The 115343-nt window shown below is 48.2% G+C and carries 100 protein-coding genes, 9 tRNA genes, 1 other RNA gene and 2 pseudogenes (1 of these 112 running past the window's edge); 46 read left to right on the top strand and 66 right to left on the bottom strand.

The window, feature by feature from the left end:
• Window positions 1-1213: the 5' portion of a YHYH protein gene (locus NH568_RS18770; protein WP_253049745.1), read on the bottom strand. The gene continues 176 nt to the left of window position 1, outside the view; 1213 of the gene's 1389 nt are visible here — the first part of the coding sequence; the start codon lies at window positions 1211-1213; its stop codon lies beyond the left edge, outside the window.
• A 264-nt stretch (window positions 1214-1477) separates the two neighbouring features.
• Here NH568_RS18770 and NH568_RS18765 point away from each other — a divergent pair, with 264 nt between their 5' ends.
• Window positions 1478-1702 (top strand): FeoA family protein, encoded by a 225-nt coding sequence (locus NH568_RS18765; protein ID WP_138552928.1) that lies wholly within the window; start codon window positions 1478-1480, stop codon window positions 1700-1702.
• 19 nt (window positions 1703-1721) lie between these two features.
• The gene (gene feoB / locus NH568_RS18760) at window positions 1722-3806 is read left to right on the top strand and encodes a ferrous iron transport protein B (RefSeq protein ID WP_253049743.1); all 2085 of its coding nucleotides are present in this window, start codon (window positions 1722-1724) and stop codon (window positions 3804-3806) included.
• 37 nt (window positions 3807-3843) lie between these two features.
• On the opposite strand, the gene NH568_RS18755 is transcribed toward feoB, so the two are convergent.
• Both NH568_RS18755 and NH568_RS18750 read right to left on the bottom strand, forming a co-directional pair.
• On the bottom strand, window positions 3844-4140 hold the full coding sequence (locus tag NH568_RS18755; RefSeq protein WP_253049741.1) for a hypothetical protein: 297 nt from the start codon (window positions 4138-4140) through the stop codon (window positions 3844-3846).
• A 24-nt stretch (window positions 4141-4164) separates the two neighbouring features.
• A complete protein-coding gene (locus NH568_RS18750; protein WP_253049739.1) occupies window positions 4165-4536 on the bottom strand; it encodes a hypothetical protein in 372 nt (123 codons plus the stop codon).
• A 344-nt stretch (window positions 4537-4880) separates the two neighbouring features.
• Between NH568_RS18750 and NH568_RS18745 the strand changes: the two genes are divergently transcribed.
• Window positions 4881-5816, top strand: coding sequence for an acetoacetate decarboxylase family protein (locus NH568_RS18745; protein ID WP_253049737.1), 936 nt, complete (start codon window positions 4881-4883; stop codon window positions 5814-5816).
• Window positions 5817-5856: 40 nt separating this feature from the next.
• Here NH568_RS18745 and NH568_RS18740 read toward each other — a convergent pair whose 3' ends face one another.
• The 4 genes from NH568_RS18740 to NH568_RS18725 all read right to left on the bottom strand — a co-directional run bounded on the left by NH568_RS18740 (window position 5857) and on the right by NH568_RS18725 (window position 10469).
• Window positions 5857-6183, bottom strand: a complete 327-nt coding sequence (locus NH568_RS18740) for a hypothetical protein (RefSeq protein ID WP_253049735.1) — start codon at window positions 6181-6183, stop codon at window positions 5857-5859.
• A 138-nt stretch (window positions 6184-6321) separates the two neighbouring features.
• Window positions 6322-7395 (bottom strand): lipocalin-like domain-containing protein, encoded by a 1074-nt coding sequence (locus tag NH568_RS18735; RefSeq protein ID WP_253049733.1) that lies wholly within the window; start codon window positions 7393-7395, stop codon window positions 6322-6324.
• Between the two features lie 10 nt (window positions 7396-7405).
• Window positions 7406-9820, bottom strand: coding sequence for an ABC transporter permease (locus tag NH568_RS18730; protein WP_253049731.1), 2415 nt, complete (start codon window positions 9818-9820; stop codon window positions 7406-7408).
• Window positions 9813-10469 (bottom strand): ABC transporter ATP-binding protein, encoded by a 657-nt coding sequence (locus tag NH568_RS18725; protein ID WP_253049729.1) that lies wholly within the window; start codon window positions 10467-10469, stop codon window positions 9813-9815. Before NH568_RS18725 ends, NH568_RS18730 begins: the two co-directional genes overlap by 8 nt.
• 269 nt (window positions 10470-10738) lie before the next feature.
• Here NH568_RS18725 and NH568_RS18720 point away from each other — a divergent pair, with 269 nt between their 5' ends.
• The 7 genes from NH568_RS18720 to NH568_RS18690 are packed head-to-tail and all read left to right on the top strand — an operon-like array spanning window position 10739 to window position 19151.
• On the top strand, window positions 10739-12007 hold the full coding sequence (locus NH568_RS18720) for an HlyD family efflux transporter periplasmic adaptor subunit (RefSeq protein WP_253049727.1): 1269 nt from the start codon (window positions 10739-10741) through the stop codon (window positions 12005-12007).
• A gap of 18 nt (window positions 12008-12025) precedes the next feature.
• A complete protein-coding gene (locus tag NH568_RS18715; RefSeq protein ID WP_138552918.1) occupies window positions 12026-12721 on the top strand; it encodes an ABC transporter ATP-binding protein in 696 nt (231 codons plus the stop codon).
• A gap of 9 nt (window positions 12722-12730) precedes the next feature.
• Window positions 12731-14092 (top strand): ABC transporter permease, encoded by a 1362-nt coding sequence (locus NH568_RS18710; RefSeq protein ID WP_253049725.1) that lies wholly within the window; start codon window positions 12731-12733, stop codon window positions 14090-14092.
• A gap of 4 nt (window positions 14093-14096) precedes the next feature.
• Window positions 14097-15314: an FtsX-like permease family protein gene (locus NH568_RS18705; RefSeq protein WP_253049723.1), complete on the top strand. Its 1218-nt coding sequence runs from the start codon at window positions 14097-14099 to the stop codon at window positions 15312-15314.
• A gap of 54 nt (window positions 15315-15368) precedes the next feature.
• The gene (locus tag NH568_RS18700; RefSeq protein ID WP_253049721.1) at window positions 15369-16700 is read left to right on the top strand and encodes a sigma-54 dependent transcriptional regulator; all 1332 of its coding nucleotides are present in this window, start codon (window positions 15369-15371) and stop codon (window positions 16698-16700) included.
• On the top strand, window positions 16697-18031 hold the full coding sequence (locus tag NH568_RS18695) for an ATP-binding protein (protein WP_253049719.1): 1335 nt from the start codon (window positions 16697-16699) through the stop codon (window positions 18029-18031). The genes NH568_RS18700 and NH568_RS18695 overlap by 4 nt, the downstream gene beginning before the upstream one ends.
• Window positions 18032-18053: 22 nt before the next feature.
• Entirely contained in the window at window positions 18054-19151 is a 1098-nt protein-coding gene (locus tag NH568_RS18690) for a hypothetical protein (protein ID WP_253049717.1), read from the top strand.
• A gap of 23 nt (window positions 19152-19174) precedes the next feature.
• Here the strand turns inward: NH568_RS18690 and NH568_RS18685 are convergent.
• The 11 genes from NH568_RS18685 to NH568_RS18635 all read right to left on the bottom strand — a co-directional run bounded on the left by NH568_RS18685 (window position 19175) and on the right by NH568_RS18635 (window position 24678).
• Window positions 19175-19248: transfer RNA gene (locus tag NH568_RS18685), tRNA-Cys, on the bottom strand.
• A 33-nt stretch (window positions 19249-19281) separates the two neighbouring features.
• Window positions 19282-19357 (bottom strand) — tRNA-Gly (locus NH568_RS18680).
• 67 nt (window positions 19358-19424) lie between these two features.
• Window positions 19425-19511 (bottom strand) — tRNA-Leu (locus NH568_RS18675).
• Between the two features lie 32 nt (window positions 19512-19543).
• Window positions 19544-19619 (bottom strand) — tRNA-Gly (locus NH568_RS18670).
• A gap of 86 nt (window positions 19620-19705) precedes the next feature.
• Window positions 19706-19792: transfer RNA gene (locus tag NH568_RS18665), tRNA-Leu, on the bottom strand.
• 37 nt (window positions 19793-19829) lie between these two features.
• Window positions 19830-19903: transfer RNA gene (locus NH568_RS18660), tRNA-Cys, on the bottom strand.
• A 33-nt stretch (window positions 19904-19936) separates the two neighbouring features.
• Window positions 19937-20012, bottom strand: a tRNA-Gly gene (locus NH568_RS18655).
• Window positions 20013-20226: 214 nt separating this feature from the next.
• Complete coding sequence (pgsA, locus tag NH568_RS18650) at window positions 20227-20772, bottom strand: CDP-diacylglycerol--glycerol-3-phosphate 3-phosphatidyltransferase (RefSeq protein ID WP_138552443.1); 546 nt, start codon at window positions 20770-20772, stop codon at window positions 20227-20229.
• A gap of 43 nt (window positions 20773-20815) precedes the next feature.
• A complete protein-coding gene (gene uvrC, locus NH568_RS18645; protein ID WP_253049715.1) occupies window positions 20816-22639 on the bottom strand; it encodes an excinuclease ABC subunit UvrC in 1824 nt (607 codons plus the stop codon).
• Between the two features lie 39 nt (window positions 22640-22678).
• Entirely contained in the window at window positions 22679-23329 is a 651-nt protein-coding gene (gene uvrY, locus NH568_RS18640; protein ID WP_010385932.1) for a UvrY/SirA/GacA family response regulator transcription factor, read from the bottom strand.
• Between the two features lie 182 nt (window positions 23330-23511).
• The gene (locus NH568_RS18635) at window positions 23512-24678 is read right to left on the bottom strand and encodes a dicarboxylate/amino acid:cation symporter (RefSeq protein WP_138552441.1); all 1167 of its coding nucleotides are present in this window, start codon (window positions 24676-24678) and stop codon (window positions 23512-23514) included.
• A gap of 214 nt (window positions 24679-24892) precedes the next feature.
• On the opposite strand from NH568_RS18635, the gene NH568_RS18630 reads away from it, so the two are divergent.
• From NH568_RS18630 to NH568_RS18610, 5 genes are all read left to right on the top strand, one after another.
• The gene (locus NH568_RS18630) at window positions 24893-27202 is read left to right on the top strand and encodes a DUF5916 domain-containing protein (protein WP_253049713.1); all 2310 of its coding nucleotides are present in this window, start codon (window positions 24893-24895) and stop codon (window positions 27200-27202) included.
• A gap of 200 nt (window positions 27203-27402) precedes the next feature.
• Window positions 27403-28371, top strand: a complete 969-nt coding sequence (gene cysK, locus NH568_RS18625) for a cysteine synthase A (protein WP_253049711.1) — start codon at window positions 27403-27405, stop codon at window positions 28369-28371.
• Between the two features lie 216 nt (window positions 28372-28587).
• Window positions 28588-29469 carry a transporter substrate-binding domain-containing protein gene (locus NH568_RS18620; protein ID WP_253049795.1) on the top strand — a complete coding sequence of 294 codons (882 nt, stop codon included), beginning with the start codon at window positions 28588-28590 and terminating at the stop codon, window positions 29467-29469.
• Between the two features lie 100 nt (window positions 29470-29569).
• A complete protein-coding gene (locus NH568_RS18615; protein ID WP_253049708.1) occupies window positions 29570-30949 on the top strand; it encodes an MATE family efflux transporter in 1380 nt (459 codons plus the stop codon).
• Window positions 30936-31910, top strand: coding sequence for a helix-turn-helix domain-containing protein (locus NH568_RS18610; protein ID WP_253049706.1), 975 nt, complete (start codon window positions 30936-30938; stop codon window positions 31908-31910). Before NH568_RS18615 ends, NH568_RS18610 begins: the two co-directional genes overlap by 14 nt.
• On the opposite strand, the gene queE is transcribed toward NH568_RS18610, so the two are convergent.
• Entirely contained in the window at window positions 31911-32576 is a 666-nt protein-coding gene (queE, locus tag NH568_RS18605; RefSeq protein WP_253049704.1) for a 7-carboxy-7-deazaguanine synthase QueE, read from the bottom strand. It lies immediately after the preceding gene.
• A 230-nt stretch (window positions 32577-32806) separates the two neighbouring features.
• On the opposite strand from queE, the gene queC reads away from it, so the two are divergent.
• Window positions 32807-33463, top strand: a complete 657-nt coding sequence (queC, locus tag NH568_RS18600; RefSeq protein ID WP_253049702.1) for a 7-cyano-7-deazaguanine synthase QueC — start codon at window positions 32807-32809, stop codon at window positions 33461-33463.
• Window positions 33464-33588: 125 nt separating this feature from the next.
• Window positions 33589-33819 carry a hypothetical protein gene (locus NH568_RS18595; protein WP_046005768.1) on the top strand — a complete coding sequence of 77 codons (231 nt, stop codon included), beginning with the start codon at window positions 33589-33591 and terminating at the stop codon, window positions 33817-33819.
• A 54-nt stretch (window positions 33820-33873) separates the two neighbouring features.
• Here NH568_RS18595 and NH568_RS18590 read toward each other — a convergent pair whose 3' ends face one another.
• The 10 genes from NH568_RS18590 to rlmE form a co-directional block, all read right to left on the bottom strand.
• Window positions 33874-34854 (bottom strand): RimK family alpha-L-glutamate ligase, encoded by a 981-nt coding sequence (locus tag NH568_RS18590; protein ID WP_253049700.1) that lies wholly within the window; start codon window positions 34852-34854, stop codon window positions 33874-33876.
• Window positions 34855-34983: 129 nt separating this feature from the next.
• A complete protein-coding gene (locus NH568_RS18585) occupies window positions 34984-36777 on the bottom strand; it encodes a UvrD-helicase domain-containing protein (protein WP_253049698.1) in 1794 nt (597 codons plus the stop codon).
• A 309-nt stretch (window positions 36778-37086) separates the two neighbouring features.
• Window positions 37087-37172 (bottom strand) — tRNA-Leu (locus NH568_RS18580).
• 82 nt (window positions 37173-37254) lie between these two features.
• Window positions 37255-37340, bottom strand: a tRNA-Leu gene (locus NH568_RS18575).
• 12 nt (window positions 37341-37352) lie between these two features.
• Entirely contained in the window at window positions 37353-37700 is a 348-nt protein-coding gene (secG, locus tag NH568_RS18570) for a preprotein translocase subunit SecG (protein ID WP_253049694.1), read from the bottom strand.
• A gap of 4 nt (window positions 37701-37704) precedes the next feature.
• Complete coding sequence (gene tpiA, locus NH568_RS18565; protein ID WP_253049692.1) at window positions 37705-38448, bottom strand: triose-phosphate isomerase; 744 nt, start codon at window positions 38446-38448, stop codon at window positions 37705-37707.
• 79 nt (window positions 38449-38527) lie between these two features.
• Window positions 38528-39868: a phosphoglucosamine mutase gene (gene glmM, locus NH568_RS18560; protein ID WP_253049690.1), complete on the bottom strand. Its 1341-nt coding sequence runs from the start codon at window positions 39866-39868 to the stop codon at window positions 38528-38530.
• The gene (gene folP / locus NH568_RS18555) at window positions 39865-40710 is read right to left on the bottom strand and encodes a dihydropteroate synthase (protein WP_253049687.1); all 846 of its coding nucleotides are present in this window, start codon (window positions 40708-40710) and stop codon (window positions 39865-39867) included. Before folP ends, glmM begins: the two co-directional genes overlap by 4 nt.
• Before the next feature lie 288 nt (window positions 40711-40998).
• A complete protein-coding gene (ftsH, locus tag NH568_RS18550; protein ID WP_253049685.1) occupies window positions 40999-42933 on the bottom strand; it encodes an ATP-dependent zinc metalloprotease FtsH in 1935 nt (644 codons plus the stop codon).
• Window positions 42934-43001: 68 nt separating this feature from the next.
• Complete coding sequence (rlmE, locus tag NH568_RS18545; protein ID WP_138546373.1) at window positions 43002-43631, bottom strand: 23S rRNA (uridine(2552)-2'-O)-methyltransferase RlmE; 630 nt, start codon at window positions 43629-43631, stop codon at window positions 43002-43004.
• 83 nt (window positions 43632-43714) lie between these two features.
• Between rlmE and yhbY the strand changes: the two genes are divergently transcribed.
• A complete protein-coding gene (gene yhbY / locus NH568_RS18540) occupies window positions 43715-44011 on the top strand; it encodes a ribosome assembly RNA-binding protein YhbY (RefSeq protein WP_054017088.1) in 297 nt (98 codons plus the stop codon).
• Between the two features lie 20 nt (window positions 44012-44031).
• On the opposite strand, the gene NH568_RS18535 is transcribed toward yhbY, so the two are convergent.
• A complete protein-coding gene (locus tag NH568_RS18535) occupies window positions 44032-45246 on the bottom strand; it encodes a serine hydrolase domain-containing protein (RefSeq protein WP_253049683.1) in 1215 nt (404 codons plus the stop codon).
• 123 nt (window positions 45247-45369) lie between these two features.
• On the opposite strand from NH568_RS18535, the gene NH568_RS18530 reads away from it, so the two are divergent.
• From NH568_RS18530 to NH568_RS18515, 4 genes are all read left to right on the top strand, one after another.
• Window positions 45370-46176, top strand: coding sequence for a hypothetical protein (locus NH568_RS18530; protein WP_253049681.1), 807 nt, complete (start codon window positions 45370-45372; stop codon window positions 46174-46176).
• 141 nt (window positions 46177-46317) lie between these two features.
• Window positions 46318-47025: a response regulator transcription factor gene (locus NH568_RS18525; RefSeq protein WP_253049679.1), complete on the top strand. Its 708-nt coding sequence runs from the start codon at window positions 46318-46320 to the stop codon at window positions 47023-47025.
• A 98-nt stretch (window positions 47026-47123) separates the two neighbouring features.
• Window positions 47124-48434: a HAMP domain-containing sensor histidine kinase gene (locus NH568_RS18520; protein ID WP_253049677.1), complete on the top strand. Its 1311-nt coding sequence runs from the start codon at window positions 47124-47126 to the stop codon at window positions 48432-48434.
• A 188-nt stretch (window positions 48435-48622) separates the two neighbouring features.
• Window positions 48623-49969 carry a sodium-dependent transporter gene (locus NH568_RS18515; RefSeq protein WP_253049675.1) on the top strand — a complete coding sequence of 449 codons (1347 nt, stop codon included), beginning with the start codon at window positions 48623-48625 and terminating at the stop codon, window positions 49967-49969.
• A gap of 145 nt (window positions 49970-50114) precedes the next feature.
• On the opposite strand, the gene pgl is transcribed toward NH568_RS18515, so the two are convergent.
• The 3 genes from pgl to pgi form a co-directional block, all read right to left on the bottom strand.
• On the bottom strand, window positions 50115-50825 hold the full coding sequence (gene pgl, locus NH568_RS18510; RefSeq protein ID WP_253049673.1) for a 6-phosphogluconolactonase: 711 nt from the start codon (window positions 50823-50825) through the stop codon (window positions 50115-50117).
• Entirely contained in the window at window positions 50825-52297 is a 1473-nt protein-coding gene (gene zwf / locus NH568_RS18505; RefSeq protein ID WP_253049671.1) for a glucose-6-phosphate dehydrogenase, read from the bottom strand. Before zwf ends, pgl begins: the two co-directional genes overlap by 1 nt.
• 485 nt (window positions 52298-52782) lie before the next feature.
• Entirely contained in the window at window positions 52783-54426 is a 1644-nt protein-coding gene (pgi, locus tag NH568_RS18500; protein ID WP_253049669.1) for a glucose-6-phosphate isomerase, read from the bottom strand.
• Between the two features lie 389 nt (window positions 54427-54815).
• Here pgi and NH568_RS18495 point away from each other — a divergent pair, with 389 nt between their 5' ends.
• Complete coding sequence (locus NH568_RS18495; protein WP_253049667.1) at window positions 54816-55850, top strand: LacI family DNA-binding transcriptional regulator; 1035 nt, start codon at window positions 54816-54818, stop codon at window positions 55848-55850.
• Window positions 55851-55884: 34 nt separating this feature from the next.
• On the opposite strand, the gene NH568_RS18490 is transcribed toward NH568_RS18495, so the two are convergent.
• Both NH568_RS18490 and NH568_RS18485 read right to left on the bottom strand, forming a co-directional pair.
• On the bottom strand, window positions 55885-58161 hold the full coding sequence (locus NH568_RS18490) for an aminotransferase class V-fold PLP-dependent enzyme (protein WP_253049665.1): 2277 nt from the start codon (window positions 58159-58161) through the stop codon (window positions 55885-55887).
• A gap of 149 nt (window positions 58162-58310) precedes the next feature.
• A complete protein-coding gene (locus NH568_RS18485) occupies window positions 58311-59387 on the bottom strand; it encodes an AI-2E family transporter (protein ID WP_253049663.1) in 1077 nt (358 codons plus the stop codon).
• Between the two features lie 373 nt (window positions 59388-59760).
• Here NH568_RS18485 and NH568_RS18480 point away from each other — a divergent pair, with 373 nt between their 5' ends.
• The 5 genes from NH568_RS18480 (at window position 59761) to NH568_RS18460 (ending at window position 63448) form a co-directional block, all read left to right on the top strand.
• A complete protein-coding gene (locus tag NH568_RS18480; protein WP_138552417.1) occupies window positions 59761-60426 on the top strand; it encodes a hypothetical protein in 666 nt (221 codons plus the stop codon).
• A 1-nt stretch (window position 60427) separates the two neighbouring features.
• Window positions 60428-61879, top strand: a complete 1452-nt coding sequence (locus NH568_RS18475; RefSeq protein ID WP_253049661.1) for a M48 family metalloprotease — start codon at window positions 60428-60430, stop codon at window positions 61877-61879.
• Between the two features lie 216 nt (window positions 61880-62095).
• On the top strand, window positions 62096-62443 hold the full coding sequence (gene arsC / locus NH568_RS18470; RefSeq protein ID WP_253049659.1) for an arsenate reductase (glutaredoxin): 348 nt from the start codon (window positions 62096-62098) through the stop codon (window positions 62441-62443).
• Between the two features lie 4 nt (window positions 62444-62447).
• On the top strand, window positions 62448-62999 hold the full coding sequence (gene wrbA / locus NH568_RS18465; protein WP_054017103.1) for an NAD(P)H:quinone oxidoreductase: 552 nt from the start codon (window positions 62448-62450) through the stop codon (window positions 62997-62999).
• The gene (locus NH568_RS18460) at window positions 62996-63448 is read left to right on the top strand and encodes a DUF2069 domain-containing protein (protein ID WP_253049651.1); all 453 of its coding nucleotides are present in this window, start codon (window positions 62996-62998) and stop codon (window positions 63446-63448) included. Before wrbA ends, NH568_RS18460 begins: the two co-directional genes overlap by 4 nt.
• Window positions 63449-63510: 62 nt before the next feature.
• Here the strand turns inward: NH568_RS18460 and NH568_RS18455 are convergent, their stop codons facing one another.
• Together NH568_RS18455 and NH568_RS18450 are read right to left on the bottom strand one after the other, a co-directional pair.
• Window positions 63511-63834 (bottom strand): RnfH family protein, encoded by a 324-nt coding sequence (locus tag NH568_RS18455; RefSeq protein ID WP_253049649.1) that lies wholly within the window; start codon window positions 63832-63834, stop codon window positions 63511-63513.
• Window positions 63831-64268, bottom strand: coding sequence for an SRPBCC family protein (locus NH568_RS18450; protein WP_046004233.1), 438 nt, complete (start codon window positions 64266-64268; stop codon window positions 63831-63833). Before NH568_RS18450 ends, NH568_RS18455 begins: the two co-directional genes overlap by 4 nt.
• 129 nt (window positions 64269-64397) lie before the next feature.
• On the opposite strand from NH568_RS18450, the gene smpB reads away from it, so the two are divergent.
• Window positions 64398-64877 carry an SsrA-binding protein SmpB gene (smpB, locus tag NH568_RS18445; RefSeq protein WP_239399939.1) on the top strand — a complete coding sequence of 160 codons (480 nt, stop codon included), beginning with the start codon at window positions 64398-64400 and terminating at the stop codon, window positions 64875-64877.
• 64 nt (window positions 64878-64941) lie between these two features.
• Here the strand turns inward: smpB and fabB are convergent, their stop codons facing one another.
• Window positions 64942-66156 (bottom strand): beta-ketoacyl-ACP synthase I, encoded by a 1215-nt coding sequence (fabB, locus tag NH568_RS18440; RefSeq protein ID WP_253049647.1) that lies wholly within the window; start codon window positions 66154-66156, stop codon window positions 64942-64944.
• A 180-nt stretch (window positions 66157-66336) separates the two neighbouring features.
• On the opposite strand from fabB, the gene mnmC reads away from it, so the two are divergent.
• Entirely contained in the window at window positions 66337-68322 is a 1986-nt protein-coding gene (mnmC, locus tag NH568_RS18435) for a bifunctional tRNA (5-methylaminomethyl-2-thiouridine)(34)-methyltransferase MnmD/FAD-dependent 5-carboxymethylaminomethyl-2-thiouridine(34) oxidoreductase MnmC (protein ID WP_253049645.1), read from the top strand.
• A 44-nt stretch (window positions 68323-68366) separates the two neighbouring features.
• On the opposite strand, the gene NH568_RS18430 is transcribed toward mnmC, so the two are convergent.
• The gene (locus NH568_RS18430; protein WP_253049644.1) at window positions 68367-69242 is read right to left on the bottom strand and encodes an OmpA family protein; all 876 of its coding nucleotides are present in this window, start codon (window positions 69240-69242) and stop codon (window positions 68367-68369) included.
• Between the two features lie 283 nt (window positions 69243-69525).
• On the opposite strand from NH568_RS18430, the gene rnt reads away from it, so the two are divergent.
• The gene (rnt, locus tag NH568_RS18425) at window positions 69526-70191 is read left to right on the top strand and encodes a ribonuclease T (RefSeq protein WP_253049642.1); all 666 of its coding nucleotides are present in this window, start codon (window positions 69526-69528) and stop codon (window positions 70189-70191) included.
• A gap of 49 nt (window positions 70192-70240) precedes the next feature.
• On the opposite strand, the gene NH568_RS18420 is transcribed toward rnt, so the two are convergent.
• Window positions 70241-71875, bottom strand: a complete 1635-nt coding sequence (locus tag NH568_RS18420; protein WP_253049640.1) for a FapA family protein — start codon at window positions 71873-71875, stop codon at window positions 70241-70243.
• Between the two features lie 587 nt (window positions 71876-72462).
• Between NH568_RS18420 and ssrA the strand changes: the two genes are divergently transcribed.
• Window positions 72463-72819, top strand: a transfer-messenger RNA (tmRNA) gene (gene ssrA, locus NH568_RS18415).
• 108 nt (window positions 72820-72927) lie between these two features.
• Here ssrA and NH568_RS18410 read toward each other — a convergent pair.
• The 4 genes and pseudogenes from NH568_RS18410 to NH568_RS18395 form a co-directional block, all read right to left on the bottom strand.
• Complete coding sequence (locus NH568_RS18410) at window positions 72928-73260, bottom strand: transposase (RefSeq protein WP_253049638.1); 333 nt, start codon at window positions 73258-73260, stop codon at window positions 72928-72930.
• 649 nt (window positions 73261-73909) lie between these two features.
• Window positions 73910-74182: pseudogene (locus NH568_RS24090) on the bottom strand (hypothetical protein); the annotation flags it as partial.
• Window positions 74183-74294: 112 nt separating this feature from the next.
• Complete coding sequence (locus NH568_RS18400) at window positions 74295-74645, bottom strand: hypothetical protein (RefSeq protein WP_253049635.1); 351 nt, start codon at window positions 74643-74645, stop codon at window positions 74295-74297.
• A gap of 303 nt (window positions 74646-74948) precedes the next feature.
• Window positions 74949-75848 carry a sulfite exporter TauE/SafE family protein gene (locus tag NH568_RS18395; protein WP_253049633.1) on the bottom strand — a complete coding sequence of 300 codons (900 nt, stop codon included), beginning with the start codon at window positions 75846-75848 and terminating at the stop codon, window positions 74949-74951.
• A 391-nt stretch (window positions 75849-76239) separates the two neighbouring features.
• Here NH568_RS18395 and NH568_RS18390 point away from each other — a divergent pair, with 391 nt between their 5' ends.
• The gene (locus NH568_RS18390; RefSeq protein ID WP_253049631.1) at window positions 76240-77076 is read left to right on the top strand and encodes a hypothetical protein; all 837 of its coding nucleotides are present in this window, start codon (window positions 76240-76242) and stop codon (window positions 77074-77076) included.
• A gap of 72 nt (window positions 77077-77148) precedes the next feature.
• Here NH568_RS18390 and NH568_RS18385 read toward each other — a convergent pair whose 3' ends face one another.
• The 3 genes from NH568_RS18385 to NH568_RS18375 all read right to left on the bottom strand — a co-directional run bounded on the left by NH568_RS18385 (window position 77149) and on the right by NH568_RS18375 (window position 81202).
• Window positions 77149-79362: a hypothetical protein gene (locus tag NH568_RS18385; protein WP_253049629.1), complete on the bottom strand. Its 2214-nt coding sequence runs from the start codon at window positions 79360-79362 to the stop codon at window positions 77149-77151.
• Window positions 79363-79420: 58 nt separating this feature from the next.
• Window positions 79421-79777 carry a hypothetical protein gene (locus NH568_RS18380; RefSeq protein ID WP_253049628.1) on the bottom strand — a complete coding sequence of 119 codons (357 nt, stop codon included), beginning with the start codon at window positions 79775-79777 and terminating at the stop codon, window positions 79421-79423.
• Between the two features lie 381 nt (window positions 79778-80158).
• Window positions 80159-81202: a type III polyketide synthase gene (locus NH568_RS18375; protein WP_253049626.1), complete on the bottom strand. Its 1044-nt coding sequence runs from the start codon at window positions 81200-81202 to the stop codon at window positions 80159-80161.
• 382 nt (window positions 81203-81584) lie between these two features.
• Here NH568_RS18375 and NH568_RS18370 point away from each other — a divergent pair, with 382 nt between their 5' ends.
• Window positions 81585-81770, top strand: coding sequence for a hypothetical protein (locus tag NH568_RS18370; protein ID WP_253049624.1), 186 nt, complete (start codon window positions 81585-81587; stop codon window positions 81768-81770).
• Window positions 81771-81855: 85 nt separating this feature from the next.
• Here NH568_RS18370 and NH568_RS18365 read toward each other — a convergent pair whose 3' ends face one another.
• The 6 genes from NH568_RS18365 to NH568_RS18340 form a co-directional block, all read right to left on the bottom strand.
• Window positions 81856-83118 carry a S41 family peptidase gene (locus tag NH568_RS18365; protein WP_253049622.1) on the bottom strand — a complete coding sequence of 421 codons (1263 nt, stop codon included), beginning with the start codon at window positions 83116-83118 and terminating at the stop codon, window positions 81856-81858.
• Window positions 83115-84065 (bottom strand): helix-turn-helix domain-containing protein, encoded by a 951-nt coding sequence (locus NH568_RS18360; protein ID WP_253049620.1) that lies wholly within the window; start codon window positions 84063-84065, stop codon window positions 83115-83117. Before NH568_RS18360 ends, NH568_RS18365 begins: the two co-directional genes overlap by 4 nt.
• A gap of 135 nt (window positions 84066-84200) precedes the next feature.
• Entirely contained in the window at window positions 84201-84947 is a 747-nt protein-coding gene (locus tag NH568_RS18355) for a transporter substrate-binding domain-containing protein (protein WP_253049618.1), read from the bottom strand.
• A gap of 164 nt (window positions 84948-85111) precedes the next feature.
• Window positions 85112-85339 (bottom strand): hypothetical protein, encoded by a 228-nt coding sequence (locus NH568_RS18350; protein ID WP_253049617.1) that lies wholly within the window; start codon window positions 85337-85339, stop codon window positions 85112-85114.
• A gap of 184 nt (window positions 85340-85523) precedes the next feature.
• The gene (locus NH568_RS18345) at window positions 85524-87974 is read right to left on the bottom strand and encodes a DUF2309 domain-containing protein (protein WP_253049615.1); all 2451 of its coding nucleotides are present in this window, start codon (window positions 87972-87974) and stop codon (window positions 85524-85526) included.
• 1 nt (window position 87975) lies between these two features.
• Complete coding sequence (locus tag NH568_RS18340; protein WP_253049613.1) at window positions 87976-89550, bottom strand: NADH-quinone oxidoreductase subunit L; 1575 nt, start codon at window positions 89548-89550, stop codon at window positions 87976-87978.
• Between the two features lie 102 nt (window positions 89551-89652).
• Between NH568_RS18340 and NH568_RS18335 the strand changes: the two genes are divergently transcribed.
• The 4 genes from NH568_RS18335 to NH568_RS18320 all read left to right on the top strand — a co-directional run bounded on the left by NH568_RS18335 (window position 89653) and on the right by NH568_RS18320 (window position 94014).
• Window positions 89653-90528 carry a LysR family transcriptional regulator gene (locus NH568_RS18335; protein WP_253049611.1) on the top strand — a complete coding sequence of 292 codons (876 nt, stop codon included), beginning with the start codon at window positions 89653-89655 and terminating at the stop codon, window positions 90526-90528.
• A gap of 69 nt (window positions 90529-90597) precedes the next feature.
• A complete protein-coding gene (gene dgt, locus NH568_RS18330; protein ID WP_253049609.1) occupies window positions 90598-92070 on the top strand; it encodes a dGTPase in 1473 nt (490 codons plus the stop codon).
• A 277-nt stretch (window positions 92071-92347) separates the two neighbouring features.
• Window positions 92348-92557, top strand: a complete 210-nt coding sequence (locus tag NH568_RS18325) for a cold-shock protein (RefSeq protein ID WP_010385841.1) — start codon at window positions 92348-92350, stop codon at window positions 92555-92557.
• 320 nt (window positions 92558-92877) lie between these two features.
• A complete protein-coding gene (locus NH568_RS18320) occupies window positions 92878-94014 on the top strand; it encodes a hypothetical protein (protein WP_253049607.1) in 1137 nt (378 codons plus the stop codon).
• A gap of 76 nt (window positions 94015-94090) precedes the next feature.
• On the opposite strand, the gene NH568_RS18315 is transcribed toward NH568_RS18320, so the two are convergent.
• From NH568_RS18315 to NH568_RS18285, 7 genes are all read right to left on the bottom strand, one after another.
• Window positions 94091-94585: a GNAT family protein gene (locus tag NH568_RS18315; protein ID WP_253049605.1), complete on the bottom strand. Its 495-nt coding sequence runs from the start codon at window positions 94583-94585 to the stop codon at window positions 94091-94093.
• Window positions 94586-94728: 143 nt separating this feature from the next.
• On the bottom strand, window positions 94729-96087 hold the full coding sequence (locus NH568_RS18310) for a DUF3526 domain-containing protein (RefSeq protein WP_253049603.1): 1359 nt from the start codon (window positions 96085-96087) through the stop codon (window positions 94729-94731).
• Window positions 96074-97513, bottom strand: a complete 1440-nt coding sequence (locus tag NH568_RS18305; RefSeq protein WP_253049601.1) for a DUF3526 domain-containing protein — start codon at window positions 97511-97513, stop codon at window positions 96074-96076. Before NH568_RS18305 ends, NH568_RS18310 begins: the two co-directional genes overlap by 14 nt.
• Window positions 97514-97552: 39 nt before the next feature.
• Complete coding sequence (locus NH568_RS18300; RefSeq protein ID WP_253049599.1) at window positions 97553-98275, bottom strand: ABC transporter ATP-binding protein; 723 nt, start codon at window positions 98273-98275, stop codon at window positions 97553-97555.
• Window positions 98276-98437: 162 nt separating this feature from the next.
• A complete protein-coding gene (locus NH568_RS18295) occupies window positions 98438-98890 on the bottom strand; it encodes a hypothetical protein (protein WP_054015755.1) in 453 nt (150 codons plus the stop codon).
• A gap of 9 nt (window positions 98891-98899) precedes the next feature.
• Window positions 98900-100165, bottom strand: coding sequence for an MFS transporter (locus tag NH568_RS18290; protein ID WP_253049597.1), 1266 nt, complete (start codon window positions 100163-100165; stop codon window positions 98900-98902).
• 5 nt (window positions 100166-100170) lie between these two features.
• On the bottom strand, window positions 100171-100992 hold the full coding sequence (locus NH568_RS18285; RefSeq protein WP_253049595.1) for a nicotianamine synthase family protein: 822 nt from the start codon (window positions 100990-100992) through the stop codon (window positions 100171-100173).
• Between the two features lie 165 nt (window positions 100993-101157).
• Here NH568_RS18285 and NH568_RS18280 point away from each other — a divergent pair, with 165 nt between their 5' ends.
• Both NH568_RS18280 and NH568_RS18275 read left to right on the top strand, forming a co-directional pair.
• Entirely contained in the window at window positions 101158-102330 is a 1173-nt protein-coding gene (locus NH568_RS18280) for an efflux RND transporter periplasmic adaptor subunit (protein WP_253049593.1), read from the top strand.
• Window positions 102327-105431, top strand: a complete 3105-nt coding sequence (locus NH568_RS18275; protein WP_253049591.1) for an efflux RND transporter permease subunit — start codon at window positions 102327-102329, stop codon at window positions 105429-105431. Before NH568_RS18280 ends, NH568_RS18275 begins: the two co-directional genes overlap by 4 nt.
• A gap of 150 nt (window positions 105432-105581) precedes the next feature.
• Here the strand turns inward: NH568_RS18275 and NH568_RS18270 are convergent, their stop codons facing one another.
• From NH568_RS18270 to NH568_RS18250, 5 genes are all read right to left on the bottom strand, one after another.
• Window positions 105582-107705 (bottom strand): TonB-dependent receptor, encoded by a 2124-nt coding sequence (locus tag NH568_RS18270; RefSeq protein ID WP_253049588.1) that lies wholly within the window; start codon window positions 107703-107705, stop codon window positions 105582-105584.
• A gap of 192 nt (window positions 107706-107897) precedes the next feature.
• Entirely contained in the window at window positions 107898-109124 is a 1227-nt protein-coding gene (locus NH568_RS18265) for an FAD-dependent oxidoreductase (protein ID WP_290444347.1), read from the bottom strand.
• Between the two features lie 5 nt (window positions 109125-109129).
• Window positions 109130-110518, bottom strand: coding sequence for an NAD(P)/FAD-dependent oxidoreductase (locus NH568_RS18260; RefSeq protein ID WP_253049584.1), 1389 nt, complete (start codon window positions 110516-110518; stop codon window positions 109130-109132).
• Window positions 110511-110831, bottom strand: a complete 321-nt coding sequence (locus NH568_RS18255; protein WP_054015748.1) for a 2Fe-2S iron-sulfur cluster-binding protein — start codon at window positions 110829-110831, stop codon at window positions 110511-110513. Before NH568_RS18255 ends, NH568_RS18260 begins: the two co-directional genes overlap by 8 nt.
• 331 nt (window positions 110832-111162) lie before the next feature.
• A complete protein-coding gene (locus NH568_RS18250) occupies window positions 111163-111522 on the bottom strand; it encodes a helix-turn-helix domain-containing protein (protein WP_253049582.1) in 360 nt (119 codons plus the stop codon).
• Window positions 111523-111630: 108 nt separating this feature from the next.
• Between NH568_RS18250 and NH568_RS18245 the strand changes: the two genes are divergently transcribed.
• The 4 genes from NH568_RS18245 to NH568_RS18230 are packed head-to-tail and all read left to right on the top strand — an operon-like array spanning window position 111631 to window position 114259.
• Window positions 111631-112212 carry an NAD(P)H-dependent oxidoreductase gene (locus NH568_RS18245; RefSeq protein WP_253049580.1) on the top strand — a complete coding sequence of 194 codons (582 nt, stop codon included), beginning with the start codon at window positions 111631-111633 and terminating at the stop codon, window positions 112210-112212.
• 9 nt (window positions 112213-112221) lie between these two features.
• The gene (locus NH568_RS18240) at window positions 112222-112770 is read left to right on the top strand and encodes a redoxin domain-containing protein (protein ID WP_253049578.1); all 549 of its coding nucleotides are present in this window, start codon (window positions 112222-112224) and stop codon (window positions 112768-112770) included.
• 26 nt (window positions 112771-112796) lie between these two features.
• Window positions 112797-113354 (top strand): carboxymuconolactone decarboxylase family protein, encoded by a 558-nt coding sequence (locus NH568_RS18235; protein ID WP_253049576.1) that lies wholly within the window; start codon window positions 112797-112799, stop codon window positions 113352-113354.
• The gene (locus NH568_RS18230; RefSeq protein ID WP_253049574.1) at window positions 113330-114259 is read left to right on the top strand and encodes an aminoglycoside phosphotransferase family protein; all 930 of its coding nucleotides are present in this window, start codon (window positions 113330-113332) and stop codon (window positions 114257-114259) included. The genes NH568_RS18235 and NH568_RS18230 overlap by 25 nt, the downstream gene beginning before the upstream one ends.
• A gap of 25 nt (window positions 114260-114284) precedes the next feature.
• On the opposite strand, the gene NH568_RS18225 is transcribed toward NH568_RS18230, so the two are convergent.
• Entirely contained in the window at window positions 114285-114809 is a 525-nt protein-coding gene (locus NH568_RS18225; protein ID WP_253049572.1) for a hypothetical protein, read from the bottom strand.
• A 230-nt stretch (window positions 114810-115039) separates the two neighbouring features.
• On the opposite strand from NH568_RS18225, the gene NH568_RS18220 reads away from it, so the two are divergent.
• Window positions 115040-115282 (top strand): hypothetical protein, encoded by a 243-nt coding sequence (locus NH568_RS18220; RefSeq protein ID WP_253049797.1) that lies wholly within the window; start codon window positions 115040-115042, stop codon window positions 115280-115282.
• A pseudogene (locus tag NH568_RS18215) lies at window positions 115245-115343 on the top strand (transposase); the annotation flags it as partial. The gene NH568_RS18220 and the pseudogene NH568_RS18215, both read left to right, overlap by 38 nt.

Genomic DNA, 115343 nt, shown 5'->3' with positions numbered 1-115343 from the left:
TGTATTGGTCCAGATAATTACCGCCCTGAGCAGTCAACGCTGTATTCCAATAGAAATCTTCTTTATAGTAGCCGTTTTCAGCAACCAGCTCATTGTTGGACAGCGTGCGCACCACAGCAGAAAAACCGGGTCCGCTGGAAACAGTACGGGTGCCCTGGCTGACATCGTATTGGTCATTCAGAACACAGCTTCGGGCACCGTCGCTGCATCCCGTCGCTTCACTGGCGCTATAGTCCCGGACTTCCCAACTACTGATTGCCAGTTGCCCTTGCGCCTCCCAGGGGCCATAAATCGCATACCCATCCGCGGCATAACCATAAATAGGAGAGTGACCCATACCAGTGTCCCCTACCATATCGGCCAGGCATGACGAGTAATAGTGGTGATGATAGTCACCCTGTGCAGCATGGCCGCCGCACACATCAACATCATATTGCTCTGCAACCGGTGCCAGTGTCTGCCACACTCCTTCGTTGTTATAGCTCTGTCCATCCCCCCAGTTATACACAGAGGTCCCGTTAACCCAAAAACCTACCGACCCTAAGCCCGTCTCGCAGGTTTCGCTAGTCTGTGCTGGCTGGTTTGGAAAGGTACCCGTTTTGTCCATCACTTCAGGGCATACCGGACCCGGCGGCCAGTAACCCTGTCCCGCGTCTAATGCACAACTGGTGTTGCTGTTGTATCCTATATCCTGACCAAACTCTACCACATCGCCAATCGCCACATCGGGCGAACCTGTGGCAAAATCGGAATTAGCTCTGGGCCGTGAAGACAAGCTTGTCAATACCGCCTCGTCGATGACAACCTGGTAATCTGGCATACCAGACGCCATAACCACGGTATAACCTTGGCCCGACTGCTCAATGGCGCTGACAGCCTGCACGTTAACCTGCGCAGGCTGTCCCGAATCATCCAACATAACTGCGGCTGATTCTGCCTCTGAGCTCAGGATCCAGCCAGGTAGCGTGTTTGTTTCATCTGGGTTGTTTGATACTTGGTCACCCTCATCACTGGTATCACTCGGATCAGACCCGCTATCATCGCCATTTGACTCAGCACTCTCATTACTCTGGTTCGTTGTGCTCTGATCAGTAGCCGCTGACTGCGTATTCTGGCTTTCTCCTGAGCCACAGGCACTGAGCACGGTGGCGCTCATCATAAGTGCCAATATTTTAAGTGTGCCTGGGTAGCTGAATTCGTTCGTTAACTTCATTGCCTGTCTCCGTTGCTGTTCGGTTTGATTTACACACTAGCGAAACAATGTGCAAAGAGATGGCAAACAATGTGCAAATAGTGTGTAGCACTCAACACCCCCAGATGACATCATTTTAAAACACGTAACTATTTAAAAAATTTAGCTTTATTAATTACTTAATAGTGTCGAACTTTCGCCTCGTTTGCTTGTTTATGACAATTAAGTTGCGGTACCATAGCAATTTAATAATAAATAATTCTTATCAAGGTTTGCATTATCTCTATGACACTTGCAGATTTAAAACCAAATGACAAAGCAACCATTGCGGATATTGATCATCCGGATGCAGCCCTGATCAGCCGAGTAATGGCGCTGGGCCTGATCCCGGGTGAAGAGATCACAGTGCTCAATGTCGCTCCACTGGGTTGTCCTATTCAGACCAAAGTAGGTAACACCTATATCAGTATCCGCAAAACGGATGCACGCTTTATCCAACTGAATCGCTAATTTAAAGGAGTAAGGTCACGTGAGAATCGCCCTCGTTGGTAACCCCAACTGTGGTAAAACCACCCTATTTAACCGCCTTACCGGCGCCAGGCAAAAAGTGGGAAACTGGCCAGGCGTCACAGTTGAACGCAAAAGTGGCGAGCTGACATTACAAAGTCAGCAGGTTGAGCTAATTGACTTACCGGGCCTGTACAGTATGGCTCAAATTGATCCGGGCCAGGATGAACAGATTGCCATTGACTATATCCGCTCCCAGGACGCCGACCTGATAGTCAATGTTGTCGACTGTGCCAACCTCGAACGCAACCTGATTCTGACTACCCAAATGCAGGAAACGGGAACACCTGTGATTGTGGTTGCTAACATGACTGATGTCGCTCGCCAACAAGGTAAAGAGCTTGACTTTGCGTTGTTGTCACAGCGCCTGGGCGTACCCGTTATCGCTATGGTCGGCTCAACAGGCGAGGGAATGCAGGCACTGACCGATGCCTTAACTCACCACCTTGCATCAGATAAACCGACAACAAGCAGGCAGCCAGTCGCCAACTCAGACAGCAACCGCGAAGACACTGTAAAACGGTATCAAAGCGTCAAAAAGCTCAGTAACGGCGTCAGTATCATGTCGCAGACGCGCTCTGATTTCACCACCCGGCTCGACAAACTGGTACTAAATCGTTGGCTAGGCGTTCCTATTTTCTTGTTTATGATGTATCTGATGTTCACTATTGCCGTCAACTTCGGGGCCGTCTTTATCGATTTTTTCGATATTCTGGTTGGTGCCATCTTTATCGACGGGACGAAACTGCTACTGACCAGCCTGGGGGCGCCTGAGTGGCTTGGAGTGATCCTGGGTGACGGCTTTGGCGCCGGTTTACAACTGGTCGCGACCTTTATTCCTGTCATTGCAGTACTCTATTTCTGTTTGTCCATTCTTGAAGACAGTGGTTATCTGTCGCGTGCTGCTTTTGTTATTGACCGTCTGATGTCATCCATTGGTTTGCCGGGCAATGCGTTTGTGCCGCTGATTGTGGGCTTTGGTTGTAACGTCCCTGCCGTGATGAGCGCACGCACAATGAGCCGAGAGTCGGATCGCCTCCTGACGGTAATTATGGCCCCTTTTATGTCCTGCGGCGCTCGCTTGACGGTATATGCCTTGTTTGCCGCAGCATTTTTCCCGGTCAATGGTGCCAATATTGTCTTTGCACTGTACTTGTTTGGCATTGTCGTTGCTGTGGGTTCTGGCTACCTGTTCAGAAAACGGGTGTTCAAACAGGAAAAAGTGCCCTCTTTTATTGAGATGCCCGCCTACCACCTGCCGGTGTGGCGTAACCTGATGATGACCACCTGGCAGCGTTTACGGAGCTTTATTACCCGTGCCGGCAAAACCATAGTATTTGTCGTTGCGCTGCTGAGTATGATCAATTCTATCGGTACGGACGGCAGCTTTGGCCACGAAAACAGCGAAGCATCTATGCTGTCTAAGGCCGCACAAGTGGTGACACCTGTGTTTGCACCTTTGGGTATAGAAGAAGACAACTGGCCTGCAACCGTTGGGATCGTGACAGGTCTGTTCGCCAAAGAGGCCATTGTCGGCACGATGGACGCCTTGTATGTCGGTGCACCGGAAGAACCACAAACATGGTCTCTTAGCAACTCTGCATACCAAGCGGCTATGACTCTATGGGACAACTCGGTAGATTTGCTTCACAACCTTGGTGACCCATTAGGTCTGGGGGCCGTTGAAGAAGGCGGTGACGCTGGCAATGAGCTATTGACTGTCATGGCTGCTCAGTTCAATGGCCAGCTCGGTGCGTTTGCCTACCTGGTATTGATCCTGCTTTATACCCCTTGTGTTGCGGTACTGGGCGCCATTAAACGCGAGTCTGGCAGTCAGTGGATGTGGGTAGTCATTGGCTGGACAACCTCAATTGCCTATATACTGGCCACGCTTGTTTATCAGGTCGGTCAACTCAGCACAGCACCGGCATCGGCAGCCATGTGGATTGCACTGATGCTTGGCGCCTTATTTGCCTGGTGGATCCTACTTGGTCGCCTGAGCCAGCGAGTCAGTGCCGTGCCAACTTACAAGATCGAATTGAACTAATTCCACATAAAAAATGGGAGCTGCCGGCTCCCATTTTTTATGCTGCTTTTTCTGGCTTGACTTTTACCAGCTCCATTCGGATAGCGGCGAAATAAAGACCTTCTGCTGCTAAAACAGTAGGTAACACCACCTTAATCCAGTACCCTTCAGAACCATAAAAATATATCAGGATGGCACTTATCACCGCCAGTATGATGCTCGCAACAATACCAGCACTCACCAGACTCAGAGAAATCGGAGCTTTACAGCTGCTGCATTTTAGCTTGAATGGATTCGGCGTATTTAATACCGACATAAAAGAGATATCGCTGTCACATTTACCACATTTACTCATATTATTACTCTTTGTGTTACGTTATTACTTGTCAAAATACTCTTTGACGTCGCTGGCATACAGTATCCACATTGCTGCAGCCGGATAGATAAACAAATCAACTAAATCCCAGACAGGTAAGGCGCCCTCTGTACCCAATAATAAGTCGGCACTCTGCACAAAAACACAGATCCACACGGTATAAAAAAAGAAATTACGCCCTCTGGGCTTTCTTTTCGCAATGTGCCACATTGCTACAAACTGGATAAATACCATGGCTAACCAAAACAACATCAGGACCATCGCCTCCGATGGCTGCTCTGATACCAGATAACCCAGCACAGAGATTGCTAAAGGCCAAAGGCCGTAGTTGATAAAACATACCAATACCGTGATCAACACCACAAATGGGATCATAAGTTACAAATACCTTCTTATCTCTTGGCCCGGACAGGAGCCGAATTGCGCTTGAAAGATGTTTAATTCAGGCATACACCCCTCTTAATTACGCACATTGCGATTTAATAATCAGCCTGCCCACAAAAATGGGGCTGCAGTTTACAGCATTGCAGATATGGAAAGAATAGCTGGTTTACACTCGTATACATTTGAGTCAGCCGTCCTGTTCTTTTCTGAACAGCTCATTTCATTTACTTTTCATTGCGCCATGCTAACCTAGTCCCGCTTTTATACACTGCGTACCTAAATCAGTGTGTATCCGGCAAAATACCCTAAAGGAAAACCATAACTAAAAAGGATCTATGATGAAGATCAAATCCCTCTTGCTCGGCACTATAATATCGCTGAGCACTACAAGCTATGCCGTGGATCTGAGTGAATCTTATCCAATAACCGATACCACTTACCTCTCAGATGGCACGCCCGTCAATATGCCCTTTCATGTGCAAGGTGAAGCCACCAGTGCTGTCGTTGGATTGATTGATGTGAATGTTGCACAGTTCTTTTTATGGAACTGGCAATGGGAGCCGGTCCGGCTGCATTGCGAAGGCACTGCATCACAAGGCATTGGCGCGCTGTATACACAAAAAATTACCGCTAGCCCGACGGGTGCCTATAACGAAACCATTTCTAGCTTTTATGTTAAACGTCGCGGCAGTGTCGACCCCATTTTACCCTGCCCGGGTGATATAACCGACCCAAGTGCTCAACTGGATTTTACCGGTAAAGTACTGGCGGCACTGGCAGCGGCGAATGCTGAACAGCAAGCTGCTGGAAAACCACATAATTATGCACTTTATAACCAGCACCTGATGCTTGATAACCCAGTAGCAATCAGAGCTGGCCGCGAGATCTGGGGCTACCCCAAACAAGCAGCCGATGTGTCGATTACCATCACGCCACGCCAGCATACGTTAACCCTTAACAACCAATATACAGGACAGCCCATGCTGGATGTGTCCTACACCCGTCAGATTGGCGTCAACCTGCCACTGCATTCTGTTGGTGATAACGTGCTTCCTGACTACCTGTTACCCGATTACAGTAAAGTACCGCAATTGAGTGGTGTACTATCAAGTGACAGTGGCTGGATGATGCCATTTGTGGGGGAGTTTACGATTCACTCAAGAGCCAGCCTGACAACTTTCTTCCTGGCCGAAAGTAATTTCAAGCCAGTCGCTGTTCTGGAGTTCCCTGACGTCTCAGGAGTCGCCATGCCCCTGTATAATCGAGAGTAACACCTAAGCATCGACAGTGTATGCCTGCCCGCATTTCCCATTACTGATTATTTTTTGTGGCAGGCCCCACCAGGGTTGTTTGAATTAAATGCTGGCACTTGGTACACCTGTGTCCCTTGATCATTACAGCCCTGATAACTGGGTTATCCACCAACTCAGTCTCTGATTCCAATACCCCTTTACCATTACATGTCGGCTTGTCGCATGAAACCGACACACTTTTAAAAAACAGGTAACGCAGCACCACACACAGCAGGACAGGTAAAATCACCTTGGTCAGTATAAACCCCGCCATCCCGGGGATGAGCTCGTCAGGGAGTAATGAACTGCCGCCAATACACAGAGCAAACAAAGTTACGTCAGCCATGTTACACACAACTTTATTCATAACAGGCAAAATGTTCTTATCTATCTAATAAAAGGGTATTATACCAAAAAATAACATTACATAACAATAACTTATGATATAACCTAAGCGATTCCGCCTACTTTGCACGGGGAATGTTCAATAACCGAACAGCTCACCATACCCTTGCCCGGAAAACCCACCCCGGCTGTGTATTCGGCCTTCCCAGTAAGGCACGCTCAAAGTATTCAAAGAGTCTGATTGCAGCGCATCAATGATCACCGCTTCTTTGCCCGGTAACTGCAATTGCCAGCTAACAGGGTGTGTCACGTCGTGCGTTTTCGCTCTGTCCAGCACTGTCAGAGTGACTTGCTCGTCGGGATAAGCAGTAACCTCTCCAGACGATGATATCTCTGAGGCACTGCAATAAGCATAAGCGTGTTCTTCATCTCGAGTGCAGAATGCCATCAGCGCACCTTGACCAGGCTCCGTGCTTTGTAAACTAAACCAGTCCCAGCCTCCGTGCTGACTGTCAATCAGGCCCGAAGACCATTCTCTGTCCAGCCAGGCCTGACCTGTGATCTCATAATGTGTGTCCGCATAGGTCAGTGTACCCGTCACCTGTAAAAAGGGGTAACTGTAGTAAAAGGAGGCATGACCCTGTTGTGTTTTCTGGCTGTATCCCTGCTCGCCATGCAACACCTGCGGGCTGTTTGCCAGTGTAATATCCAGGCCATAACCTGATTCCCGGGTTTGTAATCGCAAAGGTAAGAATGAACTCTCCCGACTTGCCAGTTGCCAGTTATCCAGCCGGGCTATAAAAGGACTGGCCTGGATCTCGACCTGTCCTGCTCTGCCATAACGCTCAAAGGCATGATGGGTACGGCCGTCCTGCAGGGCAAAATGCGCAAAGTACAGTTGACCGTCCCACCAGGGCGACCCCTGAAAAGCAGAAAACCCCGGGTCAAGCACCCGGAACAAGGTCCACTGCATACCAAACTGTGTGCCATCCTGTGCGCTCAAATTGCCCGTCACGTACCACCATTCCACCCCCTGTTCAGGGTGCGCACCATGATCGCGGGGAAACACCAGAGAGTGCGCAGCGCTTACCGGCACACCGAGTTCCTGGCCAAGGACAGCCATCGCTGCATTATTCTTTTTAGCTTCAGGTGCGCCGGGTTGGCATCCCGTTAAAACTAATATAATGAGTAAAATTAACCCGGTAAACTGCATTCGTTACTCCTTATAACTGCGCCACATTGTCGGCTACATTGCGCCTGATCAGCCTCAACAACGGGATGGCACTCACCACCAGCGCCAGTAACAGTATCACAGCACAGAACCCCAAAATGTCGCCCCAACTGAGCACCATGGCCATACTCCAGCCAAAGGCGATGGGCATCACATATTCTAACAATACCCAGCCCAACAGAATGCCCAGAGGCACGGCCAGAAACAACGTCATACCGAGAATAAGCGCAGCCTGACATAACTTAAGAGCAAATAATTGCCATTGGGTCACGCCCAACGTTTGTAGCACGGCCATAGGTTGTAATTGCTGCCGCCCAAGAGTGAGAAAGCTCACCCAAACACCGAATAAAGCAATGAGCATAATGCACAAGTTCAGTGCATGGGTAACCAGAAAAGTTTGGCTAAATAATTGTTTTGCGAAGCGCTTAAACACCTGGTTGTGAATTAACTGGTGTCCGGCCAGTGACCAACGCTGACTAATGACATCAGCAATCCGCTCTGAGTTAACTCCATCTTGCAGCGTCAACATAAAGCCAACCGCTTCATACAAAAAAGCCTGTTGTACTATGACCGACGAGCTTACAACCAGATTGATACCGGGCTCACCATAATCATAAAACACACCTTTAACCTTGCAATGAAATTCGCGTGGGCCCTGCTTTACCTTCAATATACTGCCCACTTTCAAAGCATGCCGTCTCATGCCTGGTTCATTGATAAGACAGGATATATGCTGGTTTGTATTGGCCAGATGTGCCGCTGCGAGTGGTCGTTTGTTTAACAGGGTCAGATGTTGGTGATAAGTATGATCTTCACCAAAGCTCATGATAGTTGCGGGGATTACGCCATTTCCCAGTGTAATTTCGCTTTGTGCTGACCAATACACACCTACCTGCTCAACTTCGCTCATTTCAGCCAGTGCCTGACGCATTTGGGAAGTCGGTTCGTCGGGCCGGACATACAGGTCAGCATTGAGGCGAGTTTGCAGATGTGCATCCAGTGCACTGCTAAAACTCCCTACCATCACCTGCATACCTATGGCTGCGCCCATCGCCATCAAAATCGCGAGTACAGAGCTCAATAAAGCGGGTAACTGGGTCAGGCTGTCAGCTCTGAGCCAGCCGAGTAAAGGGGAGCGGGTTGGCCAGCGAACACGAAACACCTGGCCTACCAGCACAGGAGTGAGCGCAAAAAATAACAGCAGTACACAAACACACAAAAGTAGCGCTTGCCATTTAGTCTGTGCAAAATGCATCAATAGCAGACCACCAAAACACGCCATGAAAAACAGGCCAAGTGCCAGCCACCTGGAAAGCTGGTGTGCCAGCGGGCTTTGTAACATAACAAATCCGGCCAAAATAGCCAGGTTGAGTAAACTCCCCACGAGCACCAGCCAGGCATTGAACTGCACCGTCAGTACGCGGTCAAGTTGATAAAAGCTCCCTAACACAGTGCTGATGTCACCCATCATCGCATTGGCCATCACGACACCAATCAGGTTACCCAGCGTTGCCGCCACAATGCTCAGTACAGAAACCTCCAGACACAGTGCCTTGAGTAATTGACCCTGACGGCAGCCCAGCGTGGCCATCTGTTGTTGTAGTGATAAGCGACTCTGATAGGCAAGTTTGATGGCATTGAGGCTTAAAAAGGCCCCCACCACATAACCCAGTAAGGCCAGTGCCTGAAGATTAAAGAAAAAGGCCCCCGATAGTGCATCGAAGGTTTGTGCCTGGGCAGACTCCAGTCTGGCTTCAGCGCCAAGTAGGGTAATCAGGTGTTGTGACTGAGACTCACTCAGACCGGATACTTCAAAGTAGCTACTCTGTCCACCCGCCTGCAACAGTCTATCCGCCAAACTGATGTCCATCAGGGCATAATGGCCCGTTCCATCTAACAGGCTGGTCGGGTAGCTCGTTCCATCAATGTGCAGCACAGATCCATCCAGATTCATCCGGGCACTTAACTGAGGTGATAAAAACACAGTATCAAACAGCTTAGTTCGTGCTGCTTGCGCAGCCGACTCATCTGTGGTTGGCTTTGAAGCACCTGCGGTTTGCCATTGCAGCAGATTAACACCCCGAACAGCCAGTATCTGGCCTTCATCAGTTCTTAGCCGCCCTTCGAGCACCGGCTGGACCTGCTTAAACCCGGCTGCATTAAGTCGTTGCCATAACGAAAAAGCCAGACCATTCTCCCCTAATGGTGGGCGGATAAAGTGACTTACCGGTTGTGACAACAGCGCTGTGCTGGTGGTATAACGCTGCGATGCTTCCTGATTTAAGCCCAGTGTTGCACTGAGCAAGGCACTGCCCAAACTCAGACCCACCAGAAACAATACCAGCAGACCTTTATGGCGCCGATAGAACTGGCCATAGGTGACTAAGATCAGGCGTAGCTCATTCATGTATTCGCCCGTCACGTAACTCCACCAGCCGTGGTAATTGCGCTGCAAGTGCGCGACTGTGCGTCACCATGATCAGGTTGACATACTGCTCCTTACACAGCGCCATCAGCAACTCCAGTACTTCCTGACTTCGCACACTATCCAGGTTGCCGGTGGGTTCGTCGGCCAGTAGCATGCGAGGTTGATTGAGCAGTGCTCTGGCGATCCCTACGCGCTGTTGCTCCCCGCCACTTAATTGCGCTGGATATGCATCGAGCTTAGCCGCCATCCCCAGTCTTTCTGCCATAGCCATAATGTCGCCATGGCTGACTGAGCGACCATTCAGACGTGCCTGAAAAGCCATATTATCAGCAACCGTGAGCGGGCTGAGTAACTGATAGTGCTGAAAGATAATGCCAATTGTACGACGGTATAATGCCAACTCAGTGGTGTTGTAATGACTGATTTTCTGTTCATTAATCAACACAGAACCGGCATCTGGTGTCAACAAGCCTGCCAGAATATTGAGGAGTGTTGTTTTACCAGAACCACTCTCACCCGTTAACGCGACTTGCTCACCGGCTGCCACCGACCAGCTCAAGCCATCCAACACATGTCTGTACCCGATACCATCCGGGCGCTTAAAGGTGACTTCATCAAGTTGGATCATCGTATCTCCATTACCACTTAATTAACAACAGCTTAGCTTATGTCTCTATGGTACAGGAACAACCCAGCAATGCTAGTGTATTCTGTCAGCTCCCCACTTTACACCTGTCCGGACACCCATCCACTGTCCGCGTACTGTCCGCTGTCCGTCCGCTGCTATAACAACACAACAGAGGAAAACAAAATAAACCTTTAATTTCATAAACTTAAAATTTGGCATTGATTTTGTTATAGGAAGTGTAATCCAGAAAACAAGGAGCCGTACCCGGCATGATCCGAGATACCAGACAACAAGACAAAGTGATCCAGCAAACACGCAGACTGCCCCGCTGGTGGCTAGCGATGGCGACGGCCATCGGACTAATAGGGGCAGCAACAGCTTCCTACAACAGTTTCGACCAACTGCTCAGCGCTGATCAGGTGGTGTCGTTACAAACCTTACGAACAGCCACTGTAGTGAGAGGCGACATGGTCCAGGACCTGCGTGTGGAAGGGCGTACCATGGCGGCAGATAGTCCCTCGATGTACGCCATTGCGGCAGGCACTGTCACTTTGTTTGTCAAAGCTGGCGATGAAATTAAGGCCGGGCAAGCATTGTTGACCATCGACAGTCCGGAACTACGTAACCAGCTACTTCAGGAAGAAGCCACCCTGGCACGCCTGGAGATGGAAGTGAGTCGCCAGAAAATCGCCATCAAACAACAGCAGCTGGACAACACGCAACAAATGGAACTGGCCAAAGTAGAGCTCGAGGCCGCACAAAGTGAAATGGCCAGAGCCCGCACCAGTATCGAAAAACAGATCATCTCCAAAGAGGAAATGGAACAAACTCAGGTTGCTCTGAAACGTGCAGAGCTGAATGAGCGCCATGCCATTGCCAGCCTGCAACTGGCGCAAGAGCGACTCAGCTTTGAGCTAAAAAGTAGCGAACTCAATCTCATTCGTCAGCGCCACCTGACACAAGAATTACGCCGCCAGGTCGAAGCGCTGACTTTGCATTCACCTTTGTCCGGTATTGTCGGCACACTGAATGTTCAGCAAAAGCAACATGTGCAGCGAGACACGCAATTGATGTCACTGGTTAACCTCAACGAGCTGGAGGTCGAAGCCTATATCCCTGAAAACCTCGCAGATGAGCTGGGCATAGGTTTGCGAGCAAATGTACAAATTAACAATGAACACTACAGTGCAACTTTAGTGGCTATTTCTCCCGAAGTTGAGCAGGGCCAGGTTCGTGGTCGGATCCGCTTTACCGAGCAGCCCGGAAATTTACGGCAGAATCAACGCGTCAATGCTCAGATCATTATCGCGCAAAAACAGAATGTACTTAAGGTTGAACGCGGTGCCTTTGTCGAAACCGGCGCATCACGCACCGCCTACAAAATTGAACAAAACTCCGCATTCAGAACCCCTATTTCACTGGGTGTCAAAAGTGTCAGAGAAGTAGAGATTACCCAGGGGCTACAACCTGGTGATACAATCATTATCTCAAGTCTGGCTGCTTTCGGACAATCACAACAAGTGATCCTCAGCGAATAATAATAAAGGAACATACCCATGTTACGCATGAAGAACATCAGTAAAATATATCGCACTGAGCTGGTCGAGACACACGCACTGTCAGACGTTAATTTCACCGTAGAAGAAGGCGAATTTATTGCCGTGACAGGCCCGTCTGGCTCAGGTAAAACGACCTTTTTGAATATTACCGGGCTGCTTGAAAGCTTCGAACAAGGCAGCTATGAACTGGACGGAGAAGATGTCAGTACATTAGGTGATAAACAGCTGTCTCGTTTGCGCAATGAAAAGATTGGCTTTATTTTCCAGGGATTTAATCTGATCAGCGACCTGAATCTTTACGACAACATCGAAGTGCCGCTGATTTTCCGGGGCTTATCCGCTCAGGCGCGTAAAAAACGTATTGAAGACAGCCTTGAACTAGTCGGCCTTGGCGGCCGCGCCAGCCACTTTCCCGCACAGTTAAGTGGTGGTCAGCAACAACGGGTCGCCATTGCCCGGGCACTGGCGGGCCAGCCGCGTTTTTTGCTCGCCGATGAACCCACCGGTAACCTGGACACTATGATGGCAAGACAGGTTATGGACCTGCTGGAGGAGATTAATCGTCAGGGCACCACCTTACTCATGGTGACCCATGATAATGAGCTGGCACAGCGTGCCCATCGAAATATTCAGATCCTCGATGGTCAACTGCGCGACATCAATAAAAATGAACTGGTTGAGCTGATCTCTTAGGTGACTGCAATGAAGGATTTAGTGCAACTGGCCTGGCGTGGTCTGAAACAAAAACGCAAACTGACCTTGCTGATGGTTCTTAATCTGGCCATTGGCATTACGCTTCTGTTAACTATGGGCACCATAGTAACTCGCAGTGGGCATTCCCCCATAGACGAACGTGCCGATCGCATTTACCACGTAAGCTTAAACTTTATGGACCCCGATTATGAGAATCGCTCGCCTTTTAGTGTGCCACCACTTACCTACACGGATGCGCAGTCACTTTATGCCGACTGGGCAAATCACAACAGCGTAAGATTGTCATTGAATTATACGACGTCGTTCGTCATCGACTTGCCGGATCGCAGCGTCAGACCCGTCACGGTAGAAGCTTCAGCGGCAGATGCTGGATATTTTGACTTACTTCAGGTTCCGTTTATCTATGGTGAACCCTGGCGCGCAGATATGGAAAACACAGCCGTCATTGTATTGGATAGAAAAGCCAACGACCTATTGTTCGGTGGTGAGAACTCGGTCGGTCAGCAAGTTGTTATCAACAATCGCCAGCTTGAGGTAGTGGGTGTCATGGATATGTCAGCCTATTTGCGTCGTTTTCAGAACATGCGTTTTCGCGGCCGGGTCAATGATATGGCTGTTATACCGTTAGGGTATGCACATGCAAATAATATTGCCCGCACCGGCTATATGCCATGTCGTACCAAAGACGAGCCACTGCGAAACAGCTATCGTCGTGACGATGTTCAGGGGTTAAAGACTGCCGAGTGTGGATATCTGCATGCCTGGGCAGAATTTGCCCCTCATAACCAGGAACAAAGCCACGCAGAGCTCACCCTTTGGCTACGTAACTATGCAGAACAACAGGTTACTCAGGGCCGCTTTGGTCACGCCGAGCCCTTCTATCTGGGCCAACTTGCGACTCTGAACGACAGGATGAGTGACAACCTTTACTGGGAGCAGATCTACCTTAAGTTTGCCTATTTGCTGTTTGCGATTTGTCTTATCAACACCATAGGGATCCTGCTGGCAAAAAACCAAAGTCGCGCCAGGCTGGTCTCTTTGTATCGGGCACTTGGAGCTAACAAACTATATATTCTGAAGATCCAGCTTCTGGAGCTCAGCATGCTCAGCGGTGCTGCTATTGTGCTGGGAATACTGCTGGCACAATTTGGACTGGTTGCCATGTTTCATCTGGCGCTGTATCAGGCGGACTACCTGGCCGATGCTGAGCAAGTGCGCCGCATGTACAGCATGGATATTCCGTTTGCGTTGCAAGCCGCCATGGGTATTTTTATCGCGATATTTACCGCTGGGCTCTACCCCATCATCAAAGCCAGTCGCACAGCACCCGCAGCTCAGCTAAGAGGATAAGCCGATGTCATTGAAACATATACTTAAAATTATTGTTAAGCACCGAAATATCTCACTGATGATCCTGATCCAGATAGCCATTGCGGTGACAATAGTAGGCAATGCGAGCTTCATCAGTTATGGGACGCTCAAAAACTGGCTGATACCCTCTCACCTGGACGAGTATGAGATACTCAACGTCTACACTAAAGTGTTTGACAACCAGGTTGATAAATCAGCCCTGATCCAGCGGGATTTAAGCAACCTCAGTGCATTGCCAGAGGTGACTCAGGTAACTTATGCCAGCAATGAACTGGTGCTGGCCACAGTCTCGGGCAGTAATCAGGTTTACAAAACCACCGACCAGGAGGAAGCTGGTATTGAAAATGCGCAGTTTGACATTACCTCTGAAGGTGTTGCCACTCTGGGCCTGACTATCACACAAGGACGGGACTTCTATCCTAATGAGTTTGTCTTTGCGGGTTCAGATCAGAGCCGTTTTGCCAGTGTCGCCATGATCAGCGAAGCCCTTGCGAAGTCACTTTTTGGTGAACAAAGTGCGCTGGGACAAACCGTGTATTTACAACGCGCGCGTCTGCCTTATCGAGTCGTCGGGGTCTATGCGAATAAAATGCTCGGCGAAAGTGCGGTCTATGAGCAACACTGGTATCACTCGACGATTGTCCCTCAGGCGCATTTTGGCAACACAGACATCAACTATTTATTGAGAGTCAAAAAAGGCACCGCAGAAGCCATTTTAAAAGACGTTGAAGACACACTGTACCAACAAGGTGGGCGCATAGTAGAACGAGTAGAATTTGCTGCCCGTGCAAAAAAGCGGTTATGGGATGGCCGCAGTACTTTCGCCTTTATCATGATTGGGATCAGTGTGATCGCTGTGGCGGTCACCACATTTGGGATCATTGGCCTGGTCTCATTTTCCGTCTCTATCCGCAAAAAAGACATTGGTATTTTGCGCGCTCTGGGTGCTAGCCAGAGCACCGTGCTTAAAACGCTGTTGATCGAAAACGCATTGCTGGCCATGGCGGGTATCCTGCTTGGCAGTTTTGCGGCCTTATGGCTGAACAATTATTTTGTGACTCATTTACGAGCACAAGGCCTGGTAGAACCCTGGCTGGCTGTCTTGGTTGCCATCTCTGTCTGGTTGCTCAGTGCGGTGGCAGTCTATATTCCTGTTCGTAAAGCCGCTAAGATAGCGCCTGCAAGAGTCACAAAAACCTGAACCAAGGGCTGAAAAGCCCTTGATACTGATAAAATAATAACGATAAATAACGCCATGCAACACAAAATTCTGGTGATTGATGACAATACTGATGTTATCAAAGCGCTTAAAATTCTTTTTTTAATTAACGATATCGACTGCGAAGGTGCGAGTTCGCCAGAGCAGGGATTAGCCATGCTGCAGTCACAGGATTACGATCTGGTGATTCAGGATATGAACTTCACCCATGACACGACTTCAGGTGAAGAAGGTAAAACCCTTTATCATCAGATCCGGGCACTCAATCCGGATCTGCCAATTATCCTGCTAACCGCCTGGGCCCAGCTGGAAATGGCCGTAGAACTCATTAAACATGGGGCTGCTGATTATATTGCTAAACCCTGGCAGGATGACAAGCTCCTCAGCTCAGTGAACAACTTGCTGGAAATGTATCTGCTACAGCAAGCTCAAACCCGCAGTAAAAAACAGTTTAAGGTCAGACAGGAGCAGCTTCGCCAGGATTACGACCTCTGTGGATTGATCTTCGCCGATCAGGCCATGTTGTCTTTGCTTGAAACTGCAACACAAGTGGCACATTCCGATGCTCAGGTTTTGATCACAGGTCCTAATGGGGCTGGCAAGGAAAAAATCGCTGAGCTCTTGGTGGCCAACAGCGCCTATCGGGATAGACCATTTATTCGGGTCAATGCCGGTGCCCTGCCCGCAGATCTGATCGAAGCTGAGTTGTTTGGCGTGGTCAGCGGTGCATACACTGGCGCAACAAAAAGCCGTGAAGGCCGCTTTAGTGCTGCGGATGGCGGAACTTTATTCCTTGACGAGATTGGTAACCTGCCACTTTCCGGACAACAAAAATTACTCAGAGTACTGCAAACTGGCGAGTTTGAAGCCGTTGGCAGTAGCACCACGCAAAAAGTGAAAGTCAGGGTGATCAGTGCGACCAATGCGAATCTGAATGAGGCCATCGCCCGTGGAGAATTCAGACAAGATCTCTACTACCGCCTGAATATGATTGAACTGCGGCTTCCTCCCCTCGCTGAACGACCCGATGATATTGTTCCGCTCGCTATGCATTTCCTCAGCAGCCACAAATCGCTGAGTGAAGGCGCGCAACGCTTATTGAAGCGATATGCCTGGCCGGGCAATGTGCGAGAGCTGCAAAATGTCATAGGACGGGCCGAGCTGCTCGCTGCCGGAGAGCGCATTGAAGCGACGGACCTGGGCCTGAATGCATCGGCGTCTGCGCTGGCAAGCCATGAATTTACTATTGAGGATATTACCCAGGCCCTCGATAAACACCAGGGTAATGTAACGCATGCGGCCAAGAGCCTTGGCTTAAGTCGCCAGGCTATGTACCGTCGTATGGACAAGTTTGGAATTAAGCGATGAACGTGCGCCTGCACTGGTCTTTCGCGGGCCAGATCCTGTTAAGTACTACTTTAGTGCTTGCTTGCGCACTGATAGCGCTGGCGATAGCTTTACACCACCAAATCCCCGTGATCATTGCCAGTTGTTCGATTCTGCTCATCTCCTTACTGACTTTACTCGCACTACTGAGCCGTTTAACAGCCCGCCGTCAGCGGGTACTGGCGACTTTAGAAGATGGCATTAAGAGTATCAAAGATGGTGACCTGTCACTGCGGATTTCGCCAACATCCGATCCTGAGTTAACCAGCCTGATTGAGCTGTACAACCAGCTGACAACCAACCTGAAGCAGCAGAAACAAAAGCTCAATCAAAAAGAGTTGGTGCTGGATAGCATAGTTCAGGCCTCACCGATGGCGACACTGTTGCTCGATAAACACCGCCACATTGTTTACCACAATGCTGCCGCGCGCCAGTTGCTAAACAAACAAGCTGGCGCACTCACAGGCAGTACACTCGAAACGGCCAGTGATGCTTTACCCGCACCACTGGCTCAGGCACTCAGCCTGGGTTACGCAGGTATGTTAAGCTTTGAGCAACAAGAGCAAAAGCACACTTTTTATCTTGGCATCGAACAGGTTACTTTAAATTATCAGCCCCATACGCTGGTGATCTGTAAAAACGTCTCGGCAGAGCAAAATCGTGAAGAGATCATGCTATGGAAAAATGCCATTCGTCTGATAAGCCACGAGCTAAACAATTCTTTGGCACCCATTCAGTCACTGACCAGCTCGGCACAGACTATGCTGAACCAGCAAAAACACCTTGAGCTGCTGCCAGACATGCTGGACACCATTTCACAGCGAGCGCATAATCTGAGCGAGTTTATCCAGCGCTATGCAGAGTATGCACGTTTACCGGCCCCTAGCAGCGCAACGCACGCTATCGCACCGCTTCTGGATAGATTGCAGACCTTTTACCCTTTTACACTACTGGGCACAGTCCCCGATTACAGCGGAGACTTCGACCTTGCTCAGGTAGAGCAAGTGTTGCTTAATTTGCTCAAAAATGCCCACGAATCAGGCAGTGATAAAAGCGAAATTTCGGTGCAGGTGGTTCGGGATCAAAGCAGGCTTCGCTTTGCCATCGTTGACCGCGGATGTGGGATCCAGCCGGGTAATTTACATCAGGCACTGCAGCCATTTTACTCGACTAAATCTCAGGGTACTGGGCTCGGATTGAGCCTGTGTCATGACATCATCACAGCACATCAGGGCCAGTTGAGGCTCCGCAACCGCGAAAAGGGTGGCCTGATGGTAGAATTCGACTTACCTTTGGGAGAGAATGGACAGTAACCTACATTCACAAGGATCGACTGTGCATTCACCTTTGCTTTGGGCTCTGCTATCTGGCACCCTAGTTTTCACGGGCTGTAAAACGCTTCCACAGCCACCCGAAAAGCACCGGGAAACACACCAGCCCTGCTGGATTCAGTCGCCAAAACAAGCCGAACAACTTGGCTTCATTGGTACAGCGGCCCCGTTCAGCGCCATTCCCAATGGTTCTGAGTTGGCCAGTCGGACCCGTGCTCTCAAAAAGCTGGCGGCCTATCATGCTATTCAGTTGCAACGCAGCGACCTACAAGGTGTGACACCGGATGAACCCACACAGATGTTATCTTCCGGTCATACCGTCTATTACTCAGCGCCCTTCAATACCCAGGATACCCAATACAGCTATGTCAGCTTCATGCCACTTAAAGAAAGTGCCAACTGCCCTGTACGTCACTGTGACTTTGCGCTTTGCCAGCCTGCCTGGCTTTGTGAAAATGAACAGCGTAATCAGGTGCTGGGAGTGAGTTATTACACGGCATCGCCCCATCAGCAGATCTCAGTCAGTGAGCACAATGCCAAAGCAGTAGCGAGCTTTTTGTTGCAGGCCCGGGTAAATGCGACGGAATACCTGCAAGAGCGTGCAATCAGTCGCGATGGTACTTTGCAGCATGAAATAAACTTTAATCGCAATGGTAAAGTAACGGCACAAGGTGTACCCACTCGGCTGGCACTGCACCAAAGCTGTCAGTATGGCTCCACGCTAATCGGTCTGTATAAGCCAGATGTTCTGGAGGCTATAAGTACACCGACAGTAAGCGCCATAGCTGACATGAAGCGCAGTGGACACCTGGTTTTAGGCGCGTTTGGTGAAGATGGTACTATGACCTCAGATAACCTGCTCAGCACCGCCATCAAGCTTGCTATTCAGGATGCCCTGACAGAGATTGCCAAGAACAAAGGGATCACTGTAGATGCGCAGGTAGAAGTAAAACACCACCAGGGGCAATACCTGCTCACCAGCAGCGAATTTACCATTAATGAAAGTGTCAGCGGTGAGTTAGTAGACCTGAGAATTCAATATAAAAACGATATACCCGTGATTTACGTGTGGTTACTGGAAAAAACTGGGAAAAGAATTTAAAAAAAGATAAATGGAAAAGAAAATGGAGGCGGAACCCGGAGTCGAACCGAGGTAGACGGATTTGCAATCCGCTGCATGGCCACTCTGCCATTCCGCCACATTGTGTTGATACTTAATGTATCAGAGAGATTGGAGCGAGTAACGAGGTTCGAACTCGTGACCTCAACCTTGGCAAGGTTGCGCTCTACCAGCTGAGCTATACTCGCGTTCCATAGTATTGCTACTCTAACTTAATCTTACTGTCATATCAAGCGATTAAGCTGTCTGTAACAGTGGTGCCCGGGGCCGGACTTGAACCGGCACGCTGTTACCAGCGAGGGATTTTAAATCCCTTGTGTCTACCAATTCCACCACCCGGGCATCGGGTTTGCTAAAGCACCGGTTGTTTAAATTGGAGCGAGTAACGAGGTTCGAACTCGTGACCTCAACCTTGGCAAGGTTGCGCTCTACCAGCTGAGCTATACTCGCGTTCCAGGAGCTTTGTAACTTTTTAAAACTTTAAGATGCTTATTGCTCTTTTTGTTTCTTTAATTAAGTTAACTTGCTCTAAACAATGGTGCCCGGGGCCGGACTTGAACCGGCACGCTGTTACCAGCGAGGGATTTTAAATCCCTTGTGTCTACCAATTCCACCACCCGGGCATCGGGCTGCTTTCGCATGTGGAGTTTGTTGAGAAAATGGAGGCGGAACCCGGAGTCGAACCGAGGTAGACGGATTTGCAATCCGCTGCATGGCCACTCTGCCATTCCGCCACACTACTCTGACTAAGCCAGATTAAGAGAAATTGGAGCGAGTAACGAGGTTCGAACTCGTGACCTCAACCTTGGCAAGGTTGCGCTCTACCAGCTGAGCTATACTCGCGTTACTAGAAATTTAAAATTTCAGTTTTAAACCCTAGTTAAATTCAAAACTTTCAAGATATTGAAGCGTTTTGAACTTCTCTTTTTGTTAGGCTGTTGCCTCTCAACACGGACGCATTCTACAGAAGTTCCGGGAGGCGTCAACATAAAAAATGAAGCTTTTTAATCGTTTGCTTATTTTTTATCTAAAACGCTTTGTATTCAGCCAACGAATACTAAGATTTAATCAATTCAGTACGGGCAGCATAGAAATACTGCACCATAGAGACCACAGTCAGTAAAGTCGCAATGGCTAACAATGCATAACTTAGCGTCACCATCCAGGGTTCAAACTGCCAGATCAAACCAATGATGGCCAGCATTTGTGCAGCAGTTTTAAACTTCCCCATCCAGGATACCGCCACATGACCGCGCTTGCCCTGCTCGGCCATCCACTCTCTGAGTGCCGAAATGACAATTTCACGACTGATAATGACAATGGTAGCAATAGTCATAAACATATTTTGATAATGGGTCGCCAGTACCACCAGTGCCACACTGACCATAACTTTGTCAGCCACTGGATCCAGAAATGCACCAAATGGCGTTGACTGTTCCAGCTTGCGTGCCAGATAGCCATCCAGAATATCGGTCACAGATGCCAGCCAGAAAATAAAAGCAGCAGCAAAAAATGCCCATGAGTAAGGCAAATAAAAGATCACTGCAAAAACAGGAATAAGTAACAACCTAAATGTTGTGAGCGTGTTTGGAATGTTCCACATAACTACTAAGAGAGACTCTTTTTTACTATGTTCGCATGAACGCTTAAGCTTTGTCATGCAAATGGTTAAATATCTTTTCAGCCAACTGAGGGCTGATCCCCGGCACTTGTTTTAGTTGTTGTATATTAGCGGCTTTTACGCCCTGCATTCCTCCAAGATATTTGAGCAGTGCCTGGCGTCGCTTCAGACCAACGCCTTCTATTTCTTCCAGAACAGATTGCGTACGTTGTTTTTGACGCTTACTTCTGTGCCCCGCTATCGCGAAACGGTGAGATTCATCACGGATGTGTTGGATCAAATGCAATGCAGGTGAGTCACTATCCAGATTAATGGTTTTACGCCCGCCATCGATCAGTAAAGTTTCTAAGCCTGGCTTACGGCTGGTGCCTTTCGCCACACCTATCAACATAGGTAGCTTTTCTAGCGTCCAGGATTCAAAGAATGATTCTGCTCGCGATAATTGGCCCTTACCGCCATCTATAAAGATAATGTCTGGCACCTTGTCAGGGTCTGTAACCTTGCCATATCGTTTATTCAACGCAAATGCCATAGCCGCGTAGTCATCACCAGGTGTAATCCCCGTAACATTATAACGGCGATATTCCCGATTGTTAGGCCCCTGACCATCAAACACCACGCATGATGCCACGGTGTTTTCACCCATGGTATGACTGATATCAAAACATTCCATACGGTTGATATCCGACACGCCCAGCGCCGCCTTTAATTTGGCATATCGTTTATCAATAGAGTCCTGCGCATTTTGCTTGACCATAATGCTGTTCAGGGCATTTTTATTAGCGAGCTCCAGGTACTGCGCTCGCTCTGAGCGCACATTCACCCTCAACTGAACTTTACGCTCTGCAACCTGAGTAAGGGCCGCAGCCAGATCGTCCAGCTCAGCAATATCAAATGGCAATACAATATCTTTCGCTATCCGACCGTGGCTGCCCGTCGATACATAGTACTGGCCTACAAAGCTGGTCAGGATCTCTTCTCGACCCGAATCTTTGGGTATTTTAGGGAAAAAGGTTTTAGACCCCAAAACTTTATGCTCTCTGATCATCAACATGTGAATGGCACTCAGGCCATTGCGTTGTGCAAAGCCAATTACATCCATTTCAGCAAAATTGCCCGCAACAGACTGCTGCTCCTGCATTTGACGTAACAAGGCGATTTGATCCCGGAACTTCGCCGCAGCTTCAAAATTGAGCGCCATACTCGCCTGCTCCATTTTGTCCACCAAAGTAGCGATGACCTGATGAGATTTACCGCTCAGAAACTGGCGCACCATATCAACCTGCTCAGCGTAATCTTTATCACTGACTTTCGCCACACAAGGCGCGGAACAGCGTCTTAGTTGATATTGTAAACAAGGCCGGCTTCGCGCCCGATAATAGGCGTCTTCGCATTGTCTGACAGGGAAAATCTTCTGCATCAAGCGTAAGCTTTCAGATACAGCAGCACTGCTGGGAAAAGGACCAAAATACTCGCCTTTTTTCTTTCTGGAGCCACGATGAAACGCTAAGCGAGGGTGACGGTGATCGGTCAATAAGATGTAGGGATAAGACTTGTCGTCACGCAGCAGTATATTGTACCTGGGTTGGTACTTTTTGATCAGGTTGTTTTCCAGCAATAGAGCTTCGGTCTCAGTATTCGTCAGCGTCACTTCAATATGACGAATATTGCTCACCAGGACCCGAGTTTTAGCATCTGGTATATTGCTGCGAAAATAGCTACTGACCCGCTTTTTAAGGTTTTTTGCTTTACCGACATAAATAACCTGATGATCTTCGTCGTACATACGATAAACACCAGGTTCTGTGGTCAGCGTTTTGAGAAACGCCTGACTGTCAAACACTGCCATGGTCGAAAACTGCTTCTAATTTAGAACAACACGCTCATCCTAATGAGAGCTGTCGATGTCGATCATTTTGTGGCGAATCGCCAGGTGAGTTAATTCCACATCACCACTGACGTTCAGCTTTTCAAACATGCGGTAACGGTAACTGTTTACCGTTTTGGAACTCAGATTTAGCCGGTCTGCGATGTCCTGTGCTTTTTCACCTTTGGTGATCATCAACATGATTTGCAGTTCACGATCCGACAATGACTGGAAAGGGTTTTCATCGACTTTGCCGCTAAACTGGGCCAGCGCTATCTGCTGCGCTATTTCCGGTGCAATATAACGCTGTCCGGCGTTAACAGCACGGATCGCATTGATCATCTCGTCAGGCCCGGCACTTTTAGTTAAGTACCCATGTGCCCCAATTTGCATCACTTTGCTCGGAAACGGATCTTCGCAGTGCACTGTCAGAACAATGACTTTCACATCCGGACAGTATCGACAAATTTTCTTCGTCGCTTCCAGACCGCCAATACCTGGCATATTCATATCCATTAACACGATATCGGGTTCGCTCTGACGGCAGTAGCTCACTGCCTCTTCACCCGTTTTAGCCTCTCCGACCACTTTAAACCCGCGCACATCATCCAGAATGCGTTTTATACCGGTTCTGACAAGTTCATGATCATCAACTAAAAGTACGTTAATCAACGGGTAACCCTCACACTAGCCTTGGTAATGGCAATTACTGCCAAATGTCATTTATTTAATCGTCTGATAATGCATGTATTATGCACTCATTATGCTTTGCAAGAGTAACACAGAAAATTGCAAAGCATAATCAATTCGAGTTTCCACTTTAGGTAAAAACAGCCTTTAGTATTAGAGTTAGACTATGATTTACCATGCAATTTCAGATCCTGCTCGGAGAAACGGTCGACCCATAATGCAATCACACCGTCGCCAGTTACATTACACGCAGTTCCGAAGCTATCTTGTGCCAGATATAGCGCTATCATCAAGGCCACAGCACTTTCATCAAAACCCAGCATAGTGCTAAGCAGACCCAAAGCAGACATAACAGCGCCGCCGGGTGCCCCTGGTGCTGCAATCATGACAATACCCAGCATAAAAATAAAGGGCAGCATTTGTGTCAACGAGGGCAATGTCATTTCAGGTGACAACAACATAACGGCCATAGTACAGGTAACAATCGTGATTGTTGACCCTGACAGGTGAATGGTGGCACACAAAGGGACAGTGAAGTTTGCAACTTCCTCTTTCACTTTATTAGATTTACTAGCACGCAGAGAAACAGGAATGGTTGCCGCACTGGACATAGTTCCGATTGCGGTAAAATAGGCTGGCAGCATATTTTTAATGAGTTCCACAGGGTTGCGCTTTAGCAATACACCGGAAGTAATATACAAAAACGCCAGCCACAGCCAGTGCATGGCAACAGCTGCCAGTAACACCACACCAAACGTGCTCAGCGTATCTGCCACTGTACCCGCAACAGCCATTTCTGCGAACACACCAGCAATGTAGAATGGTAAGGCAGGAATGATCACTTTAGCCAATAGCGCATCAATGACATCACGGCCTTGATCAACCACTTGCTTGAGCTGTGTCAGGTGAAGTTGACTGATCCCTATACCAAACACAAAGGCCGTTGCCAGTGCCGTCATAACGCCCATCAGCGGTGGGACTTGAAGCTTAATTAGGCTTTCTACCTTAGTGGCCTCAGCAGCCTGATAAGCAACACTGCCCTCAAACAGGGGCACAGCCAAACTGACTAAGAGTACAGCCAAAGTTCCCGCAATGACCGTCGACCCGTATGCGAAGCCGACTGTTTTGCCTAACAAATGGCCAGATGCCTTTGGCAACCCTGCGATCCCGGATGCGATATAAAACAGAATAATAAGTGGAATAGTAAAAGAAATCAGTTGTCCGATAATCACCTTAACGGTGTAGAGCAATTCGACCAGGAACATTGGCAGATAGAACCCCGCCAGCACACCGGCGAAAATACCAGCGACAAGTTTTAAAATAAGAGACATACAACACGCCTGAGTAAAAAACAGATGCGCCTTTTTACCACGGAATGACAATGCAGGTACATAGTTCTGCGATATGACTTGACTAACTGTTCACAAAATATAAATAAAATACCACTTAACTTGGCCACCTTGCCGTTAAACGCTAAACAATTGTTCACACACCGTCTCTGGTATTTAATGCGCCATCAAAGTTGTGCTATCAAACCCGATAATAATGTTAAATAAAGTTTTAAGCTCACTCTCATTCGTAGCGCCGTGCTTGTGGTTCAGCGCCACCAGCCTGGCAGCCGAACCAAGCATCCCTTATATCAATGCCAGCATAAATATCGACGGAAAAATAGACGAGTCTGTGTGGCAGCAGGCAAAACATATTGCCATCGACAATGTCACCTGGCCATATGAAAATACCAAAAGCCCGGTTTCAACCTCTGTACGAGTGTTTGAAAATGGCCAGTCCCTGTTTCTTGCCTTCGATGCCAAAGATCCGGACCCCAGTCAGATCAGGGCGTTTTTCCGCGACCGAGACCGCAACTGGAATGACGACCTGGTTGGGATAAAGATCGACTCCTTTAATACTGGCCGCAGTGCTTATCAGTTTTTTATCAACCCACTCGGTGTACAGCAGGATTCCATAGAGAACGTTTTAAGTGGCAGCGAGGACGATTCCTGGAATGGCATTTGGGACTCTGCTGGGCAAATCAATGAGACTGGGTATGTAGTTGAAGTAGAAATCCCCCTACGTGTACTCAATTTTGATGACAGCCTGGACACCAAAACCATGGCTATGGAGTTTTTACGCTTCTACCCTCGCAGTGAGCGACTGAGAATTTCCAGTATGCAAATTGCCCATGAAAATCAGTGCTGGGTATGCCAGATGCCCGCTTACACCGGCTTTTCTGATGCCAGGCAAAGCAGCAACCTTGCGGTGATCCCCTCCATGGTGATCAGTCGCCAGCAATCTCGAGATATTGACGGCAGTACTATCCCGGACTGGGAGAACGACACTAACTATGAGCCGGGACTGGACGTTAAGTGGGCCATTACACCGGATACCACCTTAAACGCCACGCTGAATCCGGACTTTTCTCAGGTAGAAGCCGACAATGGCCAGCTCAGTGTTAACAACAGTTTTAGTTTATTCTTCCCGGAAAAACGCGCATTCTTTCTTGATAACGCGGACTATTTTTCTTCCCATATCAACCTGTTGCACACCCGTAACATTGCTGCGCCGGACTATGGCGCCAAGTTGACGGGCAGCAAGCAGGGCCATACTTATGCTGCCTTTGTGACTAACGATGAGTTTACCAATGTCATGGTGCCAGGTAACCTGGGCTCAAATGTGGTTTCATTGGAGCAAAAAAGTGAAAATGCGGCGTTGCGCTATCGATATGATGCCGATGAAACTTTGTCTATAGGCGCATTAACCACAACCCGGCAAAGTAACGACTACCGAAATCAGGTGTTCAGCCTGGATGGCAAATACGAGCCCACTGCCAATGATACTTTTAAAGCACAGATCCTGACCTCAAAAACGGACTACGACCCGGCTATGGTGAAAGAGCTGTGCGATGACGAAACCCTCGATGACTGTGAGATAGATGAAAGTGTGCTTCGCACCCAGCTACAGGATGATAATCAGGGCCTTGGCTATATGCTTGACTACCGTCATAACCAGAAACATTGGAAAGCCTTTGCGAGTTATCGCAACTACGATGCTGCATTAAGGGCAGACATGGGGTTCTTGTCACAAGTCGACTTCAATAAGTTCATCACCGGTTTTGAATATCGTTGGTATGGTGATGACCAGACCTGGTGGAATCGCACTCGCTGGTATACTGATTGGGATATCAGTCACAATGAAAATGGAGAGTTACTGGAAAAAGAAGTTCAGAGCAACATCGCCATCAGCGGTCCATTGCAGAGCACCATTGATTTTGGTGTCGATCATCGCAAGCGAACCGGCCTGCGTCATGACGAAACCAGCCTGGCCATAGATGGAAACACCGATCTGTTCACGGAAAATACCCAATGGATTTACCTGGAAAGTAAACCGGCTCCGGGCGTATTCAGTGGGTTAACGCTGCGCAGAGGCAACCGCGTCGATTTAGCCAATAACCGTATGGCTGATGAGCGTTATATCCGCCCTATGCTGGACTTTTATCTGGGCAAGCATTTTGAGGTACGTCTGCGGCACACCTATCAAAAACTCACCGCCGATGGTATGGATGTATTTACCGCTAACCTCAGTGATGTGCGCTTTACCTATCAGTTTAACATCAATAGCTACCTGAGACTGGCGTTCATCAAAACGGACATTCGCCGTAATCAGGCGAATTACATCGACGACGTGGACAGCCGATACAAGCGCCTCAGCACACAGCTGCTCTATGCTTACAAGCTTAACCCCCAAACGGTGTTTTTCGCCGGATACTCGGACAATGGCTATCAGGATGATGACCTGACCAGGATAAGCAAAGATAACAAGACATTCTTTGCCAAATTTAGTTACGCCTGGCTGATGTAAGCCCCCTTTATTAGCCCAGTCAGACACGCGGAGTCTGGCTGGGTTTACATTGCTCTTTTATTATACATATTTATTTTTTTATTCCATCAAGGCATAAGTCTTTTTAATATATCTTATAGCCATTCTTTCCTTTCGTTTTGCTACAACCCCAGTAAAGTGTGACTAGTATTAAATATCCTTAGCTCATTCAAGGGAAAATTATGTCGAACGTTTTTGCAGATAACAGCCTGTCTATTGGCAACACCCCAATTGTTAAACTTAACCGCGTGACCGGTGGCAACGTCTTTGCCAAAATCGAATCTCGTAACCCGAGTTTCAGCGTAAAATGCCGCATCGGTGCTTCTATGATTTGGGAAGCTGAGAAAGCCGGCTTGCTAAGCGAAGGCAAAGAACTTATCGAGCCTACCTCTGGTAACACAGGTATTGCATTGGCTTTTGTTGCTGCATCTCGTGGTTACAAATTGACACTAACGATGCCAAATACAATGAGCCTGGAGCGTCGTAAGTTACTTAAAGCTTTAGGTGCTAATCTGGTCCTGACTGAAGGTGCCAAGGGCATGAAAGGCGCCATTGAAAAAGCGAATGAAATCCTGGCTGGCGACCCTGACAAATATGTTTTATTACAACAGTTTGAAAACCCGGCTAACCCGAAAATTCACGAAGAGACCACAGGCCCTGAGATTTTCGAAGCGATGGATGGTGCGATTGACTACTTCGTTGCAGGCGTGGGGACTGGCGGTACGATTTCAGGTGTAACTCGCTACCTGAAAAAAGAAAAAGGCCTGGACGTTAAATCTATCGCGGTAGAGCCAGTTGACTCTGCCGTTATCTCTCAAGCTCTTGCAGGTGAAGAGTTAAAGCCTGGCCCTCATAAAATTCAGGGCATTGGCGCAGGCTTCATTCCTGGCAACCTGGATCTTGAGTTGCTTGATGGCACTGAGCAAGTATCAAACGAAGATGCGATTGCAATGGCCCACCAGTTAATGAAAGACGAAGGTATCTTAGTAGGTATTTCTTCAGGTGCAGCCGTTGTTGCTGCGAAACGCCTGGCAGAAAAGCCTGAAAACGCTGACAAGAATATCGTTGTTATTCTGCCAAGTGCTACAGAGCGTTACTTGTCTAGCCCGCTATTTGCAGATGAGTTTACCGATCAGGAACTGGTGCAGTAACCAAGTAAACCAGCTCTTGTTAGACTAATTGTTTAGAATAAGGCCAGCAAAATGCTGGCCTTATTGTCTTCTTCCCTTCCTTTTAGCGTGATACTGTCTAGACTTAATGGATAATCGATGTGGTCTCAAAACAAACTCATCGTTTTATTTTTAAACGCTTTTATCTAAATTGTGCGCACCGGGAAACACCTTATGAACACACTTACCAGGGTAGTAATGTTGCTGTTACTGTGCAGCGCTTCACTGACCACCCATGCTAGTCTGAATGTTGGCTACTTTAAGCAGGGCAAGTACATCATGGTACAGGGTGAGCAATACCGTAATGGTTATTTGTATAACAAAAGTGGTGACAAGCCCCTACTACATTTGGTAACGCTCGACTGGCCGCCTTATATCGGCGATCAGCTGTGTAATAAAGGTTGGGTATTTCAGTTTACCATTTCCTTGCTGGCCGATCAGGATTACCCGGTTTATGTCGAATTCCTGCCCTGGGCGAGAGCAGTCAAAGCAGTTGAATCCGGTCGCGCAGATATCCTCTTCCCCGAGTATTTTATCGAAGATGCATCACCGTCCGATAACTATCAGGGGAAAACACGTCGTGAGCTGCTGGCACTGTCTAACGCTTACCCTGGTGGCGAGATAGCATTACTAAAACGTCGCGGTGAGTCAGATAGTTTTGAAGGCAATCTCAATTCGCTGAAAGGCGCCACCATAGGAGTTGTACGCGGTTATCAAAACACCCCTGAGTTTGACGCTATGATGGACAACAATGAGTTTGTGATTGTGGAGGCCGTCGATGATCTGCAACTGGTAAAATTGCTGGTTGGCAAACGTGTTGACCTGATTATTGGTGACCCTAAGGTGCTGCGTTTTACCGTGAGTTACTCTGATCTGGCCAAGTCTGAAAAGGTCACTTTGCTCAGAGGCCTTGAAAATGTTGAACCCGCCTTGCGCTATAACAATCTCTACTTTGCACTCAGTAAAGCCAAGCCTAACTGGCGGGGTGTGCTCAATGACATTAATAAAGGCCTGTATTTATTCAAAAATAGTGGTGAAACCGAGCGGATAATTGAAATGGGTAGCTCTGAGTGCTATTGACTGCTCTGCGCGGCCGCTCTCAATTGCGCAAGATTTGAATATTCTCTGTGATTCGGGGTCAATAAAATAGCCTGAAGTTAAATACGACAGGACATTTTTGATGGCCGTAAATAATAAAACCTCGCTACACAGCACTGGACACTTGGCAGTCGAGCCAGTTGTCACCTTGTTTTTTAAGCACTTTTTCCCTATTCGTATTGGCATGCTCGTTGTTGGCCTGTTCAACTTTATTGATGGGCTCTTTATCAGCCATTTTGTGGGTGAACTGGCTTTGGGTGCCGTGGCAGTCGCTTTTCCAATACAAATGGTGATTGCTGCAATGGCCGCCATGTTATCTTCAGGTATGGCCACCCTGGTAACACGTCAACTGGGTGCTGGCATGCGAAAAAAAGCGGGGTTGATAATCGGTCATCCCCTCCAGATTGCCTTAATATTGAGTATTATTCTGTTGCTTTTAGGCTGGCTTTATCCTTTGGAAATAATCAACTGGCTCAGTGTAGCCCCCATATTTAAAGCTGATGCTTATGCCTACCTTCGTCCCATCGTCTTGTTTAGCTTTGTGGCGATTCTGTTACCCGTACTTGGCGACATTTTTCGTGCCGAGGGGCAGCCGCATAAGCTTATGTTATTGATGTTGACCGCCTCGGGGCTAAATATCTTACTGGATTACCTGTTTATTGCGGTATTTAACTGGGGTGTAGCTGGTGCAGCAAAGGCGACAGTGGTATCACAGGCAGTCACAATAGTGCTGGCTATATACATGCTAAAAAACACAGACAGAGATACACCTATCCTCTTCACGACTGAGTGCAGAGCCTGGTTATCTATCCTGGCAATCGGAACCCCTATCCTAATCACTCAGCTATGTCTTGGCTGGCAAACCGCCATCATGAACATTCAGCTGATGAAGACGGCAGGTGAAAACTGGGTGATTGCTTACGGTATGCTGGGCCGTGTACTCACCTTTGCAACTTTGCCGATGATTGCCATGTTAGTCACCTTTCAGACAATCTGCGCTTATAACCTCGCCGCACAGAAAACAACTCGCGTGCGAAAAATAGTGAAAGTGGCCTTAGGCGCTATGATGCTTTACGCAACACTCTTGGTATTGATGCTGGTCTTTTTTGCATCCGGCATTATGGCCTGGTTTACAGAGCAGTCCTTACTGATTAATCAAGGCCAGACAATGATAAAATCGGCTTTATGGGGGTTACCACTGATAGCTATTGTGTTGATCGCCAGCGGCTTTTATCAGTCTATCGGCGACGCCCGCCGGGCAAGCTTTTATAGTGCGCTCAGAGTCATATTTGTGTTTACTCCTTTACTTTTGGTGTTGCCGGTGTGGTTTGACCTTCAGGGAATTTTTATGGCTATCGTCAGTGCTGACATCATCGCAGCCTTAGCAACCTGCGCTTTATGCTGGCTTCACTACAACAAGCACAACTTATCCAGGTTAAAAGGTCTCAATGCAAACCAGTAAACAGCAAGACAAACATCGTGAGCAGTACTATCAACGCCTGAAGCCTGTGCTTGCTTATATCCACAGTCAACCGAGTCAGCCGTTGACACTGGATAGAGCCGCAGCGCTCAGCCATTTTTCCCGGTTTCATTTTCAGCGTATTTTTTCTGCGCTGATGGGAGAATCTCTCATACAATATAGTAACCGGGTAAGGCTTGAACGCGCTGCGTCTTTGTTGTTTTTCCATCCCGACAAAAACGTGACAGAAATAGCGCTGGATTGCGGTTACTCAAGTAGCGCTAACTTCGCTCGCTCTTTCAAAGATCACTATGGTATTACGCCAGTTAGCGTGAGAAAGACAGAACGACTGAGACAACAGCTAGCGCAGCACATGACACCACAAAAGATAAATATTGAGTTACTCCTGCACCTGCAGGCACAACGAATGTCGGCACACATGCCGGACGAGACTCCCGTGCCCACCCGAATCATGAACGTCGACACCCGGGACTTGTGTACGCTGAGAGCATCAGAGGGTTATCATCTTGAGGGGATCTGGCAATGTTGGGAGCAGCTCCATCAATGGGCCAAAGTACAAGGTCTCGACTCTGAATGCGTCACTAAGCTCGGATTTGGTCATGATAACCCGCTTTTTACCCCTCTGGATAAAGCAAGATACGACGGCGCGCTGGTGATCCCGGCTACATTAAAATCAGCTGTCAGAGAGCCGTTTAGGCTTAGCACATTGAACAGTGGGCAGTACGCTGTTTTTAACTATGATGATTTAGCCGCTAATCTGCTGCCTTTTCAGCTGGCACTATATTCGGCCTGGTTGCCACACAGTGGCTTCGAGCCGGACGATGCGCCCCTCATTGAGCACTACAACCGGCCGATATCAGACGGAAACGCTGAAGACCCGGCAACTCGCAGCATCGCACTGGAAATATGGCTAAAGGTGAAACCGCTACGAGCCGGTGTCTGACTAACTTATACCAATATACTTGTGTACCTGTACTGACAGGCGCCAGTTTTTTTGTTTACAGGTATCAATAGCCAGTTTGGTCGCTTTCGCCTTTTGGCTGATTGGTTGCAAATACACCAACTTAGGGTGCACACCGGTTTTTTCAAACAAAGCTTCTAACTCTTCGATGTGTTTTTCCATTGCCACAGGGTGCTTAATTTCATCGGCTCTGCGCATGGCACTCGCCAGTACTTCATACCCGCCACGCATATTAATTTTAGGCGAAACAGTAACCCAGGTTTCATCTGGTACCAGAATCTCAAATGTTCCACTGGTTTCAACCTGTGTGTCGTACCCCTCTGCGTGAAGCTTGTCACAAAGCGGGTTTAGGTCATACATACAGGGCTCTCCACCCGTAATAACCACATGTTTGGCAGTGTAACCCCGCTCTTTAAATAAGGTCAGTAATTGCTCCGGCGTCGCATTGGCCCAGTAATCTGAATCGGCCTTTTTCTCCACCGTTTGCTCCAGACTGACAAGATAAACCGGATCCACCTCCCAGGTCTGCTTGGTATCACACCAGGCACACCCCACCGGGCATCCCTGTAACCGCACGAAAATAGAAGGCACGCCAGTGTGGCTTGCTTCACCCTGGATGGTTTCAAACACTTCATTAATCTTGTACAAAACAGCTCCGAACTCACTTTACTTCCCGGGTACAGCCCGGGTAAGTGGCAATTATCTAACGTTTACAATTCACATTGGCTACAGCAACTGCGCTGAAAAACTGGCATTATCTGACCCGTCGGATTGTCATTTTTTCAGCGGCCGTGTAGTATATCGCGCCCTGACACAAACCTCTATTAAAATCGAGGCCAATGTCAGTGAGTATTCGAGCACATAAACGAGGCAAACCAATGAGCGAAAAAGTCGTTGTTATTTATTCCGGTGGTATGGATTCATATACGGTCCTGAACAAAGCACTTAAGTCAGGCTATGAGGTCTATGCACTGTCTTTTAACTATGGCCAGCGCCATGTAAAAGAGCTCGAAGTTGCCCGCCAGGCCTGTGATGAACTTGGGGTAGCGCATAAAATTGTCGATATCTCCGCTATTAACCAGTTGATCGGCGGCTCCTCTTTGACCGACGATATCGAAGTGCCTGAAGGCCACTACGAAGAAGAAAGCATGAAAAGCACGGTTGTGCCGAACCGCAACATGATTTTACTGTCTCTTGCGGTGGGTTATGCGGTTTCTCTCAAAGCCAGTAAAGTCTTTTACGGTGCCCACTCAGGCGACCACGCAATTTATCCGGATTGTCGTCCTGAGTTTGTTAAGAAAATGGATGATGTCTGTCGCATCGCAAACTACGAAGAAATCGAGATTGTTTGTCCTTACCTGAACAACACTAAGATTGAAATCCTCACAGACGGCCTGAAAATGGGACTGGACTATAGTAAAACCTGGACCTGTTATAACGGCCGTGAGAAAGCATGCGGCAAATGTGGCGCTTGTCAGGAGCGTTTGGAAGCCTTTGAATTAAACCAGGCCAGTGATCCTTTACCATACGAATAAGCCCTCCCCTGTGGGCGCATATGTCGCCCACACGCTAAATCACATCTTGAAACAGATACGCCACAGATCTCTGCTGTATAATTTGCTACGATTGGAGTACCAAATTTAGAAATGGAGTAATACGTATGCCCGGTACCACAATGGTGTTTTTGATTGTCCTAATTGCAGTAGGATTTGGCACAGTCAGGGAAATCTATGCTAAACGCCTGGAAATGAAAAAACTCGATGGAATGAATCAGTCTGAGAAGCAGGCTATGCAAGAAGAAATCAAACAACTTAAGTCACGGGTTGCGACACTGGAACAGATCATCACCGACGATGGCTATCAAGTTGCCAAAGAAATCAACAAGCTGTGATACCAGGCTGGATTTATCAGCCGGTATCACAATTGGCCTAAGTCACGGTGAACATTAAGCGGTGGTAGCAGCTGCCGAGTCTGCTTCAGCAGTAGACTTTTTGGCCTCTAAAGGCTTCGGCTTTTTCTTATCGAAAATCCCTAACCGAATACGGATAAAGTGTAGAATTTCCCGCGCAACGTCCACATCAACAGCAGCTTCGAGCCCTTCAAAGCCTGGGCTTGAATTGGCTTCACAGATCTTAAAATGCTCTTCATCAAACAACAGGTCAATGCCCGCCATATCCAGGTTCAGGATATTTGCCGTTTGGGTGGCCAGCCATTCAATTTCAGGGGTGATCGGATGAGACAAGCCCTTTGCACCGGCGCTGACATTGGCTTTGAAATTTGCACCACCCGAGTTTCTTTCCATACACGCCACGACACGTCCACCTATGGTCAGTACTCGCAGATCGCGGCCATGACTCGATTTAATGAATTTCTGCAAAATGATATTGGCTTTCGGGCTGGTCGCTTCAATCAATTGCATTAAATCATCGAACTCGCTACGTGTTTTTGACAGGAAAACCCCACTGCCTTGCGATCCGGACAGGGTTTTTACCACCACAGGAAATCCGATCTGCTTTTCAACCAAGTCGATGTTAACCGGAAACTTCACCAGCATAGTCTTTGGTGTAGGTAAATTCTGCTGCGCCAGTATCTGTTGTGCAAACAGCTTATCTTTTACTGTTTCCGTGGCCTCTGAACTGTTAAAACAATGTACACCAAGACGCTCCAGGTGACGAATAATTGCCAGTGCAAAGTAGGTGGTACCAGCCCCCATACGCGGAAGTACAAAGTCTGGTAATGAAACCGGCTCGCCATCAATCAATACGCTTTGGTCATCTTCGCGAGAGACGAGCAAGTCAAACTGATCGGGAGAGTAAACCTGCAGATCAATGTTCTCTTCCTGAGCGACCTCTAACAGTCGTTTGATCTCGTAAGTTTCAGGTTTTAAAAGGGTTGCTGAGTCTTTGTATATGATCCATCCACGCATCTGTGTTTCTCGTTTATCGATTGCGTTAAAACGCGGATTATGATGAGCGAGCCAGATGAAGTACAACAAAATAATTTTGTCGTCAGGATGAATTATTCGTAACTAACCAAAGCCCAGTGAACGCTGTAATCACGACTCGTTTACCAGTGCCAAGACTTCCTCGATAAAGGGACTCGGATCCTCAGGCACTAATAGGCAAGTTTGTAATCTGGCACGTGTCAATGCAACATAGAACAAGCGACGTTCTTCTGCATCCGGGTACAGTTCTGGCTCAGGCAAAAGCGCTTCTGTAATAGGGGCATTATGCGCTCTGGCTGGCACACTGCTTTGATGCAAACCGAGTAGAATACTGAAGTCCGCCTCTTTTCCCTTAGCACCATGAAATGTCAGTGCCGTTATCCGGGCTCTGGGGAAGCGCTGAGTAAAGCTTGCTATCACCTCGGAGGAAGGCAAAAATTTGTGATTCCGAGCCAGTAAAAGGACGCTACACGGCTCTGCGGTCTGGTCTAGAAAGGCTTCTATTGCTGTGCTAAGTGCGTCACTTCCATCTGGGCGTGCCATCAGAGCCGGACAGGTCGCCACGTTACTGGCATTGACCCTTTTAACTAGTTGGTTAGGGTTCTGACAAACAAACTCACTGGCGATATCCAGCAACTGTTGGGGATAACGAAAGGTCATATCCAGCTGTTGGATAGTGGCCTGTCCGAAGTGCTCAGCAAAGTGTGTGGTCATCGACACATCTCCCCCGCTGAAGCGGTAAATCGCTTGCCAGTCGTCACCGACTGCGAACAGCGCATTTTTATCATTTTGCGCAAGCAAGGCTTTGATAAGCAAAGCCCTCAGAGGTGAGATATCCTGAAATTCATCAACTAACACATAGTGCCAGGGACTATAAAACTGACCGCTGCGCACATAGTCGACCGCGCGCGTGATCATATCGTCAAAGTCGATACATTGCTCTTTTTGCAGATAAAGCTGGTAGTCCGCCAGTACGGGCCTGAAGCAGTTAGTCCAGAGCGCAAATTCTTGACTCAATGCTTGTGTTTTACCCAAAAACAGAGCCTGTTTGTAAAAGCTGAGTGCTTCAGTAAACTGTCGAATGAGTTTTTTGGCCGCACGCCCCCCCAAATCGAGCTCCTGGCTTTGTTGTGGATCAGAAAACTCTTTTTTTAGTAGGGCAAGTAAATCTCTCTGATACTGAGGGTCCTGACATAAAGATGCCAAAGTGTCAGCAATAAACCGCTCTCTCGCACTATCGTTCAGGCACAATGCAGACAGCTTTGGCTTATGACCCTCAACTTGTGCAATGATCCCTAACCCAAGGCTATGAAACGTGGCGCACTCTATCGTTACCTTGCTATGTTTGAGCCTTTGCTGCATCTCATCTGCGGCTTCTTTGCCGTAAGCCAGCATCAATACTTGCTCGGCTTCAGCCTGCTTTGAATGCAGCAGATAAGCCGCTTTTGCAATCATAACACTGGTTTTTCCAGTACCGGCTCCGGCTAGCAATAGCTGACGTTCGTCCTGAACAACACATGCACGACGCTGAGACTGAGTCAGCGGATGGCCACACACGGTATCAAAGAAGGTTTCATGGTGAGATAACTGCGCTTGCACAAACGCTTCTCTGAACTGAGCAAGATCTTCTTCTTGCCAAGCGTGTAGCTCATTGACGGTGCTTTGGGCTTGCTTTAGCGTCTTGTGCATCTGAGCCTGATTTGTCCAGCCGCACCAGCGCTTTGCCAATTCAGCTATCACAGAGCGAATTGCAGCCCAGTGACGCACCGAAAGGTAACGGCGCTGCAAGAGTTGTTCTATTGCTCTGACTGACGAAAGCAGACGTGCTTTGTGGGTGTTTATCCAAAGTATCTCGAGGTGGTGCTGCAAATGGGGGGCACAATGCCCCCGTAATCGAAGTTTCAAGACCATACCCTGTTGATAACACTCGATACGGGCTCCCAACCAGTCTGTCACGAGTACAGGAGGCCGAGATTGTTCAACCCAGCCGAGTAACTCTGTGCTGCCTGAGCGTTGAACGCTTATCCCTTGCGGTCCCACCTCAACGGATTTGATGTTATGAAATACTCTTGAAATAAAGTGAGCAGGAAAAAGCATAAAGAAAAATACGGGCCAGTTTCTTTTAGTGTAACTCAATGTGCAGGCAATAGTGCAGCTAAGTGATTTAAATTTAGAAGCTTTTGGAAAGTAATAATGGGATATAGGATAACCGATTGGTGCGAATGGGGGGACTTGAACCCCCACGAGCTATGCTCACCACCCCCTCAAGATGGCGTGTCTACCAATTCCACCACATTCGCAATTCGGTGTAATGCATCTGAGCCAGAAGCTCAATTATTCTCGATTTAATGAGAGAGCCAGTGCATTGCTGGCTCTGAGATTTGGTGCGAACGGGGGGACTTGAACCCCCACGAGCTATGCTCACCACCCCCTCAAGATGGCGTGTCTACCAATTCCACCACGTTCGCTAAGTAATAACTTTAGTTTGGTACGTCTGAGTTGTTTTGAGACTCTTCTGACGCGGGAACATCGTCGCTAGAAGGTGCGACTGTTGCCGCCGGAGCTTCCAGATTTTCCCACTGATCAGCTTGCTTAATTTGGCTTGCTGTCATGCTACCCAAAACAATACTTAGTACAAAGAATATTGTTGCAAGTATTGTTGTTGTCTTAGTCATAAAGTTACCAGCACCTGATGACCCGAACACAGTTGCCGATGCGCCAGCGCCGAATGAAGAACCCATATCTGCGCCTTTACCTTGCTGGATCAAGATCATGCCGATCAATGACAGCGAGACAACCAAATAAATAACCAAAAGAATCTCGTACATTTACTTATCCCTTTGCACTTTCGCAGATAGCCTTGAAGCTTTGTGGTTTGAGACTTGCTCCGCCGATCAGGCCACCATCAATATCTGCTTGTGCGAATAATAATTCACTGTTACTTTCATTTACACTACCGCCATATAGGATACGTAGTGCATCGGCAACCTGTTCATCATAACTACGTAACAAGTCGCGTATATACTTGTGTGTTTCCTGGGCTTGTTCTGGAGTGGCTGTTAAACCGGTACCTATTGCCCAGACTGGCTCGTATGCTATCACAGAATTAACCAGTGATGCTATGCCTAATTTTTCGATTACAGACACAAGCTGTTGTTTAACAACTTCTTCTGTTTTACCTTCCGTTCTCTGCTCCTGGGTTTCACCAATACACAGAATAGGTGTCAGGCCGTTCTTTTGCGCTTGTGCAAATTTATTGGCAATGTCTTCATTTGACTCGCCATAAATACTGCGTCTTTCTGAATGACCGACCAAGGTATAATTTGCGCCTAGAGATTTGACTAAGGAAGCTTGAATCTCACCAGTGTAAGCGCCGGCATCGAATTCTGACACAGTTTGTGTGCCACACTCTAAACCCGCTGAGATTGCTTCAGAAAGCAGAACTGCCGGAGGAAAAATCAACACCTCGCGTTGTTCGCTTGTGACTTGCGCACTCACCGCTGCAATTTCTTTTATCAGCTCTGGCGAGCCGTTCATTTTCCAGTTGCCTGCGACGATTGGCTTTCTCTGTCCCATGTATTACTCCGCGTCAGAAAGCGGGTGAGATACTAACGCCACTCACCCTAAGTTACAAGAAAAAATTGTGGTTTTTTGTTTAGTTGCTCACAGATTCAACGACTTGAGCAATTTTAGTGGCAAAGTCAATAACTTGCTTTTCTTGCTCTGCCTCAACCATGACGCGAACAACCGGCTCAGTGCCTGACTTTCTCAGTAACACCCGACCCTTATCGCCCAAATCAGATTCAACGTCTCTTACGGCTTGCTGAACAGCTTCTGCTGAGACCGGGTCCGTCCCCTTGGCATACCGTACATTGATCATTTTCATCGGATATTTAACAAACCCGGCACCTAAGTCTTTGAGTGTCTGGTTTTGCGCTACCATCGCAGCCAATACCTGAAGGCTAGATACAATCCCATCCCCTGTAGGAATCAGATCGAGATTTAGAACATGGCCGGAGCTTTCACCACCAATCGTCCAACCGCGCTCCTGAAGCTTGCTTAATACATAGCGATCGCCGACTTTGCTTCGTTCAAAAGGGATCCCCTTCTCTTTGAGCGCATTTTCAAGCCCCATATTAGACATCACAGTGCCCACGACGCCGCCTTTTAAGTGTCCACTGTGCTGTGCCTGTGCTGCGATGATATAAACGATATCATCGCCGTCAAAGACGCGACCATTGTGATCTACCATCATAACCCGGTCACCATCGCCATCGTATGCGATACCAACATCAGCCTGATGCTCTAATACGTGACGTTTTAGTGCATCAACATGCGTTGCACCGCACTTTTCGTTGATATTTACACCATTAGGCTCACAAGCCGTGCATATAACCTCAGCGCCCAGTTCGCGCATTACAGCAGGAGCAATGTGGTAAGTAGCGCCATTAGCGCAGTCTAAGACAATCTTGAGTCCTTCTAGAGAAAGTTCGTTAGGGAATTGCCCTTTACAGAATTCTATATAACGGCCATCAGCATTTTCGAGGCGTCTTGCTTTACCTAGTTTATCTGAAGCAACACAGGTCATAGGTTCGTCGAGCATGGCTTCAATTTCCAGCTCAACTTCATCAGGTAGTTTCTTTCCGTCACCGCCGAAGAATTTAATGCCATTGTCATGATACGGATTATGAGATGCACTAATCACAATCCCTGCTTCAGCACGGAAAGTCTGTGTCAAATAGGCAACGGCGGGCGTCGGCATAGGGCCCAACAGAACGACGTTGATACCCGCAGCAATTAGACCAGCTTCCAGCGACGTTTCCAATAAATACCCTGAAATACGCGTGTCTTTTCCTATGATCACTTTTTTAGTGCCAGACTTGGATAATACTTTACCCGCTGCCCAGCCTAATTTGAGTGCAAATTCTGGCGTGATTGGAAACTCTCCCACCATCCCTCGTACACCATCGGTACCAAAATATTTTCTTGTTGTCATTCATCTACTCCATGCGTTGCTGCGCGCCAAACCCGCAGCACATCATTGGTTTCTTTTACATCATGAACACGTATGATTTGCGCACCCTGCTGAGCACATAATAATGCTCCACTAAGGCTTGCAGCCAGGCGCTCATCTGTATCCCGATTAAGTAATTTGCCAAACATAGATTTCCGGGATAGCCCGGCCAAAACAGGAAGTTTTAGTTCAGCAAAATAAGATAACTGCCCTAACAGTGAAAAGTTGTGCTTCAGTGTTTTCCCAAAACCAAAGCCTGGATCAATAATAAGGCGGTCACGTGCAACTCCAGCTTCTTCACAGCTAGCAATGCGTGACTCAAAGAATTCACAAATATCCGTAAACAGATCCTGATAGGTTGGATCGATTTGCATTGTTCTGGGCTGGCCCTGCATATGCATAAGGCAGATAGCAACGTTGCTATAACGCGATGCAACCTCGAGAGTACCAGGCGCTTGTAGGGCCCGAACGTCATTAATGATGTCTGCACCGGCTTCTATCGCTGCTGCCATCACCTCAGCTTTGCTGGTGTCAATCGAAATAACACAATCGGACCGCGCACGCAGGCCTTCAATGACTGGGATAACCCGTTCTAGCTCTTGCTCTAAAGATACGTCAGGTGCGCCAGGTCGAGTTGACTCGCCACCAATGTCCAGGATATCAGCGCCTTGATCCAACAAAGTCAGGCCATGGTTGACAGCGCTGTCAGATTGACAATACTTGCCACCATCTGAGAATGAATCAGGGGTTACATTGACTATCCCCATTATTCGGGGCGTCGTAAGGTCAAGCCTACGACCACGAGGAAGTTTAAGCTGAAGCATAATTCGCCTGTTGAAATGCCTGTATCTAAGCACATTTTAAAAAAAACTGCCACATTAAGGTAGTGAGCACTCGCGGGGGAGAGCCTAACTGACATCATCTGAATGGCCGCTTACTCACACCAATCCTTTGTCTTGCGCATACTTATAAGACGCCCTTAGAGTACAAGTGATTATACGTTGTACTCAAGCACTCAGCTCGCCTGCAGCGAATTGGTATGAATTCCTATTCTTAAAATATAAAAAAACCCCAGCTCGAGCTGGGGTTTCTTGTCTTAATTCTAACTCAGGTTATGACTTGTCATCAAGCTCTGAGCCAGGTGCTGATGCACTTTCGCGTTTATCTTCGTTGTTATTCGCGCTTGCCTGGTTATCTGCGTTGCCATTGTCTGATGGCTTACGATCATGAGCATCTCTGGGTGGACGCACTTCTTTTCGTTCCATCAAGTCGTCAATCTGACCAGCATCGATTGTTTCGTACTTCATCAATGCATCCTTCATCGCATGCAGAATATCCATGTTGTCCTTAAGAATTTGATCCGCTCTATCGTAGTTACGGGTTACAAAATCTTTAATTTCAGCATCGATCAGCTTAGCCGTTTCATCAGATACGCCAGCCATACGAGACGAGCCGCCTCCCATGAACATTTCGCCCTGCTCTTCCATATACATTTGCGGACCCAATTTGGGGCTTAACCCCCACTGTGTCACCATCTTGCGAGCTATGTCAGTAGCCCGTTCAATGTCATTGCTGGCTCCCGTCGTCACTTTATCATCACCATAGATGATGGCTTCTGCAATACGGCCACCATACAAGCTGGACAACATAGACTCCAGATGCTCTTTGGAGTGACTGACTCTATCTTGCTCAGGCAAATACATAGTGACACCCAGCGCTCGACCACGCGGTATAATAGACACTTTGTAGACCGGATCATGCTCTGGCACCAATCTACCTACGATGGCGTGACCAGCTTCATGGTAGGCTGTCATTTCTTTCTCTTTCTCAGACATAACCATGGACTTGCGTTCTGCGCCCATCATGATTTTGTCTTTCGCTGCATCAAACTCAGCCATGCTTACCTTACGCTTGTTGCCACGCGCAGCAAACAGGGCAGCCTCGTTCACCAGGTTAGCCAGATCGGCACCTGAGAAGCCAGGCGTACCACGGGCAATGACTGATGCCTCGACATTTTCATCTAACGGTACTTTGCGCATGTGTACATTCAGGATTTGCTCACGGCCACGCACGTCTGGCAACCCAACAACAACCTGGCGGTCAAAACGCCCGGGACGAAGTAGTGCAGGATCGAGTACATCCGGACGGTTAGTCGCAGCAATAACAATGATACCTTCATTGCCTTCAAAGCCGTCCATTTCTACCAGCATTTGGTTTAATGTCTGTTCACGTTCATCATGACCGCCTCCCATACCGGCACCACGTTTGCGGCCCACGGCATCGATTTCGTCGATGAAAATAATACAAGGCGCTGCTTTTTTAGCCTGCTCAAACATATCACGTACACGTGACGCACCTACACCCACAAACATTTCCACGAAGTCTGAACCCGAAATGGTGAAAAATGGGACTTTCGCCTCACCTGCAACCGCTTTGGCTAGCAAGGTTTTACCAGTACCAGGAGGACCGACCATCAACACACCTTTCGGGATGTTACCGCCCAGTTTCTGGAACTTAGACGGGTCTCGTAAGAAGTCAACCAGCTCAGTGACGTCTTCTTTTGCCTCATCACAACCAGCAACATCAGCAAATGTGGTTTTTACCTGGTCCTCACCCATCAGACGAGCTTTACTTTTGCCAAATGACATGGCGCCTTTTCCGCCCCCCCCTTGCATCTGACGCATGAAGAATATCCATACACCAATCAACAAGAGCATTGGGAACCAGGAAATAAAGATATTGGCCAGGAATGACTGCTCTTCGGGTGCAACCCCTTTAACGTTTACATCGTTCTTCAGTAAGTCGTTGATCAGATCATCATCGTACAATGGCATAATAGTTTGGAAACGCTCACCATTGTTTTTTATCCCTGTAATCGTGCCAGCTGTCCGGTCAATGTTTACATCACGGACGACACCGCTGCGCACTTCGTTCACAAACTGAGTGTAACTAGTTTGGCGATCTGCTTGTTCGCCACCATTGAAGCTCTGAAATACGGTCATTAGCACGACAGCTATTACCAACCAGAGTATTAAGTTCTTCGCCATATCGCTCAAGGGGTTAACCTCTTGTATCTAAAATAATTCAAATTCGTCTTAAAAGCGTTTCAACTGTACTACAGTTTGTAGCCCGTCGCCACTATATATACTTCACGAGATCGGGGGCGTGACGCTTTGGGCTTGCGGATTTTAACCACTTTAAAGGCATTACGCACGTCCTGTACAAATTGATCAAAGCCTTCTCCCTGAAACACCTTGACGGCAAAAGCGCCGTTAGGCTTAAGTACCTGGTGGCACATGTCAAACGCCAGTTCAACCAGATACATGCTGCCCGCTTGATCTATCACGGTGTTACCGCTCATATTAGGCGCCATGTCTGAACATACCACATCTATATTTTTGCCACCAATTCGGTCCAACAACGCGTTCAAGACCGCTTCCTCACGAAAGTCGCCTTGCAGGAATGCTACGCCGGGTAAGGAATCCATTGGCAAAATATCACATGCGATTACTTCGCCGTTATCACCTACTTGCTCTGCAAGGTATTGTGACCAACTTCCTGGCGCAGCCCCCAGGTCAACAACATGCATGCCTGGTCTAAACAATTTGTCTTTTTGTTGGATCTCTTCAAGTTTGAACACAGCACGAGAGCGATAGCCCCGCTTTTGTGCCTCATGAACATAAGGATCTTCAACATGTTCTTTTAACCAGCGTTTGGAGCTCGCTGAGTGCTTTTTATTTGCCATATTAACTGCAACTCATTAGTAATATTCTTTAGATGGCGTTAGAATAGCGGTAATTCAAGCCTTAATTAGTAAATTGTACCAATATGACATTATCAAATAAACAGAAGCAGTACCTAAAAGGGTTAGCACACGACCTAAAACCTGTTGTTTTGCTCGGCGGTAACGGGCTGACAGAGGGGGTTCTGTTAGAGATTGAGCAGTGTTTAGACATTCACGAACTCATTAAAGTAAAAGTACCAACCAATGACCGTGAAACCAAACAGCTTATCTTCGATGCCATTGTTCGCGAGACAGGCGCTCACAAAGTTCAGGTGATCGGGCACATCATTGTGCTATATCGCCAAAGCGAAGACAAAAAAATCCAGCTTCCTCGCCAGTAGCAGGCTGCCAGCAGGGCTGACTATTCATTAGCCTGCGTCTCAGCAGTTTTGCTAAATTCAATGGCCTGACGAATAAACTCTGTACTCAGGCCATTGATCACACCGCTTTCTGCATTTAAAAGCAGACTGAACCCTATTCCCAACTCAGGTAACACCGCCACATCCGTCCGGTATCCCTGCACCCAGCCACTGTGGTAATACATTAATACACCAGAAAAACTATATATGCGCCACCCCAGACCATAATGGGCTTGTTCAACGTAATTACGCCACACACGTCGGCGCAGCTCTCGCTTTGTATGAGTGTAAGGGCGAGACTGAATGGTCAGTGCATCCAATGACAGTACCGAAGGATAGATACCCAATTGCGCCTTTAACCATTGGCTCATGTCTGCAGCACTGGCATTCACACCCGCAGCGGGTGCCACTTTATAGTAATGGGGTTTTAATTTTGCGGTATGCCAGCGCTTTTTACCCCGAACATGAGGCGCTGCAAAATTATCATCTTTGGTCATATGCGCATGTCCTAAACCCGCATCTTTCATACCCAAAGGCTCAAAGAAAAGATGCTCTAGCCAGGACTCGTAACTCAGCTTAGTACTTTGTTTAATCACATCCCCGATGAGACTGAACATGACATTTTGATATCCATAACAAATACCAGGTCTGCAAATATGCTCTACGTCGACCAACTTCGGATAGATTTTGTCATAACTCATCCTGGATTCAATCAGGTTATCATAGGCGTTGGGCACCAGACCGCTGGAATGACTCAGCAGGTGGTATAACTTTGCGTTACCGTATGCACTCTCACCAAAGATAGGCAGATGCTGTGCTACTGTATCTTCAATGTCGAGCATGCCCTGCGCGGCCAACTTGGCGGTCAGGGAACCTGCAAATGTTTTAGAAACAGACGCTAAGCGAAAACGCGTACTGGCTGTGACTTTCTGTCCTTTTCTGACTTTGGTCAGGCCTATTCCGGCAATATGCTCACCATGCTCGCGGTGCACAATGCTCAATGCCGCGCCCGGTATCGATTTTTCTTTTAGTTTTTGTTTGAGTTGCTTAGAATATGCGTTCACAAATTGCTCCCAGCGCTGCTGCTCGCTGCCTGGGCTAGCCTGAACGACCCAGGTCGTCAGTGCGAAAGCAATAATAAGATAATGCAGTGACTTCATAATGATCCGATTCATTAACACGCTGCACATAATATCATGAAGTTTGGCACTGCTCACGCGGACAATCCCTTTTGGCGATAGAATTTCTTCTGCTCGGCCACTGAGATAATGCCAAAGAATTTGTCGTGTTTTAATGCAGCTAAGTGCTGAACTATAAAACTAAATTTAGAGGTATAAGTCATGCGCTGCTTGCTTTCAATTATCGCCTTGGCCGGACTAACAGGGTGTATTGCAACACCGCCAATGGCACCCAAACTGGATGTGCCGGCTAAGCCACTGTTAACCAAATCAGTGTATCAGCTGTCGTACAGTACTGAATTAGAGTCTGCACGCATTAAATCCGTTCAACTGCCTGCTCACCCCGTCAAAAGTGGCAACACGGTGTATATCGATACCAGCAAAGTCAGCATGACGGATACATTACGCAAACAGATTATCCAGCTTTTAAAAGACAAAGGCTTGACAGTTGTTGCACAAAAAAACAGCGACTATCATTTGGTCGTTCAACAGCTTGACTTGTCCTTTGGTAAGGACAAAGTGTATGTATTGAACAAGCCAGAAGACCCACACCCCTACATTGCAGAACTAGCTCAGACAATTCCGAGTAAGCAATGTAGCAATATCATTGCTTCATTAAGTATGCGGCTGACGCACAAGTCTTCATCCGATGTTATCTGGTTTGCTAAATCATCTATTAATAGCGCTGGGTATCAGGGCATTCCACTACAGTATACGTTCACAGAAACTGAGAAAGTGGCGAACGAGCACGCAGTCGTATCATTTATTGTGGAACAAAATCAGGAAGAAGCCCGCCGAGCCAGATACAATCAGGCGGTGAAGATCCCACCCTATCGCGTGGAATCGCAAATATCTCCGCTCGTAAAAACGGCCGGTGCCTGTAATAAAACAGAAGTCAGCGCCCTGACCAGTGACATGATGCACCACTTAAGTCGCGGCCTCATAGAAAAGCTTAATGTATTGCTTTAACAAAAGTTCTAAAACAAGAACACACACTTAATTACACTTTTTACGCGATTCGTACTTATAATTGCAGTCAAGAACATAATTAAAGCAAAGTAAACGTAGCCTTGTCAGTAAGTAAGGCAAGCGCAATTAAGGAGAAGTCAAATGGAGCAATACGGCACGATTTTGTTGGTTGAAGATGACGAGTCGCTTGCGCAGTGGGTTGCCGACTACCTGAATAATCAGGGTTATACCACAGAATGTTGTTATCGCGGCGATCAGGTTGTCAGCATGGTCAAACAACACGAGCCGGATCTGGTGTTGCTGGATATCATGTTACCGGGGCAGGACGGTATCAGTGTTTGTCGCGAACTGCGCCAGTTTTACAGTAAACCCATCATTATGCTCACAGCCAAAGACGAAGAAATGGATGAGGTGATTGGGTTAGAAGTTGGTGCCAGTGATTATGTCATCAAGCCAGTTCGCCCCCGCGCGCTACTGGCAAGGATCAAGGCCAACATGCGCGTAGCTCAGGACAGTGATTCTAACTCCGACACCAATGCCGTCATGCTTAATGTCGGAAACCTGCGTATTGATACACAAGCGCGCAAAGTTATTGTGTCCGATCAGGAAGTGAATGTCTCAAGTGCAGAATATCTGTTACTGCATTTTTTAGCCAGCAATGCCGGAGAAGTGGTCTCTCGCGATGCCGTATTTAAGGCCACTAAAGGGCGTGAATATGATGGTCTGGACCGCAGCGTAGATGTCCTTATTTCTGCCCTGCGTAAGAAGTTTGGCGATGATCCTCAGAACCCTGAAAAAATAAAAACAATTTGGGGAAAAGGCTATCTGCTTGTGCCTTCAGCCTGGTAAGTCAAAGGATTTGGTCTCTCGCAGTCCGCGCATTCAGGTGCGGACTTTGCCCCGCTTCGCGCCGTCTGGTGCAGTCGTACCTATCTCTGGAGTAGTGGATGAAAAAGCTCTACCTTTATCTTTTGGCTAGCGCCCTTATTTCTATTGTTGTACTGGGCTGGCTACTTGATACCCTGAGCCAACAAGCTGAACCTGCCGAGGATGCCTTTGCCTGGCAAGCAAAGTTGCTATACGGCGTAACCAATCAAAGCGCTTCAATCCCCGAAACTTTGCGACCAGCATATATGGAGCAGGTCAGTAAGGACTTTGACTTACCCATCACATACAGCTCCGGTGATTCACTGGCACTCCCTGTCGAGTTAAAGAATCAGATGATGCAACCAGAAGGGTTGTTGCTAGAAGATGATATGGGCTATTACTTGTTAAAATCGGCCCCTTCACTGGCACCTGACTACATTGAACTCAGGCTAGAAAAACCACCTGAACAGTACGATTCAGATGTCTTTCTCACCTTAGCGTTTTACGCCGGTATTTGTACCTTCATGTGGGTAATCTTGGCACCACTAGCCAAGCGACTTGCCGTGTTGGTCAGCGCAGCGAAGCAATTTGCCAGCGGCGATTTAAGTGCTCGAATTGAGGTGAATCATTTCACCTATATAAAAGACCTGGAGCTCACCTTTAACCGCATGGCCAATCAAATAGAAAAGCTGCTTGCCGAAAACAAGCTAATGGCCTCCAGTTTATCTCATGACATTCGTACTCCGGTAGCCTGTTTGCGCTTTGGCTTTGACGCGGCTTTAGAGGAAGATGACATTGAACAGGTCCATGCCCTGATGCACAGAATGGAAAAAGATCTCGACCAGATGGAAGACATGTTGGCGAGCTATCTGTCTTTTGCCACACTCGAACAAAAATCGCATCTACTCAAGTTCGCGCCCACAGAATTAGACAGCTATATTCGCAATGTCGTTGAGCAAATGACACCTAAACTGAGTAACAAACACATCAATGCGAGTGTTTCGGTCCCGGCACATCTGCAGCTGGATGCCGACCCTCATTGGCTGGCAAGAGCCATCTCCAATTTGCTCAGCAATGCCTGCGATTTTGCCAACAAACAGATTATCGTCAGCGCTCAGCAACTGGATCATCAGATTGAAATACGGGTCGAAGATGATGGACCAGGTATAGAAGAAGAAAACTGGGCTAAAGTATTTAACCCATTTTTTCAAGAACAGGGTCACCGTAATCGTGCTGGTAAAAGCTATGGGCTGGGCTTGGCAATCGTTGCAAAAGTGGTTGACTGGCACCACGGCCAGGCCAGTGTTAGCAGATCCGACCTGCTTGGCGGCGCTAAATTCACACTGACTTTTCCCTGTAAAGCACCGAGAAATACTGTCAAGGCTGACTGACAAGCGCGAGATTTATGCTATAAATCAGCTAGATACTAACCAAACGCGGACACTGTACTGGATTTTTCAGATTACGCTCAGGATTTAAGCAAAAACTTGTGTTAGATCAATGCAATTTAGGCCTTTTTATTTCCTTTTAATTACAGTAGATTGTTGCCGCCGTCTTTAAAAAAGAGAAGTATAACAATATGAGCACTGTGCGCGGAGAGTTCAGCTCTCGCTTCGGATTCATTATGGCTGCAGCAGGCTCTGCTGTTGGCCTGGGAAATATTTGGGGCTTCCCGACTCAAACTGCCAGTAATGGCGGTGCCGCTTTTGTATTAATGTATTTGATCCTGGCGTTTTGTCTGGCTTACCCCGCATTGATGGCCGAACTGGTGATTGGTCGTCACGGCCAGGCAAATGCGGTCTCGTCTTTGCAAAAACTTGGCAATAACCCCATACAAAAAAAATTCGCGTTTTTCGTCGGCTTTGGCGGCATCATTTGTGCCGGACTGATCCTGAGCTTTTACGCCATTGTGGCAGGCTGGATGCTCAGTGCCACCATAGAGCCTGTTGCTAACACAGTTGGCGCCACTGGGGCGGCTCAATGGTTATCAGAGCAATCTCTGGTAAGAGATCTCAGCTTTACCCTAATTTTCGTCGCACTGACTATCTCAATCATTAGTAAAGGCGTCGAAAATGGCATTGAGAAATGGTCTAAACGTCTGATGCCTGCCCTGTTGCTTATACTGTTTTCTTTGATTGCGTATGTGCTTACGCAGGAAGGCGCTACCACTGGCTTAAAAGCCTATCTGGTCCCTGATTTCTCTTCTTTACTCGACCCCGGGCTACTTGTCAGTGCACTCGGTCAGGCCTTCTTCTCTCTGTCACTGGGTACCAGTGTTATGATCATTTATGGCTCATATATCAGTAAGCAGGAAAATCTGGTTTCTCTTGGAGCCTATGTCACCTTAATCGATGTCTTTATTGCCTTCGTTGCCGGCTTACTTATTATCCCCGCTATGTATGTGGCACAGGCTCAGGGGGTGGAGATCTTCTCAGCTACAGGCCAGCTTTTATCAGAGGACACGTTAGTATTTCAGGTTCTGCCAGCCTTATTTGAAGGTATGGGCAGTGTTGGCGTATTCGTTGGATTTGCCTTCTTTGCTCTGATGAGCATCGCCGCGCTCACCAGCTCTATTTCTATGCTCGAAGCTCCGGTGTCTTATGCGGTAGAGAAGTTTGCGCTGGCCAGAACACAAGCGACCTGGATCATTGGCGGCATTATTGCAACCGTGAGCGTGACCATCATCCTCAATTTCTCAGCCCTGTTTGGTCTGGTTGTTAAACTAACAACGCAATTCGGTCAGCCATTGCTGGGGATGTTCTGCTGTATTTTCGTTGGCTGGATCTGGCACCGTCAGAAGTTGCTAAGTGAAATTCAGGAAGGTCACCCGGAAGTGGCATCATCCCTGTTCTGGCGGATTTGGCCACTGTACATCAAATTTGTCTGTCCGTTGGCAATCGCACTGGTCTTTATCAATTCTCTGTAATTTGCAGATAAGTCAAAACCAGTGAATCAGAGAGGCAACACAGCCTCTCTTTTTTGGTCGCCTCTTCTGACGATTGCTTTGCGAACATGAAAAAGCACGCCCTTGAGCGTGCTTTTTCAATTATGCGATTCTTCTGTGTGGCGGATTAAGGACACCAGAAAACGCTGAGCTTCAGCTGTGGATGGTTTAACACAGCCCGCAATGGAATGTCGAGTTCAGAACCAGGTTGCTTGGCCTCTTCATACACTGCGCGCTTGGCCTCTCCACTGATAAGTAACACGGCATGTTTTGTATGAGCAATACCTGCCAATGTCAGACTCATACGCTCGGTGATACTGCCTGTTACTTCACTTTGTTTAGCATTGATTGCACAAACAAGATCAGACGTTTGTAAAGCCTGTTCAAGCCCTTCTGCGTGAGGGAACAAAGAGGCAGTATGGCCATCCGGACCCATGCCAAGAATGGTAATATCGAAAGGCGCCTTCAGTGCGGCATAGGCTTTTTCACACGTGGCCTGACCAGACATTGCTGTTGCTTCGCCGTTTTTCATGGTCACAAACTCAGCGGTGCTTGCTTCGTTTTGTAACAAGGTCGCCTTGATAAAGGCTTCGTTAGACTTTTCATGATCTGCATCGACCCAACGCTCATCAACCATAGCCACTGTCACCTTGTCCCATGACAGTGGCAGGTTTGATAAGTGTCTGTAGGCCGGTGCCGGAGACGACCCACCGGACACCAGCATAGTTGCACGACCGTCTGAGTCAATGGCGTCACTGAGTGTGCTACTTAAAAGCTCAGCCAGCTTTTCGGTCATTGCCTCTTTGCTGTCAAAAAACGATTCGTTCAGCTGTGCCATTATGCTTTTTCTCCTACATTGAACCAGGCATGGTTATTTTCTTCCAGCAATTCATCAGCCGCTTCAGGACCCCATGAGCCCGCACGATAAAGTGAAGGCGTGCCCTTTTCCTGCCAACGCGCGACAATTGGGTCGATCCATTGCCAGGCCTGACGAACTTCATCACGGTGAATAAACAGTGCCGGGTTATTTGCCGCGGCATCCAGCATCAGACGCTTGTACGCATCTGAGTGGAAACCCTTGCTGTACTGCTGACTTAGCTCAATGTTCAACGTAACCGGTTGCAGCTGCATTTCCAGATTATCAAGACGCTTTGACATCAAAGTTAACTGGATGCTTTCCTCAGGTTGCAGGCGGATCTCAAGGCGGTTTGGCTGAATTGGGCCCACACTCGGATCATAAACATTGTGAGATACTGGCTTATATTCAACCACGATCTCAGCACAACGCTTTTTCATCCGCTTACCTGTTCTGAGATAAAATGGTACACCAGCCCAGCGCCAGTTATCGATATGTGCCTTAATAGCCACAAACGTTTCTGTCTTACTTGAACCTTCCCCCAACTCCTCAAGGTAACCAGGTACCAATTTACCGTTCAGATCACCCGGTACGTATTGACCACGTACCACGTTGTCATCAACGTCTTCGCCAACCAAAGGGCGCAGTGCCTCAAGCACCTTGAGCTTTTCGGCACGAATACTATTGGCATTTAGCTTTGATGGAGATTCCATGGCAACGAGGCATAGCAGCTGTAACAAGTGGTTTTGAACCATATCACGCAATGCACCAGCCTTATCATAAAATCCTGCACGACTCTCAAGGCCTACGGTCTCAGAAATACTGATTTGAATGTTGTCAATTGACTTAGCGTCCCAGAGGTTTTCAAACAAGGCGTTCGCAAACCGCAATGCCATCAGGTTCTGTACGGTTTCTTTACCTAAGTAGTGGTCTATACGGAAGATTTGGTTCTCATCAAAAAACTGCGCGATCTTACCGTTAATCTCTTCCGCCGATTTACCACAATATCCAATTGGCTTTTCGACCACGACGCGAGAATTTTCAGTGATCAGGCTTTTCTGCGACAGCAGCTCACAGCAGGTGCCATATACTGCAGGTGGCAAAGATAAATAGAAGACACGAGACTTTTCTTCACCATCAGTGTCCAGGATATCTTTCAGAACATCCCAGTTATCGTCTGCCGCTGTCACATTGACAACCACAGGTACTAAGAATTGCGAAAAGGCTTGCCAGTCTTTGCCGTTAAACTCCCCTTCACTGAGGTGAGATTGTAGTGCCTGCTCTGCCGTGGCGAGGTATTGTTCTCTTTGTTCTTGAGCACGGACGGTAGGCAATACGCGTGAGCCTTCAGGTAAATTACCTTCTTGATACGCACGATACATTGCAGGTAACAACTTTCGTAACGCTAAGTCGCCGCCCCCACCAAAAATTACGATATCAAAAGGATTAAGCATAATTATGTCTCACAAGGTTAGGCGCGTAGCACATCAGTGCATCACACGCTCGTTAGTTAAAACCGTTTTCCAGTCTGACCTTAGACTAGCAAACACTGCTTTCATGCTGGATTTGAATTCGATTGCACAACATAGCGGTATTGCTGATAATACCTGGTTTGTTGTGCCGAAGTTCCGTTGGGATGATAACGTATTGCCGATTTGATACGTCTGTATGTACTTCGTCGTGACGACTACGTCATACATCCCCAATAAGAGTCTGTTCCGTCACTGCTTGTTGGCTCTGTTAAAGCCAGTTTACCCGCTTGCCCATGATAAGTTATGACAAAGCGAATAAATTTGAATAAATGAGCCTTAGGGGCCCTGTAATTCCTCTCACAAAAATACAGGCCCTAAGCACTCCAGCGCTACCCGTTCAAAGGTATTCTTTTCACTCGTGTCCTGGTAGCAATCGGACACCTGACACTGCGTTTAGTTGTCAGTTTTTATGATCTATTCTGTTTATAGTACGCAATCAATCCGGCTGTGGAGCTATCGTGTGCGTGCTCTACCCCGTCTTGCGTAAGTTCGGCCTCAATGGCGCTGGCTAACCCTTTACCCAACTCAACGCCCCACTGATCAAATGAACAAATCTCAAGTATAATGCCTTGGCAGAATATTTTATGTTCATATAAAGCAATCAAGCGACCAACCGCTTTGGCATCGACTTCATCCAGGATCATCGACGTTGTTGGTCGGTTTCCTTCGTGGATTTTATGCGGCAGCAGACGTTCAATTTCAGCTTCCGACTTACCTTTTTTCGCCAAGTCTTCGCGCACCTGTTGCTCATTCACACCCGCCATCAGCGCTTCTGTCTGAGCGAAGAAATTGGACAGTAAAATATCGTGGTGTTTATCAACATTGCGCTGTGGTTTTACTGAGGCGATAAAATCAGCAGGTACAATCACGTTCCCCTGATGCAGACACTGATAAAATGCGTGCTGGCCATTAATGCCCGTCATGCCCCAGATCAGTGGCACGGTTGTGTAAGGTACTGTATGTCCGTCAAAGGTGACATGTTTACCGTTACTTTCCATCTCGCCCTGCTGTAAGTAAGCAGGCAGCATGTGTAACGCCTGATCATAAGGTAAAATGGCTTGCGACTGATAACCCAGAAAGCTGGTATTCCAAACGCTCAACAACGCCATGATCAACGGGATATTCTGCTCAAGTGGCGCATTTTTAAAGTGTTCGTCTACCTCAAAGGCACCTTCTAAAATGGCCTCGAATTTGTCATAGCCCAGGTATAATGCAATGGGTAACCCGATAGCGCTCCATAAAGAGAAACGACCACCCACCCAGTCCCACATAGTGAATACGTTTTCGTCGGCGATACCGAATGCCCGGGTCTTCTCAAGATTCGTACTGACCGCCACAAAATGTTTGGCCACTTCAGCTTCGTCTCGCGCAGCACTCAGGAACCAGGCAACAGCTGAGCGTGCATTCGTCATGGTTTCCGACGTCGTAAACGTCTTTGATGAGATAACAAATAACGTTGTTTCAGGAGACACTTTATCTAATACATGGGCTAACTGTACACCATCGACATTAGATACGTAATGTACGTTAAGCGTCCCGTCGGCATAAGCGCTTAGCGCTTCAGTGACCATCTGAGGGCCCAGATTAGAGCCGCCGACTCCAATCGCTACCACATCTTTAACCGACTTGCCGGTATAACCACGCCAATCGCCACTACGCACCTTATGGCTGAAAGCTTTGATTTTCTCAAGTTCAGTATTCACCTGATCCATGACGTTTTCGCCATCGACATAAATCGGTGTATTACCGCGATTACGCAAAGCAACATGCAAAACAGCACGATCTTCGGTGATGTTAATCTTTTCACCCGCAAACAACTTGTCTCGCCACTGAGGCAGATCACATTCCTGTGCTAATTTAATAAGTTGAGCAAATGTGTCTTTGTCGATGAGTTGCTTAGAAAAATCAAACAACAAGCCCGGGATCTGACGAGAAAACAGTTCAAATCTGTTTGGGTCTTGCTCAAACAAAGATTTAAGGTGTTGTGTCTTCAGCTGCTCTGATGCTGTTGTTAAAGCCTGCCAACTCTCTAGTTGTGTACGGCAACTCATAAAAATTCCCCTAGTGACGATGCGTTTTCGAAACAATAAAAATTGTAATTATCACAAGTGTTAAACGGTGTATTGCGTTAAACATAAGTTAAAATGACAACGCTGTCAAATAGCTAATAATCAATTTTACATTGCGCATAATACCCGAATTTTGACTTTTTGACACCGGTATCATTAATTTATTTGGTAGATTTTTTGCTGCTAATTTGAGAGCAAATTGGATAGACTAGAAGCATCAAATGATCATTTTATGAAATCAAGGCACGGACTATACCGAGTAAAAACCCAACTGCGAGTCATCATAAATGCGCAATGATCGCGCTATAAAGTGCGCAGTTAGTCACTTGTACACAATATAGTACCACCTTCTCTCACAGAAGAAAAACAAGATGAAAGTAACCATCAACGATGTAGCAAAACACGCTGGCGTGTCGATGAAAACCGTATCCCGCGTGATCAACAAGGAACCATCGGTACGCAAAAAAACCTATGATCAGGTGATGCAAGCCGTCAAAGAGCTGAATTATCAACCAAATACTGCCGCACGGAATCTGGCGGGTACTTCTTCGTTTGCCATTGGCCTGGTTTATGACAACCCCAATGCCTACTACATCATAGATATGCAAAATGGTGTGTTGTCTCGGTGTAAAGAAGAAGGATATGAACTGGTGATCCACCCTTGCAACGCGCAGCGCGAAGATATGCAGGCGGAAATTGCCACTATGATCAAACGTTCGCGCCTTGCCGGACTGGTACTAACCCCGCCTTTATCGGAGCAACAGCCTATCATTGATATGCTGGATGAGCTGGGGGTGAGCTATGTTCGCTTACTGTCTGGTCACAACGAGCAGGAAGAAAACTCAAGAAACTGTATTTATGTTGACGACTTTGCAGCCGCTTATGAGATAACTGAGCATCTGATAACCCTGGGCCACAAACATATTGCCTTTGTCTGTGGTGATGAGGAACACAAATCAACAACTGAGCGGTTGGCAGGGTATAAACAAGCCTTGGCAGATCACCAGATAGCCTTCAACGAAGACTTTATACACAAGGGCACTTATTCTTTCGAATCCGGTGTTAACGGTGCAAAAGCATTACTCAAAGATGGTAACCCAAATCAGATCACCGCAATTTTAGGTGGTAATGATGAGGTGGCCGCTGGCGCGTTATTTGCCGCGCGTTTGATGAATATCGAGATTCCCGTTCAGCTCTCCATTTCCGGGTTTGAGGACTCCCCTTTCTCACGTCAGACCTGGCCAAAATTAACGACAGCACATCAGGCCAATAATGTGATATCTGAACATGCTGCGCGACTGTTGTTTTCTAAAACCCGCGGTAGCCGTAATCACGATAAAGACGTCATTACCATATTTACGCCAAGTATGGTGGTACGAGAAAGTACCGGCCCGGCTCCTAAGTAAAAGGTCTGCCCCGGCAGACCGGGGCAGACCTGCATCAATTCAGCGCCAACCCACCTGCCAAATTGGCTACTCTGTCAAAACCGAGTAAAGCAAGCGTGTTCCCTGCTTGCATTGAGCGGTTGCCTGTTCGGCACACAAGCAGATAATGCTGCGATGAGTTCAACGCACCATTTCTCAGCACGTCCGTCATTCTGCTCAACGGAATATTCAACACCCGACCAGAGGCCAGATCACCGAACAATTCAGCGATACTACGTCGCGACACATCCGATTCATAAGGTTCGCGACAGTCAATAATTACGCCCTGATGAGATTGCAACCAGTCTTCAGCAGCCGATTTGTTGAGCGACTGAACCGATGGCACTGCCGCGTCCATGAGTGCACCGAGGAAACGCTCTCTGAATGTGGTGGAGTCACGATCAATACCGGCTTTTTGCTCTACAAACTCATCTGTAGAGCATGCCCCATTCAGCAAACGTCCCAGGAGCGGACTGATCTGCACCTGAGCATGCCAGTTAATAGCAAAACACTGCTGGTAGTCCAATGCACTACATATCAGACTATTGTCATCGAGCATCTCGTTGAGACGTAGCAGCGTTGCCGCCATTGACTTCGCACGTGAGGTTTCACCCTGACTATCACCCAATCCCTGAGGTAATAACAGCTTACCAACAAAGCAAGCCGAGACATCTTCACCCTGCATAAGTAAGTAGCAGCACTCTTGAGTATCATTATCTGCCAGTGAGAGCTTTTTCAACATCCCCTGCAACAAGCCGCCGGACTCGCCTTCGGGCCAGCCAAACTCATCTACCACTCTTTTATCAGTCAGATTATGGGCCAACAGGCTCACGGCATCAGCAGCTTGTTCGCTCAGGTGTGTCTTGAGTAATGCACTACAGCCCAATCCTTGTTTATCAAGCAAGCGCTGCAATCGAGGCACCAACTCCGGGACTGGATCAACGATTACCGCTTGTTTATCGGTCGTCACATACAGCCAGCAGCAAGCGCCCTGATGACGCAGCTGGGTTAACCCAACTGCACATGCTTCTTGCTCAGGTGCAGTGCTATCCGACACCACCAGGCAATTGTTCTCTAATATTGGCTTGAGGCTTTTCAGCGTATCGCATGCACGGCGGATCTGGGCTTCACTGTCAGCAGGCCCAAATGAAAGACGGATGGCATTCTCGCTTTGCCAGTCAGGCGCATTCATCGCATCCAGTACAAAACTTCGACTGGAACCCGAACTACAAGCAGAGCCACCACTGACTCGAATACCCGCCGCATCCAGCAGGTCAATCACCTCTTTGCTGGTCAGGTGATCTACTGAAAAATTCAGTGTTGTCGGGACCGAAAGTGCAAAATCATGGTGAAAGGTGACTTGTTTAAACGTTGTCTCCACAGCTTCAGCCAGCATACTGCGGTGCTTTTCAAGTTGCGTAACCGGATTAAAGGGCGAATTATCTTTGTCGAGCAACATATCAAACAGCTTACTGAGCGCGGCGATACCCGGGATATTCTCTGTACCAGAACGCATGCCCGATTCCTGGCCGCCTCCTGCGATAAAGGGTGTATAGGGGCTGCCACTGCGAATATATAAAAACCCAATCCCTTTCGGTGCATAGAGTTTATGTCCTGAAAACGGGGCGTAATCAATCGTAGTTTGAGACAGCTTAAGCGGCAGTTTCCCAAGCGCCTGCACGCAGTCCACCATCCACGCCGTTTGCGTGTTACCTTCACGGATCACCTGCTCCAGACGAGCCAGATCCTGCTTAACTCCTGTTTCGTTATTCGCAGCCATAGTACAGATCATCACGGCTTGCTCGATATGCTCGGCGATAAAGTCCAGATCTAATATACCTTTCGAATCTACCGGGATTTCCAGAATCTGAGCATTCAGGCCAAGTAAGCGGTTCCAGTGTTTTAGGGTATTTGGTACCGCCTTGTGTTCTGTCGCGCCGTACATAAGAACGGGGTGTGCATATTGCTTGTTACTTTGCTGAACGTAATCACTTAACGCAGAAACAATGGCAGTCTGAATTCCTTCTGTTGCGCCTGAGGTAAAAAGCAATTCACCACTTGTTGCCCCAATCACTTCCCGACCTTTATTTCTGGCTTCTTCCATCAGGTGCTTAGCTTGAACACCCGTAATATGGGCACTAGAGGGATTACCAAAACAAACCTGCATGGTATGTACCACAACTTTGGCAATCTCGGGTAATACCGGTGTAGTGGCATTAGCATCGAGGTAGATTAATTGGTCTTGCTCAGACTGGATCACACGGCGCTCCTTTATAACAATATAGAATATCATATTCCATTCTACACAAAAGGCAGAGCAAGCATAATAATCATTTGCTGTATAAATGAAGATCGTTATTCCAAAATGGTACAAGATAACATTCGGGAAGGAACACAAAAGCAACAGGTGACGCGAATTCGCCACCTGTCAGATGAGAGAGATTAGTCAGCCTCAGAGGCCAGATATTCCTGATGCTGAGTTGACCAGGCATTAAGAAGTGCTTTTACCAGCGAAGCCAGAGGAATTGCAAAGAACACCCCCCAAAACCCCCACAGACCGCCAAAAAATAACACCGCAACTATGATATAGACGGGGTTCAGATCAACCGCTTCTGAAAACAGCAAAGGCACCAGGACATTGCCATCTAATGCCTGGATCACACCGTAGACCACCAGTACAGTCCAGAATTCTGGTGCTACCCCAAACTGAAACAGCGCAACCGCAGCAACGGGCAAAGTGACCACCGCAGCCCCAATGAAGGGAATTAAAACCGAGAAACCAACCAAAGTACCGAGTAAAGCTGCATAACGCAGATCCAAAATGGTGAACGCCACAAAGCTGGATAAGCCCACTATGATGATCTCAAAGACTTTGCCCCGAATGTAGTTCATGATTTGGTGATCCATTTCCTCCCAAACCTGATTAATAAGGCGTCTTTCTTTTGGCACCAGTTGCAGCAGTCCTGTCGTTAGCTGGCTCTTATCTTTGAGCATAAAAAACACTAACAGGGGCACCAGTACCAGATAAATCAGCCAGGCCACCACGTCTTTAATCGATGTCAAAGACGCAGAGACCACCTGCTGGCCAAATTCAAATAACTTAGTTTCAACCGTCCCAACCAGGTTTTGCACTTGCTCCGCGGAAACAAGGTTCGGATAGGTATCGGGCAAATGCAACAAATAGTACTTGCCTTCTTCAATCATAGTCGGCGCCTCTTGCACCAGGTTACTGGTTTGTGCCCATAACACCGGTAAAATGCCGAACATCAGCGCCAGCATGACGCTCACAAACACCAGCATTACAATATTGGTCGCCATCTGGCGGCTCGGCACAAGCCGCTGCAGACGAGTAACGGGCCAGTCCAACAGGTAGGCTATCACTATCGCCACTAATACAGGGATGATAAAAGTCCCGAAGAAATACAGCAGCGCGGCCATTGCCAGCAACATCAGCAACAGTGTCACTGAGTTAGGATCTGAAAACTTGGCCCGATACCAGGACTTAATGAGTTCAATCATTTACACACTCCACTTGTATAAAAAATGGTTCTGACTGTTGATTACGATGAAATACCATATCTTGACTGTCTAAATAGCGCATTATATCTCGCAGGTCTTGTTCTTTTGTGTAAAAAAATCGCACGGCATCTGCCTTAAGCTTCGCCTGTTTAAGCTGCCACTTAAACTGAACAAAAAGCTGCGGACACCGCAAAGGGCGTAGATCATATTCTATCACTCTGCTAGGGCCTTATTTAATTCTACTTTCAACCTATTACAACTCTTTTGCTGTACCTTAGCACGTTTCGGATTTACTCTGTCTGCAAACCGTATAGCCTGAACTCGGTCAATGCGTTATCCTTATAACAGAGATAGTGTTTTTTCGGATTTTCACATGCCTGGTGCGAACAACAAGGCGCGTTTGCCTGACAACCCAACCTTAAAAGAAATAAACTGGTTTAAAAAACAAATTAACTGGGGTGAGTTGCCGCCATTTTATCATCTTGTCGCCTCTTCGGTTAGCGAAGGTGAAGGGATTTTTCAACATGGATTTGATCATGCCGTTAAACGTTTATTAGACAAACGGAACTGGAACTTATCTTTGCTTGGTGGATATGAAGATCAAAACGGCCTTATTCACTGTGATAAAGCGCCTGCTTTATCTCTTCATCAGGTATTTACAGATCGCGGGTTTGAGTTGTGGGCCTACCCTATTGCCAAGGGGGTCAAAGTAGACAGATACCTAAAAGACAATAAATATCTTGAGTTTAACGTCTGGGATCCACATACCATGAAAGTCCTGTTGCGTTTCAATCAACTCCATAAATTTATTGCTTTTTATTTTGACCGGGGCGATACCGCAGACAAAGCGCTGATCCTGCATGCGCACAAAGTGGTACATAAAACATTGACCATGCTGCAACGAGAATTGAACGTTATTAAGGTTGATGGGGTCTCAATAAAAGACTTTTATATGTTATGCGAAAAAGACGCCCGGGCATGCAGCGATGAAGTGGACATTGCCAAGATCATGCTCGGCGATGATATAAATAAGGATTAGAATGCAGTTAAAAAAACTGTTTCAGGCATCTGTTTGTGCCCTGTCACTGACTGTTTCGACCTCAGGCTTCACTCAGTCCTCATTGAAATTACCTGATTTGGGCACTTCTGCGGTACAAGTGCTCCCCATAGATAAAGAACAAGCCATCGGCGAAATCATGATGATGCAGATCCGCTCAGGCTCAAAGCTTGTGCAGGATCCAGTGCTTGATGAATACCTCTCAGCGCTGGGCAATAAACTGGTTGCCAATGCCAATGATGTACGCTTTCCCTTTTCATTTTTCTGGGTTAACAATAAAGACATAAACGCCTTTGCGTTTTATGGTGGGCATGTTGGCGTACACACCGGATTGATGGCACAGGCCGACAACGAAAGCCAATTTGCGTCTGTACTGGGTCACGAGATAGCCCACGTAACCCAACGTCACCTGGCACGGAGGATCCAGCAAGCCAAAGACAACAGCGCTTTGACAATTGCGGGTATGATCACGGGTATTCTGGCCACCGTGATTGCCCCCGATGCAGGCATGGCTATCCTGTCTGCCAGTTCAACTCAGTCTGCGCTAAACCAGCTAACCCACAGTCGAAAGGCCGAGCAAGAAGCTGACCGCTTTGGCATGCAAACCTTATACAATGCAGGTTTCGACCCAGGTGCATCCAGTGAGTTTTTGAGCAAACTAGCCGCACAGGTAAGATTCAAGAACAAAGCCCCCGTCTTTTTAATGTCTCACCCGTTACCCGACTCCCGGGTGTCAGACGTACGTCTGCGTGCGCAGCAATATCAGCAAAGGTATGTGCCAAGAAGCCAACAATTTCAGCTTGCTAAAAGTCGGGTTATCGCCAGATACCAACTGGAAGGTGAAGCAGCACAAGCCTATTTTGAACAGGCACTAAGACAATCCTCCGACCTGGACAAAAGTGCGCTTGAATACGGGCTGGCCATCACTTACCTGGATCAGAAAAAATTGGACAAGGCACAAAGTGTGATGGACAAGCTATTAAATGCTGATCCGAACAACCTCTTCTACCTTGACGTATACACAGATCTGCTGCTGGCAAAAAAAGACTATACAGCTATCACTAAGCTATTAGCCGAAAAACATGAGCTTAGGCCCAACAATCAGGTTATCACGCTCAATTATGCCAATGTCGCGATTAAGAGCGAGCAATATGAACTGGCCGAGCAACTTCTGAAAGTCTTTTTACTGGAAAAACCGGGGCATGTGCTAGCGCGGCAGCTGCTCACGGATGCCTACAAGAAAATGGAATCCAAAGCGGACTATCATGAGAGTCAGGCGAGCTTACTTAGCCACTATGGCGCCTTTATGCGGGCAGCGGACGAAATTCAGAAGGCACTTAATCACGTTGAAAAGGAAGAAACCGTACGTCGTTTGCGCTTAAAAGCGTTACTGACTCAGTATCGGGATATGCAAAAAGAACTGGCTAAGCTCTAAAGCAATCAGTCCCCCTGAGCGTAAACTGGAAAAGTAATACGCTCAGGGCACATCCATTCGAGCACCGACTCACCTCATCACTAAAAGCTGGGCAAGAGGCCGCCCTGTTTTACTTCATACAGCAGCGACTCAACCTGAAAAACGTAGGCATGGCTTGCAGGATACGGTACAATTTGCGCTGAATCAGATAAGTATTAATACCGTAAAGGATCTTATATGTCAGTTACGATTTACCACAACCCACGCTGTTCAAAATCTCGTGAAACACTGGCTCTACTGGAGTCACGTGACGTTCAACCTGAGGTTGTCGAATATCTTAAAACGCCTATCAGTGAAGACACCCTGAGTGCTCTGCTACAAAAGTTAGGCTTTACCTCTGCACACCAGTTGGTACGCAGCAAAGAAACAATTTATAAAGAGCTGGGCCTGAGCAAAGACAGTGACGAAGCGCGTATTCGTCAGGCAATGCTGGAAAACCCCAAGTTGATCGAAAGACCAATCGTCGTGAAAGGTGACAAAGCCGCCATTGGCCGTCCACCTGAATCCGTTCTGGATATTCTGTGATCCTATGCCAGAGATCTTAGTTTTATATCATTCCAGCCATGGCTCTGTTGCAGCCATGGCACATGAAATTGCAGAAACCCTGGAGTTTCATGGTGCACAAGTCAGACTGCGCACTTTTGTTGCAAAACAGGCCCATGACATTGTGGTGTCTAAGCAAGATCTCATTGACTGCGATGCGCTGGCCTTTGGCACACCAACGCGCTTTGGGATGATGGCATCGCAGGCGAAAACCTTCTGGGAAACAACCAGTGATATCTGGCTTAAAGGCCAGCTTATCGATAAACCAGCGTGTGTGTTTTCTTCTTCCAGTAGCATGCATGGCGGTAATGAAGCGACCCTGCTGAACCTGTCCTTGCCCCTGCTACACCACGGCATGTTGTTGATGGGTGTCCCGTATGATGTACCTGAGTTGCTGTCGACTACCAGTGGCGGCACGCCGTATGGCGCAACCCATGTAGCCGGTATGGACAACAGCAGCGAGCTGACGGATACGGAGCTGAAAATCTGTAGGGCACTTGCAAAACGACTCTTTACCATTAGCAATAAATTATCATGAGCCAGATCCCCAAAAAACCTGTTACAAAACGCTTTCAGGCCTCAGCCCTTATTGGGTATGTGGGCTTGTTAATTCTCATGCCCTTGTGGTTGTTTGTGTTGGCACCGCGTGAAGGCTACAGCACAGGCTTTGTATTTGCGGTGTATATTTTACCTCTGCTGTTACCACTGAAAGGCATTATTCAGGACAAACCTTACACTTATGCCTGGGCCAACTTCATCGTGTTGATTTACTTTACACACGGGCTAACCTTGTTATGGGTGTCTCCCGAAGAAATGCCCTTGATCTTACTCGAGTTGTTTTTTGCCACCTGTATGTTTATTGGCTGTACCTATTACGCTAGACACCGGGGCCAGGAGCTGGGGTTGAAGATCCGTAAACTGAAGCAAGACTTAGCGGATGAAAAGGCAGCTTACGAGCAAGGTGAGCAGAAGGACGAAGAGAAATAAATCGTACAGGCCACGCCAGTGAATATTACCCATTAACTCGGTGGCCTGTTCTTATTTGAGCCTTAGTTAGACAGTGGGCGGCCACCTGTGATTTTATTGGCCCGCCCTTCATCTTTGGCCTTTTCTGCACGGCGACGACGTGCTTCTTTAGGGTCGGCTATCAGTGGACGATACACCTCAACCCGGTCCCCGGCTCGGACAACATGATTCAGCTTGACCGTTCTATTCCAGATCCCCAGACTCAAATTGGTTGGGTCAATTTCCGGACAGCGCTCTAAAATACCACTTTGCAGCACCACTTGCTCCACCGACGTCCCTTCAGCTACATCAACACTGAGCGTTGTGGCTTTGTCGGGCAAGGCAAATACCACTTCAACCTGGATCATGAACGTACTCCGTATACTATTTTGGCTCTTTGCGTAAAGGCCGATACCATGTTCTTCGCAACTTCATTGAAGATGCGACCAAATGCCAGTTCAATTAGTTTGTTGGCAAATTCAAACTCAAGCTTTAAACACACCTTACAGGCCTGCTCGTCCAGCTCAATAAACTCCCAATATCCATGTAAGGATTTAAACGGACCGTCAACCAGTTGCATTCTGACCCGATTGCCTTCGTACTGATTCTTAGTGGTAAACCATTTGGTCAGGCCCGCCTTGGAGATTTCAAGGCTTGCTGTCATGCCCTGATCCGAAGTATCAATCACCCGTGCCCCGGAACAATGAGGCAAAAAAGCGGGGTAAGCGTCAACATCATTGACCAAGTTAAACATCTCTTGTGTGCTGTACATCACTAACGCACTTTTTTCTACTTGTGGCATACGCTCTCCAAACTCTAACAAAGCGATTTTACCAAGGTTTTCAAGATTTATCTTGTTTGTGACAGGCGACTGGGGGAAAATAACGACAATTTTTGATCCGCGCCGATATACAAGGTAGACTACGCCATTATGGCAAAGAAAAAACCAAACAAATCAAATAGCAATACCATAGCGCTGAATAAAAAGGCGCGTCATGAGTATTTTTTACACGACAAGTTCGAAGCTGGTATTGAACTCCAGGGCTGGGAAGTAAAAAGCATCCGCGCCGGCAAGGTCAATATCACCGATACCTATATTCACCTTAAAGACGGCGAAGCCTATCTGCTTGCCAGTCAAATCCAACCGTTAAACAGCGCCTCAACGCACGTCATTTGTGACCCAATGCGTTATCGTAAGCTGTTGCTTAAAAAGCGCGAGATTGACCGCCTGATCGGTGCAACCGAGCGTGATGGCTTTTCACTGGTCGCCACCGCTATGTACTGGAAAAAGTGCTGGGTAAAACTTGAATTCCACCTGGCAAAAGGTAAGAAGATGCACGACAAACGCGCCGATATCAAAGACAGAGACTGGTCGCGCGACAAAGAACGTCTGATGAAACATAAAGCTTAATTGCTGTCAGACACCCATAAAAAAACCGCCTTTTGGCGGTTTTTTGGGTTAATGGCAAAAGCCATTAACCTTTGTACTTTTGCATAACCAAGGTTGCGTTGGTGCCGCCAAAGCCGAAGCTGTTCGACATCACTGTGTTCAGCTCGCGTTCGCGCATTTCAGTTACAATGTCCAGGCCTTGTGCCTGCTCATCCAGCTCATCAATGTTGATAGACGGTGCAATGAAGTTGTTTTCAAGCATCAGCAATGAGTAAATTGCTTCGTGAACACCGGCAGCACCCAGCGCGTGACCAGTCATTGCCTTAGTCGCACTGATCGCCGGAGAGTTGTCACCAAACAGCTCCTGGATAGCACCCAGCTCTTTCACATCCCCAACCGGCGTTGAAGTACCATGAGTGTTCAGGTAATCGATTGGACCTTCAAGATCCTGCATTGCCTGCTTCATACATCTCACAGCGCCTTCGCCAGACGGTGCAACCATATCATAGCCGTCAGACGTTGCGCCGTAACCTACGATTTCAGCATAGATGTGTGCGCCACGTGCCAGAGCATGCTCAAGCTCTTCAACGACCACTATACCGCCACCACCAGAGATAACAAAGCCGTCACGGTTTGCATCGTATGTACGTGAAGCCGTTTCTGGCGCTTCGTTATACTTGGTAGACAATGCACCCATCGCATCGAATTCCATAGCCAGGGTCCAGTGCAGCTCTTCACCACCACCGGCAAAAATCACATCTTGTTTGCCCAGCTGAATTTGCTCTACCGCATTACCAATACAGTGCGCAGAGGTCGCACACGCAGAGCTGATAGAGTAGTTTACACCTTTGATTTTAAACGGTGTAGCAAGACAGGCAGACGCAGTGCTGGCCATAGTACGCGGTACCATATAAGGACCAACGCGCTTTACACCTTTCTCGCGCAGAATGTCTGCGGCTTCAACCTGGTACTTAGATGAGCCACCGCCAGAACCGACGATCAGACCCGTGCGCTCATTAGAAACCTGCTCAGGGGCCAGACCTGAGTCTTCAATCGCTTGCGCCATTGAAATATAAGAAAATGCAGCTGCATCTCCCATAAAGCGATGTGCTTTACGGTCAACCAGAGACTTTACGTCAATATCCAGCTTGCCCGATACCTGGCTGCGCAGATTCATGTCTGCGAACTCTTGGTTAAAAGCGATACCACTTTTACCCGCTTTCAAAGAATCTAGTACTTCTTGCTTGTTGTTACCGATGCTTGACACTACACCGATACCCGTAATAACGGCTCTTCTCATGGGTAATTCCCTTAGGACTTTTTAAATTTACGCGTATTCTACGCTGAAACCAGGCACCAAGTGGTCAGCTTTCCAGCGTACACACGTACTCTGAACTGATATTTGTTAAAATGCAACGGACGAACGCAAATAAAATCCGTAAAATAGGCATCAATTTAGTAGCGAACTTTTAGACACATTATGATACGCAACGCCCAGATACACTTTAACGACGCAGGCACGCCGGTTGCCGACAGCTTTGACGATGTCTACTTTTCGAACGACGACGGTCAGGCAGAGTCGGATTATGTTTTTTACACACAAAACAAGCTCAATACCCGATTACTCAACCATGACAGGGACCACTTCGTGGTTGCCGAAACCGGATTTGGCACAGGGCTGAATTTTCTTAATACCTGGGCTCAGTTTCAGCGCCTGAAAACACAGCGCAACGTTCAGCGTCTTTATTTTATTTCATTTGAAAAATACCCCATCAAGATTGAAGATTTACGACAAGCTTTAAAAGCATGGCCAGATTTGTCGGATCAAGCACACCAATTGTGCGTACAATACCCGGATGCCGTTGAAGGCTGTCATCGCCTTGAGTTTGATGGTGGTGAAGTCATTCTGGATCTGTGGTTTGGCGATGTACATACCTCCTTACCTAAACTCTCGTATGCGCCCAGTGGCCTGGTGGATGCCTGGTACCTGGATGGCTTTGCCCCCAGCAAAAACCCGGATATGTGGCAACAATCTCTGTTTGATGCCATGGCAGCACTGAGCCGTACCAATGCCACCTTCGCCACCTTTACCGCTGCGGGCTTTGTCAGAAGGGGCTTACAGCAAGCCGGTTTTGACTGTCAAAAAGTCAAAGGCTACGGCCGCAAACGGGAAATGGTGATCGGTCAGTTCAATGCGGCAAACCTTGAGGCAACCAACCCTGAATACTATCGTCACCCTGCTCGCAAGCTTGAGCATGTTGCCATCATTGGCGGCGGGATTGGTTCGGCCTGTTTAAGCTATCAGCTTGCCAAACGCAACATCAGCACCACCTTGTTTTGCAAGGATGAAACCCTTGCCGGTGGTGCATCGCACAATCGCCAGGGTGCCGTCTACCCCAACCTGCAGGCCGAGTACAGCACCACCAGTGAGCTGTATGCCCTAAGCTTTTTGTATGCACGGCGCTTTTATCAGCAAATCGAAGCGGCTGGCTTTAACTACGACCATGACTGGTGTGGTGTATTGTTGCAAAGTGTGACCGATGGCAAACGGACACAGCACCAGAAAATTGCCAGCAGTGATTTGTTTCCAGAATCATTAATACGCTATGTCTCGGTAACAGAAGCACAAAAGCTGGCCAATATAGACACCCCGTTTGACGGCCTGTTTATCGAACAGGCCGGCTGGGTTAGCCCCCCTCAGTTGACCGAAGCCGTCTACAACGCAGCACAGGCCAAGTGCCCGGGTCAGCAGCACTTTAATGCTGATGTCAGCGAACTCGACAAGCGTGAGGATGGTTGGTATCTGCTCGTTAATACTCAGTGGCAGGGGCCGTTTTCTGACGTCTTTGTATGTGGCGGTGAGCACAGCGATGGGTTTGCTCAGACACAACACTTAGGATTGCATGGTGTGCGGGGCCAGGTTTCTCATATCCGGGCCGGCGAAGCCTCTTCCGCGCTCACGACAGTGTTATGCCACAAAGGGTACTTTACACCCAGCCTGCAGGGCGAGCATTGTATGGGCGCGACGTTTGAAAAATACAGCAAAGGCCGGGAAGTCACTGAGCAGGATAATGCCACCAACCGCGCTCAGTTACAGGGCTTTTATGGCGATACGCAGTTTGATCAGAGCCTGGGGGAGATCACAGGGGCCAAAGCGGCGGTACGTTGCTGCTTTAACGATCACTTCCCCATGATAGGTCAGGTGCCGGATCCAACCAGTCTGTGCGACGCTTTTGCCAATCTGCGCCGAGGCAAACATCATGATTTTGAACCATTAACGCAACCCCATGAAGGTCTGCATGTAGTGACCGGATTTGGCGCACGCGGATTGTGCAGTGCACCGTTGGTAACTGAGCACCTGATTGCTGCGCTGTGTGATGAACCCCGCCCGCTTAGCGAGCGACTGAATCAGGCACTGCACCCTGCCCGCTTTGTGATTCGGGATTTGATCAGGAATAAAATCTAAATAGTGTGTAATGCCATCAGGCTCCCAAAACGGGAGCCTTGCTATTATGGTTTAGAGATTTGGATCACCACGCGGCGGTTTTTATCCCGCCCGATGGGTGTATCGTTCGGCGCAACATGACGCTTCTCACCAAAGCCATCAGTGACAATTTTGTCTTCCGGTATGCCTTTTGACGCCATATAGGTTTTAATTGCTTCCGCACGCTTTTTCGACATCGCCATATTGACCGAACGGCCGCCGTAGCTGTCTGTGTACGCTGAAATATAAATTGACTCAATTTCGGGATCATTATTCAGATACTCGCCAATCATATCCAGGCGTTTGCGCGACGACTTGGTGAGCTCGCTGCTGTTAAACTTATAATTCATCACAGTAAAGGCAATGTCTTCAAAGCTGTATGGCAGTAAATTGTCGCGGCACTGCAAAAACTCCCAGTAGGCGTTTTTAAAATTCACCGAAGACAGCGCCACTGAGATTTGGTCGTGCTGGTTTTGCCAGTCCTGATAATAAAAAGTTGGATAATAACCCTTTTCAAGCTCAGTCAACATTTCCCAGGAAATGTCGTTAGTCAGTTCACCATCAAATTTCTTCAACAACTTCATCTGACCCATTACCCGGGCCGGCATACCCGCGCGCCAGGCAGGCGGCACCGATTCCAGCCCGGCAAAGTCGTAACTGTCGGGCCTTACAACCATATCCAGATTAAAGGTCAGGTCTTTGTTTTTACTTGCAGTTGCAGAGAAAATGGCTTCTCCGTAGTAAGGGACTTCATGTGATAAAGCGCACGACAACCGGGTGGCTCTGTCGACAAACCATTGCGAGCTGTCTGCCGTGGCAGAGTATTGCCGCATTGCGCCCTGTGCCTGAAGCGTCAGGATACTCAATGTCGTGGCAATGATCAGGTTTGTATTAAACTTCACGCTTTTACTCCGCTTTGAACAAAAATACCGAACGAGACGCGGCGACCGCAAACAGGGTAGCCTTTAGTTGGCGTCTTACTGAAAGTCAAAGCAATAATCGTGCCTTAAAATCAAGTTCCTGAACGGCAGAGTTCTGACACCAGAGTCTTAAACTAAACGGTATACCTGATATGACGGCTGTACTGCTACCTATGCACACAGAAGCAGGAAACGCGCCACTAAGTTCGCATCTTTAATTCTGATCAGTATAATAGGCCGCTCAAATTAGTAAACCAAGCAGATTATGGCAGAACAAGAGCAAACCCTATTCGCAAAGCGCTTTCGCGGCTTTTTTCCCGTCGTCATTGACGTTGAAACCGCAGGCTTTAATAAAGACACCGATGCACTGCTGGAAATTGCCGTCAGCATGCTCAAGATGGACGACCAGGGCCTGCTCAGCCTGGACCACACGGTTCATTTCCATGTTGCGCCTTTTGAGGGTGCCAATATTGAACAATCAGCGATAGACTTCAACGGTATAGACCCCTTCAGTGCCTTACGCGGCGCCGTAGACGAAGAAGAAGCAATCAAAGAGATCTGTAAAGCAGTGCGTAAAGCCCAAAAGGCCGCAGGCTGTCAGCGCTCGGTGGTGGTGGCCCACAATGCTGCGTTTGATCACGGCTTTTTAAATGCCGCCATCGAGCGCTGCAAAATCAAGCGTACCCCGTTTCATCCGTTCGTAAGTTTCGATACCACCTCGCTGGCCGGACTGGCACTGGGCCAGACGGTATTGGCCAAAGCCTGTCGTACCGCGGGAATTGAGTTTGACAACAGTCAGGCACACTCCGCACTGTATGATACCGAACGAACCGCAGAGCTGTTTTGTCATATCGTAAATAAGTGGCAGGCACTGGGTGGCTGGCCTTTACCTGACATGTCGGATGAAGAGGATGACGAGCCGGCTCAATAGCCAGGGCATAACATCATGCGCGATACCTGCCACAGGTATCGCGACAACATTATTGTGTAGCAAACTCCTGAGTGATCTTACCCTCATCAAGCAATACCGAATGCGGCGGATAAATCCGTGAGAATGACTTGCTGTCTCTGGCAATGGTAAGTTCGATACCCGGATGCATTAGCTCGTTGATTTTGATCCGGCTCATCTTTAGTAGCCGTGCCAGCTTGAGCTGTACCAGCTTCATATTGCGTTGATTACGTGCATAATGTTTGCTGAGTTGCTGCTCATTCACAGCCAGTTTACTGAGATAAGCATCACGTTTGGTGGAAGCCGGTGCTTTCTGCGCTTTGATTTGGGCCCGCTTCAGGGCAAGGGTTTTATCGGCAAGGCGCTTTTCCAGATCTTTGAATTCTTGTTGTTTTTTCTTCAGCATATGCCAATCCTGCGCCAGCGCAATACGCGTTCGGGTTCCCGACGGTGCACCCACTTCACCGGCTTCAATGCGCATGGCATCGAATACAGTACCGCCTATCAATTTACCTCTGGGCGTATCCCCTTTGCCGACCCGGATCATGCGTTTGGCTCTGAGATCGCAATGTAATACCTGACGCTCAATTAACAGGTCCTGCTCAGATTCAATATGGCAATACTGTGCATAGCCAATAGAAACGGTGCGTTTTGCTTTTATACAACAACTGAAATCTTCGCCCTCTTCGCGCTTACGACCTATCACGCCCAGCATAACTGTCACCGCGCCATTGCTTTCAAGGTGTGCAGATTCAACAAAGCCAATCACTGTGATATCACCAGACGCTTTGATTTTCATGCCGTCTTTAACATCACCACTGACAATCACACTACCATCAAACTCAATGTGGCCCGTTGTTACATCCACCTGGTCGTAACACAGCACGTCATCAACGCGAATACCGCGTGGGATAGCCACGGGCACCCCTTTGGAGTCAGCAATTAGCAGGTTAGGATCATCGGGAGAGATTTTGGTGCCTTCCGGTACCTCCAGGGCAAAGTCTTTACCCTGTTTAGGCTCAAGCACATCACCAAATACAGAATACCCTTCTTCGCCTGGCGTTGGCGGCACACGCTTCATCAGCGGACTGCCGGGGCTGACGGTAATGATGGCACCGAGGTCGCGCATATCAACCTTGCCACCGTCTTTTTGTTGCGGGCTCAGAACTCTGTCTTGCGCTGTCATACACAAACGAACAAATCTGGCGTCAGTGCCATCTTTGGCACGCTGACCATGGGCAACAATGCCACTATAGACACTACCAGGAGACTGCTCAAACTGCTGACCTAAGAAAGTATCCAGTGCTTGCTTGCTGATCCCGCGTTTTACCCCGGCCGATTTTAGCGCTTCACGGGCCTGCTCCATGGTCACCATTTTGCCGCCCCGTGCTGTCGTCAGTCGAGCTTCGGCCATCATATTGTTGTCATCGACCCGAATAGACAGCTCGGCGTCAACCGCCTTAGCTACAATTAAGGAATCCTTTTCTCTATCATCCGACGGCGAAAACAACTGCCCGATATTGGCATGTATGATATCAAAGTCGGCATAAGGAGAGCTTTCCAGCGCTTCAACAAGCTGCGCGGAACTGGCCGGAAATCCGGTATTTGCAGGGTGTTCGTTAATTGAAACGTACCCTGACTCCTCATCAAAATGAAACAAAGACATCACTTACTTCCCGAAAATTATGCATGATGTTATTAAATTTATTATGCACTACCAGGTCTATACGTAGGACAAGGGCCGCTGTGTAACCTCTGATACTGTATTGCATCCTTGCTGACAATCTGTATAGAGTCTAAACAGAAAACAGCCTGTTATGCCGTCGCCGTAAAAGCACGCATGCTTTTTAGTGCGCCAACATCAAGTCCCATCATTTTACAGTTGTACCTATATATGCAAGCTAATCTTGGCAAACAACAAAAATAATTTGGAAAAAATACAACCAAAGTGCTATATTTCCCATAATCTAAGATGCAGCCAAAATTCGAACCCAGCTAAAACAGGTACGAATCGGTAAAACTGACTTACAGCGACAAGTTAAAACAACCATCGCCTTGCCTTATTTGAGCACAACCTTCCCTAATTGTTAAGCCCAACCAGTCGCTCAACTACACAAAATATAAACGATTGTAAATGAGACTTGAGTATAAAACCGCCAAGTAGTTCTTATCACTATACTTATCGGCAAACTTAGCTTGAGCTTTAGGGATTTTATTGGGTATAATCACAATTACTGACTGAAAGAGATTTCAGGGGCTGATTAGGATTCGACAGGATTCATGAAGCCTGAGGTGCATGTCGAGGGGCGGTTGGCCTCGTAAAAAAGCCGCATTTAAAGTAATCGCAAACGACGATAACTACGCTCTAGCGGCATAATAGCCCGCTAGCACTCCTCCATGAAATGCTTGTGGTTCTGGTTCTGGAGTGTCACCCTACACAAGATCGCTACGGAAACCCTGGCCGGGGTTGAAGGGCTAAAACTAAGCGGCCTCGCCTTTACTTATCGTGTTCGTCCGAGACTTAAAGGTTAACCAAAAGACGATACTAAACATGTAGGACCGAAGGTCGACGCTTTCTGGACGGGGGTTCAAATCCCCCCAGCTCCACCAATAAATAAGCCTCCGCATTTGCGGGGGCTTTTTTTATGGGCTTTTGCCACAGACGCTCTGCACAATGCAAGACCTGACCCTTGAATTCGCTGACCCTTGAATTCGCTGTTACGGGCATGTCCATTCTTCCACAACTGCGCGATGCACCTTGGAGGGATCACTGCGTCGGCCTTTTTGGCTGCCACTTCGGCATAACAGCCTCGGGTCATAAGCGCCATCCGCTTTGACCGAGCTGACCTTCCTGCGCAATGGCCTGAGTAAGTCGCCTAGAACTTCTGAATCAGCTACGGAGATTGTGGATAACTCAGCACCTACGATTTGGTGCGTATTTGCATCAATGGCCAGGTGTAACTTTCGCCAGGTCCGGCGTTGGTTCACACCATGTTTTCTTGCGTGCCACTCGCCGTTTCCGTATACCTTCAAACCGGTGCTATCAACCACGATATCAATGCCTGCGGATGCACAAGAATTTGGTCTGTAACGAACTGCCAGCTCAGAGAAATGATTAGCTAGCCCTTTGCCGCCGTGATGTTGCGTGTTGTTCTACTGAGTAATTGCATCCTCGGAAAACCACAGCTGGATGTTGCCTCTGGCCATAAGAGCTTTGTTGTATTCACGCCAGTTAGTGATACGCTTTTCTTTCAACGTTCAGTCTCGGTGTCTGCGTTTGATATCTGCTCATACAAGGCAGGATTAGTTCAATGATTTAAGAAACAACGCAGACTTTACCCGAATCCCTGTTTACTCAAGCCAAAAATAACACCAACCAGTGAATAGGCAACAAGTGAGCTTCAAAACCTAAAGTACATGTTATTTGTCAACGGTTTTGATCGGCCCCATTTTTCAGTCTGCACAATTACTTCTTGGCCTGTGGGTAAATCAGAGCAGACAACGCTGGTCGTATAACAGCCAGTATAAAGACTATCATTACAAGTGCACCCATAAGCAACCTCTGGGACTGCATAAACCAGGGTTGCTCCCACAAGGGTTTCACTTTTTTCTCCCCAGCCTGATCTTCCAGTAAGGTGCATGCCTCTGGTAATCCGGTGAATAGAGCTTTTTCAGGGTATTCGAGCACGAATCCGGCTCTGGCCAGTGCCAGGCGCGCCTGATCGGCATCTCGCTTAAGAACATATAAAATATGCTCAGACAGTTCAGCCCTGTAGGTAATATCATGCATTTCAAGGATGTCGACTATTTTAACGGCATCAACCACCCGCATATCCTGCACCAATGGCCTGTATTCAGGTGTGCGTGCCCAGTTAATAATGAATATGCATGCCAAAATAGATACAGCCAATACTGCAAGCAGTAAATATTGCCTGGGTATAGTAAACGTATGGGTGGGATTGGAGTGATCCATGTTTAATCCTTGGAAAAAATAAAAGCCATTTGCTTTGTTTGATATTTCACGGCGGTATTCGGTTAACCCGATAGGCGGCTTACGTGGAAGCCTGATGCTGTCTTTACCACGTCTACAGCTGTGTATCTGATTCTTCAGCTTTGCGTTTGGCTTCTATCATTGCCAACACTCTTTGTTCTTTCATTTCTGCATTGCTTTGTTCAAGTAGTTCATCGCTGAAGGTGGTATCCACAAAGTTACTGCGTGGCTTAAAAAGAAAACACAGTAGGTCCTCAAGCCAGTGTGTTGCTTCCTCTACCTCACCTTCAGCCGTTTCTTTATCATCTTCGGGTTCCAGGCTTTTTATGTGCGTGTAGAGTTCTATTGCTCTTTCGGGATATGCGTCCTCATCTACGCTAAGCCAGGCTTCTTTTAGCTCGCTGAGCGAATAGGTTGAATAATCAATGTCTTTTCTTAATATCAATGCTGCATCCTTAATGGAATTTGATATCTGCCCACTATCAATATTGCCGTAAAATACCATCGTTGAGCATTTTTCGCTATTGGGTCCTGCCTCATAAAAAGTAATGGGCGCTGGGTTAGGCTTCATTGCCTGATATTGCCCCGCTCTCGATGTCTGGTTAACCATAATCGGAGACGGTTTTTAAAAAAGCCAGTGCGCTTCCTTCTCACACTTATACTTGCTGCCACTCAACAGCTGATAGTTTTATCAGTACACTCCATGGTTACAGACCCCGCATGTCAGCTCTACACAGGCTATTTCTACCTACAGATACAGTCTGACACACTCATACGCTGTGAACCCGGTCTCCAGTGCGATAAGCAGCAATAACATGTTAACCACGCCGCGCTCAGGTAATTTTGCACACACCAGCGCCCCCAGTGGTGCACCGAGGATCACCACTGGGATGGCTGCATGCACCATGAGCTGGATCTCGGGTGTGAGCGTGTCCAGTACCAGCATATTCGTCATCGTGCCCACAACAGAGGTGATGGCCATAATGATCACGCTGGTTGCCGTGGCAACCTTGATGTCTTTTTTCAGCATTAAAACCAGGTAGGCAAAAATAAAAATGTCGGCTCCGGATCCCACCAGGCCACTTGCCAGCCCACCAATAAGTCCAACCAAAGGGATATACTGATAGTCAGTTGAGCTCTCTGTCAAATGAGACTGAATGCCCACTCTGAGCTGCTTTATCAGGGTCACCGCAAACAAAATCAGCAGTACGCTGAATAAGGATTTGATTGCCAACCTTGGCAGCAGGTCGCTCAATAGCGTCAGGCTAACAATTACGCCTGGGATCGCCCCCAGCAGCGCCGAATATACAACTCTATGATAAAAACGGATCTTAAAAAACAAGATAGTCAGTGTCGCGGCCACCATGCCAAAGGACTGAATACCCAACGAAAACACCTTCGCAGTCGACGGCTCAACAGACAGCACTTTGGTCATGACGGGAAAGGCCACTGCCCCGCCACCAAGCGCCGTGCCGCCGGCAATAAATGAACCAAATACCATGGTCAGCGCTATCTGTATCTGCTGATAGAAGTTGCTCACAGCCAGATCCGGGCCAAGGCTTAACAGCCAGCAAAAAAGCAGACAGGGGTAGACCAGTAGTGGTACAGAGCGTTTTGATATTTTCTGACGGATGGTGTTTTGCAGCATACTTTCTCCTTAAGCGGCCACATTGTATCCTTGATGTCTGCCAGATTGGAACAATCACGTTTACCGAAAACCAAAATATCCTGATTAGATAATGGTGTGAAACCACAGGCCAGGCTCTTTGCACAAAAATTTAATGCCAACAAACGTGATTGCGCGGCCATGAGGATAAGGTTTGGGCCGTCGCGGCTGGAACATAGTGTTTTCTCTATTCAATCGTTCATGCAACAGGCTCCTTATAGCGCCCTCGCTTATATCGTATTGAATAGTTTTTTGAAAAGGCTATGCTGCCAACTGTGATATAAAACAAACTTTATACCCTTAAAGCCTTCTTAATTATTGGTTTGTCCCTTAAAATGGGTTACCGGAAACAAGGATAATTTAAGGAATAACGATGTTTACCAATAAAAACCCCCAGTTTTTACTGAGTGCGCTGGCACTGGCTGCCTGCTCTGCAACAGCGCAAAGTGATGGACTGATCCTCAAACAAGATAGCCTCAGAGACAACCTGCTAACTCAGGATAAACTGACAACCTTTACACCTGAGTTTCGTGGTACGCATTTTATTGCCACAGACAGTCAGGGCAGCATCATCTCGGGCAGCCAGGTACACAGTGCTCAACCTCAGATCAACGCACCAGACAGCACTAAGTACATTACCTTTGATGTGATCAACAACGACGGAATAAAAGCCACCTACTATGGCACACCGTCACTGGATTTCAACGGCTGGTACGGACACTGGGTCGATGTCACTGAGCAAAGCGGCGATTTCGAGTTGACCATAGGAGATGGTACCGTGCCCAACCGCGCTTGCCAGCTGGCAGATGAGAAAGTTGATATCAGCGCTTTTGAAGTCGCGACCACCAGCCATGGCAGCATTAATCACCTGAATGATGGTGTCGTGGTCTACAGCTACAACCACGTCTGGTTTTCCAAAGAAAATCAGGAGTCAGTTTATGTGACTTTGCCTCAGGCAGAGGCGGTATCTAAAATCGCACTTGCCCAGGGCTACAATCACACCACAACCTGGATCACCACCAGCTGGAAACTGTTTGGTAGTAACGATCAACAGGTTTGGACACCCATTGGGTCAGGCGACAAGCCCGACTTCCCGGCTATGTCTGAATACTGCCTGGACTCAAAGGCACACTATCAGTACTACCGCCTTGATGTCTCAAATGATCTGGGCAATTACCTGAGCTTAGGTGAGCTGGAACTGTTTAAGTAGTGCTGCACAGGTATAGTGGTCAGGTCCTTCTGACCACTATAAAAAGTGTATGAAGTTTAGGACCTGGTGCGACTAGATTACACTTGTAACCTCCTCTGCAAGCCCTATGTATTGTTTCGGGATAGACTGCTGCGTGTATGGTGTGTCTGGCGTCCAGTCCGATGGCCAGCTGTTGCTGAAAGTCCAGGCATTCAAGCTTTGCAGGCGAGTCTGCAGTTGTTCCAGGTTCTCCCGCAAACTATAACAGGACGCTACATTGGTACTAACCGACATGCCATGCCAGGCAGACTCCTTACCGCCGTTAATACCAATGGCAGCAGAAAATGGGATTGGATAGCAAATGACCTTATCCTCCAGCCCTGTCAGCACTTTACGCTCCGTATCTAACTTAAATCTAAGATATTTGGCCTTACCCGGTTTTGAGAACACCACTTCATTGTCATAGATAGAACTCATTGCGCCCCGTTCTGGTCCAAATAGCCATACATCGCCTTCCATTGTGATAAGGGGCAATAAGGAATAGAACCGGCTGAATTTCCAGTAATCATTGTCTTTAGCTCGAAACGAACAAGAGTCCAAATAGTAGGCTTGACGCTTATCGGAGCCTCCTGGTACCTTTTCAAAACTCACAGATTTATCGTCTTTGAGTAGACCCAGACCCAGCTCACAGTCCCTCAGGAATCCATTGTCATTCCAGGTTTTATAGATTTTTCGTGCTTCTTCCCCTAACCCGTCAACTATCGAGCTAACATTTGCGTTAGAAAGTTGTAGCTCCCCTGCCCCATGGGAAAATGCGTTGGCTATGTCTGACGTTCTGACTTTATCAGTCAGATTAGTGATCCCCGAATTATGCGCAATAGTATAGATTTTGTTCAGCGCTTGAAAATCCTGAAGCATTACCCGGATTTTCAAAGAACTGATGTCGCCTACATTTTTTACGTTGTTATCAAAACCGCGCGCCAGCCAGGGGAAAATATCTGACCAGTTTGAGATCCACACGCCCAGAGGGACACACCCTTCCGGAGTTGCAGGGGCACCTGAAGAGACAGGCTCAACAGCGTGTGACACAGCTGAGGCTACCATTCCCGCCCTACTCTGAAGACGCGCTTTTTCAACATGGGTATCCAGCTGATTATCCTGACCCAACGTATCAATACTGTTATCACTAACCTGCTTAATGGTACTATTTAATCCAGATACATCCGCTTTTTCTTTTGCATCTTTCATAAACTGCTCAAGCGTTAAACTTCTGTCTTTTCGTTTAGCCTCATCATAGGCAGAAGCCACAGCCAGTGCCTCAAGCCCTTTTAAGTCCTTTATTTTTCCCACGCGACTGGCCACACTCTCACTTACCAGAGGTTTTTCAAATGGGGGGATCTTAGGTGTATCTTTGATAGACAAGCTAGGGGCTTTGGCCATGACCTCCACATCCGCTAGCTCCTTGTAACTTTTGCCTGCAAGTTCATTAAACCAAGTGTCAATAGCCGTTTCTAACTTAGAGCCACTACAAAACGATTTACACGTTACTTTGACCTTGGCATCACTGCTGGAGTTACTTCCGGCATAGGTCGTTTTGACATTGACATTAACAGGGTTGAGTGCCCCAGAATAAGAAAAGCTGGCTTCACCACCGTATTGCCATGAGCTGTCTTCGGTTTCAGACTCCATCTTCATTTGCACCCAGCCACAAGCCCCCCACAGCACCCCAACGACCAGGCCATCGCCATATCCACTGTTAAACTCGTTGCAGGCGTGGATCCACTCATTGATGCTTGCAGTGAGCTCGGGATACTTTGCAGGGTCATTCAACGCAGTCTGAATATCAACATCAAGCCGGCCAGCCTCAGCCATTACCTCATTGTATGCATCAAGTGCCTTAATACAGGCTGCATTTGCACCACTATTTAAGCTTTCAAGAAAGCTACCTACAGTGAGGTTTTCAAAATCAATATATTCAATACCTGCTTGAGACATTGCATTATAGTTTACTGTAATCGATTTATTAGACTGCGCAACGGCGTTACCTGCATACGCAGCCAAAGAGGCCTTAAACTGGCTTATGCCTGAGACGCCATAAGCGCCAGACATACCAAAAGAGCCTTCATTCATGTGACCTTGATATACATAACTACTTTCACCCGACATGAATTTGTCGGATTTTTCCTGCGCTACCATCTGGCTCACATTTTTGTTTAGCACACTGTGTTTAAACTGCGCGGTTGAAGATGAAAACACCTTTGAACCAATAGTGACACCAGTCAGTGGGTTCTGAGTGGCAGATTCCATAATTTTATTCCTGTTTAATCGGTAAACTCTGATAGGAACTATCAGCTACGAGGCGAACTCACTCACTTTTTGAGTACAGCTTATAAATAACTTTCTGAACGGTGCCTCCAGATTGCTCCACTTCAAAGTCCACTGCGTCAGAGGGATCGGGCTTCACCTTATAATGACTTTTCGTGCTCGAGATCGGGTGGTCAAATGTGAATTTGATGGTGCTATTCTGGTTTTCCATTTGGTACACAACATCTCCCTCAGGTCCATACAGCCCACCGTCTACACTGCTGCATTTCCAGGAACCTGTTGATTCAATTTTAGCGGGTGGGTTTTTAACGAACTTACCGTGCTTTGCATTTTTACTGACATAGTTCAGCGCTACGCCCGTATTGTTTTCGATAGTAAGTGTGACATCTCTGCTCATGAGCAATGACTCCTTCTGATCACTCAGCGTTTTATAACGCTATTAATTGCAAAAAAACAAATAGATTGTATTCAAATCTGAAACATGAAATTAGTACGTCTGAGAAAAGCATTCAATTACAGGCTATTACATCAGAAGTTTTCGGGAGGATGGCAGACTACGAATTACGACTTAAGTGAACTCTACTCGCCAAGATTGATGTAGAAAACACAACCAACACCCAGTACTGCGATCTATAAAGACAGAATGACGGACGGGACCAGGGCCTCATAATCAGGAGATTGACAAGCCAAACTTCGTCAACCTCCGTTAAATTAGGGGTGCGCGTACCACACTGACAACCCTGGCTCAGAATAGTCGCGGGCGATTCATCTTCTCAGCTCAGTGCCACACCCCAACGCTCATCTCTGAGGTAAATCCGGGCCCAAATGCAGCAAGCAGGCTGGTATCGCCGTGCCTTGCAGAGTCAAAAGTCCGCTTTAAAACATCAATGACTGCTACGCTGGAGGTATTGCCCGTTTCAGCCAGGCAAGCCCGGGAGCGGGCCACCATATCTGGCTCAAGCGACAAACACCGCACCAGCTCATCGAGAATGCGTTTTCCACCTGTGTGAAAAATCGTACTATCAACCTGGTTGGCATCGCGCGACAGACTGCGCCTGCAGAATGATTGCAGATAAGGTGCAACATGGGGAATGGAGTGCATGACCTGCTTATCCAGAGAAAACTTAAAGCCCTGATGGGTAATATCATATTCGATGTAAGGCAATGTATCTTTGATGGTAACACTTTGATTATTGGTCAGCTTCAGGCCAGATACCTGGCCGTCACCACGCATGACCACAGCGGCAGCGCCATCGGCAAACAGTGCATCACTAATAAAGTCCTGTAAGCGGTTGGCTTCTCGATGAAAACACAATGAGGAAGTTTCAACACAGACGATCAGCACATTACTGTTTCTGCGGGTCTGGCAGTATTCAAATGCCCGACCAATCGCCGAGGCCCCTGCCACACAGCCTAGCTGTGCAATCGGGATTTGCTTGGTTTCATTACGCAAACCCAGTCGATTAATCAAATGCGCAGTCAATGAGGGCATCATAAAACCAGTACAAGACGTAGCTATCACCATATCGACGTCTTCCGGCTGCACCCGGGCATTTTCCATCGCTTCTAATGCAACGGCTTGGGCCATATCAATGGCTGCTTCTTTGTAGCGAGCGGCACGCGCGCCAAAGTCCTCGAGCTTCACGACTTCAGTAAGCGGCAGGATCAGGTGCCGGTTTTTGACCTCTGTATTTTGGATCATTTCAAAGGCCCGTTGCTTATAAGGGCTGTCGGGGTGACAAACTTCAATGACTGTCATGATGTCATCAGCATTGACGAGGTGCTCTGGGTAAAAAGTCGCGGGTTTGCATAATGTGGTCATGTTGTATCTCCTTTTGAATTCATACAAAAAGACCCGACCCACACAAATAAATTTCACAAAAATAAAAAATAAAATTAACAACAACCATTATTGAAGAAAATATCTTTAGTCTTAAAAATCAGATTATTAAAATAAAACACAGAGGTTATGTTAATTTAAAGATCCAAAAATCAGCAAATGAGAGATATTAAGCACCGAAAGAGAAACAATGAAGAAAGCCATTAACACCAGCGACCAAGGCCATTGAGCAATTTAAGGATGCCGCCACACCAATAACAGGCGGAGCTCTGCCACAATTGCATTTTTCTGTTGCACAATTACCTATTTAGGGTAATTTATTGCTGTGCTCAATTGGGTGAGCGCGTCACTTAAAGGAATAATTATGAAACTTAACTTCAAAAAGAAAGCGGTTAAAAACCTGACGCACACGGCAAATCAAATGCCACAGCACGCAACACACCAGGTTGCAGGAGGTGCTTTTCCCGGACTGACAAACCATCACTGCTCTGCACTGGATCTGTGTATAACAACGGATTGTTTCACGCTAGAGTGTAACTTGCCTTTATAAACGTTTGCTTCAACAGTGCCAGTTGGGCGTGTTGAGAACACAAGGCACTGGGCCACTGAACCCATGCCTTGCTTAATCGCAGCTTCTACTCAATCGATACAGACAACGGAGTGCGTGCGCTTAGTTGTGATAGAAGATATATCAGCACAGTATCCTTCCCTGTGCGATAGTCTTCCCAGCTCGGTGTTATGTGTATGTCCGGATACACGGCATCACTTTGTACGTCTGAAAATGGATAGTAACGTTTCGACAAGCTGAACCGACGCCCCGAGTTTGGCAGCGAGAACACGCTGTTTTCTGAAAACTGATTTGGGTCACCTCCGGTTGGGGTGCCAACCACTGTTGCATTGAGGATTTGTCTGAACTGCACGGTATTGGTCATGGCAGCAGAAAAGGTTTCTCCATCTGATAACACATAGACTCCCTGCATCCAGTCAATCTGATCCAGAGGTTGCAAACACGCAGACAACGCCAGGCCCGAGTAGAAATTACCGCCACCGTTGCCTCTGAAATCAACAATTATAACGCGCGAGCCAGCCGCCCTGAGTGTTGCCTGTAAGCCCTCACAATTCGCTATTATCTGCTCTAGTTTGGGATAGGACCTAAAGTCAAAGTAAGCGGCTTTGTGCTGCCTGAACAGGCTCAATGTGATCCCAGGCATGCCAATGTTTTGTGTAGTCAATTCGGGCTCAGTGCGCGAATAAGCAGAACTGAGTTTGCCAAATTCACGCATACTGATGGGCGAAACCGGTACACTGCTCTCCTCTTCCCCTATGACAAATTTGAACAACGCAGGCTGTTCCTCTTCTACTATCTCAAGCCCCAGCAATAATTTATGTAAAGACAGGTAGTACTCAAAGCTGGCTTTTTCACTGTACTGATTGTCTACACCAGGCAAAGTAGCCACCAACTGAGTGTACAACTCAGCCACACTCACCCCGTTGATTGAGCTAAGCTGAGCCCCCAGTAAGTTGCGATATGCTGACGTGGTGTCGATAACACGTAAGGTATCGCCAAAAAATTTAAACCGAAATGGAAAGTGCAGATGTGGCCCCGACATCATAAAATAATTGCTGTGTCCGTCGCCTATTGCCCGGCTTATCGCCATTAACCGGGTTTCTACCTGCGCTTGTGTGAGCCCTTGCAGTTGTGTTTTGAGGCGCTCAACTCTGCGGTCAAAGTCCGCTTCTGCCAGGGTATGAAATGGCTGAATGTGTTGCGTTTTAACCTGTTGGGCATAAAAGTCAATGTCTTCCAGCCAGGCTTGTTGCTCTGTCCGGGTGAGCGGTGAAGCGGCGCCATTGAGTGTAAAGCAACCAAGTACCAGCGCTATCAGTTTGTATTTCATCGGTTAATTCCTTTTGTATAGTGTGACGGGGATACCCCAAACTGCCTGATAAATGCGCGCCTGAAACTGTCATAGCTGTTAAAGCCAAGCTTGCCCGAAACATGTTGCAGACTGATATTTTCTTCACAGAGCAGGTCACGTGCATGATTCAGTTTCAGGGTCTTAAAGTAGTGGCTGGGTGTACAATTCAGATGCTGCTTAAACAAGCGTGTCAGTTGCCGCTCGCTGAGGTTACAAAACTCAGCCATCCTGGATACCGTGACCGACTGATTAAGCTGTGTGCTTAACCAATCCATTAACGGAGAAAGCTTTAAACTGTCACCAGATTGCAGTGCGAGGGCATCTGAATACTGATGTTGGTTTCCTGATCGTTGCAGATAGACCACTAAATCTTTCGCCACTTGTGCGGCAATACTGTTGCCATGATCCTCTCTCACAATGGCCAGTGCCAGATCAACACCTGACAACACCCCTGCCGACGACCAGACATGCTGGTCCTGTATATACAAAGGGTCCGCAGAAACGGTGCAATGTTGATGTTGCCGGGCCAAATTTTCGCAATAGCGCCAGTGCGTCGTCAGGGTTAATGCCTGATCAGGAAAAAGCTGGGCCAGCACAAACGCGCCGGTACAGATACTGAATACCCGCTCTGCTTTGTCTGCCAGCGCAGACAGAGCTGCCAGTTGTTGGGCGCCAAGCGTTAACGTCCGCATGCCACTGCCACCACAGATGATCAAATCATCCAGGTCGATATCATCGCCCAGCCCAAAATCGGCATGAACCTGCTGACCGTAAGCGGTTCTGACCGGACCCGCTACTATGCTCAGCAGCTTACTCGCATAAGCATTTGGCACGCAGGCGTTAGCCTCCATAAAGGTATCCAGCGGTCCAAATAAGTCCAGGGCCTGAAACCCATCCGCGATAAAATATACTTGTTTTCTGGTCATAGTTTACTCCTTTGATGTACATCATAACCGAACAAGCAGTGTCACTTAAGACACAAAAACGACAAAATAAGACATCAAAAACTGAGTGTCAGTGACAACAACCTGATTGTGGCCAAGCGGGAAAGGTGAAAAGGCTTATTGCAGGAATTGATATCGACTCAGTAACTTTTGATAGGCGGGGCTATTTTTGAACTGTACCATCTTAAGATTAAAAGCCTCTTTAAGCTCAGGATCTCTGAATGCAATGCGATAAGGTGATGCGGGAAATAGATAATGCACCGACACGTTGACCATCTGGTCACGACCAAGAATTGCCTTGCTCAGATAGTTAAAAATATTGATATCCATGACGACTACATCGACTTTGCCCTGCAGCAGTAGCTCAACCTGTTTTTTCTGATCTGGCAGCTCTATGTACAAAGGGCTATTGGCGGTTGCGAGCTGATATTCCATCCCCAGGACCAGCGATGCATTTTGAAATCCAATTACGGCATAATTCTCAAGTGCACTGATACTGTGCAGCTTTAAGTTACGACTTTTTAAACTAATTGCGGTGTTATGATAGGTAATGTAGGGTTCAGACAAGACCGCCCCCGCCAGATCCATACGTCGGTTCATGGTCAGTGCCGCATCAACTTTGCCGGTTTTCAGCAGCGAATCTGAACGACCGAACGGGACATAAACGAATTGCAGATCATGGCCCAGCGCAGCAAAAATCGCTTTCACCATATCCAGTTCAAAGCCAGTGTCTCCCTGTTCTATAACGTAAGGCGGTTTGGTCCAACCGACTGAAACATCAAGCGTATCCGCCACCGCGGCTTTGCTCAAAGTCAGCCCGGATACCAAAATGCTGCAGATAACAAGACATTGCGATATATTCATATCACCTACCAACTTCCTTCTATAATTATTATTCTAGAGCCGTTCACACGAGCCGCAATGACAATTTAGGGAAAGATATGCTCTTGTGCAATCTGATTTTGCCTTATCCGCTTTAAACAAAAACGCCACCGCTTGGGCAGTGCTTAGGTTAAATATCACACTGGTTATTTGATTTGTGATACCGCGTCACCGTCTTTAGACAGCACCGCTTTCAGACGTTTTGCCAGTGCCTGACGTTTGCTCGCATCATAACTGCAGCTGTGCGGGTCGAGCTGCTCGGCAGCTTCCAGGATTAAAGGTTCCAGTTCGGCCATTTTTTCACTGAGTGCTTTTAACTTAAGCTGAGTTGCTGACCAGTGTTCAGCCTGAATTTTGACGATATCTCCCGACATGCTCACTCCGAATTATTGCCTGTTGTTTTGTACGTTAAGTCACTCATAGTAAACTCCCTATGGTTACTATAACTGTGGCAGATCCACACGGATATACCAAGCGCCGTGGTAATAAAAAAGCGGCAACCCGGAGGTTGCCGCTTCGTGCCCCACAGCTTTGTTCTGGTAGTACAAATACCAGAAGTCAAAGACACTGTACTATTTTTGATTCTTCATCTGATACGGACGATTCAACCGACACCGGCCACCAGCGATTTTGATAAAAGCGGCTTATCTCGCCCGTCTGTTGCCACTGAAATACGTACAACCACTCATTATCGATCAACTGCCTGACCACCTCATGACGCTCAGCAATCTCTTTAATCGCGGATTTAGGTGCTGCCAGATAAACAGACAGGCGTAACACCTGATGCATCCAGTCGTATCCGTTGTGTAGCGACTGCATTGCAAGACCGGTTCGCAAGTCACCGCCATTGCCCTCAAATACCCCGATATTGCCACCCACCGCGTTATGCAACACCTTATTACCACTGCCGAAGTGCAGATTATCTGTGGTCGAGGCATTGTATTGCATATTGATCCAGTGGGTTACCAGCATTGGGGCAGTCATAATGGCTTCCAGAACCTGATAGTCTGGATCCTGCTGATACTGATAATCATGCAAAAAGCTGCGCCCCTGTAAATCAATGCCCTGGGTCCAGCTACGGGGTGCAACGATAAATGCAGCATTGTTTGCCAGTCCCCACTCTGGACGAGTCTGGGACCAATCCAGACTGCGTGCTATCAGGGCCTGATCCAGCGCTTCCCGACTTGCATCAGCTAACTGAGTATCCAGCTTTGCCGCCCGCTCTTTTTGTGCAGCCGCTGTAGCACCCTGAAGCCACAACGCAATCTGAGCATCCGGCTGTTCATCATAACAACGAATATGATCTGTGGTGGTATTGTGCAGTGCCGCTACAAATTTTGTCAGCTCTGGGATCTCAATCCCCAGTTCAGGTAATGCCGCACGCACCGCCTTGTCATTGAGTAACCAGGCCAGCACTTTGACGTTTACCTCACCACTTTGTCCACCGCACGCACCGCACCCGAGCCCCGCTTCCTGCAAGTTATTGGTAGAATGACTACCATGTCCAACCAATAGCACAGTGGGGGCGAACTGCTCAAACCCCATCGCATTCAGCACGCCAGCGGCCAGGCCCGCCTTTTGTTGTACGCTCAGTTCCTCTCCATTTTGTGTCAACGACCAGTCCTGACTGTTCGTCAGCTTGTCAACCGGATGGGCCTGTTCAGATGCAAAGAAGGCTTTTTTCAGTAATTTAAAGGTATCCAGCCAGCCCACCGATTCCACCATAGAGAATGAGGCCGTGGCCGATTTAGAAAATGCCTGCCAGCGGGCGCCTGCATTGAGCGAAGCGGCGCCATGTTTATCTGTCTGGCTATGAGAGGCCACCAGACTTGGTAACAACAAACCCGGGCATTGAGGGCGGTTCACATCTGCCTGTTGCACCTGGTATGAAATCGGTAAACCAAAGAAGCCCGCAAACCCCATCGTCTGTACCTCATCGCTTTGCGCTTCCAGTGCGCGACGATAAACCTCAGAACGCACATCGATACAAAATGCGGCTTGACACTGTATGGCCTGTGCCGGCTGATTTGCCGGGCAACTCAGTGCCTTATGCAGTTGCTGCTGATAGCTCAGCTCTGCTGCTCTGGCCCAGATCCACAGGGACTTTTGTTGCGTTTGATGTTGCGCTGGTTGTTCCGACAGCATTGCGAGAGATTGCTTCCATTTATGCGCCAAAGTAGTAAAAAATGTTGGAAAGTGGGCTTGCTGATAACGCCACAGCACCAGCTCCCATGCCATACGAATGGCAAGCAGATCCTGCATTTGATCCTGTGGATCGCCTTTGAGCTCGTTCTGCCAGCGCAAATAAGCGACCCAGGCGCCCCATCCGCTCACATCCAGCAGCTGCGCATGTGCATACAACTCAACCTGGTCGTCCTGCACCCCAAAGGTATCCAGCGCTTGCGCTATCAAAACCCCCGGGTCGTCTGGCAACTGTTTAAAATAGCGGTGCAGATCAGGCTCATCCAACACGATACTGAGCCCGCGATCGCGCTGACTAACCGCCAGCCAGTGCGTGTACAGAGCAGGCTGCGCATTGCTATGCTCACGATGCAACATGGGCTGAGCTTGTTGAAAATGCGCAGCACAGAACTGGCTGATCTGATGAATGATTTCATCTCTCCAGGCCATTTTGTGACGCGCCCGGTGCTCATCCAATAACGCTGACAATGACTGCCAGGGTGCCTGCTCTGGCGCACGTTCCAGTGCCTGAACCAGTTCGGCAGCACTCATACCTAGCCCTGACTCTGCCAGCGCCATGTGTAGTGCCTGCTCGCTGATCAGGCCCCGTCTATACCAGTCCAGATAATCGCTGGCCGGCATCAGCATTGAAATCCCCGCCAGCGCGCTGAGCCGTGCGCTGACCTGTTCAATTCGCTCGTTGCGCATCGGCCAGTAGGGGCTGACGGCTATCATCTGGTCCAGCGGCCAGCTGGGTGCCAACTTCTGGCAGGCAGCCTGGACAGACATCCGCTGTGCCTGAGTAAGTGTGCGAATATCACTTGCCATGTTAAGACTCCTGAATTAATCCATACGGGCGCTTGACGGCGCGTTGCGATTTGACTGGGGCCGGCAGCCTCACCGGCCACACTTTCAACGTCAGCCGGGTCCACCACTCATCCAGATACAATCCGGCAAACAGCACCACAGAAAGGCTTTGTACCTTAGGGTGTGCTGCCCGGTAGGTTAGTAGCCAGTTCAATACAAACAGGCTGACAAACAGCGCCAGCACCACACTATCCGCCGCACTCAAAGGCGCTTCATGCAGCGCCACATTAGCAAAGACGGTCTGCGCCAGCAGGGTTTTCAGGGCTGCATAACTGGCCAGCAACAGCACACTGAGCGCCACCACACCAACCCATGGCAGACTGTGGTGCGCACTGCTGCGCTGTGCCAGCAGCAAGGTTAGCGACATTGCCAGTAAGGCCCACATACTCAGGGCTGTGCTCTGACCCACCAGCCAGTAGGCCACAGCAACCAGACTGACACTCAGCAGCGCCGCGCCCAGCCAGCGTGTCACTGACGGGGTGACAGGGACTGCCAGACGTGCCTGAAGGTTTTCGCGAACAGCGTTGCCTGAGTTAAGAAAAGCATGGGCTTTGTAGGCAGAGTGGGCCAGTAAATGCAGCAGTGCCAGCTCATAAAGACCCAGCGCACATTCAATCAGCATCAAACCCATCTGCGCACTGGTTGACCAGGCCAGGCTAACCTTAACACTCACCCGGGTTGTCATGATCAGCGCCGCAAGAACTGTTGTCAGGCCGCCAGCGAGTAGCAAGATCCACTGCGCAATGGCGACCTGCATAACCAGAGGCGCAAACATTATCATTAAAAAGCCACCCAGATTGATAACACCCGCATGTAGCAAGGCACTGACCGGCGTAGGTGCTTCTACCACCTGCATCAGCCAGCCATGTACCGGCAACTGTGCACATTTGATAAGCGCAACGAGTACCAGCGATACTGCGGCAATCTGGGTGTAAACACTGACTTCAGGGTTGGGAGCCTGATAATGTGCCAGAATATCGGTCAACAAAAAGGTGCCGTGAGCCTGATATAAACACAACACGGCAACACACAGCGCCAGCTCGGCCAGACGCGCCAGAATAAATTTTTTGTGTGCGCCCAGGGCTGCACGGGGACGCTCAGGATAGAAAAGTAACAGCTGGTGCAAAGCCAGGCTGATCAGCGTCCAGCCCAGTAAAAGCAGCAGCAAGTGATTGCTCAACACCACCAGAGACACCGCCGCCAGGGTGCCAAGCAGCCAGCGCCAGTAAACATTCAGGCGCGGCTCACCAGCCATATAGTTAAGAGAAAAGCGCATCAGAATAATGGCCATAAATATCACCAGAGCAAACATGAACAGCCCCAGTGAAGTGACATAAACCCATTGAGTGAAGGCACTGTCGGGAAGTATCTTAGTGTCGACGCCCTGCCCTGCAAGGGCTGTGACCAACAGAACCAACAGCCAGCCAGAGAAGACAGTTACAAACCGTTTGCCGATGCGTTCGGCACGGCCGCAGTGCCAGGCACTGAGCGCAAAACTGAGCGTGATGACGAGCATCATCATTAATGATATTGACATAATTATCCCACTCCATTCAGAACGGGCTCAGTATGTCAGACGTTGAAAGATATAAAAAATATATATATTCTAACCAAATCATATATTTTTTATAACTATTGAATGAGCCGCCTCAACTATCACCACCTCTACTATTTCTGGCGTGTTGCCAAAGCTGACAGCCTGACGCAGGTTGCTCAGGATGTACACATTTCTCAGTCCGCCCTGTCAATCCAGATTAAACGGCTGGAACACACGATGGGCGTCTCATTATTCGAAAAACAGGGCCGCCGGCTAACTCTGACCGATGCGGGCAAACAAGTATTGGTGTATGCCGACGATATTTTTTACAAAGGCGAAGAGCTGGAGTCCTTTTTATTGAAAGGTGTAGCGACCGAACGACAACACCTGTCCATTGGCGTGCAGACCACCTTGTCGCGAAACTTCATAGAAAGTTTTATTAGTCCTTTACTCTGTGATCCTCACATCAGCTTTACCCTGACTACCCGGGATATGGATACTTTGCTGCAAGGGTTAATTAATCATGAATTGGATCTGGTTCTCACCAATCGCCTGGCCAGTCAGGATGAAGCCCGCTGGCATACGCAACTGGTATCGCGGCAGCAGGTTGCCATCGTTGGCCCGAAAGGTGCCGGTATCAGCAGTGAATTTCCGACAGGGTATGACAAGGTACGCTGGGTACTACCGGGACCCACCACTGAGATCCGCTCAGCCTTTAACGCCCTGTGTGCAGCGCATGAGTATAAACCCGACATTCAGGCCGAAGTCGATGACATGGCGATGCTGCGACTGCTGGCCAGAGACAGCGGCGCCCTGGCGGTGTTACCCCCGGTGGTTGTCAAAGATGAAATAGCCCTGGGCTTGCTGGAGCAGTATCAAAGTAAACTGCCCATTTATGAGCACTTTTACGCCATTACCACGTCCCGTAAATTTGTCCCTCAGGCCTTGCTGGACTTGCTCAAACAGCCTCTGGCATAACGACTTAAGGTGTTGCTTTATGGATATAAAACAGACAACATAGCAATATAAACACAGTCATAAGGACAGATGATGGCGACCTTAAGCAGTAAGATCCAAGCGGATCGTCCTCACGCATTTTCCAGCCCGTTATTCAAACAATTTGAAAGCGACCGCAACCGCATCATCACTTCGGCTGCCGTGCGTCGGCTGCAACAAAAAACTCAGGTGTTCCCGCTTGAACGCAACGCCGCCGTTCGCTCCCGGTTAACCCACTCTTTGGAGGTGCAGCAGGCCGGTCGCTATATCTGTCAGTTGATCTGTGAATTACTCGAGCCACAAAGTAACCATCAGTCTTTGAGCAGCGAGTATCAGCGTATGCTGGAGTCCATTGTGGAAATGGCCTGCTTAATGCACGACATAGGTAACCCGCCCTTTGGCCATTTTGGCGAGGCTGCTATCAGTGACTGGCTGGACGGCCACATTGATGAGCTCTTCAAACAGCTTAGCGGACGTGCAATGCACCCCGATATACTGAGAGATCTGACCCACTTTGAGGGCAATGCGCAGGGGATCCGTCTGGTGCATACCCTGCTTAACCTGAACCTCACCTTCTCACAGGTGTCAGGCATTATGAAGTACACCCGTTGTGGTACCGAAGCACCGCCACAACAACAGCAGCCACTGGGCTATCTTAAGAAAAAAGTGGGCTTCTACCTCAGTGAACAGGGTTATATTGACAGGCTCACAGAGACATTAAGCATTGCGCCGGGTTGTCGGGCACCTTTTTCTTATATCATGGAAGCCGCCGATGATATTTCCTACGGCATGGCCGACCTTGAAGACGCTGTAGAGAAGAACATATTAAGTTATTCGCAGCTCCAAACCGCTCTGCTCAACACCTATGCGGCACTCAGCGCACACTTACCCGAGTCAGATCGGGGGCTAATGGCAGACATGATCCGGGTTGCCACGCGCCGTAGTGAAAAAATCGCAGGCAATCAGAGTCAGTTTTTTGTCTTTTTGCGGGTTGAGGTGAACCAAAAACTGCCAAAGCATGCGGCTGAACAGTTCGTCAATAATCTGGATGCGGTGACAGCCGGACACTTCAATCAGGCGCTGATTGAAGATGGCAGTGCCTGTCACCTGCTCATCAAAACCTTTAAGCAGGTTGCTAAAAAATGGGCCTTTTCTCACCCTGAGGTTGAAGGTCGTGAGTTGCAGGGCTATCGGGTTATCAGCGGTTTGCTCAATATCTATGAACCACTGCTTCACCTGAGTAAAGCGCAGTTTGCGCAGCTGATGGACATTCCACTCACCACAGATACGCAAGTCCCCGCTATCTCTATCTATTCCGCCAGACTGTTTAAAAAGCTCCCCGAGAAACACAAACAGGCTTATCGAAGTGCACTTAACAGCGACACCATGAATGCCGCCATACCCGACCTCGCAGAACAGGAGTTTTATCTAAGAGCCCGATTGGTCATTGACTATATCAGTGGCATGACAGACCAATTCGCCTTCGATGAATATCGGGCTTTTCAGGTTATAGACGAAATCTAGGTGGGGACCAATGTCCTGTACGCTCTTTGTACTGTTTTGTTATGGTCAGCCGAAGGTGCGCCACAAGATAAATTTAAAATTTGTACAAATAATACTAGACAGACACAGAGAGTCTCTGTAGAGTGAAGGCCGCTAGAAAGAAAGTCGATATTTACATCCTACAATTCGTTGTTTTACACCGCGTAACACAACCTGCAGTATTTAAGTTTCACCTCTACTTTTGATGCATTCACACCTATCGAAGGTTAATTTTTTATTTATATTACAGGTTAATACTATGTCTAACACAGTTACTGGTACAGTTAAGTGGTTCAACGAGTCTAAAGGTTTTGGTTTCATTTCTCAGGAAAATGGCCCTGACGTATTCGCTCACTTCAGCGCTATCCAAGGCGACGGCTTCAAAACTTTGGTTGAAGGCCAGAGCGTAGAATTCACAGTGTCTCAGGGTCAAAAAGGTCCTCAGGCTGACAAAATCGTAGTTCTTTAATTACTACGCATTTTGCAAGAAAAGCGAGCTAAGGCTCGCTTTTTTCGTTTCTGCTCTTTCTACCTTTCCCCTGCTACATGAAAAATCTGCACCTTAATAAATTTGTCACACCCCTCTGAGCTGCTAGCCTTGAGTAATACCAATTTCACTTAATACATGTTCAATTTGACGGAGCAAATATGACGCTAACGGTGTTAAAAATTTTTCATTTAGAACAACTAAATAGCTAAATTTTTGCCTTGTTATCGAGCCTATTTTCTCGCCTCAAAATAGGACTCTTAATCAAGCAAATTGGTATCAACAACTCAAGGAGAGACATTATGAAAGCACGGAATGCGCTCATTAGCGCCGCACTGGGTTTATGCTGCCCGGTTTTTGCAATTACACCATATACCTCAACCCTGTCCAGCCAGTTTTATTATGATGGTTTGATAATGGCGCCCGATGGCAGTGGCTACTTTGGCCAGCAATGGCTCGAAAACGCCACCGAGGTCACCCTCTACCCTAAAAATGGCAATACCGCCATATGGACACTCACGTTAACCAACGGCCAGGGCCTGCCCATAGTGGGTGAACCGGTTAAGATAAATTCAGCGCCTCTTGCCCTGACCACGCCACAATGGCGCGACCCGACAGGTATGGCAGCCCGATTTAGCAGCAGTGTACGCGCTAAAGTTCTGACCCGGATTGAACAAGGCCTGTTTCGTTTAACGGCACCCTACAACGTATCCGCTCCGGTAACGGATGCCAAAGGCCAGGTTGTTGTCTCGATTGACAATTTTCATAGCTGTGGCAACGACGGTACGCCAGGCACAGACCAGTTCATCGCTCAGACCAGCACCCATCATCTCGAATTAAAAGTGAAATGCGCAGTCACCGGGCTGGTTGCTATCCCTGACACGCCGTCGCAGGGTCTGACAACGTCAGGATTGGTAGGCCGTCATTTACATCCAGACTTACTCACGGCGCTGCAAAACCTGGGGCAAGCCTGGCATGCCCAGCCCGATAAGCCAGCAGGTATGCCCGATCATTTAACCATAACCGGTGCCACGATGCGCTGGGGTGGCATAAACCCGCCGCACTTTACCCATAAATTTGGTGGCACGGTGGACATTCGCCCGATCGGCACCCAAAGTGGCCCCATCAACGTCGGCGATGCGGCGTATGACCGCCAGGCGACACAAAGCCTGGTAGATGCACTGGTCCAGCTGGGCGCCACTCAGATCATCTTTGCCGATAACCTCACGGGTGTAACCCAGGTCAAAGCCAATCACAAAAACCACCTGCATGTAAGCTTTCTACGCGAACCACTGGAACCCTGGCATTATGATGAGTCAGATAGCGATGACGAGGGCCTGCATTGGCACGATTATGAAGGCATCTATGATACCCGGTATTTTATCCCCGAGGTAAAACAGCTTAAACCTGATGCATTTAAATTTAACTTGAAAAGATAAACAGCGAAGACGGGCTGTGGTTAATCCGGCCCGTCATTGCTTTATTATTGCCGATAGCATGTTGCCGATAACGATTTCAGCAGACGAGCAGCTTGCCAAACAAACGGGCGTCAGAAAAAGAACCGTTTTTGTAGATTGCCTTGCGACGTACCCCTTCAAATTCAAACCCCGCTTTTTCCAGTACCCGCTCAGAACGCGCGTTTTGTGCGAAAACCACCGCTTCTAACCGAACCAGGTCTGTGGTGGCTTCAATCTCGTCTGTCAGCAACTGCAATGCCCGGCCGGTAATGCCTTTGCCCCAATATTCTTCAGCCAGCCAGTAGCCAATTTCTGCGCTGCGACAATACTCAAAGGTGCCCTGACGCGCCCCGATGCATCCAACCAACGCACCGTCCAGAATAATCGCTCGGGTGATCCCTTCTCGACTGCCCGTGTTGATCCACCACTGCGCATCTTCCACAGTGTAAGGAGAAGGGACTTTTGGTGACAAAAAGTGCACCGTCGCCGGATTATTTAAATAGCTAACCAGGCTTGATTCATCGGCAGGTTCAAATGGTCTGAGTGATAACATGACAGTCCCTTAGCGAATGGATAAAAATTAGAAACATCCATCCTACTTTGCATTACCTGATACGACAACTGTCTTTTTCAACAATTACTTATGCTGTTGGCTGAAGCATACGGGCGAGTACCGCCCGTATTAACTGAGGGGGATTACAGTGGCTTTACTTGTCGGATCCTGACAATCGCCAGTGCAGCAATGATCAATACAAATACAGCACTGACCGGCAATTTCCACAGGCCATTTTGTATCTCCATGGGTTGTGCTTTAAACAACGGAAAGTCTTCCACATCCTGACGTGTCACCGGCTTATCGAAAAACAGGAAATCATAGAAGAAATGGCGAATAGCCTGATGATATTCAGCCACCTGCTGTCGATATTGCAGTTGATAACCACTACTGGTATTGGCAAGTTCGTTCAGGGTGAGCTGGAAAAACAGTGCCGGAGACAGTACGCTGAGTGATTGCAGGCGCGCCTGACGTGCCTGATTGTTTCTTATGTTCTCCTCAACAATGGCCTGTACTGCAAGGTCACTCATGTGCTGCTGTGCGTAGTACCACTTCCAGTCAAATGCCTCACCCAGCGGAGCCGTATCCTGCCAGGCGGGTTCGTGTGTCAGAAACTCATTGAGCGTGGCTTGTTTGTCTTTGTCCCAGCCATCATTAAGCGTCATACGTTGTTGCAGTGTTATCTCAAGGGGCGCATCACTTTGGTACTGTGCAGACAAGTATAAGTGCACCGCGCCCGGCACCAGCAGAGCCAGAACGACCCAGCTGCTTAGGTAGGTCAGGCTATTAACCACGCTGTTTTTGCCAAAGCTCATGATCAATGTGGCTAGCGCAAACCAGAACACCATATACAGGCTGGTTGCCCCCAGTACAATCCAAAATAAGGCGTCAAAAGGCAAAGACAGTATCATAGCGGCACTGACCAGCAGGGTAACCACCAGCAACCAGATCACCACAAACCTCAGCGCGATTTGTTTACCAAGCAACCTGAAGGCGCTATTGGGCAACGCATTGAGCAATCGCCAACGGCCAGCATGCTGCTCGTCTGAGATCAGAGTAACCGTCAGGATTCCTATCACCAATGGCAGAAAGTAAACCAATACAAAGCCAAGATCCAATCCGCCAGCCCGTTGCTGAGCCGGGTTGACAATTTCGCGATTGAAGAACTGACTTTGCAGTGCCGTGGCACGCACTTTAGACGCGACCATAGAGGACGGTGTTTCCCCTACAAACAGCGCAGCCCAGGGGCTCAGCTTCCACTCTGTTGGTGCACTGGCGTAATATGCCAAAGAGCCCGCAGCCGGCAGTGTATCGCGGCTGTTCACATGTTCCCGCTCCTTCTGAAATACCACCATAGATTTATACTGGTCGATACGCACCGACTTGTAACCAAGCGCGCCCTGATAAATGGCAAATACACCCGATACGATAAATAACACCAGGACCAGCTTATTGATGGTACCGGCAAACAAGCGTTTGCATTCAAGTTTAAACAGCAGCATAAATCCTCCTCTGCATCCTATTTGAGTTCAGGAAAATATACAGCGCTATCACCGCCAGCAGCGGCAAAGCCCAGGCCAGAGAAAAAGCGTTCAGTGACCACCTCAGCGTGGGCATGGTGTAGTGAAACGCATCAAACTCCTGCCAGTAGGACTTATCAACGCGTTGTGCTCTGTCGTTGTGATGATGGATCTCATTGGTGTGCAACTGATTAAGCTTTTGAATACGCGCGTATCTGTGTGCCTCTGCCTGTTGTTCAAAGTCCAGGAAGTGACGGGTATCGGTGCGCGTCAGTGCCATGGAAAAGTCACGCACAAATAGATAAGGGTTAATCCAGTAAAACTGGCTGACAAACTGTCGCTGTGCATCAAACTGAGCAACCTGCTGTTGATAGTGCTTTTTGTAGATTTCGGCGTTGAGTTTCTCACCTTCTTGCATCACCAGCCCTTTGTAGTTAACAGGTAGCTCTTCGACCGAAGACACACCATATTTTTTCAGCGTTTCTTCGCGAAATTTACTAAAGTACGGATCGTTCGGGTTGTGACTGTCGCCCACTTTGCGGTTATCCAGCTTGATCGCCAGTTCAAAGTCATTACGCTTTTGGTGGGGGTATTGGTGATGGGCAAATTCCGCCAGCATGCGCGGCATCAGAATAGTCAGGATAAACCACACCGAGGTTAGCAATACAAGTGCCTGTTTGGGGGCTTTTACCAGACTCGACACCAGCAAAGTCACGGCAATCCAGAACAGGCAGTAAAGCAGATAAGCCCCCAATAACAGCAACAACCTTAACGGTGCTTCTGCAGAGAATTGCGCGCCAGCGCTGGCCGCCAGGCCCAGTGCTAACACAAACACGGGTAAGATAAAGATCACAGATAAGAACAAGTAACTGAGACTTTTTCCTGTCACCAGCACGCGGAATGACACGCCCATCGACATCAGCTGCCGTAATGTGCCACTTTTTTGCTCGCCACTGACACTGGCAAAGCCCAGTGCAATGATCAGCAACGGCCAGATGATCAGCAATATATTGGCACTACTGAGCTCGGAAAAGCGCAGCAGGGTTCCGCCGTCCTGATCGTTTGCAAAGTTAGCACTATTTTGTTTGTGTGCTTCCAAAAAGATACTGTCGCCGACCCAGGCGTTTACACCCAGATCAAAAAAGCTCAGCGCACTGGGCGGGCGAAATGCAAAGTGGCCAAAATGCGCGACCCGGTGCGGGTGTCTGTCGGGCTGTGCATTCCACTGCTGCTCGACAATTTCCTGCGCTTTGGTTTGGGTATGGACACTTTGCTGGTACTGCTGCCACCCTGTAAACAAGGCGACCGCCAGCAATAGCTGAGTCATAAAAAAGAGCAACCACAGGCTCGGGCTTTTGCGCTTACTGGCCAGTTCATGGCGACAGATCTGCATTATTTTACTATTCATGTGTCAGACAATTCCTGTTTCTACATCAACAAGTCAGCCTTAGCTGGCAGCTCGTATGACGGCTTTCCCTGAAATGAGTTCATGGTAGGTAGTTTCTAAACTACTCAGAGGCAATTTATTGTTATCCAGCAGTGTCAGTAACTGACCCTTATCCATAATGCCGATTTTATCTGCCAGCGTGTGGGCACAATAAAAGTCGTGCGTGACCATCAAAATAGCCGCTCCTTTTTTTGCCAGCCGTTCAATAATGCCAATGAATTCCAGCGTTGCACTCGGATCCAGGCCAGAAGTTGGTTCATCCAGCAACAAAACTTTAGCCTGACGCATAATCGCAAATGCGATACCGACCTTTTGTCGCATGCCTTTCGAGTAATTTTTTAATGATTGTTTGCGGGCATTTGGCTCCAGGCCGGTTTCATCCAGTGCTGCGTGGATCTGTGCGTCACTGACCGTTAATCCGGATAAGCTGGCAAGATACTTAAGATTATCGATGGCGTTAAACTCCTGATACAGGTTTACCTGCTCAGGTAAGTACACCAGTTTGTCTTTACTGCTGGCACTTTGGTGCACATCGATACCGTCGATCAGCGCCTGACCGCTGTCAGGCTGAAGGAAATTAAGAAAAATATTGAGTGTGGTACTTTTTCCTGCACCATTGGCACCCAGCAGACACATGATCTCACCCTGTGCCACTTTAAAGCTCAGATCGGTGATCACCTGCTTATCCGCAAAGGACTTGTTTAACTGTATGGCTTCTAACACTAAGAATACTCCCTGATACGATAAAAACCGCGCACGCCCAAGCCAGCTAGTGTGTCAGCCTGGTTGAGCATGAACGGTTCGAATAGACGCAATCAACGCCACGTTTGGTTATAACATAACATCAAAACACTAAATAGGAACAGTTTTTATTTACTTGTCCCATTAACCGGTTGGAACCAGAAAGCTCGCAGTGCCTGTGAAAGCGCCGCCTTCGACGTGGATCTGGCCATTCTTGTAATAGACGAGGTTGTCAGATAGTCGCTTCTTACAATGCTTAGGAAAGAACCCTTCAAAGCGGACTTCTTCAGTCGTATTGATAGTACGTTTAAACTTAATGTCTAAGTCTCTGAGGTAGACTTCCCCTACCTTTTCGGTCAACTGGTTGTCCCAGCATCCGTAAATAATCCCCAGCTGGGAAATCCAGATCATGGCGCTTTGAGCACTAAAATGAAAACGGCCATCTCCGGGCATTTGAAAATGCTCAACATTAATGCGACCGTCAATATAACCGGGCTCCAGAGAGACAGAGCTAAAAGACATACGCTCTTCACGCCAGCCATTTTCGAGGTAATCTGACATATAAGCGCGCTGCTGCGCTTGGGTTAGTTGAATCATGGTTAATCCTTACTTTGATGTAGATGGACTGGTTGTTTGAATTTGAGAATTAGCGCTGGGCGCTGCCATAAACACAGTGTTCAGCACTGCAGTTAAGACACCGATGGCTATCAGGCAATACCAGGCGAGATTGGCATTGAGTGCCGCATAGTCAAATGCAACACCTACCAGGGCGCTCCCTGCAATTAAGCCGACACCAGCAAACAAGTAGAAAAACCCGTAATGCGTTGCAACAGATTTCCCCTCAGCCAGTACCGAAATCTGGCTCATGATAAACGGAAAGCTCACCATAGTACCGAGCGTAAATAGTATGGCCAGCAGGCTCATGGGCAGGTAATACAAAACGCCCGACTGAGATGCCCAGTTTGGTATCAGGGTTGCAAATGACAGTCCCATCAGGGCGATCCCTATACTGATCCACTTTTCGGGCGACAACCAGCGCTCACACAGACGTGTTACAGGAAATTGCAATACAATGGCGATAAGTGCGCACAAGGTCAGCACCCAGGCCACCTCTTTGGGCTCTCCTGACTGCGTCACCAGGTGCAGCGGAATGGCAAATGAGATCTGATTGATCAACATAAAATATCCGGACATGATGATGGAAAATAACAAGAACTTCCTGTTTCCCAGTACACCTGCAATCATTGCCGATATGCCCCCTCCTTCAGATGTTGATTTGACATTGCTGCTACTTGCCTGAACCTGCTTGCCCGGCAGTAACACCACAAAGAGCAAGGCAAAGAGCGCAAAAGGTAGCGCTGATACCACACACAACACATCAAAGCTTACGGTCAGTAGCATAAGCCCGCATACGGGCCCCAATAGTTCACCGCCATTTCTCGCAACCCCGACCAGGGCAAACATCTGGGCACTGCTGAGCTCAGTTTGTTTAGAAAAATAAGACTGCGCCGCGGGTGTAAATAGCGCCCCGGCAAAGCCGGTTAAAAAGGCAGCTAAAAACAGTAACTCTGTCACCTGTGAAAACAAAAACAGACAAAAGCCCAAAGCTCTCAGCAAACAGCCTGCAACGATGGGCTTTTTAACCCCAAACAGATCGGCCAATAATCCACCGACCAGAAACAGACCTTGCTGGCAAAAAGAGCGCACACCCAAAACCAGTCCAACCAGGGTGGCGCTCAGCAGCAAGTCTTGCTTAAGGTAACCCGCTAAAAACGGGATTAGCATGTAAAAGCCCAGATTAAATACGAATGCCGCTACGAGCATGCAGCGGTACTCAACGCTGAGCTTCAGATAAGACGTAAACATCGACATAGCCGCTAAACCGGTTTTTGCGCAATCAAAATAGAATGGAAGTTATCGGCGTAAGTCTGAATTTTTAGTTTCAGTTGAAACGGCGCCAGACCAGCCTCATCGATACTCGGATACAACAAAGTGCGCAGATTAAATGCGGTGCGAACGACCAGTTGAGCACCCGGACGCATTTGCTCGTACAAGTGCGCAATGATTTTGTCTTTTAGCTGCTCATCTCCGACCAAAGCAGCAAGCCAGATCACATCATACCGATCCAGATCGGCCTGTTCACAGATATCATTGTGAATAAAATCCATCTGATTACCAGCAGATAGCGCGCCACAAACCTGCTTGCCAAGCATCAGGTCGTCATACTGAATATCGAGGTTATCAACCTCTAACCCGGCACCATGTAATGCCAGTGAAGTCAGAGGCAAAGCACCAGAACCAACCATCAACACCCGCTTTGCCGGTTCATCGGCCAATGAGTGTATGGCATTAATTTCCAGACCTGTAGCACGTCGATAGTGTTTGAAGTATGGGTACTCTTCTCGTAACACCTGTTGCGGCGCTGTGCTGGTCACAATGCGCTGTGCCCAGTGTCGTTCATACATGCTGGATGCCAGACTAAATAAATGCTGTATCTGGGGTTTGATGGCCTTAATGTTTGTCTGAGCAAGTACCTGCTCGGCAAACTCACTGCCATGTTCATTGGACAGCAATCCTAGAAACCGATCGAAGACTGCCATTGACTCGCTGTTGATGGTCAATCCCTCCATGGCATGAATTTGTTCATAAACGTCCACAATTTGCGAGGCGTGGATCCCTACCTGATTCGCGATAGTCATAAGTAAGTCACTGCTGTACTGTTCCGATTTTATGTTATAACATAACCCATAGGTTATTTATGTGTAAACCCATTTATTCAATAAATTTTAATTAACTTAGCGACTTAAAAATCACTGAAACAAATAATTTACCATTACAGGAAAGTGACACCCCGAGAATTTATTATGGATACAAATAAAAATAAGTCTTCTTTTCATCAACTTAAACGGCGTTATGCGGCCCTCATAGCGGTACTAATTGCGGGCGGTTCCGCATGTGCAGCCTTACTGACTCTGGCAAGTCCGACAAAGGACACTCAACCACAGGATGTGCAACTTCCGCTGGTATCAAGCACTCCACTGGTGGCAATAGATCATCAAACAACACTGTCATTGTCTGGAATTTTAAAACCCGCAGAGCAAACAGAGGTCGCTTTTGAGCTGCCAGGTAAAATTGCCTGGCTCAACGAGGCATTTATCGAAGGTGGCATTATTAACAAAGGCGATATACTGGCCAGACTGGACCCCTTTGATTACCAAACTCAGTTGCTGAACAAGCAGGCCGAGCTGGCGCTGGCTCAGGCACATTTATCTGAGCAAATCGCGCTCGCTGATGTGGCCAAAAAAGAATGGGCACACAGCCCCCATGTCACAGAACTGGCACTGCGCAAACCTCAGGTCGCCAGTGCCAGAGCACAACTTAAGGCGGCCGAAGCGCAACTGGCGCAGGCAGAAAAAGATCTGGCCCGTACTCAGTATTATGCGCCTTACGATTCACTGGTAACACAACGAGATACTGGCCTGGGCCAGGTTATCTCTGCGGGTCAGGCGCTTGGCCGACTGGTTAACCTGAGCTACGCAGAACTCCATGTGCCTGTTGCCCAGTTCGAGCGGCCTTTTCTGCCAGTGTTACCGGCACCAAACGTGCAGATCACAGCCGAGAATGTACACCGTACAGGCACACTTGTCCGGCATACCGGTCAGCTCAGTGACACGACAAGAATGGCCTACTATGTGATCCGGATAGACGATCCGTACGCACTGCATAGCTCAATGCCTGCAGTCTATTTTGGCCAGTTTTTGCAGGCACAGGTTGCGGGGATCACCCTTAAGAATGTGCTGAGAGTGCCACAAGAGTGGATTAAGAACGACACACTCTGGTTGACAAGTCCACAGCAAAGACTGGTGCAGTACTCTGCCAACATACTCCGCCGGGAACACAACTATGTTGTGCTCAGCGCCCCGCCACTGTCAGATCATCAGGTTGTCACGCATTTGCCTGATTACCCTCAAACGGGCATGCAGGTGCGTAGCGATTTAACTCACACTCAGCTGGCAGTCAAAGGAGAAAAGCAATGACGCAGCGACACGGACTCATCAGTTATTTCGTCCATCATCCGGTGGCTGCTAACCTGCTGATGCTATTTATCGTCTGCATGGGGTTGCTCAGCTATCAGGGGCTCCAACGACAAACTTTCCCGGTGTCTGACAATAACAGGATAGTCGTAACAGCCACCCAGCTTGGCGCATCAGCCAGAGAAATCGAAGAAAACATCCTGTTGAAGATTGAACAGGCTTTGAAACCACAGGTAGGCATCAAACGCCTGACCAGCCAGGCCACACCATCACGCGGATTGGTCGATATTGAGCTGGAACACGATCAGGATCTGGCATACCGGCTGGATGAAATTAAAATGAAGCTGGATGCCATAGCAACTTTCCCCGCGACCATGGAGCCACTGCGCATTACCGAGCGAGCACAGCGCCAGCGTGCCCTCAGTGTTGTGTTGTCAGGCCCGGATAACCCGCTAGAGCTGAGAAAACTGGGCAACGAATTAAAAGATGAATTGCTGCAACTCGATGGGATCTCTCATGTTGACCTGTCTGCCATTCCCGACTACGAAGTTGCCATCGAGCTTTCTCCCATTCGCTTACAGGAGTACAAACTGAGCCTGTCAGACGTCGTAGATGCAATCCAGACCCACGCCGATAACCTCTCCGCAGGCCAGATTAAAACCGCCCGTGGTAACATCTATCTCAGACTTGAGCAGCGGGGCTATCAAGGCAGCGACCTTGCCAATACACCAGTCATTACCGGACCTTTGGGTGAAACTGTGCTGCTCCGAGATATTGCCACCATCAAGGATGGTTTTCGCGAGACCCTGGATGCAGGCCGCTTCAACGGTGAACAGGCGGTTTATATCATGGTGCTGGCAGCCAAAGAGCAATCACTGACCGCAGTGGTTGCACAGGTAAAAGCCTATATCGAATACAAGCGCCGGGCGTTGCCCGAGCATATTCATATCCACGAGTTTGTCGACGTTACTCATTATTTGCAGGGGCGCCTCAATATGATGCTGGAAAATCTCGCCCAGGGTGCCATTTTGGTGTTTATTGTGCTGGCCGTGTTTCTGCGCACCCGCCTGGCGGTCTGGGTGATGATCGGTTTACCGGTTTCTATGCTCGGCGCTTTTTGGTTAATGCCACTGTTTGGCATTACCATGAACCTGGTGTCATTATTTGCCTTTATTATGGTGCTCGGGATTGTGGTAGATGATGCCATCGTGATTGGCGAAAGCGTCTGTGAGCAGGTTGAGTCCAATGGGCACACACCCGCTCAGGTGATCCGGGGAGCACAAAAAGTCGCGATGCCCGCCACCTTTGGTGTGCTGACCACCATTGCCGTGTTTATGCCCTTTATGTTCAGCAGCGGACCCAACTCAGGGCAATTTATCGCCATCGCCGGAGTGTGTATCTTGTGTTTGTTCTTCAGCCTGATTGAATCAAAGCTGATTTTACCGGCACACTTAGCCGCAACCCGGTTACCACCTAAGCCGAAGGATCACTGGCGTAATCGCTTCAATGCCCGCCTTCAATACCTGCTACACAGTTATTATGCACCGCTGCTAAATCGCTGTATTCACTATCGTTATGCAGTCATCGCCGGATTTATTTGCCTGCTGGTACTGGCCCTCTGCCTGGTTATAAGTGGCTTATTACGCTTTACCCCTGTGCCCAAAGTGCCGCATGACTACCCGTCAATCAATATTCAAATGCATCATACGGTCTCTGAAGCACAGACACTCAACGCCGTCGAACAAATAGAGAATCTGATCAATCGGGTTGAGCATGCAATCCAGACCGAAACCGGTAAACCCATGATGGATGTGATGTATACCCGCATCGACCACCTCACTGAGGCGGAAGTGGTTGTCCCTTTGGTACCAGAAGCACAACGCCCCTTCGACACCTTCGAGCTGGCAAGGCGCTGGCGTGAACAGCTGCCCGATATACCTGGCGTTAAAAAGCTCACCATTGAATCAGATGTCATCGACATCGCCGAAAAGAGCGATCTTGAATACCGCCTGTTCGCCAAAGACGCAGAAACACTGTCACGGGCAAGTCGGGACTTCATTAATCAGCTCAACACAATTCGTGGCGTACACAGTGTCTACTCTACACTGGATAACGCCCAGACTGAGTACCAGATCCAGCTTAAACCACTGGCCCATCAGCTCAAGCTTAGTGCAAAGGAAGTGACTCGCCAGGTTGGTGCCCGCTTCTATGGTCTGGAAATACAGCGCATTATGCGCGAAGGTCAGGAAGTAGTATTCAAGGTCCGTGGCACCCTTTCAGACCGCCAGCAGCTGAGCGCGCTGCTGCACACATTGATCACTCTGCCAAATGGTGAACAGGTGTTTTTTGGTGATGTTGCGCAAACCGTTGCAGTACCGGGCTTTTCGAGTATCCATCGGGAGCAGGGCCACCAGGTCGTAACCATCAGTGCCAATATTGACGCCCAATACACCGCCGTTTCACACATGGCCGATCACATCGACTCTCAGCTTCTGCCCGAGCTGACAAGCACTTATCAGGGACTCACCACTCAACCGGGCGTAGCGCTGGAAGCACAAGAACAAGAGCAAAGCCAGGTGATGACGTTTGGCATCATTGGCTTGCTGGTGGTTTATTGCTTACTGGCACTGCCGATGAAGAGCTATCTGCAGCCGCTGATTGTGATGTCCGTGATCCCGTTTTCTGTAGTCGGGGCCCTGTGGGGACATTACCTGCTGGGATACAGTCTGAGCATGATGTCAGTCTTTGGGATTGTTGCCGCAGCGGGGGTTGTGATCAACGACTCGCTCGTCATGACTGATGTGATCAATCGTCAAAGAACTGCCGGGCAAGATATGAAAGCTGCGGTAGTAGAGGCAGGTATTGGACGCTTCAGAGCCATCTTGCTTACCTCGCTGACCACGTTTTTGGGGTTGGTACCCATTATGTTTGAATCGAGTCTGCAGGCTCAGTTTGTAATACCAACCGCCATTTCACTGAGCTTCTCGGTGCTGTTTGCAACCGCGGTAACGCTGCTTATGGTACCTTGCCTTTACGTGATGCTGGAGGATCTTAAACGGATCTTCACGTCATACAAACCAGCAGCCAAAGCCCGTCAGCTTTAAATATAGAAAACCCGGCGGATATGCCGGGTTTTGTTCATCAGCGTAATATGCGCTTACTGCTTACGCTTGCGAAAATACAGATAAAAAAATGTGCCCGGGCAGGGAGCGCAAGGGCACATTAAACACTTCTAACAAGTCGAAGGGCAAAAGTTAGAACTGATAAGATGTCGACAATAAGACCTTGCGCGGCTCGCCTGGCTGCACCCAAATCTGAGAATATGAGTTGGTAAAGTGTTTACGGTCAAAGGCATTATGTACCTGTGCCTTGACAGACCAACGCTCACTGATCGCATACTCTGCAAACAGATTCACCGTAACATAGGAAGGCAGATAGAAATCTGTACCACGCTGTCCCAGTCGTTCATCGACGTACTGCGCACCTATCCCCGCAGACAACGCATTGCCATTCAAAGTATATTGCTGGCTGAGCTGAATGCTGGCCGCGTTCTCAGGGATATTCAGAAGGTCATCGCCTTTTTTGATGGGCGCGCCCAGGCCAGTATCAACAGAGTCTTTACTTACCTGCGCATCCAGATACGCGTAAGAGAACTGGATCTGAATATCGGCAGGCAACTGGCCAACGACATCCAGTTCAATGCCCTGACTCGTAGCTTCACCAATGGCGGCGCTATGGCCTGGATGATTGAGATCCGCAACTATGATGTTAGTCTGCTCACTGTCAAAGTACGCCAGCGTAACATCCAGATTATTATCTAACAGTGACCATTTACTGCCGAACTCAATTGACTCGCTCTGGTTCGGGTCAAAGCTCTCATTTTTATAGTCAAGACCAAAGTTCAGGCGATAGCCTTCGCCATAGGTTGAGTACAGCGACCAGCTATCAGTAAACTGATATACGAGACCCAACTGCGGACTGAAGTGTTGTTCAGACTGTTCGAAGTATATATTGTTGAGTTTGTCGTCTGTGGTTTGCTTTAACCAGTCAAAACGACCCCCAATCCGCACCTGAAGTGCGTCAGTCAGGGCTATCTGGTCCTGGATATACAAACCCGTTGCCCACTGATTTTGTTGGCGCTCAATAAACGGGTTTGGGGTCGGTGGCGTGTGCTGGCCATAGACAGGCTGATGAATATTAATGGCATACAGCTGCGCATCGGTCGTGTCCGGACCCAGCGCTGGGGCGCGAGCAACTCGGTAGTCACGATCATACTCAAACCGGTCGTAGTCAACGCCCACGATAATATGATGCTTGATTGAACCTGTTGTGATATCACCCGCCAGTTCAAAGCGCGCCACGTACTGATCAGTATCATAGGCACGCAACCTGCGCTGTCGCGTCAGGGTCTGAAAATCACGGTAAAGTTTTTGCCTCGAAGGTGCAATATCGGCATCACTAGACAAACTATCCAGCTCTGTTTGCCTGAAAGCCAGTGCCGAACTCAGTTGCCAGTCGCTGTTTAAGTCATATAACCATTGAACCTGGTGACCGTGCACCATAGTGGTCGTTGGGCCATCACCTGGCTCGCCCAGGAAACGCTCAATAGGCATAAAGTCAAAGTTACCATTCAGTGCGAGAATACCGCGGTCGAACGGGATCTCCTGCTCGGCATATTCAAAGTCATAGTGCCAGGTTGAATCTGCACTCTGATCAAACACAAATGACGCCATCAGGCCATGCTTTTGTGTTTCTATGGTGTCGCGAAAACTGTCTTCTTCCTGATAAAAACCAATAAAGCGGCCCGCAACCGAGTCTGACATTACAGTGTTGATATCTCCCACCAAACGGCGATGTGCACGGCTGCCCGCCGTCAGTTCAAACTCGCTGGATGACTGAAAGGTAGGCTTTTTAGTTACCAGATTGATTGAGCCACCCGGCTCTCCTCGGCCAAACAAAGCGGCTTTTGGTCCCTTTAGCACCTCAACGCGTTCAATGCCCGACACATCCCGGGGACCTGAGAATCCACGACCTGCGTTAAAGCCATTGACCAGATATCCGCTGGGTACGTTTTCGTCCCCAAAAAAACCACGGATAGCAAAGCTGTCCCACAGACCACCCAGGCTATTCTGTCGGCTGACCGACGCAGACATATCCAACACCTGAGTTAATCCTGTTACGCCAGTTTGTTCAATCAGTTCAGAATCAAATTCGAACAGTGCTTCTGGTGATTGCAGATGAGTGAAGTTACCGCGATAAGCCTGACGCTCTCCCGTTACTTCAATTTTTTCAATGGCACTGTCGGCATGTGCAGTAAACGCCGCAGCAAGAGACAAAGAGAGTACACTTAAACGACACGCAGAGTGTAAGGGTTTCATTATCAATCCTTCATTATGATATATTATAACAACTAAGCGCGTGGACTGTACCACGAATGTAGCCAGCTGTTAAGACATAAGCTATGAAGTTTTTCTGCCGTTCAGCACTTTGTTTTTTATTAAGAATGTTGACACAGTTAAGGTTAAAATCGGGAGCCTCCCTGCCCCTCGAGTTTCTTCCCGTAATCAGAATTAACCGGCTTTTTGCTCGGCCTCGTCAAAACGCGCGACGCTGAACGGAGTCAGATCCAGCGAAGGGGTTTTGCCGGTTATCAGCTCAGTCATCAACTGCCCAGTAATCGCAGATGTCAGAATACCGGTACGGAAATGACCACAGGCATTCAGATATCCTTCGATCCCCTCAACCGGGCCCAGAATTGGCAACTCGTCCGGCGTGCCTGGTCGCAAACCTGCCCAGCAACGCTTTATGCTCGACTCTTTGAGAATTGGCAGACACTTCATCGCACCCTGTGACAGCTCCTGGATCTTGTCCAGACTGTTAGTGGTATCAAAGCCCTTTTCTTCGGTGGATGAGCCAATCAGGATCTCACCATTGTCCTTTTGTGCAATGTAACAATCGCTGGTGCTGATGCAGCCATTCATGATCTTCGGCATCCGCTCTGAGAGCACTATTTGTCCTTTCACCGGATAAACCGGCATAGTGCGTCCCGTTGCTTGCTGATACAGTTCATTCGCCCAGGCGCCGGACGCGTTGATCAGTGTATCGCAGAAGAACACTTGATCGTGGGTCTTCACCCCTTCCACCACATTGCCGTTACGGATCACTGAGGTTACTTCAGTGTTCAGATATAAAGACACCCCATTCTGACGGGCCCCTTCCAGGTAGGCGTCGACCAGACGATACGGGTTCACCTGGTGGTCACAAATAAAGTCAATGGCCCCAATGGCATCGTCCGTCACATAGGGTTCTTCCTTTTTGAGCTCTTCTGCATCCAGCCAGCGCACCTGATCGGCCAGATGTGGGATCCCCTCTGTGATCTGCTCAGCGTATAACCTGTCTTCTTCGTTATACATAATGAATTTCAGACCCGTGCGCTCAAATTTAAAGTCAACACCATGTTTTTCAAGCATTTCCTGATGTAATGCCGGGTACATATTGTTTGAGGTCAGGGCAAATTCAAAAAAGCAGTCTGGTAACTGATGCGGGCGCATCACGGGCACTTCCTTACCCTGGGCTTCGCTGTGCAACTTGGACAAGGTCTTAAAAAAGATCACACCACAGCCCAGGCCGACCGATTCGCCGATAGCCCACAACCCGCCTGCAGAAGCCCGTGAAGCATTACCAGGTTTCTTCAAATCAATTAGCGCGATTTTTAAATCTGTATCGCGACTCAAAAAGTATGCGCACGCTGCACCCACGGCACCGCCACCAGCGATGACAACATCATATTTTTTCATTGTGTTCATTCCATTAAAGTAAAGGGGATAGGATCAAGGGGAAAACGCGGTTTGATCACACCGATGTTTTCCGTCAGGCCTGCTTCGTGCAGGTAATCCAGCGCATATGAACTGCAGGTTTTCCCCTGACAATCTCCCATGCCGATCCGGGTACGCATCTTCAGGCTGGTGATGTCTTTCACACCTTGCGCAATGGCTTCGTCCAGCTGCTCACGGCGAACCTGTTCACAACGACACACCACAGTTTCGGGCGCTGCCAACGTCAATAAACCAGGCTGTCTGTCTGAAAAGCGATCAAAGCCAAAGCGGAACTTTTTGATCCGGGCGAGCTTATTCTTTACTTTGGTTGCACGACTAAACAACTGAGACTCTGTAATTTTTCCGCATTGCCAGGCAAGACGCAGCGCTGCCAACTGCCCCTCACAAATGGCCGCATCGGCGCCCAGCAGACCATTACTGTCGCCCACCACAAACGCGGCATGGTTTTGGCTCTGATGCCATTCATCAAGCGCAGGTACATAGCCACTGACCTTAGTGTAGTTATGCTCCAGACCCAGCAACATGGCTAACTGTGTGCGTGCTACAAAGCCGTAGCCAACCCCGATTGCATCCACTTCTACCTTAACTGCCAGGTCACGTTGAGGACGCCACTGGCTATCATAAGGCGCAACCTGAATGCTCTTAAGTTGCTCATCCCCCTGGGCGCTGACGATACCCCAGCCATATTTGAAAGGAATCTTGTGCTTTTTGAGATAGCTCATCATGCTCATGCCTGAGAGCGTTAACTTGGGCTTGTTAAGCAGCGCAACGGCTTCTTTTGCCAGTTTGGCAAATGGACTGGCTTCAAAGACACCCACCACATCAACACCCGCTTTATGTAACTGGCAGGCAACCAAGGGTAACAAAGGCCCTGTGCCAACCAGTGCCATTCGCTGGCCCGGTCTGACCAGGCCACTTTTAAGCTGTAATTGCACACCGCCAAGTAGCATAACACCGGGTAACTGCCAGCCGGGAAACGGTACACTGCGCTCATGACAACCCGTTGCGAGGATCAGGTGCGCGTAAGGCTGACGGCTCAGGCCTGAATTATCGCTGAGCAACAACTGATTGCTCCCTTCCGGGCCCAGTACCCGTGTTTGTGTTTTAACTTCAATAGAGTCACTATGCGCCTGATACCGGGTTTGCAGTGCCGTCATGGCACGCTTTAAATTATCATCCAGGTGCGGCAAAGAATCAGTCTGGCGCAACGGACCACGATAGATCACACCACCCAGTTTTGGGGCCTCATCGATGATCACCGACTTTAAACCATGACGTGCCAATTCCGCCGCCGCAGCAGTACCAGCCGGGCCGCCTCCCACGATCACAACCTGATCATGTATCTGACTAGTCATGTTTGATCCCCTCTTCCTTGAAACGATTGGTCAGGGTTTCAACCGACATGCGTGGCTCTACCAATGTCTGGCAGGCCCGCTGTTTGTGCTTTGCATTGATTTTTACCTGACAACAATGACATACACCCATGCCACAATAGGCACCTGAGGCCACTTTGCGATCATTTTCCATCACTCTGGCATAGTTTGCCGCGAGTAACACAGACAACACGGTCTCGCCTTCACAGGCTTCAACAGGTTGATCATCGACGGTAATTTTGAAATTGCGCGAAGGCAGAGGCGTAATGTCTCTGGTACGCTTAAGTGATTTCATAGCTTGTCTCTCTCGTGTAGTGATACATCATCAACCGCAAAATCAGTACGATTGATAAACAGGACAGGCGGAGAGCCACTGACGCTGAGGGTAACTTAAAATGATAATTAAAAGTTAACTGCTTAAAAGTGTGTAACCGTTTTTCCGGTTCCTTTCGCTCGTCTATGCCCTATTTTAGGCACATTTAGCTCATCTCCTGTGAACGAGAGAAGATTAACTCGGAATAAACAATTATTCCATATTTATTTACATTGAATAAACAAAACTTGATCTGGATCTGGGCATGCCGGTTTTTAGAGCATATGCCGTTGTGTGTACCCGTACTTTAGAACTAGCTCACTTGGTGAGACTCAGACCAGACGCGCAGTTGCTCCAGTATATGCAATGCCGAGCGACCAAACTCGGTCAGCTCATAGGTTACTGCGACTGGGCGTTCATTCACAACGGTGCGCAGCACCATGCCCTGAGCTTCCAGCTCCTTCAGGCGTTGATCGATCATTTTTTTGCTGGCGCCTCCGAGCATTCTGGCCAGATCGTTAAAGCGCACCGGCTCATCTTTGAGATGATAGATAATGGATCCCGTCCACTTTCCACCGATCAGGCGCATACCCTTCTCAATAGCACAAGGTTCCTTGCACGCATTTAAAACTTTTTTTCTTCCTTTACTATCTGTTTTAACAACACTTTCCACAGTATTCGCTCCAAATCCAGGGTGGTTACCAAAAGTAAACTAATTGAATAAAGGTTACAGGTTACTATTATAAACCAGGTTAGTAATTAAGCCTACCGGAGAATTAACATGAATAAAGCCCTGATCATTAACGCTCATCAGTATTACCCGTTTTCTGAGGGAAAACTCAACGCAACCCTGGTAGACAAAATGGTGTCTCATCTCAATGCCAAAGGACTTGAGACCCGGGTTGTGACTATGGCTGAGCCGCTGGATATTGAACAACAACTAGAGCTGCATCGCTGGGCGGATGTGGTACTGCTTCAGTCCCCCATCAACTGGATGGGCCTGCCCTGGTCGTTTAAAAAATACATGGATGAGGTGTATACCGCAGGCATGGGTGGTGCTTTGTGTGATGGTGACGGTCGCTCGGCAGACAATCCCAAAGCCAATTATGGCCATGGTGGCACACTCAGCGATACGCGTTATATGCTGTCAGTGACCTTTAATGCCCCGGCTGAGTCGTTTAATGACGAGCACGAGTTTTTTGAAGGCAAAAGTGTAGATGACTTGCTATTTCCGGCCCATATGAACTTTAAGTTCTTTGGCATGCAGTCTATACCTACGTTTAGCTGTTTTGATGTGATGAAAAACGCAGACATTGAACGCGACCTTGCTCGCTTTGAGACCCATTTAAATACCTACTTTTAAGGAACAGCCATGAGCCAAGCGTACCAGAATACTCAAAAGCTTCACCCCGGTAGCCCGTTTCCGGATATTAAGGTCACTCTGACCGACGGCAGTACACGCCCTCTGGCACAAGCCAATACTGACGACCGCTGGCAGTTGGTGCTGATTTACCGTGGCCGCCATTGCCCTTTGTGTACTCGCTATCTAAATGAGCTTGAGCAATTCAAAAACAAGCTCGCCGACATCAAAGTAGACATTGTTGCTGTCTCGGGAGATAGCCTGGCGCAACTCCAAAGCCACAGTGAGCAGCTCAACGTATCGTTTACACTGGGCTATGGCCTGAGCCTTGAAGAAATGCAAACGCTGGGCCTTTTTATCTCTGATCCGCGCTCCGCACAGGAAACCGATCATCCGTTTGCGGAACCCGGACTCTTTGTAGTTAATCAACAGGGAAACATTCAGGTGACAGATATCTCGAACAACCCGTTTGTTCGTCCGGACCTGACTTCTCTGGTGAATGGGCTGGCCTGGATCCGCGACCCGGATAACAACTACCCCATTCGCGGTATGCATAAATAAATCGCCATTTAACAGGAGCAATATATATGTTCACGTATTATGAACCCGATACGGCACCGGAAGAATCCAAACCACTTATGGCGCAATCCCTGGCCAGTTTTGGTATGCTACCTAACCTGCATAAAGTATTGGCTGAATCGGCTGTAACCTACAAAGCGTATAACGACACCTTTACCGCCTTTATGCAGGACAGCAGCATGTCGGAGGTTGAACAACAGGTGGTTTTTATGACTGCCAATTATCAAAACAACTGCCACTACTGTGTGCCGGGCCACACCTGGATGATGAAATCGGCCGGAATGCCCGAGGCGCTGATCACCGCACTGCGCGAAGGCACATCGCTGCCCGACAGTAAGCTTCAGGCTCTACAGGATTTTGTAAAAGCTTTGCTGGCCAAACATGGCCACATTGGCGACGACGCACTGAATGCTTTTCTCGCTGCCGGTTACAATAAGCAGCAAGCACTGGAAGTATTGACCGGTCTGGCCGCAAAGCTTATCTCCAATTTTACCAATGCCCTGGCCAAAACCGAGTTGGATCCGCCTATGCAGCCCTACCAATGGACGCACCCGGATTCACGGTAATCGTCTGCGCCAATTCGCAAAATAAACGCATGAGTGTGAATGCATTGCCAGAGCTACGCTTAGAGAGTACACAGCACAGGCCGCTTAGCGGCGGCCTGACCCATAACACCACTCTGCTGACAAGGAGTAACGGAACCCTTTGGGTATGTAAACGCTCACTTGGCCGCAATCAATCAGGGCTGAAGACCGAGGCCTACGTATACTCATTACTGACACCCACCCGCTTTGCGCTACCGGTAGAATTTCATCAAAGTGAAACTGGCCCGCAGACGTTATTACGACCCTATATTGAAGGAACAAGCATAACTGACTGGGCGGCATTAGATATCGAACAGGTGATCACCCTGCTTAAACGAGTCCACCAGATAACTCATGCGCGTCACGGCAAAGTCATTGCCCCTACCGGCCTCACACTGAATCCGGCAAAACACCTCACCGCTACCTGGCGATACTTTCGTAGTCGGACCGCAGAGCATGCCAAACTGACCAAACTCTACTACTCACTGCATCCGGTATTGCAGGCGCACCAGCCCTGTTTTGACCAGCTCTGCACCTTTACGCTCAATCACGGTGACTTCCACCCCGGCAATCTCATCGTTACGCCTGCTCAGCAGCTCATCCCCATTGACTGGGAGCGCGCACATTTTGGCGACCCCGCATTCGACCTGGCCCTGCTCAACTGGCACGGCTACGGCCCCATCGTTGACTCAGCGTTACAAATCCGCGCCATTGCGCTTTACACTCAGTGCCCGGCGGAACAAATACAATTGCAAAAACGCGTCATATGCTGGAGTTTACTGCGCCTGTTTAATGATTATTTGTATCTGACACACAACAAATTGACAGTGGAGAAGGTGTCGCGGTTTGAGGAGGAGCTCAAGCTATACTTAGCAGTGCTAAACTGACCGATTTTTGTTATTACGCTTCTTTTCAGTGTTCATCTTTAGGTTCCAACAAACGCTTTTTATACCTATACTTGAGCGCTTCCATTCCCTTGGATATCAACTTACCATTTTGAAAGTTAAATACGAATACGTCTTGGTCATACCCTATTTGAACGCCATTTTCATGACGATAACTTTCCTCTCCTACCATAAGAGTGATCTTGCCTGTAAACCAATCTGCATGTATTGGGTATTCTTGAGTACCGAAAAAGTCTCCTGAACTCACTGGGTTAAATTTTCTCTCGCAAGGATTTTTTTGCATAGAGTTGAGCATGAGTTTTCCATCGAGAAGTTGCCAACGAGCTTTGTAACCCCGCCAACTTGCAGTACAGAAATCGGGCTCCAATATTAATCTAATAGTTTCATTATCAAATTTTTGGCTTAGAGGCCTTTCAGCTATAGGATAAGTTTTTCCTTTAAAACCAATCGTAAATATGTCATCAATTTGCTCAGTTGCAAAGGAATGAAAATTGAGTGTGGTCAGGGTAGAAAAAAGAAATAATCTAATCATCTATAAATTTTCCTTAGACCAGGTGCTTGCTCGGCCTTACTTACACAATAAACCACGTTCGCATTTTTTGACACACAAACAGGCATAATAACCCTTACCACTCTATCATTTACTTTATAAAGCATACCACCAGTAATTTTGCTTAAAAATTTATCTATCATTCAAAAACTTGTCGGCCATACCTACACCATCTATGCTCTCGAGCTGCTTCAAGGGTAAGGACGAACCCAATGCCAGTGGCACGGAAAAGCCAGGTCAGTTTAGTTGACTCAAAATACTACCATTGTATCTATCGCTACGTACCATTGCTGACACCCACCAGTAATACTTACTCATTGCTAAACGTTAAAATCAAACGACACCCATTCCAAAACTTGTCGACTATACTTTCTGCTTCTATGCTCTTTATCTGCTCCAAGGATAAGGACGAATCCTATGCCAACGGCACGGAAAAGCCAGGTCAGCTTAGTTGACACAAAATACTACCATTGCATCTCCCGCTGTGTCAGGCGTGCCTTTTTATGCGGTGAAGAC

The organism is Pseudoalteromonas sp. XMcav2-N, from assembly GCF_024124545.1.
Lineage (GTDB): Bacteria > Pseudomonadota > Gammaproteobacteria > Enterobacterales > Alteromonadaceae > Pseudoalteromonas.
The sequence above is the reverse complement of the archived record's forward strand: the minus strand, read 5'-3'. Positions and strand labels throughout refer to the sequence as shown.

What these genes read in the sequence shown, in the direction of transcription:
- rnt (WP_253049642.1), top strand. Translation starts at nt 69,526, where the DNA reads ATGGCAGAACAAGAGCAAACCCTATTCGCAAAGCGCTTTCGCGGCTTT.
- NH568_RS18490 (WP_253049665.1), bottom strand. Translation starts at nt 58,161, where the DNA reads ATGATATTCTATATTGTTATAAAGGAGCGCCGTGTGATCCAGTCTGAG.
- NH568_RS18740 (WP_253049735.1), bottom strand. Translation starts at nt 6,183, where the DNA reads ATGGCTGACGTAACTTTGTTTGCTCTGTGTATTGGCGGCAGTTCATTA.
- NH568_RS18335 (WP_253049611.1), top strand. Translation starts at nt 89,653, where the DNA reads ATGAGCCGCCTCAACTATCACCACCTCTACTATTTCTGGCGTGTTGCC.
- glmM (WP_253049690.1), bottom strand. Translation starts at nt 39,868, where the DNA reads ATGACAACAAGAAAATATTTTGGTACCGATGGTGTACGAGGGATGGTG.
- NH568_RS18255 (WP_054015748.1), bottom strand. Translation starts at nt 110,831, where the DNA reads ATGAAATCACTTAAGCGTACCAGAGACATTACGCCTCTGCCTTCGCGC.
- NH568_RS18715 (WP_138552918.1), top strand. Translation starts at nt 12,026, where the DNA reads ATGTTACGCATGAAGAACATCAGTAAAATATATCGCACTGAGCTGGTC.
- NH568_RS18525 (WP_253049679.1), top strand. Translation starts at nt 46,318, where the DNA reads ATGGAGCAATACGGCACGATTTTGTTGGTTGAAGATGACGAGTCGCTT.
- smpB (WP_239399939.1), top strand. Translation starts at nt 64,398, where the DNA reads ATGGCAAAGAAAAAACCAAACAAATCAAATAGCAATACCATAGCGCTG.
- NH568_RS18635 (WP_138552441.1), bottom strand. Translation starts at nt 24,678, where the DNA reads ATGTCTCTTATTTTAAAACTTGTCGCTGGTATTTTCGCCGGTGTGCTG.
- NH568_RS18395 (WP_253049633.1), bottom strand. Translation starts at nt 75,848, where the DNA reads ATGCTGCAAAACACCATCCGTCAGAAAATATCAAAACGCTCTGTACCA.
- NH568_RS18765 (WP_138552928.1), top strand. Translation starts at nt 1,478, where the DNA reads ATGACACTTGCAGATTTAAAACCAAATGACAAAGCAACCATTGCGGAT.
- yhbY (WP_054017088.1), top strand. Translation starts at nt 43,715, where the DNA reads ATGACATTATCAAATAAACAGAAGCAGTACCTAAAAGGGTTAGCACAC.
- NH568_RS18350 (WP_253049617.1), bottom strand. Translation starts at nt 85,339, where the DNA reads ATGTCGGGAGATATCGTCAAAATTCAGGCTGAACACTGGTCAGCAACT.
- wrbA (WP_054017103.1), top strand. Translation starts at nt 62,448, where the DNA reads ATGCCAGAGATCTTAGTTTTATATCATTCCAGCCATGGCTCTGTTGCA.
- NH568_RS18475 (WP_253049661.1), top strand. Translation starts at nt 60,428, where the DNA reads ATGCAGTTAAAAAAACTGTTTCAGGCATCTGTTTGTGCCCTGTCACTG.
- NH568_RS18725 (WP_253049729.1), bottom strand. Translation starts at nt 10,469, where the DNA reads ATGATCCAACTTGATGAAGTCACCTTTAAGCGCCCGGATGGTATCGGG.
- NH568_RS18245 (WP_253049580.1), top strand. Translation starts at nt 111,631, where the DNA reads ATGAATAAAGCCCTGATCATTAACGCTCATCAGTATTACCCGTTTTCT.
- NH568_RS18420 (WP_253049640.1), bottom strand. Translation starts at nt 71,875, where the DNA reads ATGTCTTTGTTTCATTTTGATGAGGAGTCAGGGTACGTTTCAATTAAC.
- NH568_RS18610 (WP_253049706.1), top strand. Translation starts at nt 30,936, where the DNA reads ATGCAAACCAGTAAACAGCAAGACAAACATCGTGAGCAGTACTATCAA.
- NH568_RS18620 (WP_253049795.1), top strand. Translation starts at nt 28,588, where the DNA reads ATGTTGCTGTTACTGTGCAGCGCTTCACTGACCACCCATGCTAGTCTG.
- NH568_RS18385 (WP_253049629.1), bottom strand. Translation starts at nt 79,362, where the DNA reads ATGGAATCTGCCACTCAGAACCCACTGACTGGTGTCACTATTGGTTCA.
- NH568_RS18295 (WP_054015755.1), bottom strand. Translation starts at nt 98,890, where the DNA reads ATGATTCAACTAACCCAAGCGCAGCAGCGCGCTTATATGTCAGATTAC.
- NH568_RS18520 (WP_253049677.1), top strand. Translation starts at nt 47,124, where the DNA reads ATGAAAAAGCTCTACCTTTATCTTTTGGCTAGCGCCCTTATTTCTATT.
- folP (WP_253049687.1), bottom strand. Translation starts at nt 40,710, where the DNA reads ATGCTTCAGCTTAAACTTCCTCGTGGTCGTAGGCTTGACCTTACGACG.
- pgsA (WP_138552443.1), bottom strand. Translation starts at nt 20,772, where the DNA reads ATGTGGAACATTCCAAACACGCTCACAACATTTAGGTTGTTACTTATT.
- NH568_RS18225 (WP_253049572.1), bottom strand. Translation starts at nt 114,809, where the DNA reads ATGATTAGATTATTTCTTTTTTCTACCCTGACCACACTCAATTTTCAT.
- tpiA (WP_253049692.1), bottom strand. Translation starts at nt 38,448, where the DNA reads ATGGGACAGAGAAAGCCAATCGTCGCAGGCAACTGGAAAATGAACGGC.
- NH568_RS18515 (WP_253049675.1), top strand. Translation starts at nt 48,623, where the DNA reads ATGAGCACTGTGCGCGGAGAGTTCAGCTCTCGCTTCGGATTCATTATG.
- dgt (WP_253049609.1), top strand. Translation starts at nt 90,598, where the DNA reads ATGATGGCGACCTTAAGCAGTAAGATCCAAGCGGATCGTCCTCACGCA.
- NH568_RS18360 (WP_253049620.1), bottom strand. Translation starts at nt 84,065, where the DNA reads ATGACCAGAAAACAAGTATATTTTATCGCGGATGGGTTTCAGGCCCTG.
- arsC (WP_253049659.1), top strand. Translation starts at nt 62,096, where the DNA reads ATGTCAGTTACGATTTACCACAACCCACGCTGTTCAAAATCTCGTGAA.
- NH568_RS18270 (WP_253049588.1), bottom strand. Translation starts at nt 107,705, where the DNA reads ATGAAACCCTTACACTCTGCGTGTCGTTTAAGTGTACTCTCTTTGTCT.
- NH568_RS18755 (WP_253049741.1), bottom strand. Translation starts at nt 4,140, where the DNA reads ATGAGTAAATGTGGTAAATGTGACAGCGATATCTCTTTTATGTCGGTA.
- mnmC (WP_253049645.1), top strand. Translation starts at nt 66,337, where the DNA reads ATGATACGCAACGCCCAGATACACTTTAACGACGCAGGCACGCCGGTT.
- NH568_RS18285 (WP_253049595.1), bottom strand. Translation starts at nt 100,992, where the DNA reads ATGACTATCGCGAATCAGGTAGGGATCCACGCCTCGCAAATTGTGGAC.
- rlmE (WP_138546373.1), bottom strand. Translation starts at nt 43,631, where the DNA reads ATGGCAAATAAAAAGCACTCAGCGAGCTCCAAACGCTGGTTAAAAGAA.
- pgi (WP_253049669.1), bottom strand. Translation starts at nt 54,426, where the DNA reads ATGAGTTGCCGTACACAACTAGAGAGTTGGCAGGCTTTAACAACAGCA.
- NH568_RS18720 (WP_253049727.1), top strand. Translation starts at nt 10,739, where the DNA reads ATGATCCGAGATACCAGACAACAAGACAAAGTGATCCAGCAAACACGC.
- NH568_RS18240 (WP_253049578.1), top strand. Translation starts at nt 112,222, where the DNA reads ATGAGCCAAGCGTACCAGAATACTCAAAAGCTTCACCCCGGTAGCCCG.
- NH568_RS18615 (WP_253049708.1), top strand. Translation starts at nt 29,570, where the DNA reads ATGGCCGTAAATAATAAAACCTCGCTACACAGCACTGGACACTTGGCA.
- NH568_RS18450 (WP_046004233.1), bottom strand. Translation starts at nt 64,268, where the DNA reads ATGCCACAAGTAGAAAAAAGTGCGTTAGTGATGTACAGCACACAAGAG.
- NH568_RS18705 (WP_253049723.1), top strand. Translation starts at nt 14,097, where the DNA reads ATGTCATTGAAACATATACTTAAAATTATTGTTAAGCACCGAAATATC.
- fabB (WP_253049647.1), bottom strand. Translation starts at nt 66,156, where the DNA reads ATGAGAAGAGCCGTTATTACGGGTATCGGTGTAGTGTCAAGCATCGGT.
- NH568_RS18340 (WP_253049613.1), bottom strand. Translation starts at nt 89,550, where the DNA reads ATGTCAATATCATTAATGATGATGCTCGTCATCACGCTCAGTTTTGCG.
- ftsH (WP_253049685.1), bottom strand. Translation starts at nt 42,933, where the DNA reads ATGGCGAAGAACTTAATACTCTGGTTGGTAATAGCTGTCGTGCTAATG.
- NH568_RS18315 (WP_253049605.1), bottom strand. Translation starts at nt 94,585, where the DNA reads ATGTTATCACTCAGACCATTTGAACCTGCCGATGAATCAAGCCTGGTT.
- NH568_RS18280 (WP_253049593.1), top strand. Translation starts at nt 101,158, where the DNA reads ATGGATACAAATAAAAATAAGTCTTCTTTTCATCAACTTAAACGGCGT.
- NH568_RS18595 (WP_046005768.1), top strand. Translation starts at nt 33,589, where the DNA reads ATGCCCGGTACCACAATGGTGTTTTTGATTGTCCTAATTGCAGTAGGA.
- NH568_RS18355 (WP_253049618.1), bottom strand. Translation starts at nt 84,947, where the DNA reads ATGAATATATCGCAATGTCTTGTTATCTGCAGCATTTTGGTATCCGGG.
- secG (WP_253049694.1), bottom strand. Translation starts at nt 37,700, where the DNA reads ATGTACGAGATTCTTTTGGTTATTTATTTGGTTGTCTCGCTGTCATTG.
- NH568_RS18485 (WP_253049663.1), bottom strand. Translation starts at nt 59,387, where the DNA reads ATGATTGAACTCATTAAGTCCTGGTATCGGGCCAAGTTTTCAGATCCT.
- NH568_RS18730 (WP_253049731.1), bottom strand. Translation starts at nt 9,820, where the DNA reads ATGAATGAGCTACGCCTGATCTTAGTCACCTATGGCCAGTTCTATCGG.
- NH568_RS18750 (WP_253049739.1), bottom strand. Translation starts at nt 4,536, where the DNA reads ATGATCCCATTTGTGGTGTTGATCACGGTATTGGTATGTTTTATCAAC.
- pgl (WP_253049673.1), bottom strand. Translation starts at nt 50,825, where the DNA reads ATGGCACAGCTGAACGAATCGTTTTTTGACAGCAAAGAGGCAATGACC.
- NH568_RS18265 (WP_290444347.1), bottom strand. Translation starts at nt 109,124, where the DNA reads ATGAAAAAATATGATGTTGTCATCGCTGGTGGCGGTGCCGTGGGTGCA.
- uvrC (WP_253049715.1), bottom strand. Translation starts at nt 22,639, where the DNA reads ATGGCAGTGTTTGACAGTCAGGCGTTTCTCAAAACGCTGACCACAGAA.
- NH568_RS18495 (WP_253049667.1), top strand. Translation starts at nt 54,816, where the DNA reads ATGAAAGTAACCATCAACGATGTAGCAAAACACGCTGGCGTGTCGATG.
- NH568_RS18275 (WP_253049591.1), top strand. Translation starts at nt 102,327, where the DNA reads ATGACGCAGCGACACGGACTCATCAGTTATTTCGTCCATCATCCGGTG.
- NH568_RS18745 (WP_253049737.1), top strand. Translation starts at nt 4,881, where the DNA reads ATGATGAAGATCAAATCCCTCTTGCTCGGCACTATAATATCGCTGAGC.
- NH568_RS18695 (WP_253049719.1), top strand. Translation starts at nt 16,697, where the DNA reads ATGAACGTGCGCCTGCACTGGTCTTTCGCGGGCCAGATCCTGTTAAGT.
- NH568_RS18260 (WP_253049584.1), bottom strand. Translation starts at nt 110,518, where the DNA reads ATGACTAGTCAGATACATGATCAGGTTGTGATCGTGGGAGGCGGCCCG.
- NH568_RS18370 (WP_253049624.1), top strand. Translation starts at nt 81,585, where the DNA reads ATGAAACTTAACTTCAAAAAGAAAGCGGTTAAAAACCTGACGCACACG.
- NH568_RS18220 (WP_253049797.1), top strand. Translation starts at nt 115,040, where the DNA reads ATGCCAGTGGCACGGAAAAGCCAGGTCAGTTTAGTTGACTCAAAATAC.
- NH568_RS18235 (WP_253049576.1), top strand. Translation starts at nt 112,797, where the DNA reads ATGTTCACGTATTATGAACCCGATACGGCACCGGAAGAATCCAAACCA.
- NH568_RS18630 (WP_253049713.1), top strand. Translation starts at nt 24,893, where the DNA reads ATGTTAAATAAAGTTTTAAGCTCACTCTCATTCGTAGCGCCGTGCTTG.
- NH568_RS18290 (WP_253049597.1), bottom strand. Translation starts at nt 100,165, where the DNA reads ATGTCGATGTTTACGTCTTATCTGAAGCTCAGCGTTGAGTACCGCTGC.
- NH568_RS18320 (WP_253049607.1), top strand. Translation starts at nt 92,878, where the DNA reads ATGAAAGCACGGAATGCGCTCATTAGCGCCGCACTGGGTTTATGCTGC.
- NH568_RS18735 (WP_253049733.1), bottom strand. Translation starts at nt 7,395, where the DNA reads ATGCAGTTTACCGGGTTAATTTTACTCATTATATTAGTTTTAACGGGA.
- NH568_RS18345 (WP_253049615.1), bottom strand. Translation starts at nt 87,974, where the DNA reads ATGGCAAGTGATATTCGCACACTTACTCAGGCACAGCGGATGTCTGTC.
- NH568_RS18460 (WP_253049651.1), top strand. Translation starts at nt 62,996, where the DNA reads ATGAGCCAGATCCCCAAAAAACCTGTTACAAAACGCTTTCAGGCCTCA.
- NH568_RS18390 (WP_253049631.1), top strand. Translation starts at nt 76,240, where the DNA reads ATGTTTACCAATAAAAACCCCCAGTTTTTACTGAGTGCGCTGGCACTG.
- NH568_RS18530 (WP_253049681.1), top strand. Translation starts at nt 45,370, where the DNA reads ATGCGCTGCTTGCTTTCAATTATCGCCTTGGCCGGACTAACAGGGTGT.
- NH568_RS18375 (WP_253049626.1), bottom strand. Translation starts at nt 81,202, where the DNA reads ATGACCACATTATGCAAACCCGCGACTTTTTACCCAGAGCACCTCGTC.
- NH568_RS18310 (WP_253049603.1), bottom strand. Translation starts at nt 96,087, where the DNA reads ATGCTGCTGTTTAAACTTGAATGCAAACGCTTGTTTGCCGGTACCATC.
- NH568_RS18455 (WP_253049649.1), bottom strand. Translation starts at nt 63,834, where the DNA reads ATGATCCAGGTTGAAGTGGTATTTGCCTTGCCCGACAAAGCCACAACG.
- cysK (WP_253049711.1), top strand. Translation starts at nt 27,403, where the DNA reads ATGTCGAACGTTTTTGCAGATAACAGCCTGTCTATTGGCAACACCCCA.
- NH568_RS18700 (WP_253049721.1), top strand. Translation starts at nt 15,369, where the DNA reads ATGCAACACAAAATTCTGGTGATTGATGACAATACTGATGTTATCAAA.
- NH568_RS18590 (WP_253049700.1), bottom strand. Translation starts at nt 34,854, where the DNA reads ATGCGTGGATGGATCATATACAAAGACTCAGCAACCCTTTTAAAACCT.
- NH568_RS18710 (WP_253049725.1), top strand. Translation starts at nt 12,731, where the DNA reads ATGAAGGATTTAGTGCAACTGGCCTGGCGTGGTCTGAAACAAAAACGC.
- queC (WP_253049702.1), top strand. Translation starts at nt 32,807, where the DNA reads ATGAGCGAAAAAGTCGTTGTTATTTATTCCGGTGGTATGGATTCATAT.
- NH568_RS18365 (WP_253049622.1), bottom strand. Translation starts at nt 83,118, where the DNA reads ATGAAATACAAACTGATAGCGCTGGTACTTGGTTGCTTTACACTCAAT.
- NH568_RS18230 (WP_253049574.1), top strand. Translation starts at nt 113,330, where the DNA reads ATGGACGCACCCGGATTCACGGTAATCGTCTGCGCCAATTCGCAAAAT.
- NH568_RS18380 (WP_253049628.1), bottom strand. Translation starts at nt 79,777, where the DNA reads ATGAGCAGAGATGTCACACTTACTATCGAAAACAATACGGGCGTAGCG.
- NH568_RS18305 (WP_253049601.1), bottom strand. Translation starts at nt 97,513, where the DNA reads ATGAATAGTAAAATAATGCAGATCTGTCGCCATGAACTGGCCAGTAAG.
- zwf (WP_253049671.1), bottom strand. Translation starts at nt 52,297, where the DNA reads ATGCTTAATCCTTTTGATATCGTAATTTTTGGTGGGGGCGGCGACTTA.
- NH568_RS18325 (WP_010385841.1), top strand. Translation starts at nt 92,348, where the DNA reads ATGTCTAACACAGTTACTGGTACAGTTAAGTGGTTCAACGAGTCTAAA.
- NH568_RS18480 (WP_138552417.1), top strand. Translation starts at nt 59,761, where the DNA reads ATGCCTGGTGCGAACAACAAGGCGCGTTTGCCTGACAACCCAACCTTA.